The sequence below is a fragment of the Roseovarius sp. genome (assembly GCF_040219995.1).
In the GTDB taxonomy this organism is placed as follows: domain Bacteria; phylum Pseudomonadota; class Alphaproteobacteria; order Rhodobacterales; family Rhodobacteraceae; genus Roseovarius.
In genome coordinates, this window is the sequence record NZ_JAVJUC010000014.1 from 558,632 (window position 1) to 670,781 (window position 112,150).

A 112,150-nucleotide genomic window follows, 5' to 3' on the forward strand; every position below is an offset into this window, starting at 1 on the left:
CCTCGTGATGCTCGACGGGCGCAGCGAGGGCGGCGGCGGTGGTGGCGGAAGCTATGGCGGCAGCCAGGATCCGGGCTATGGCGGCGGCGATTATGGCGGCGGTAGCGATGCCGGCGGTGGCGGTGACAGCCGCCCGTCGCGCGACATGGATGATGAAATTCCGTTCTGATCCCACGCCCCGAGGGCCGCGTCATACACGCGGCCCTTTTGCATCAGGGTGGCCCGCTGTCGCGCGGTGACCACAGACCGGCATGCCGCGACGGCGCATGGCGCGCTTTGCCTCTGGTCTTTCCGCGCTGCGGCATGTAGGGCGCGGACCATCACGGAACAGGACACCCCCCAATGGATCTGCGCAACATCGCTATCATCGCCCACGTTGACCACGGCAAGACCACACTCGTGGATGAATTGCTGAAGCAGTCTGGTGCCTTCCGCGCCAATCAGGCGGTGGATGAGCGCGCCATGGACAGCAACGATCTGGAGCGCGAACGCGGCATCACGATCTTTGCCAAGCCGACCAGCCTGATGTGGAAAAAGACCCGCATCAACATCGTCGACACCCCCGGCCACGCCGATTTCGGCGGTGAGGTGGAGCGCATTCTGAGCATGGTCGACGGGGTCGTCCTGCTGGTCGATGCCGCCGAGGGGCCGATGCCGCAGACCAAGTTCGTCACCTCCAAGGCGCTGCGCCTCGGGCTGCGGCCCATCGTGGTGCTCAACAAGGTCGACAAGCCCGATGCCGAGCCTGACCGCGCGCTGAACGAGTGTTTCGACCTTTTCGCCAATCTCGACGCCAACGACGATCAGTTGGATTTTCCGCATATGTATGCCTCGGGCCGCTCGGGCTGGGCCGATCACGAGTTAGACGGCCCCCGCAAGGATCTCTCGGCGCTGTTCGAGTTGATCGTGAATCACGTCCCGGCCCCCAAGCAGATCGCGCATGTGGACGACGATTTCCGCATGCTCGCCACCACGCTCGGCGCTGACCCCTTTGTCGGTCGCCTGCTGACGGGCCGTGTCGAATCCGGCCGCCTCAAGGTCGGGCAGACGGTGCAGGCGCTCAGCCGCATCGGCCAGAAGATCGAGCAGTTCCGCGTTGCCCGTATTCAAGCCTTCCGGGGTCTTGCAAGTCAGGATATCGAAGAGGCGACCGCAGGCGATATCGTCAGCCTCGCGGGCATGTCAAAGGCCACCGTGGCCGATACGATTTGCGCGCTTGCCGTGGAAGAGCCGATCGAAGCACAGCCCATCGATCCGCCCACTATCACCGTCACGTTCGGCATCAATGACAGCCCGCTCGCGGGTCGCGACGGCAAGAAGGTGCAGAGCCGCGTCATTCGCGAGCGCCTGATGAAGGAGGCGGAATCGAACGTCGCCATCAAGATCAGCGACACCCCCGGCGGTGAAGCGTTCGAGGTTGCGGGCCGCGGCGAATTGCAGATGGGCGTGCTGATCGAGAACATGCGCCGCGAGGGGTTTGAGCTTTCGATCTCGCGGCCGCAGGTCTTGATGCGCGAAGGCGAGAACGGCGAGCGGCTGGAGCCCATCGAAGAGGTCACCATCGACGTCGATGACGAATATTCCGGCGCGGTGATCGAAAAGATCACCGGCCCGCGCAAGGGCGAGCTGGCCGAGATGAAACCGGCGGGGGCAGGCAAGACGCGGATCATCGCACATGTGCCGTCGCGCGGGTTGATCGGCTATCACGGCGAGTTTCTGACAGATACGCGCGGTACCGGCGTGCTCAACCGGGTGTTTCACGGCTGGGCCCCTCATAAGGGCCCAATCCCCGGCCGTCGCGCGGGCGTTCTGATCTCGATGGAAAACGGCGATGCCGTGGCCTTTGCCCTGTGGAACCTTGAAGATCGTGGGCGCATGTTCATCGGCGCGCAGGCCAAGGTCTATACCGGCATGATCATCGGTGAGCACAGCCGCGAGAACGATCTCGAGGTGAACCCCCTGAAGGGCAAGAAACTGACCAACGTGCGGGCCTCCGGCACCGACGAGGCCGTGCGCCTGACCACGCCGATCACGCTCAGCCTTGAAGAGGCGATTGCCTATATCGACGATGACGAGTTAGTGGAAGTGACACCGAACGCGATCCGGTTGCGCAAGCGCTATCTCGATCCGCATGAGCGCAAGCGCATGTCCAAATCGAAGTGAGTCTTGCGGCGCGCGCGCTGGATTCATCCGCCGCGTGCGCTGCTCAGCCCTTGAAGCCGATCTTGTAAAGGTGAATTTCGTTGGCCGGGTGCTTCTCGGCATTCACCAATCGCCCGTTGTGGTGATTGTAGAGCGCGCGCCAATAGGGCTGGATGATGACGCCTTCGTCGCGCAGGATGGTTTCCAACTGTGCCATGATCCCGCGCCGAGTTTCGGGGTCAGAGAGGCGATTGGCCTCGTCCAGAAGGGCGTCGAACGCGTCATTTGAAAAACCGGTCTCGTTCCAGACGGCTCCGGTGCGGTAGGCGAGGGCGAGCACCTGCACGTCGAGCGGTCGGTGGTTCCATTGCGTGCCGGAGAACGGGTAGTCGCGCCAGTTCGCCCAAAAGGTCGCACCCGGGACGATCCGCCGGTCCACCCGCAGTCCCGCGTCGCGCAGTTGGGCCGCCACGGCATCACCGGTATTACGCTGCCATTCATCATCGACGGTGACCAGTTCATGCTTGAAGCCGAGGAGCCCGGCCGTCTCGATCTGGGCCCGGGCCTTGGCCGGATCATAGGCTGCAGGCCCGATATCGGCATAGGCGGGATGGATCGGGCTGACATGGTGGTTGGCGGCCAGGGTGCCGCGCCCGTTATAGCCGAGTTCCAGGCAGATCGCGTTATCGACGGCGAGCGCGAGCGCGCGGCGCACCGCTGCGTTGCGATAGGGGTTGCTGCCGACAAGTGCCGCGTTCTGTGATCCACGGATCACCAGCGTCGCCGCCGTTTCGGCGCGGGTCGCGGTCCAGCCGATGGCATCCATCGCGTCGATAAAGGCCCCCACGGACTCGTAGAGCAGATCAATCGCGCCGTCATCTGCGGCCGCGAGCCAGGACGACGGATTGGTGCCGAGGTCGATGAACTCGACCCGATCAAGCCATGGCCCACCAAACACCTCGGTCCCCCACCAGTCGTGATCAGGGTGGCGTTCGAGGACGCAGCTTTCGCCGACGGTCATGCTGATGGGGCGAAATGGGCCGGTGCCTATGCCATGGGTGAAGGGATCTCCGCCCTCATAGCTTTCATGGACAATGGCTGCTGGATAGTCAGACATGTTGGCAATCAGCGCGATATCGGGTTGCGACAGGCTGAGTGCGACGGTGAAATCATCGACGACCGTGATCGCCCCGTCGCGGAGCTGTCCGGTTTCCGGGTTGATCAGGGCGGCGAAGCGGCTTGCCATGGAATTGCCCAAGGCGCGCGTATCGCACCAGCGGGTGATGTTGCGGGCAACGTCAGCAGCGGTGAAGGGATCACCGTTGTTCCAACGCACACCGGGGCGGACATGCAGGAGATATTCGGTGGCGTCGGCATTGATCTCCCACGCTTTGAGGAGCATGCCGGTAAAGGTGCCATCGCCTCGGTATTCCACCAGATACTCGAGAAACCCACGGGTCTGGTTGGCCAATTCGCTCCAGTCATAGCTGCGCGGGTCCTTGAGCGGCTTGACGCTTTGCTGGATACGCAGGGTGCCGCCCCGTGCGATGGCGGGTTGTGCCTGTGCTGGCAGGGCAAGGCCACCCAAGGTATAAGCTGCCGTCGCCCCGAGGCCGAGCGTGGTCATGCGGCTGAGGAATTCGCGTCGCCCCATGCGCCCGGCCCGAAGCTCTGTCACGAGGGGGGCGGTCGCGGGATGTGGAGGCGTTTGCGTCATGGCGGGCTTTCACTGGTTGGGGACCTGTCGGCATTAGATATTGCCGTGGGTCCGAGCGCAACCCGGCAGGGGTGTGGAGAAGGGGGTTTCGAGTCCGAGGGGCAGGGATTGGCGTGGCATGTGCATCGGGTTGACGCAACGGCGCGAAAAGCGGCCCGGAACAATGCGCATCGCGATGCCAAAAGGCATGCCTCCGCCCGGAGCGCGGCGATTTCGCTGCAACCTGTCAGACTGCGCGCGCTATGGGCGGGCGGGCTGATGCCTTGCCGCGCAGGGACGAGGGGCTCTGACCGGTGTGGTGCAATATGAAGCGCGAGAAATAGGCGGCGCTACCGAAGCCGAGGCCGGCGGCGATCTGGCCTACCGGTATCTCGTTTGCCTCAAGCAAGTCGCGGGCGGCGTGCAGGCTGCGTTCGGTCAGCATGTCGGCTGCAGTCAGACCCGACAGTTGCTTACAAACGCGGGTGAGATGGGTGGGCGTCACTCCGAGCGCACGCGCATACACGGCCATCGACCGCCCGCTCTGGAAGTCGCGCTCGATCAGGGCGGCATAGGCGCGCACCAGACGCTCGCCTGCCGTGGGGCGCGCGGTTTCGGGGTGGTCGATCATTGCGCGACGCAGCCATACGCTGACAAGATTGGCCTCGGCATTGAGTGCCTCGTCCATGAAGGTGCGCGCGTTGCTTTGCTCACGCTGCATCGCCTCGAATATAGAGGTCAGCTCGTTCTGGCTAGCCACGTCGCGGATGCGCAGATGCTGGGGCGTGTCGGGCATCGGGGTGGCCCCGCTGGAGGGCACCTCGCACACCAGTCCGAAGCCGGATTTGCCGAGATCGAGCGAGAACATGGTGCCTGCGGGAATGGCCAATGCGTTGTGCACGCCGACGCCGCGTCGCACGCCCTCAACCACCGCGATGCCCTGACCGCGGGTGATCCAGACAAGGGCGTGATGCGGGCAGGAATGTTGCAGCGTGGCACGCCAATCGGCCCCCTGCACCCATTGCACCACGGTCATGACTCGCGCGTGTGGCATCTGGCGAAATTCCCGAAATAGTCGCGTTTGGACTAGTCATCGCATGAATTTGCGGCTGTGTCAGGGAGAAACTGCGGAAAATCTAAAGCGTATCGGCGGCGATCCGCCGCCAGTCGCGCATGCGGGCGCGAAACCATGTGCGTTGCCGCTTGGCATATTGCCGTGTGGCGATCGTGGCCGCCTCTCGCGCGGCGTCAAGTGAGATCTCGCCGCGCAGATGCGCCACGAGATCCGGCGCCCCGATGGCTTTCATCGAGGGCAGGGCAGGGTCCCAGATGGCGAGGTTGGCGCGCACTTCGTCAAGCGCGCCTGCAGACAGCATCGCGTCGAATCGTCTGGCGATGCGGGCGTTGAGCCATTCCTTTTCAGCCTCGACCACAAGTGCTGTGCAGGCATCGAGCGTCAGGAGCGGCGGCGGTGTCGCGTCCTGCCATGCGGCGAGGCCTTGACCGGTGGCCTGTTGCACCTCCCATGCGCGCTGAACGCGCATCGGGTTCTGGCTGTCGATGCGGGCGCGGGTGGTGACGTCGATGGCGTCAAGCAGCGTTTCGATACCTTGCTGCATGCGCAGGCGGTCGGCCTCGGCGCGGATCGCGGGGGGCGTCGCGGGGATTTCGGCCAGCCCTTCCGTGAGGGCGGAGAAATAGAGCCCGGTACCCCCGGTGATGATCAAGCGATCCGGCCCGTCGAGCAGGACCCGGACCTCGCGCAGCCAATGACCGGCGGAGTAGTCTTGACGCGCGCCGATGTGACCATAGAGCCGGTGCGGCACGGCGGCCTCGTCCGCCGCGCCGGGCCGGGCCGAAAGAATGCGCCAGTTTTCATAGACCTGCAACGCGTCGGCATTGACGATCACGCCGCCTTGCGTGCGCGCGATCGCCATCGCCAGCGCTGATTTTCCGCTGGCCGTTGGCCCTGCGATCAGCACGGTTCGGGCGGGGTCTATATCGTTGATCACGTCCATGGCGTTTCGTTAACCAAGATAGGCCCGCTTGACGAGGCGCATTTCGAGCGGTTTCCCGCATCGCGGGGGTTTTCTGCGATTGCACCTGCCGCCCATTTGCGACATTTTGCGCCCAAGCCGAAATTTGCGGAGATCCCCGATGACATCCCCCGACAGCCCGAAGCCGAGATTCAGCCGCGTCATGCTCAAGATCTCGGGGGAGGCGTTGATGGGCGACACATCCTACGGGCTGCATCCGCCGACCGTCGAGCGGATCGCACGCGAGGTCAAGGTGGTGCATGATCTGGGTGTCGAGATCTGCATGGTGATCGGCGGCGGCAACATCTTTCGGGGCCTGCAGGGCTCTGCGCAGGGCATGGAACGCACCACCGCCGATTACATGGGCATGCTGGCCACGGTGATGAACGCACTGGCAATGCAGAGCGCGCTCGAGAAGATCGGCGTCTTCTGTCGGGTGATCAGCGCCATTCGGATGGACGAGGTGGCGGAGCCCTACATTCGCCGCCGCGCGGTCCGGCATCTGGAGAAGAAACGCGTCTGCATCTTCGCGGCGGGCACGGGCAATCCTTATTTCACCACCGACACCGCGGCCACGCTGCGCGCCAATGAAATGGCCTGCGAGGCGATCCTGAAAGGCACCAAGGTTGACGGGGTCTATGACAAGGACCCGATCAAGCATGCAGATGCCAAACGCTATGACAGCGTCACCTATGACGAGGTCCTGGCACAGCATCTCAACGTGATGGACGCCTCGGCGATTGCGCTTGCGCGCGACAACAACCTGCCAATCATCGTCTTTTCCCTGGACGAGCCGGGCGGGTTCAAGGGTATTCTCGCCGGAGAGGGCACCTATACAAGCGTGCACGGTTGAGGCTAAACAGAGCAGGACATAGCCCGCAAGAAGGACAAAGACGACATGGCGGACGATATCGAAATCGACACAGGCGACCTGGAGCGGCGGATGGAAGGGGCGATGAATTCGCTCAAGACCGAGTTCGCATCGTTGCGCACGGGCCGGGCCTCTGCCTCGATGCTGGAGCCGGTGCAGGTTGATGCCTATGGCCAGATGACACCGATCAATCAGGTGGGCACCGTCAACGTGCCCGAGCCGCGCATGGTCACGATCAATGTCTGGGACAAGGGTCTTGTCGGCAAGGTCGAGAAGGCCATCCGCGAGAGCGGGCTCGGAATCAATCCGCAGCTCAACGGCACGATCATCATGCTGCCCATCCCCGAGTTGAACGAGGAGCGCCGCAAGGAACTGACCAAGGTTGCCTCGCAATATGCCGAACATGCGCGGGTCGCTGTGCGCAACGTGCGCCGCGACGGCATGGACAAGATCAAGAAGGCAAAGGCCGATGGCATGTCCGAGGACGATCAGAAGTTCTGGGAGACTGAGGTGCAGGATCTGACCGACCGCTTCATCAAGCTTGTCGACGATGCGCTGGAGCACAAACAAGCCGAGATCATGCAGGTTTGATGATGAGGGGCGCTGTCATGGCGAAGACCAAGCCCGCAGGCGAGGGGCCGCGTCATGTGGCGATTATCATGGATGGCAATGGCCGTTGGGCGCAAAAACGCGGGCGTCCGCGCCTGTTTGGCCATCATGCCGGTGCGCGCCGGGTGCGCGAGATCGTGGAATCCTGCCCTGGGCTGGGAGTCGACTATCTGACGATCTTCGCGTTTTCGACCGAGAACTGGAAGCGGACGCAGACCGAGGTTGCCGGTCTTATGAATCTTTTTCGCCGCTACATCATCAAGGAAATGCAGGCCTTCGTGCGTGAGAACGTGCGGGTTCGCTTTATCGGTGACCGCTACCGGCTGGAGGACAAGCTGCGCGCGCTGATGGAGGAGACAGAGGCGATGACCGCGCATTGCACGCGGCTGAACCTGACCATCGCTCTTAATTACGGGGGGCGGGACGAGGTGTCACGCGCCACTCAGCGGCTGGCCCGCGATGTGGCGGAGGGGCGGTTGTGCCCCGAGGACGTGGATGAGGAGACGCTGCCGCGCTACCTAGATACCTGCGTGTTGCCCGACCCCGATCTGGTGATCCGCACGAGCGGCGAGGCGCGGATCTCGAATTTCCTGCTGTGGCAGTCGGCCTATGCGGAATACGAGTTCATCGACACGCTCTGGCCGGATTTCACTGCTGACATCTTTGCCGGAGTTCTGGCGCAATATGGCACCCGCGACCGGCGGTTCGGGGCCGTCTCCGCATGACTGTGACGACCCGATGGTCCGATCTCGCCCCGAGGGTGATGTCGGGGCTGGTGATGATCATGCTGGGCGCCGTTGCGATCTGGCTTGGCGGTGTGGTCTTTGGTGCGGTCGTGGCAGTCTTGTCCGGGCTGATGGTCTGGGAAGGCGCGCGCATGTTCGCGGCACCCGACGCGGGGCGCTCAGGCGCGCTGGCGGCGGCGGCTGTGGCGCTGTCGCTCTGGCTGCCGGGGCTGGTGGTGTTGCCGCTGCTTCTGGCTGCGACGCTGGTTACGGTGAGTGCTGTCGACCGCGAGCGCGGACCGTTCTTTGCCCTGACCCTTTGGGCGCTATTGGGGTGCTATGCCATGGGGCTGCTGCGCGCCGAGGCGGGGGTGGTCTGGGTGTTGTGGCTGGTCGCGATCGTGGTCGTGTCCGATGTCGCGGGCTACTTCGCAGGACGTAGTCTGGGCGGGCCGAAATTCTGGCCGCGCATCAGCCCAAAGAAGACCTGGTCCGGCACCATTGCCGGATGGGTCGGGGCAGGGATCATAGGTACATTTTTTGCCGGGCCGACGGGCGCGGGTCTGGCGCTCATTCCGGTGTCGATCCTCGTTGGCTTTGCCGGGCAGATGGGCGACATCGCCGAAAGCGCCGTCAAGCGGCTGCGTGAGGTCAAGGACAGTTCCAACCTCATTCCCGGTCATGGCGGTGTGCTCGACCGGTTCGATGCAATGCTGGGGGCGGCGCTTGTGGTTGTGATCCTCTGGGCGTTTGGCCTGATGCCGGGGGTGGCATGAAGCGGGTATCCATTCTGGGCGCGACCGGCTCTGTTGGGCAAAGCACGATTGACCTTATTTTGCGTGATCCGGACGCCTATGACGTTGTGGCGCTGACCGGCGGGGGCAACGTCGCGCGACTGGCGGCGGATGCCCGCGCGCTCAAGGCCGATCTGGCGGTCGTTGCGCAAGAGGACCTGTTACCGGAACTGCGCGCGGCGCTTGAAGGGTCGGGGGTCGAGGCTGCCGCCGGACGCGCGGCCCTTATAGAGGCGGCACGGCGGCCCGCCGACTGGGTGATGTCGGCCATTGTTGGTGCTGCGGGGCTTGCACCGGGACTGGCGGCGCTGGAGCAGGGCGCGACGCTGGCGCTTGCCAACAAGGAATCGCTGGTCACCGCCGGGCCGCTGTTGATCGCCACGGCCAAAGCGCATGGCGCGCGGATTTTGCCCGTCGATAGCGAGCATTCGGCGATCTTTCAGGCATTGGTCGGCGAGGATGCAGCGGCGGTGACGCGCGTGATCCTGACCGCCTCTGGCGGGGCGTTTCGCGACTGGCCGTTGGAGCGACTGGCGGCGGCGACGGTGGCCGAGGCGTCGAGCCATCCCAACTGGGATATGGGGCAGCGGATCACCATCGATTCGGCGTCGATGTTCAACAAGGCGCTGGAGATGATCGAGGCGCGGGAATTCTTTGGTTTTACCCCCGATCAGATTGAGGTGCTGGTGCATCCGCAATCGCTGGTACATGCGCTGGTAGGGTTCTGCGATGGCGGGTTGATGGCGCATGTCGGCCCGCCGGACATGCGCCATGCCATCGGCTACGCGCTCAACTGGCCGGACCGGCGCAGCTTGCCGGTGGCGGCGCTCGATCTGGCGGCTGTGGGAACGCTGGAGTTTCGCGCACCCTGTGAGGCGCGCTATCCGGCGCTGCGACTGGCGCGCGAGGTGATGGCGGCGGGGGGCCTCTCAGGGGCGATTTTCAATGCCGCCAAGGAACGCGCGCTGGATCACTTCATCGCCGGGCGCGTGCGGTTTACCGATATGAGCGCAATCGTCGAGGACACGCTTGGCGTTCTTGCGGCGTGCCCCGAGGCCCGTTGTGACGATCCGACCCTTGATGTGGTGGCCCATATGGACCATTTGGCAAGGAATGAGGCCGACCGGGCGGCCATGACGCGACAAGTTTAGGGACAGCACGTGGATATTCTGACGTTCCTGCCGCAATTCGGCAGTGTTTTCATGACCATAGTGGCTTTTGTGATAGCGCTTTCGGTGATCGTGGCGGTGCATGAATACGGCCATTACATCGTTGGGCGCTGGTCGGGCATCAAGGCGGAGGTGTTCTCGCTCGGCTTTGGCCCGGTGCTCTATTCGCGGATGGACCGGCACGGCACGCGCTGGCAGGTAGCGGCGCTGCCGTTTGGCGGCTACGTGAAGTTCCTCGGTGACGCGGACGCAGCGAGCGGAAAGGACGGCGAAGCGATGGCCGACCTGCCGCCCGAGCGGCTGCGCCAGACCATGCACGGTGCACCGCTTTGGGCACGTACGGCGACGGTGGCGGCGGGGCCGGTCTTCAACTTCATCCTGTCGATTCTGGTATTCACGGCAGTCTTGATGAGTGGCGGCAAGACTGCGGAGCCGTTGACCGTCGGCGAACTCAAGCCGCTGCCGGTCGAGGGGATCACGTTGCAACCCGGTGACGAAATCCTCGGCATCGCGGGTGGTGATTTGCCCCCGATGGACGGGACCGAGGCCTATGAGGCGTTTCTCGATGCGTTGCCGGTGCAGGCATTGCTGGATTACGACGTTCGCCGCGATGGCGGGCGCATGACTGCGCAGGGCCCGCACCTTCTGCCGCCTCTGGTGGCCGGGCTGTCGCCGCAATCGGCGGCATTCGATGCAGGGCTGAAGGCGGGGGATGTCATTACCGGGATCAACGACCGGTCCGTCGTGGCGTTTTCGGAACTCAAGGAGATTGTCGAGGGATCGAACGGTGCTCCGCTGGCGCTTGAGATGTGGCGCCCGGAGAGTGGCCCGTTTGAGACCACTCTCACCCCGCGCCGAGTGGATGAGCCGCAGCCCGAGGGCGGGTTCAAGACGGAATGGCGGATCGGCATTGCCGGAGGCCTGGCCTTTGAACCCGCGACCGAGGCGCTTGGGCCCGTCGAGGCGGTCAGTGGTGCGGTTGTGCAGACCGGCGAGATCATCCAGAGTTCGATTTCAGGCCTTTATCATATGGTCACCGGCGCGATCAGCAGCTGCAACATGTCCGGGCCGATCGGCATCGCGCAGGTGTCGGGCGCGATGGCGAGCCAGGGCGCGCAGAGCTTCATCTGGTTCATCGCGGTTCTGTCAACCGCCGTGGGGTTGCTCAACCTTTTTCCGGTGCCGGTTCTGGATGGCGGGCATTTGGTGTTCTACGCTTATGAAGCCATCACCGGCCGCCCCCCGAGCGAGCGCGCCCTGCGGCTGCTGATGACGGTGGGATTGACGCTAATCCTGTCGCTGATGCTGTTCGCGGTGTTCAACGATCTCTTCTGCCCGTGACGCAAGTCTGTAGGGTGGATGACGGAAATTGAGTATTTTCGCCAAAAAGACGCAATGGGGCTGATTTTGCGGCTTGGTTGATTTATCCTGACAGGCAACGAGACCGGGGACCGGCGAATGAGCAGGATCATGCGAACATGGCTGACGGGGCTGGCGATGCTGGTCCTTGCCTCTGCGACGCAGGGGCAGGACAGCCGTTTCAGCGGTCTGGCGCGGCTCGAGCCGGCTCAAAGCACGATCAGCGATACGCGGCACGGGCTTGAGGTCTCTCTGACGCTGTCGCAAGGCGTGCCGTACCGGGTGTTCACGCTGGATGATCCGGCGCGGTTGGTGATGGATTTTCGCGAGGTCGACTGGAGCGGCGCAGAGGCGGGAGCGCTGATCGCTGGTGAGCGCGCGCGCGGTCTGCGGTTGGGGCAGATCCGACCCGGCTGGTCGCGTATGGTGGTCGATCTCGCGGGACCGCATGTGTTGGAAGAGGCCGGGCTGCGGATTGACCGGCAAAGCGGTGCAGCACGGTTGCAGGTGCGGCTGGGGCCTGCGGATGAAGCGGCGTTTGCCGCCGACGCGGGCACGCCGGATTTACCGGGCTGGGATCTGCCTGCCGCCGTATCGGAACCGATGGCATCAGGCGCCAAGGACGGCGTGTTTCGCATTGTGCTTGACCCTGGACATGGTGGCATTGATCCGGGGGCCGAGGTCGATGGCACCCGCGAAAAGGACCTGATGCTGATTTTCGCACGCGAATTGCGCGAAGTGCTTTTGCGCGCCGGTGGCTTTGACGTGGTGCTGACCCGCGAGAAAGACGAATTCGTGAGCCTGGAACGGCGGGTGGCGCTGGCGCATCGGGCAGGGGCGGACGTGTTCCTGTCATTGCATGCCGATGCGCTCAGCGGCACACGGGCGCGGGGTGCTTCTGTCTATACGCTGTCAGATAGTGCCTCTGATGCCGCGAGTGCGGCGTTGGCCGAGCGGCACAACCGGGCCGATATTCTGGCCGGGGTCGATCTGAGCGGCAAAGATGACGTGGTGGCCGATGTCCTTATGGATCTGGCGCGGATGGAGACGCAGCCGCGCTCCGAACATCTGGCACGGGTCTTTCTGGAGGGGTTTCGCGCCGCCGAACTGCCACTCTTGTCGCGACCGAAACGGCATGCCGGGTTTTCGGTACTCAAGGCACCCGATATCCCGTCGGTCCTGATAGAACTGGGGTTCCTGTCCAGCCCGCACGACCTGAAGAACCTGCGCGATGCGGAGTGGCGGGCGCAAGTGGCGCAGGCGCTGAGCGACGCGCTTGGGCTGTGGCGCGATGCCGATGCGGCGCGCGCCGGGCTGGTGCGCCAATGAGCGGGCCTGTGCCAATCCTTTTGACCCGTGCCCCCGGCATGCCTATATGGGGCGCATCCATCCAGCGGGGGCGCGTGTGTTTCGACCGATTCTAAGCCTATTTGGCACCGTGTTCAGCCTGATCACCCTTGTCGTGGTGATCTTCGGGCTGAGCATCGGTGCGGTCCTGCACATCTATGGCAAGGATCTGCCGAGCCATGAGAGCCTGGCCAACTACACGCCGCCCACGATCAGCCGGATCTATTCCAGCGAGGGGCGCATCATTGACGAATTCGCCCGCGAGCGGCGGCTGTTCACGCCCGCCGAGGATATTCCCGATCTGGTCAAGCAGGCCTTCATCAGCGCCGAGGACAAGAATTTCTACAGTCATGGCGGTTATGACGCCTTGGGCATCGCGTCTGCGATTGTCGATGCGGTCGAGTCGCGCGGGCGCAATGTGCGCGGTGCCTCGACCATCACGCAGCAGGTGATGAAGAACTTCCTGTTGTCCGGCGATCGGCAGTTGGAGCGCAAAATCAAGGAGATCATTCTCGCCACGCGGATCGAGGAAACGCTTAGCAAGGAGAAGATCCTTGAGCTCTATCTCAATGAGATTTTCCTGGGTCAGAACAGCTATGGGGTCACCGCCGCCGCGCAGACCTATTTCAACAAGACGCTGCGCGAGCTGGCCCCGCACGAGGCCGCCACGATAGCTGCCATGCCCAAGGCTCCGAGCGATTATCACCCTGTGCGCGAGAAAAACCGTCTGCTCGACCGGCGCAATTTCGTGCTGCGGGAGATGTGGGAGAACGGCTATCTGACCGAGGCGGCGTATCGCGCGGAGCGCGAGGCACCGCTGCGCTCGGTGCAGAATGGCGATTTTGCGCCGTTCAGCGCCGATCTGCCCCCGCGCGATTACTTCACCGACGAAATCCGCCGTCAGTTGAGCGAGGATTTCGGTGAGGGCGAGTTTTTCTCTGGCGGATTATCGGTGCGGGCCACCATCGACCCAGAGATGCAGGAGAACGCCGCGCGTGCGCTGCGCCGTCAGCTGGAGCAGTATGATCGGGGCCGGGGCAGGTGGCGCGGCACGGGGATGACGATCCCGCCCGAGGCGCTGGACTCGGAGGAGGCATGGCGTGCGGCGTTGAACGATCTGCGGGTGCCGCGCGATATCGACCTCGACGGCCAATGGTACCCGGCAGTGGTGCTTGAGACCGGTGATCAGGCGATGCGCATTGGTATCGAGGGCATCGAGGGCGTGCAGGAGGTGCCGCGCAGTGACATTGCATGGCTGCCCGGGGATTTTCACGAAACCTTTGATGCGGGCGACGTGGTGCATGTGCGCCGCATGACCGAGGACGACAGCGGCGACTTCATCCGCTGGACGCTGCGGCAGGTACCCGAGGTGCAGGGCGGGTTCATGGCGATGGACGTCAATACCGGGCGGGTTATCGCGATGCAGGGAGGGTTTTCCTACCAGCATTCAGTGTTCAACCGCGCGACGCAGGCGATGCGGCAGCCGGGCTCCAGTTTCAAGCCGTTCGTTTATGCCGCAGCGCTGGACAGTGGCTATTCCCCGGCCACGATCGTGATCGACGCACCGATTGAGATCGACACGCCCCAAGGACTTTGGCGGCCACGCAATTCGTCGAACAAGTATTACGGTCCGACGCCGTTGCGCACAGGCATCGAGCAATCGCGGAACCTGATGACCATCCGCCTCGCACAAGAGGTGGGGATGGACGTTGTGGCGAATTACGCTGAACGCTTTGGCGTTTATGACAACATGGGCAAGTTTCTGGCCAATTCGCTCGGCTCCGAAGAGACGACGCTGTTCAACATGGTGGCGGCCTATGCGATGTTTGCCAATGGCGGCGAGCGGGTGCGCCCCAGCCTCGTGGACCGGGTGCAGGATCGCTATGGTCGCACCGTCTATTCGCAGGATCAGCGCCAATGCGTGGATTGCAACGATCCCAGCCTGCCCGAGGGGACCGGCCCGCGCATCGTGTCGGATCGCGAGCGGGTGATGAACGCCGTCACCGCCTATCAGCTGACCTCGATGATGACAGGCGTGGTGGATCGTGGCACCGCGTCGGGGGCGATCAACCTGCCGGTGCCGGTGGCAGGCAAGACCGGCACCACCAATGACGCGCGCGATGTGTGGTTCGTGGGCTTTACCAGCAACATCGCAGCCGGGTGTTATATCGGCCATGACCAGCCGCGCGGCTTGGGGAGTGGGGCCTATGGCGCGTCGCTCTGCGGGCCGGTGTTTCAGGAGTTCATGAAAGAGGCGGTCGCAAAATATGGCGGCGGTCCGTTCGACGTGCCGCCCGGCGGGCACTTCATCAAGATCGATCGATTTTCCGGCGCGCGTCTGCCCGATGATGCTTCGGGGTCGAATGTGGTGGCCGAGTATTTCCGCGACGGCGAGGAGCCGATCTTTGGCGTGATGTTCGATGGCGGGTTCGCCATGGGCAATGATCTGGATCTTTACAACGCCGGAGAGCGCGAGCAGGTGCGCGACGTGACGACCTCGACCGGGGAAAAGGCGCAAGTGGGCGGCAAAGCGACCTTTGGCTCGATGAGTTCGGGTGGCTTGTATTAAAGGTGTTGGGCAAACCGGGGGGGCGATTTGACCTGGAGCTGCCGTTGAATTGAGCACAGTCGCGCCGCCCTTGCCCGGCCCGCCGCCCTGCGGTATCACCCGCATCTGAGCAGGCAAGGACAGATCAGACAATGCGCGCCGAAGCACAAACCCTCGTTTCCGAAATCGAAAAATCGCTGGAGCTGTTGCGTCAGCGGCTGGGATGGGAGACCGCCCAACACCGGCTGGAGGAATTCAATGCGCGGGTGGAGGACCCGACGCTCTGGGACGACCCGGCGCAGGCGCAGAAACTGATGCGCGAGCGGCAGGCGCTGGTCGATGCGCTGGAAACGCATGACAACATCAGGCAGGAGATGGAGGATCAGCTTGGCCTGATTGAGCTGGGCGAGATGGAGGGTGACGAAGAGGTCATCACCGAGGCCGAAGCCGCGTTACGTTCGCTTGCCAAGGTGGCCGCCGCCAAGGAACTGGAGGCGCTGCTGGATGGCGAAGCGGATGCCAATGACACGTTCCTCGAAATCAATGCCGGCGCGGGCGGCACCGAGAGTTGTGACTGGGCGTCGATGCTGGCGCGGATGTATGTCCGATGGGCCGAAAAGCGCGGCTATACGGTGGAGTTGCAATCGGAATCGGGGGGCGACGAGGCGGGCATCAAATCCGCCGCCTACAAGATCAGCGGCCATAATGCCTATGGCTGGCTGAAGTCGGAATCGGGCGTGCATCGACTGGTGCGGATCTCGCCGTTTGATTCGGCGGCCAAGCGCCACACGTCCTTTTCGTCGGTCTGGGTCTATCCCGTGGTGGACGACAATATCGAAGTCGAGGTGAACCCAGCCGACATCCGCATCGACACCTATCGCTCATCGGGTGCGGGCGGGCAGCACGTCAATACGACCGACTCGGCGGTGCGAATTACTCATATCCCGACCGGTATCGTGGTGACGTCTTCGCAGAAATCGCAGCACCAGAACCGCGATATCGCCATGAAGGCGCTGAAATCGCGACTTTATCAGCAAGAGCTTGACCGGCGAAACGCCGCCATCAACGAGGCGCATGACAACAAGGGCGACGCAGGCTGGGGTAACCAGATCCGGTCTTACGTGCTGCAGCCCTACCAAATGGTCAAGGATCTGCGCACCGGGGTGGAGACATCGGATACCAAGGGGGTTCTCGATGGCGATCTCGATCAGTTCATGGCCGCGACGCTGGCGCAGAACGTAAGCGGCAAGAGCCGCGCCGAGGCGCAGGGGGATGATTGACCGCTTTTCGTGCCGCCCCTAGGGTGGGCGCGCGAAAATTGTCATGATTTCGGAGTTGCGCTCGTATTGGTGCTTCCAACTGCCGCTTTGAACGACTAGATAAACCAATGATATTCCCGGGGGCGATCCATGGACCCCCGAGATAGGGAGAGACAGACATGCTGAACAATATCGGCCTTCCCGGCCTTCTTCTCATAGCCGTGGTGGTTCTGGTGCTTTTCGGCCGCGGTAAGATTTCCTCGCTGATGGGCGAGGTGGGCAAAGGCATCACCTCTTTCAAAAAGGGTGTCTCCGAGGGCAACAAGGAGCTTGATGACGACTCCAAGTCAGAGGACGACGTCGAGACCACCCGCGACGTGACCCCCGAAGACAAAAAAGACAAGGTCTGAATCTTAAATGCTGGACCTGGGCTGGACCGAGCTTTTGCTCATTGGCATCGTGGCGCTGATCGTCGTGGGCCCCAAGGACCTGCCGGGGATGTTTCAGGCCGTGGGCAAGTTCGTGGGCAAGGCCAAGGGCATGGCCCGCGAATTCAGTCGCGCGATGAATGACGCCGCCGATCAATCCGGCGTGAACGACATCCAGAAAAGCTTTAAGGCTGCGTCCAACCCGATGAAGACGGCGATGGACGAGGTCAAGAAAACGACCGAGAACGCGACCCGCGACCTGACCACGGTCGACACGCCCGCGCTGAGCCCCGAGCGGCAGGCTCAGGCCGACAAGATCCGTGAAAAATCTGCCGAAATGGCCACCGCGCGCCATGCTGCCGAGGCCGAGGCAAAGGCCGCCGCCGAAGCACAGGCGACGGACACGCCCGACACCAAGACCGCCAAGCCAAAGCCGAAGCCCAAAACCAAGGCTAAAGCCAAGACCAGCAAGACCGCCGCGACCAAGGCCAAGGCCGAGGACAAGGCATGAGCACCCCCGACGAGCTCGAGGATAGCAGCGCGCCGCTGATCGAGCATTTGGCTGAGCTGCGCACGCGCCTTATACATTCGGTTGTCGCCTTCATCATCGGCATGGTGATTTGTTTCACCGTCGCCACCCCGATCTTCAACTTTCTCACTGCGCCGCTCTGTCAGGTTCTGGCCGAACGCGGGCAGGATTGCGACCTGATCTTCATCTCCCCGCAAGAGGGGTTCTTCGTCGCCATCAAGGTCTCGCTTTTGGGCGGGTTCATGCTCGCCTTTCCCTATATCGCAAACCAGATGTGGCGGTTTGTGGCGCCGGGGCTCTACAAGTCGGAAAAGGGAGCGTTCCTGCCGTTTCTCGTGGCCTCCCCGTTCATGTTCTTTCTCGGTGCGTCCTTTGCATTCTACGTGGTCACCCCGCTGGCCTATGACTTCTTCCTCGGTTTCCAGCAATTCGGTGGGCAGGGCGAGGTGGTCGAGGGCGTGCAGGGCGCGGCCCCCCTTTCGGTGGTGTTTCAGGGCTCCGCGCAGGAATATCTCAACCTGACGATCAAGTTCATCGTGGCCTTTGGCCTCTGTTTCCAGCTTCCCGTTCTGCTCACTCTAATGGGCAAGGCGGGGCTGGTCAGCGCGCCAGGCTTGCGCTCGGTGCGCAAATACGCGGTGGTGGGCATCCTGGTTCTTGCTGCGTTGGTAACGCCGCCTGACGTTATCACCCAGATCATTCTCTTTGTCGTCGTTTATGGCCTCTATGAGGTGTCGATCCAGCTGGTGCAGCGGGTAGAGCGCAAGCGCGAGGCGGAACTGCGCGAACAGGGGCTTTGGTTTGATGATGAGGATGAGATCATCCCCGACGAGGACGAGATGCAGGCTGAGTTCGATCCCGACGCCGACAAGGGCAAGGACTGAGGCAAGCACTGAATGACCACCGATCCGCTGGACCGTATTGCCGCCGCTTTGGAGCGCATGGCCCCCGCACCGCTCAGTGCGCCGCATTTCGACGCCGCTGACGCCTTTGTCTGGCATGTTTCGCCTGACCGGCTGGAGCCGGTCGCGACGGTCAACCGCGTGGATATGCAATTGCTGGTGGGCATCGATCGGTCACGCGACACGCTCCTGGCCAACACCCAACAATTCGCGCGCGGGTTGCCCGCCAATAACGCGCTCCTCTGGGGCGCGCGGGGCATGGGGAAATCGAGCCTCGTAAAGGCGGTACATGCCGCCGTGAGGGCCGAGGGGCTGCCGATCAAGATCGTGGAATTGCAGCGCGAAGACCTGCCGTCGGTGGGACGTCTCTTGAATCTGCTGCGCGGCTCCGACGCACGGTTTTTGCTCTTTTGCGATGATCTGAGCTTTGGCCACGATGACCAGCATTACAAGTCGCTGAAGGCGGTACTCGATGGCGGAATCGAAGGGCGACCGGAGAACGTGGTGTTCTACGCCACCTCGAACCGCCGCCACCTGATGCCCCGCGATATGATCGAGAACGAACGCTCCAGCGCCATCAACCCTTCCGAGGCGGTTGAGGAAAAGGTGTCGCTGTCGGATCGGTTCGGGCTTTGGCTCGGCTTTCATCCCTGCGATCAGGACGAATACCTGTCGATGATCCGCGGTTATTGCGATGCCTACGGGGTGGAGATCAACGACGATGCCTTGCGCGCCGAGGCAATCGAATGGCAGGCCACACGCGGCTCCCGTTCTGGCCGAGTGGCGTGGCAGTATTTTACCGATCTTGCGGGGCGCCGGGGTGTAAAGGTTTAAGGCGCGCTGCACATTTGACAGTCTTACAAAAGGGTCATTGTGTAAGAAAACCCCGCCTTTCGGCGGGGTTTTGCATTGCCTGGTGCGGGCTGGATCAGGCCCGGCGGCGACGGCTGCGGCTGCCTGCGCGGCCACCGGTGCGGACTTCCTCGCCCGGCTTCGGCGGTGCCTTGTTGAACTTGATCCAGTTGCCACCGTGCGGATCGTTGTTGGTCAGGAAGTTGGCGGCATGGATCGCCTCCATCTCCTTGCCGGCGCGCGGTTTCATCGAACCCAGACCGAACAGCTGGCAGAAGGTCTCGTCGTCCATGTCTTCGGGCAGGATCAGACCGGCGGCGGCAATCTCGACCTTTTTCGCCTCGATCTCGGCCTGTTTCACCGGCAGCGCGATCGGGTTCATGATCGCGGACGTCATGCCCGCGCCCATGGCCATGGGCAGAAACGCGTTGTTGATGCCGTGACGGTTGGGCAGACCGAACGAGATATTCGATGCCCCGCAAGTGGTATTCACACCCAGTTCCTCGCGCAGGCGACGGACGAGGGTGAAGACCTGCTGACCGGCCGTTCCCATGGCGCCGATCGGCATGACGAGCGGATCGACCACGATGTCATGCGCGGGAATGCCGAAATCGGCGGCGCGCTCGACGATCTTTTTCGCGACGGCAAAGCGCACGTCGGGATCCTCGGAAATGCCGGTGTCGTCGTTGGAGATGGCAACCACCGGCACGTTGTATTTCTTGACCAGCGGCAGCACGTATTCGAGGCGCTCTTCCTCACCGGTCACCGAATTGAGCAGCGGGCGGCCATGGGCGGCCTGAAGCCCGGCCTCAAGGGCGGCGGGAACCGATGAGTCGATGCAGAGCGGCAGATCGACGAGGCCCTGCACCAGCTCGACGATGGCGGTCATCAGCGGCGGCTCGGTCTCGTTCGGGTTGGGGTTGGAGTTGTAGACCACGCCCGCGTTGATATCGAGCACCGTGGCCCCGGCGGCGGCCTGTGCGATGGCGTCGGATTCCACGGTGGAGTAATCGCCCGCCTCCAGCTCGGCGGCGAGCTTCTTGCGGCCGGTGGGGTTGATGCGTTCGCCAATGACGCAGAACGGCTCGTCAAAGCCGATCACGGCGGTCTTGGTCTTGCTCTCGACGATGGTGCGGGTCATATCGTTTGGTTATCCTTGTTTGCTGGCGGGCGTGGCTGCGGCCCCGCCGTTTTCGATGGCCCATTCTGCATTGGCCTTGATCCCGCCGAGCGGGAAGAAATGCACATGCTCGATGTTGAAGTCCGGGTTGGCGGCCTTGTGGGCCGCGAGTTCGGTCAGCACGTCGGTCGGCTCGTAGGGCATGAGCAGCTTGGAGACATCCATAGCGCGTTTCTGCAGAACCTTCAAAGAGGGGCCGACACCGCAGGCAATGGCGAACTTGATCAGGGTCTGAAGCTTCGCAGGCCCGGCGATGCCGATATGGATCGGCAGGGTGATGCCCGCCTCGCGCAGCGCGTCGGCCCATTTGATGATGGGCTTCGCGTCAAAGGCGAATTGCGTCGCGAGCGCCATCTGCGCGTCGGTGGTCTCGGAGAACTTCTGCTTCCAGCGCAGTGCCTCGTCGACATTCTTGCGGCTGCCGTCGGGGTCGATGTCACGGTTGCCTTCGGGGTGGCCAGCGACATGCAAGCGCTTGAAGCCCGCGCGGTCGAACTCGCCGGTTTCCAGCAATTGCGTGGAGGCGTGGAAATCACCATGCGGCTTCTCGACGCCACCGGCCAGCAGCAGCGCCTGATCGACACCGGCCTCGCCTTGATAGCGGGCGATCCAGTCAGCCAGTGTGGCGCGGTCCTTGATGATGCGCGCGGGGAAATGCGGCATCACCGGATAGCCTTCGCGCGACAGGCGCTTGGCGGTGGCGACCATCTCCTCGATCGGCGTGCCTTCGATATGAGCGATGTAGACGCGGGTACCCTCGGGCAGCAGATCGCGAAAATTCTCGACCTTCTCGGCGGTGCGCGGCATCACCTCGATGGAATAGCCCTGAAGGAACGCCTCCAGCTCAGCATTGGCCGGGGTGACTTTCTCACGCTTCTTGAAGTTCAAAAGTGCCATTGCGGCCTCCCATATCGAACCGGGGCGCATTCACGCCCAGCCATTATTGGCGATCAGGGTCTTGATGCGCTCCTGATCATACTCAGCATCGAGCCGCGCCGCCTCGGATTTGGCGACGGCGTCGGGCTCGCCTTCCACGGGATAGGGATCGGCCTTGCGCCATTCAGCGAGGTAGTCGTCGGTACCGGCGGCACCCGTCTTCATCGCGGCGCGGTCGATGGCCTGCTCGAAGCGTTCGGGCAATTGCACCTTGCTGCCGCGACGCCCCTTGCCGACGATGACCTGCGCGGGGATGTCCCGCCAATAGACGATGGTGACGTCAACCATGCTGATTCCCTTCTCCTCAAGGCCCCTACCTAATGCAGGGCGGGCACGTGTCAGTGCATGATTTCGACAGAACGGAAGCGTCATGCGACGTCGCGAGAATAGCCGGGGTGCAATCGGGGGGCCATGCGCGTGATTGGGAAAATGATTCATGATCTTCATCGGATCATTGCAACGCTTGCGCGGGCGGCGTGATGAGATTACCTTGAGGGCAACTTGAAATGGAGGGCGTGTTGTCATGGCGCCCAAGCGTCCCGAAAGTGCGGGCGCGATCCCGAAACCGGTTGAGAGCCCCGCACTGAGCCTGCCGGATCAGCCGTCGCTATATGCGGCACTGGATCTGGGAACAAACAGTTGTCGTATGCTGATTGCCCGTCCCGAGGGCACTCAATTCAAAGTCGTGGACAGTTTTTCGAAATCGGTGCAACTGGGGGCCGGGCTTGAACGCTCGGGCAAGCTGTCGCGCGCGTCGATCTACCGGACCATTCAGGCGCTGCGGGTCTGTCGGCAAAAGCTCAAGCGGCACCGGGTGACGCAGATGCGTCTTGTGGCGACCGAGGCCTGCAGGCGTGCCAGCAACGGCGCGGATTTCATGGCCCGGGTAGAGCGTGAGACGGGGCTGCGGCTCGATATCATCAAGCCCGAGGAAGAAGCGCGGCTGGCTGTCGTGTCCTGCGCGCCGCTGGTGAGTGCCGGGACCGAACAGCTTCTGGTGGTGGATATCGGCGGCGGGTCAACAGAACTGGTCTGGATCGACCTGCGCGACGTGCCACAGCCAGAGCGCCGCCGCGCGATCATGCGCATGCATCTGGGTTTTCAATGCCCCGATGGGCGGCCCGGCGCGCGGGTGGTCGACTGGATCAGCGTGCCATTGGGCGTGGCGACGCTGCGCGATCAGTTCCGCGACGTCGAGGATGACAGCGCGCGCTTCGCGCTGATGAGCTGGTTCTTTGAAGAGAACCTTGCCGAATTCGCCCCCTACAAGGACGAGCAGGCGCGCGAGGGTTTTCAGATCGTCGGCACCTCCGGCACCGTGACCACCGTCGCGGCGAGCCATCTGGGGCTGAAACGCTATGACCGCAACAAGGTGGACGGGCTGACCATGACCAGCGACGAGATCGACACGGTCATTCGCAGTTATCTGGCGCTTGGCCCGGTTGGGCGCAGGCGCGATCCACGGATTGGTCAGGACCGGCAGGCACTGATCATGTCGGGGGCGGCGATCCTTCAGGCGCTGCTCAGGTGCTGGCCCACGGACCGGCTGAGCGTGGCGGATCGCGGGCTGCGCGAGGGGATGCTCTACGCGCAGATGGCCGCGGATGGCGTATTGATGGACGGAGACGCGTGATGGCGAAGGGGCCGGACGGCAAGAACACCTCGGGGCGCGGGCAGCGCGATCTGACGGTCAAGGTCAAGACAGCGCGGGGCCGACGGGCCTCCTCGACGCGCTGGCTGCAACGGCAGCTCAACGACCCCTATGTCAAGCGCGCGCAGTTGGAGGGTTATCGTGGACGCGCGGCGTTCAAGATCATGGAACTCGACGACAAGTTCCGCTTTCTGGTGCCGGGCGCGCGGGTGGTCGATCTGGGCTGCGCGCCGGGTGGCTGGTGTCAGGTGGCGGTGCCGCGCGTCAATGCGCTTGGCGAGAAGTCTGGCAAGGCGCAGGGGCGCATTCTGGGTGTCGATCTGCAGGAGGTGGAGCCGATCGCGGGCGTTGAGCTGCATCAGCTCGATTTCATGGACGATGGCGCCGACGACAAGGTCAAGGGCTGGCTTGGCGGCAAGGCGGATGTGGTGATGTCGGACATGGCGGCCTCTTCCTCGGGGCATAAGCAGACCGACCACCTGCGCATCATCGCGCTCTGCGAGGCGGCGGCCTATCTGGCGTTCGACGTGCTGGAAGAGGGCGGCACGTTTGTGTCCAAGGTGTTGGCCGGCGGCGCCGAGGGCGAATTGCAGAAGCTGTTGAAGCAGCGCTTTGCCAAGGTGGCGAATGTCAAGCCGCCCGCCTCGCGCGCGGACAGTTCCGAGAAATTCGTGGTGGCGACCGGGTTCAAGGGGTAGGACGATGGAGACGCGGTTGCGCGCAGGCGAGGTGGTGGCCGAGGTGCCAGAGGCGCGCGATGCCGGGCTGCAGTTCATCGGTCGCATCCACACCCCCTGGACGCGGCGTGAGGAGTGCCCGCGACAGGGGCGGCTCGATGGCCCCGACTGCCGGATAGAAGTTTTCGAGCCCTGGCAGGCCGCCATGGAGGGGATTGGGGCCTATGCGCATCTGGAAATCCTCTATTGGCTGGACCGGTCGCGCCGTGATCTGGTGCGGCAGAACCCCAAGGGCGATGGCACCCGTTATTTTGGCACCTTCGCGCTGCGCTCGCCGCAGCGGCCCAACCCCATCGGCACCTCGCAGGTGCGGCTGGTGACGGTGGAGCCGGGGGCGCTGGTGGTGCGCGGGCTCGATTGTCTCGATGGCACGCCGCTGATCGACATCAAGCCCGACCGTTGCGAATTCACCCCCAAGGCCCCGGCAAAACTGGTCGATGAATGAGGAGTGGGTCGCATGCGGTTGATACTATGTATTTTCATGATGATATCGGGGCCGGTGGCAGCACGCGAGGTGACCGATAGCGCCGGCCGCGTGGTCGATCTGCCCGACCGGGTCGAGCGGGTCTTTGCCGCCGGTCCGCCCGCGTCGATCCTGCTCTATATCCTCAAGCCCGAGGCGATGACCGGCTGGCCGCGCGCGCCGCATGATTATGAGCGCCCGTATCTGGCAGAGCCCTGGCGTGACCTGCCCGAGACCGGGCGGCTGACAGGGCGCGGTGGCGAGGCCAATCTGGAGCGAGTGTTGCAGATCGCCCCCGATCTGATCTTCGATTTTGGCTCGGTGCGCGACACTTATGTCGATCTGGCCGATCGCACACAGGCACAGACCGGCATTCCTTATGTCCTGATCGACGGGCGGTTCGAGAATACACCTGCCGCGCTGCGGCTGATGGGCAATATCCTCGGCGTGCCGGAACGGGCAGAGCGGCTGGCAAGACACGTTGAGGGCGTATTCGCCCGGATCGACGCGATACTTGCCGATGTGCCCGAGGCGGAGCGACCGCGCGTCTACCTCGCGCGCGGCCCCGAGGGGTTGGAGACGGGCATGAAAGGCTCGATCAACACCGAGATCATCGAGCGCGCGGGCGGGCGCAACGTGGCTGATGACGGGGGTGCCACGCGGGGGCTGGTGCGCGCGTCGATGGAGCAGGTGATCGTCGCCAACCCCGAGATCATCGTGACATGGGATCGCAATTTCTTTGGCTCGGTCTTCGACGATCCGCTTTGGCAGGGGATCGAGGCCGTGCAGGAGGGGCGCGTGCATCTCGCACCCACGGCCCCCTTCGGCTGGATCGACCGGCCGCCCTCGCTCAACCGGATGATCGGGCTCATCTGGATGGCGGGGCTGCTATACCCTGACCGCTGGCAGGGGGATCTGCGCGCCGAGACGCGGGAATTCTATGAGCTATATTACCATATGCGCCTTGACGATCCGGCGCTGGAGAGGCTGCTAGAATGGGCCGAGGGACGACCGCCCGAATAAGTGTGCCACGGCTGGCGTGGAGCCTGACCACCGGACTGGCGGTCGGGCTTATTGCGCTTTGCTTTGTGGCGCTGATGATCGGGCCTTATGGACTGTCGCCCGGTGAGGTGCTGGCGGCGCTATTGGGTCGCGGTGAGGCGCAGGCGCAAATCGTTGTGTGGAACATCCGCCTGCCGCGGATCGGTGCGGCGCTCTTGGTGGGGGCCGCACTGGCGGCGGCGGGGGCAAGCTATCAGGCGCTCTTTCGCAATCCACTCGTGTCACCGGACATCCTCGGCGTCTCCGCCGGGGCTGGACTGGGGGCCGTGGCGGGCATCTTCCTGTCGCTGCCGGTGGCGGCGATTCAGGGCGCGGCCTTTGCGGGCGGCATGGCGGCGGTCGGGGTCGTCACCTTGGTGGCCGGGCTGGTGCGCAACACCGACCGAACGCTGACGCTGGTGCTGATCGGCGTGGTGATCGGGGCCTTAGCCGGGGCGGCGACCTCGTTGTTGAAGGTGCTGGCCGACCCCTATGACCAATTGCCCGCGATCACCTTCTGGCTTCTGGGCTCGCTCGCCTCGGTCACCTCGGCGGATATCGGGCCCGCTCTGCCCGCCGTCGCACTCGGGCTGGTGCCGCTGGCGCTGCTGCGGTGGCGGATCAATGTGCTGTCGTTGGGGGATGAGGAGGCCCGCGCGCTTGGCGTCGAGGCGGGGCGCACACGGTTCCTGGTGATCGTGGCGGCCACGCTGATCACCGCGAGCGTGACGGCGCTTGCAGGGGTCGTGGGCTGGGTTGGCCTTGTCATCCCGCATATCGCGCGGATGCTCGTGGGGCCGGGTTTCGGCCGCCTTCTGCCCACTTCAGTGCTGATCGGGGCAGGCTATCTGCTGGTGGTGGATACCGCCGCGCGCAGCATCGCGGCGATAGAGGTGCCCTTGGGCATCCTGACTGCGGTGATCGGCGCCCCGTTCTTCGTCTGGCTGCTGGCGCGCGGACGGCGCGGTTGGTCATGAGGCTGGAGGCGCGGGAACTGAGCATCGGCTACGGGCGCGAGGTTGTGGGGGCGGGGCTCTCGCTCACGGTCGCACCGGGACGCGTTACCTGCCTGCTTGGGCCGAATGGCTGTGGCAAGACCACCTTGTTCCGCACGCTTCTGGGGCTGTTGCCGCCGCTTGGCGGTGAGGTGCTGCTTGGGGACGTGCCGATTACGCGGCTCAAGCGGGCCGAGATCGCGCGCCGCATCGCCTATGTGCCGCAGGCCCATGCGCCGCCCTTTCCCTTCGAGACGCTCGAGGTGGTCATGATGGGGCGCACCGCGCGGCTGGGGCCCTTCGCGCAGCCGGGGACGGCGGACCGGGACGCGGCGCAGGCCGCTCTCGACCGGCTGGGGATCGGCGATCTGGCGGCGCGCGACTATTCGCGCCTCTCGGGCGGGCAGCGGCAGCTGGTCCTGATCGCGCGGGCCTTGGCGCAGGCCGCACCGCTGATCGTGATGGACGAGCCGACGGCGAGCCTCGATTTCGGCAATCAGGCGCAGGTTCTGGCGCAGGTGGCGGGGCTGGCCGGAGAGGCCGGTCAGGGGGTGATCCTGTCGACGCACGACCCCGATCAGGCCTTCGCGCTCGGCGCCGATGTGGTGCTGATGAGCGCGGGGCGGATCATCGGCAGTGGCGCTGCCGAGACGGTGCTGAGCGGTGCCGCGCTGAGCCGGGTCTACGGCCTGCCGGTCGCGGTTGAGATGACAGAGAGCGGGCGGCGCGTCTGTCTGCCCGCGCTGCACGGCTGACCGGCGCGGCTTTTGCGTGTTTTCAAGGCGGCGCGAAGTTGCTAAGCCCGCGCAGGACAGGCGCATGAGGCAAGAATGACCACGATCAAGCTGCACAACACACGCACCCGCAAGAAGGAGGTGTTCGCGCCTCTCGATCCCGAGAATGTGCGGATGTATGTCTGTGGGCCGACGGTCTATGACCGGGCGCATCTGGGTAATGCGCGGCCGGTGGTGGTGTTTGATGTGCTGTATCGTTTGTTGCGGCATGTCTACGGGGCCGAGCACGTGACCTATGTGCGCAACTTCACGGACGTGGATGACAAGATCAACGCGCGCGCGGCGGAGAGCGGGCGCGCGATTGGCGAGATCACGGCGGAGACGACGCAGTGGTTTCTGGATGACATGGCGGAACTGGGCGCTTTGGAGCCCAACCACATGCCGCGCGCCACGCAATACATCCCGCAGATGGTCACGATGATCGAGGATCTAATCGCCAAGGGCCACGCCTATGAGGCCGAGGACCATGTGCTCTTTGCCGTGGACTCGTGGCGTGAGGGCTATGGCAAGCTGTCGGGGCGGTCGGTCGATGACATGATCGCGGGGGCGCGGGTCGAGGTTGCGCCGTACAAGCGCAACCCGATGGATTTCGTTTTGTGGAAACCGTCGGATCAGGGGCAGCCGGGGTGGGAGTCGCCTTGGGGGCGGGGCCGGCCCGGCTGGCATATCGAATGCTCGGCGATGGCCTATGAGTTGCTGGGCGAGAGTTTCGACATTCACGGCGGCGGCAACGATCTGATGTTCCCGCACCACGAGAACGAGATCGCCCAAAGCTGTTGTGCGCACCCTCAGGGGGAGTTCGCGCGCTACTGGATGCATAACGAGATGCTGCAGGTCGAGGGCAAGAAGATGTCCAAGAGCCTGGGCAATTTTTTCACGGTGAGGGATTTGCTGGATCAGGGGATACCGGGCGAGGTGATCCGCTTCGTGTTCCTGAGCACGCATTACAGGAAGCCGATGGACTGGACGGCGGAGAAGGCGCGGGAGGCGGAAGACACTCTTAGCCGCTGGTATGTATTGACTGACGGTGTAGAGCCTGAAGCTGACACTTTGTTCTGGGTGTCGGATGCTTTGGCAGATGATCTCAATACACCATTAGCGATTTCGATCATGCACGAGTTGGCTCGCAATGGCTGTGCCGGTCAGTTGAAGGCGGCGATGCAGCTATTGGGGTTTGGAGATGCTGAGGAAATAAACTGGTTTAGAAGCCATTCAATAACTCTCGGAACGAGCTCTGCGGGCGATACACCTCTTTATGCAGATCAAATCATGCCATTCTTGCAGCGATGGCAAGATCTTAGAACGGAAAAGCGGTACTTAGAAGCGGATAAGCTTAAAAATGACCTGGAGGCTACTGGTTTGCGCATATCAAACACGCAACACGGGCCCCACGCCGATATTCCAAACGACTTCGACCCCGCCAAACTGGAGGCTTTGAAGTGATACGCCTTTCCGAACACCGCCTGACTGCCGCGCGAGGGCCCGACCACGAGGGGGCGCTGCAACGATTGTTTGGCGCGCTTTATGGTGAAGTCTACTTGAACGGGCACGCGGGGTGCGACGTTGCGAAAGCGCCCGCCCGGGGGGCGGTCGGGTGCTCGCGCGGCGGCGTGCAAGTGCGCCTTGATTCCGCGCGGGGTGCGGCATGACCCGCGAACGGCTTTATCTCTACGACACCACCCTGCGGGATGGGCAGCAGACGCAGGGCGTCAGCTTTTCCACGCCCGAGAAAATCCAGATCGCCGAGGCGTTGGACCGCCTCGGTGTCGATTACATCGAGGGTGGCTGGCCCGGCGCGAACCCGACCGACAGCGCCTTTTTCGACGCCGTGCCGCAGACCCGCGCCACGCTCACCGCCTTCGGCATGACCAAGCGCGCCGGGCGCTCGGCGGAGAATGATGACGTTCTGGCCGCCGTGATGAATGCGGGCACGCAAGCCGTCTGCATCGTCGGCAAGACCCATGATTTCCACGTCACCGAGGCGCTCGGGATCACTCTGGAGAAAAACGTCGAGAACATCGCCCGCTCCGTCGCGCATCTGGTCGGGCAAGGGCGCGAGGCTCTGTTCGATGCCGAGCATTTCTTTGACGGCTACTGTGCCAATCCCGATTACGCGCTGGAGTGCCTGCGCGCGGCCTACGAGGGGGGCGCGCGGTGGGTCGTGCTGTGCGATACCAATGGCGGCACCCTGCCCACCGAGATCGGGCGTATCGTGGGTGAGGTGATCGCCGCCGGTATTCCCGGCGACCGTCTGGGCATCCACACCCATGATGACACCGAGAATGCCGTGGCAGGCAGCCTCGCCGCCGTCGATGCGGGCGCGCGGCAGGTGCAGGGCACGCTGAACGGGCTGGGCGAGCGCTGTGGCAATGCCAACCTGACCACGCTCATTCCGACGCTGATGCTGAAGCCGCCCTATGCCGAGGCGTATGAAATCGGGGTGAGCCGCGAGGGGCTGAAGAGCCTGACGGCGGTGAGCCGGCAATTGGATGAAATCCTCAACCGCGTGCCGCTGCGGCAGGCGGCCTATGTCGGGGCCTCGGCCTTTGCCCACAAGGCTGGGCTGCATGCGAGCGCGATCCTGAAAGACCCCAGCACCTACGAGCATATCGACCCCGAGACCGTGGGCAATGCGCGCATCATCCCGATGTCCAATCAGGCCGGGCAGTCGAATCTGCGACGTCGTCTGGCCGAGGCGGGGATCGAGGTGGCACCGGGCGACGCGCGGCTGGCGCGACTTCTGGAGGTGATCAAGGAGCGCGAGGATCAGGGCTATACCTATGACAGCGCGCAGGCCAGTTTCGAGATCCTCGCGCGCAAGGAACTGGGGCAGATGCCCGCGTTCTTCGAGGTCAAGCGCTACAAGGTCACGGTGGAGCGGCGCAAGAACAAGTATGACCGCATGGTGAGCCTGTCCGAGGCGGTTGTCGTCGTGAAGGTCGATGGCGAGAAGAAGCTGTCGGTCTCCGAGTCGATGGATGCCGAGGGCTGTGACCGTGGCCCGGTCAACGCGCTGGCGCGGGCGCTCGCCAAGGACCTCGGCCCCTATCAGGATCAGATCGCCGACATGCACCTGGTCGATTTCAAGGTGCGCATCACCCAAGGCGGCACCGAGGCGGTGACGCGCGTCATCATCGACAGCCAGGACAGCGCCGGGCGGCGCTGGTCGACGGTGGGCGTGAGTCCTAATATCGTCGATGCCAGCTTCGAGGCGCTGCTCGACGCGATCAACTGGAAGCTGGTGCATGAGGGGGCGGTGTGAGCGTTGCGTTCGACGCCGACCTGACCGCCTGTGCCGATCTGGTGCGCCGCGCCGACCCTGCGCGGTTTCAGGCGGCGATGGCAGCACCGGTCGCGGCGCGGCCGGTGCTGTTCCCGCTCTATGCCTTCAATGTCGAGGCGGCGCGCGCGCCTTGGGTCACGTCCGAGCCGATGATCGCCGAGATGCGGTTGCAATGGTGGGTGGAGGCGCTGGAGGAGATCCGCGCAGGCGATGCGGTGCGGCGGCACGAGGTGGTCAGCAGGCTGGCGCAGATGCTGGATGCGGAGGGGGCCGCGTTGCTGATTGACCTGATCGAGGCGCGGCGGTGGGATATCGAGCGCGCGCCGTTCGAGGACGAGGCAGATTTTATCCGCTATATCGAGGCCACATCGGGCAATCTGATCCGCGCGGTGGCGCGGGCGCTTGGCCCCGCCGAGGAGGACGTGCTGCGCGACGCAGGCTTTGCGCTTGGCCTTGCCAACTGGTTCCGCGCGATCCCCGCGCTCGAGGCGGCGGGGCGCAAACCTCTGCCCGACGGACGCCCCGAGGCGGTGCGAGACCTCGCTGCCGAAGGCTTGCGGCGGCTGGCGCGAGCGCGGGCGGGGCGCGCGGGGGTGTCGCGCGTGGCGGCTCCGGCGCTCTTGCCTCTGTGGGAGGCGGGGCCTGTTTTGCGCGCGGCGATGCGTCGCCCGGGTGCCGTTGCCGACGGCGCGCTTGATCCGGCCCCGGCACGCAGCAGGCTGACGCTCATGCTGCGTGCGCTGTCAGGGCGCTGGTAGGGCGGTCAGCCGAGGAGGTTGCGCACCTGTCCAAGCATCGCGGGGACCGACGGGCTATCGCGATTGGTGCGGGTCATCACCAGAATCCCGATCATCAGCCCCTGCAAGACCTTGGCGATCTCGACCGCATTTGGCGGAGGGGTGTCACCTTGTGACAGGCAGGTGACGAAAAACGCCTCGACCTCCGCCATGCTGCCTTCGACGATGGTCGCGATCTCTGGGTCATGGGGTGATAGTTCCATGGCGGTCTGGACCATCAGACAGCCGCCTGGCATCCGCGCATCGCCGCGCGCCACCGTCTCAAAGATGGTAAGGATCGCCTCTTTTCCCTCGCGGCCCTCGCGGAACTGATCGAGCATGCCACTGCGATACGTTTGATCATAATACCGCAGCGCGCGCAGGAAGAGGGCACGCTTGTTGCCGAATCCCGCATAGAGGCTGCCGCGGTTGAGGCCGGTCGCAGCGACGAGATCGGCCACTGATGTGCCTTGATAACCATGCGTCCAAAAGGCGATCATTGCCGCCTCAAGCACCGTGGCCTCGTCATATGTCTTTTCCCAGGGCATGGTGGCTCCGACGGCGCGGCAGGGGTTCAGCCTGTGACGACCGGCGCTACCGCAAAATGAACTCACATCATCCCCGACACCCTGAACAAGGCTGAGTAATGAGCCTTGCACAAGGTGCCGGGTAAGACATGGGCCGTCATCTGCTGGAGCAGTCCGACCATCCCAGATCTTAACTCAAGTGATGGCGCGAAAACGCAAGTTAATAGTAATCAGGTTTGGAACGAGCGGTCAAATAACAAAACTGTGGACGTTGCGTGAAACACCTAGGGCGTTTGGTCTGGAAGGGGGGGCAGTCCGGGCGTATCTGCAAGATCGGGATTCTGGCGCACATGACGCGCCTTGATCGCGCCGGATGTCTCGCGGCTGTCGTCATGGCTCCAGCCCGGGGGCATGACGCAGTAATTGAGCCGCTCGCGCCATGTCAGCCCCGGCTGCGTGGCATCGCGGACGATGCCGACCCATTCGTGAAAGGCGACGCGGATCGGGTTGAACGTGCCTAAGTTGTGAACGAGCCCGTAATCCACCTTCTCCTCCTCCATTTCCGGCACGAAGGTGCCGAAGAGCTTGTCCCAGATGATGAAGACGCCTGCGTAGTTGCAATCGAGATAGCGCGGGTTGCGACCGTGATGCACGCGGTGATGCGAGGGTGTGTTCATCACTGCCTCGAACCAGCGGGGCAGGCGGCCGATGGCCTCGGTATGGATCCAGAACTGGTAGATCAGGTTGAGCCCGCCCACGAACAGCACCATGGCGGGGTGAAAGCCCAGCAAGATCAGCGGCGCGCGCACCACCATCATGAAGGTGAAGGTGCCGGTCCATGTCTGGCGCAGCGCCGTGGTCAGGTTGTAATGCTGCGAGGAATGGTGATTGACATGGGAGGCCCAGACCCAACGGATGCGGTGACCAAACCGATGCACCCAGTAATAGCGCAGATCGTCCAGCACGAAGCAGAGCACGATCACGCCGATCGAGGTGCCCAGATCGAGCGGCGTGATCTCCCATAGCAGCATGAAGAACCCATAGGCGACAAAGCCCAGCAGGATGCTCGAGGCCACGTTGCCCGCCCCCATGATAAGCGAGGTGAGCGCGTCGCGCGTCTCGTAGCGCCCGCCGCGCCCTTTGATGACGATCCACAGCAATTCGGCGAGGATGGCGGCGATAAAGAGCGGCACGGCCCAGTTCACCACGTCGGGAAAGGTGATCATGTCGGTCATGCGGTCTCCTTCAGAGCGTCTTGCCATGCGGCGGCCTCGTCCGGGGCGAGGGTAAGGTGGATGCGCGGCGCGGTATAGTCGGGCAGGTCGAGGCGCAGCCCGGTCTTGGTCCGGCGTGTCCGCGCGCCGGTGAGGTGGCGCGCGGTGGTGTCCGCGCCCATCGGCCAGACCACGCCACGCCCGGTCTCGGTCTCGATCAGGGCGGCGGAGTGGTCTTGGCAGAGGGTGACATGCACAGGCGCATCGCCCGGAAACTCGCGCAGCCACGCCGCCCTTGCCGCCGCCGCGTCCGGCAGTGTCGCGCGGCGCGAGAGGCCAAGCAGATGCAGCAGCACCGCGATGCACGCGATGCCCAGAACGACCATCGGCAACAGGATGCTCAGTGGCATGGTCCCCTCCCTTCTTGCTGGATTTAGCCAAAGGCCGGGCGCGTTTGTCAAAGGTGGCGTTACGTCACCGGCGCGCGGCGGCGCCCCTCGCGCCAGACCAGAAGGCCAGCGCCGCAGAGCACGACGGTCGCTCCGGTGACCGAGACCCAATCCGGCCAGACCCCGAAGATCACCCCGTCATAGAGCGCGGCAAAGACCAGCGCGGTGTAAAAGAACGGCGCCACATAACTTGCATCGCCCCGCGCCATGGCGTTGACGAAACAGGCTTGCGCAAGGGCCATCAGCAGGCCGATGCCTGCAAGAGCGGCCCATTGTGCGGCTGTGGGCGCGGCCCAGACCCAGATCACGGCGAGGCTTGCGATACTCAGCCCTATGGCGTTGTTGATCAGCAGGATCTGCCACGGTCCCTCGCGCCCCGACAGGCGCTTGATGTAGATAAGCTCTGCCCCCATGCAGACCGCCGCGCCAAGTGCGAGCAGCGCGCCCATCTCGATCACGCCGCCACCGGGGCGGGTCAGGATCGCCGCCCCGGCAAGGGCGATGATGGCGGCACTCCAGCGTACACGCCCGACCTTTTCGCCCAAAAGCGGAATGGCGAGCATCATCGCGAAAACCGGGCTGAGAAAGCTGATCGCGGTGGCGTCAGACAGTGGAATAAAGGCGGCGGCGGCAAACATCAGCGTGACGCCGCCCCAACCGAGACCCGAGCGTTTCACATGGGTGATCAGGTCAGGCCGGGTGAACACCGGCCGCACAAGGCCGACCATGACCGCGATTGCCAGAAAGGCGAAGAGAAACCGCCCGTGGCTGATCTGCAGCGCATGCAGCGGCGGGCCGAGCGCACCCGTCCCGAGCGCCTTGGCCAGCAGCGTGGTGCCGGCCAGCAAGGCGGCGGCCAGAAGCGTGAGAAGGGCGGCAAGGCCGGGATTGGGCGCGCGGGGGGTGAACATGGCCGCAGCTTTGCCGTGCCGCATGTCGGGCTGCAAGCGGTAACGGCCTGACACCCACCAACAAATTCGCGTGTGCCATGGGCGGAAAACGACGCGATGTCGCGACCGGTCGCGCGGTCGCTGCGGATTACGTGCATGGGTCTCTCAAGAAACCTCCAAGACCCGAAGACATGCATGACCGCCGCATCCCCGAATGGCTCCGCCACGCGCCCACCCCCTCGGTGCGGGGGTTTGCCCTGCTGGCGGGCACCGAGGCGATGGCGCGCGGCATTCTGATCTCGGTCATGCCGCTCGAGATGTATCGCGCGCTGCGCGATGCGGCGCTGGTGTCGGAGGTGTATTTCCTTGTCGGATTGCTGTCTCTGGCCACCGGGCTGATGGTGCCTTTTGCGACCCGCCATGTGCCGCGGCGCTGGATCTACGTGATGGGTTGCGCGATGTTCGCGGGCGGCGCGGGGATGGGCGCGCAGGGCGGCGCGCTCGGCATGATCGCGGCACTGGCGCTGATGACGGCGGCGACGGTCATGGTCTTTGTGTGCTTCAACGCCTATGTGCTGGATTTCATAGCCAAATCCGATCTGGGCCGCTGCGAGACCTCGCGCATGTTCTACAGTGCGGCGGGCTGGACCGCGGGACCATGGCTCGGCGTCGCTCTTCTCGGGCTTTGGCGACCGCTGCCGTTCCTGATCGCCGGGGTGGCAGCCTTCGCGATGATGGCGCTCTTTCTCTATATGCGGCTTGGCAATGGGCGGCTGATCACCCGCGCGCGGGCCCCGGCACCCAATCCGCTGGCGTGGCTGCCGCGGTTTTTCGCGCAGCCGCGGCTGGTGGCGGGCTGGGTTTTCGCGGTGATCCGCTCCTGCGGCTGGTGGGCCTATGTGGTCTATCTGCCGATCTTTGCGGTCCAGCAGGGGCTGGGCGAGGATCTGGGTGGCATGCTGCTCTCGGCCTCCAACGGGATGCTGTTCGTGACACCTTTGATGCTGCGCTGGATGCAGCGCGGCTCGATCCGGCGGGCGGTTAGGGTGGGGTTCGCGGCGTCGGGCCTGCTTTTCGTGCTGGGCGCTGCCGCAAGCAGCTGGCCCTGGGCGACGGTCGCGGGGCTGGCGCTCGCCTCGGTGTTCCTGGTGCTGCTGGATGTGTCGGCAGGGCTGCCCTTCCTGATGGCGGTCAAGCCGTCGGAGCGCACGGAGATGTCGGCGATCTATGCCAGTTTTCGCGATGTCTCGGGGATCGTGACACCGGGGGCGGCGTGGCTGGTGCTGCTGGTGGCCCCTTTGCCGGGGATATTTGCATTGGCCGGTGTGGGCCTTTTGTCCTGCTGGCATCTGGCGCGGCACCTGCATCCGAGGCTGGGCGCGGCGCGCGTCACGGTGCAGGCAGCCCCGGCATGCGACATTCCGCTTTCCCTGACGCGCGAAACCGGCTAAAGCCACGTCATGACCACGAGCGCGACATATACCCCGATCCGACGCCGACGCACCCGCGTCTGACGTTCCGGCCCCCTCGTGATCCCGGCGCAGTGTGCGCCAAATCCCCCTAATGCCCCAAATACCCAAATGATTGACTTGGCCCCGCCCTTGCGGCACTCAAAGGGCCTCTTGTTGACAAGGAACCTGCCATGATCCCGTCGATCCTGCCGACTTATAATCGCGCGCCGCTCTCATTCGTCAAAGGCGAGGGCGCCTGGCTGATCGAGGCCGATGGTCGACGTTTTCTCGATCTCGGCGCGGGGATCGCAGTCAATGCCATGGGTCACGCGCATCCCGCGCTGGTGGCGGCGCTGACCGAGCAGGCGGGCAAGCTGTGGCATACCTCGAACCTCTACCAGATACCCAAGCAGCAGGAGCTGGCCGACCGTCTGGTCGAGGCGACGTTTGCCGATACGGTGTTCTTCACCAATTCCGGCACCGAATCCTGCGAATTGGCGATCAAGATGGCGCGCAAGTTCTTCTACGATTCAGGCCAACCGGAGAGGACCGATATCATCGCCTTTGGCGGCTCGTTCCATGGCCGGTCGTCTGCGGGCATCGCCGCCGCTGGATCGGAGAAGATGACCAAGGGCTTCGGCCCGCTGCTGCCCGGGTTCAAGCATGTGCCCTGGGGCGATCACGACGCGTTCCATGCCGCGATCGACGACAATACCGCCGCCATCCTGATCGAGCCGGTGCAGGGAGAGGGCGGCATTCGCCCGCTGCCCGATCAATGCCTCAAGGGGCTGCGCGACCTTTGCGACGAGACGGGCATCCTGCTGATCCTCGATGAGGTGCAATGCGGGGTGGGGCGCACGGGGCGGCTTTTCGCGCATGAATGGGCGGGCGTCACACCCGATATCATGATGGTCGCCAAGGGCATCGGCGGCGGCTTTCCCTTGGGGGCGGTGCTGGTCACGGAAAGGGCCGCCTCGGGGATGGGTGCAGGCACGCATGGCTCCACCTATGGCGGCAACCCTCTGGGCTGTGCCGTGGGCTGCACGGTGATGGAGCATGTCGCCACGCCGGAGTTCCTCGCCGACGTCAACCGCAAGGCCGGGTTGATGCGGCAGCGTCTGGAGGGGCTGGTCGCGGCGCATCCTGATGTCTTTACCGGCGTTCGGGGGCTGGGGCTGATGCTTGGGCTGGAGTGCAAGATCACCAACACCGATGTGGTCAAGGCAGGCTATGACGCGCTGGTCGCCACGGTGCCCGCCGCCGACAACGTGATCCGCCTGCTGCCGCCGCTCACCATCACCGACGACGAAATCGCCGAGGCGATCGCCCGTCTTGACGCCGCCGCCACAGCCTTGAAAACCGCCTGATCTTCTTCTGGCCCGAAATATCCCGGGGGGTGTGGGGGCTGGCCCCCACATGGACCCGATTGCAAAAGCGAACACTGACATGACCCATTTTCTCGACATCCACAAAACCGATCCGGCCGAATTGCGGGCGATCATCGATCAGGCGCGCATGATGAAAGACGCGCGCAACGGTCATCCGCGTGGCATGCCCGATGCCGAACAGCCGCTTGCAGGGCGCATGGTGGCGCTCATTTTCGAGAAACCCTCGACGCGCACGCGGGTGTCGTTCGACGTGGGCGTGCGGCAGATGGGCGGGCAGACGATGGTTCTGTCGGGGGCCGACATGCAACTGGGCCATGGCGAGACCATCGCGGATACCGCGCGGGTTCTGTCGCGATATGTCGACATGATCATGATCCGCACATTCGACGAATCCGTGCTGCTGGAGATGGCGGAATACTCCGACGTGCCGGTGATCAACGGTCTGACCGATCGCACCCATCCGTGCCAGATCATGGCCGATATCCTGACCTACGAAGAACATCGCGGGCCGATCACCGGCAAGAAGGTGGTCTGGTCAGGTGATGGCAACAATGTCTGCGCGTCCTTTTTGCATGCCGCCGGGCAGTTCGGGTTTGACCTGACCTTTACCGGGCCGATGCAGCTTGACCCCGAGCCTGAATTCATTGGTGTCGCGCGCAAGGCAGGCAGCACGATCACCATCGAGCGTGATCCCGCGAAGGCGGTCGAGGGTGCCGATCTGATTGTCACCGACACATGGGTCAGCATGCATGACAGCCAGTCCACCAAGGAGCGGCGGCACAACATGCTGCGCCCCTATCAGGTCAACGAGAAGCTGATGGCGCAGGCGAAACCGGACGCGCTCTTCATGCATTGCCTGCCGGCGCATCGCGGCGAGGAGGTGACCTCGGAGGTGATGGACGGGCCGTCCTCGGTGATTTTCGACGAGGCCGAGAACCGCCTGCATGCGCAAAAGGCGATCATGCGGCACTGCCTCGGGATGTGACGGCGGCGCTTGCAATTTGTTGTTTCCACGCATAGCGTTAACCCAGTCCGTTAGCGGTATCGGAGGGCGGATGGGCAAGGCGCAGATCGGGGTCTACGGGCTTGGCACCATGGGCAGCGCGCTGGCGCTGAACATGGCGGAGCACGGCTTTGACGTGGCCGTGACCAACCGCGAGGCCGACTGGATCGGGCCCTTCATGACAGAGGCCGGAGATCTGGCCGAGCGCCTTGATCCGCATGACAAATTTCAGGGTTTCGTCGCCGCGCTGGAGCGTCCGCGTATCATCCTGTTCATGATCCCGTCGGGGGCGCCGATGGATGAAATGCTGGAGCAGGTCACGCCGCTTCTGGAGCCTGGCGATATCGTGATCGACGGCGGCAATGCCGATTTTCACGACACCCGAAGGCGGGTCGGTAAACTGTCGGTATCGCGTCTGTATCACGTCGGTCTCGGTGTTTCGGGCGGCGAGGCGGGCGCGCGGCATGGCCCGTCGATGATGATGGGCGGCAGCGCAGAGGCCTGGGCGCGGATCGCGCCGATCCTGACGGCCATTGCCGCGCGCCACGAGGGAAGCCCCTGCGTGGCGCATTTGGGTCCCGACGGGGCCGGGCATTTCGTCAAGACCGTGCATAACGGCATTGAATATGCCGACATGCAGGTGATTGCGGAAATCTACAGCCTGATGCGCAACGGGCTGGCGCTGCCACCGGCCGAGATCGGCGCGCTGTTCGAGTCGTGGAATGGCGGGCCGCTGCGCTCTTATCTGGTGGAGATCACCGCCAAGCTCTTGACCTATGCCGATCCCGAGACCGGCCATCCGATGATCGACGTGATCAAGGATGCCGCCGGTCAAAAGGGCACCGGGCGCTGGAGCGTGATCGAGGCGCTGCGCATGGGACAGTCACCGAGCATGATCGAGGCTGCCGTGGGCGCGCGCAGCTGGTCCTCGGAGAAGGACACCCGGCAACGGGCCGAGGCCGTGCTTGGGGGGGCGGTTGGCGCAGTCGATGCCAGCCCCGAAGTTCTGGCCGAGGCGTTTCTGGCGGCGCGCATCCTTGCCCATGCGCAGGGCTTCCGCGTGCTGGCGGCGGCGTCGGAGGACTACGACTGGTCACTCGATTTTGCGACCATCGCGCGAATCTGGCGGGCGGGGTGTATCATCCGCTCGGCCCTGCTCGACGAGATCGCCGTCGCCTTTGAGGGCGATCTGCCGGAGGGGCAACTGATCCTCGATCCCGGTCTGGCGCAGACCCTTGCGCGCTGCGTGCCCGCGCTGCGGCAGGTGGTGTGCAGCGCGGTGCATGGCGGGCATCCGGTGCCCGCGCTGAGCGCCGGGCTGGCGTGGTATGACAGTATGCGATTGGGGCATGGCAGCGCCAACATGATCCAGGCGCAGCGCGACATGTTCGGGCATCACGGGTTTGAGCGGCTGGGGCAGGCGGGTGTGCATCACGGGCCGTGGTGGGACTGATCCGGGCCGGGTCAGTTGAGTATTTTTGGAACGATGAAGGGCAGGGGTCACTCGGTCAGGTAGCGGTCGAGCACGATGGCGGGCATCGCGCCGCGCAGCATCATGTCGGGCAGCACGTAGGAGGGGGCCATGTCGAGGCCGAGTGTGCGGGCGAGGGCGGCGTCGGGGCCCATGTCGAAGACCGCGACGCGAAAGCCCAGCCTCTCGGCCAGAGCGCGCAACTCCTCCTCGGCGCGGGTGCAGTCGGGGCAATCCTCTGCGGTGAAGAAGGCCACGCGCGTCGGTGCATCGGTGGGGCCGAAGCCGGGTTGGGCCGGGTTGAAGAGCTGTGCCGCCATCTGGTCGAGCGTGTCGAGATCGCGCGCGGCCTCTGCGCCGTAGAGGTCGGGGGCGGGGCGGGGCAGGCCGGTGATCTCCGAGAGCAGTTCGGGGGTGGCGATCAGCACTTCGCGGATCGCGCTGCCGAGCGGCGGGCGCGATTGCGGGCCGGTGTCCTGTGCCGTCGCAGCATATGACAGCAGCAGCCCGCCGAGGAGGGCCGCGCCGAAAAGACGGGAGAGCATCGCCTTATTGCGTGCGGATGTCGTTGGCGATGTCCTGCATCGCGTCCTGCGGCAGGAAGCCGCGCAGCATCTGGTCGCCCATTACGAAAGACGGCGTGCCGCTGATCTGGAGCCGCTGGCCAAGCGCGTGGTTGGCCGCGATCACCTCGGTCACGTCCTCGCTGTCCATCGCGGCCACGATGGCGTTGGCGTCGAGCCCGAGCGAATCGGCCAGCCGGGTGAACCCGGTGTCGTTCATCGCGCCGTTATAGGCCATCAGCGCGTCATGCACGGATTTGTAGGCCTCGTCGCCTGCGACCTGCTGGGTGGCGATGGCAAAGCGCGAGGCCTGCACCGAGTCCTCGCCCAGAATGGGGAATTCCTTGACGATGAAGCGGATGTTGCCGTCTTCTTCGAGCAGGCCGTTGACCTCGTCCACGGCGCGGCGGCAATAGCCGCAGCGGTAATCCATGAATTCGACGAGGGTGATGTCGCCCTCGGGATTGCCGCCGACCCAGGACTGGCCGTCGTTGAAAATGGCGTCGGCATTGGCGCGCACGAGATCGACATCGGCCTGGGCCTGACCCTGGGCCTGACGCTCTTCGAGGACGGCCACGGCCTCCATGATCACTTCGGGGTTTTCCAGCAGGTAGGCGCGGATTTCGGACTGCAGGGTGGCGCGCTCGGCCTCGGTCAGGTTGTCGAGATCGAGGGCCTGCGCGGGCAGGGCGAGAGGCAGGCTGAGGGCGGTGGCGGCGACAAGGCTTCGAATCACTGGGTCATACTCCGTTATTCTGCGGCTTTGGCCGCGTGTAGCACATCCTGCGCGCGCTGCCATGCAGCAGAACCACGGGGAAGCAGGCCGGAGGCGCGTTCGGCGTGGATCTTAGCATCTTTGAGCCGGCCCGCCATCGCATAACGCTCTGCCGTGAGGACCGAGGCCATGCCGTTATTGCCAAGCCGGGCTTGGGCCTGCGCCAGATCACGCAACACGCGGAAGTCACGACCATCGCGGCTGCGGGCGGATTCGAGGAATTGCGCGGCCTTCTGCACCTGTCCGTCGGCCAGCAGCGCGCGCCCGTAGGAGCCGAGGATCAGCGCGTTGCGCGGCGCGAGATTGGTGGCGCGGGCATAGGCGGCGACGGCGGGCTTGATCTGACGGCTTTCCATCAGGATCTGGCCGCGCAATTCGTGCAGGAAGGGATCGTCGGGGCGGCGGGCCACGGCCCCGTCAATCGCTTTGAGCGCACGGCGCAGGTCGGCATTGCGGTGATGGGCGATGGCCTGGCGCATCAGCTTGATGTCCTCATGGCCGTATTCGCCGGCGCGGGTGAGGGTCCATTTGGGTGACCGCTGAAAGGCCGAGAGTTTGGATTTGGCGCGGGCGAACCAATAGGTTGCCTCAGGGTCGGGTGCGACGGTTTTGGACTGCGCATCCGCGAGCGCGCGCACCCGGCGATAGCGGTCGCGCGACAGCGGATGCGTGCGCGCATAGGCATCCTGACGGGAGGCCGCGAGCGATTCCTGTCCGCGAAAGAGATCCATCACCTGCACCGCACCGTTGAGATCGATCCCGGCGGCGTGGAGAAAGCGCATGCCGCTCGAATCGGCGGCGTTTTCCTCGGCGCGGGTATGGGCGAAGAAGCTGCGCATCGCCGCCCCCTGAATGCCCGCCGCAGCCCCGGCGGCAAAACCACCGCTGCCGGTCGCGGCCCCGGCGACGGCGGCGAGCGCGGTGCCGAGGGCGGCGGCATTGCGGGCGTTGCGGGCATTGATCGGGCGGCGCATCAGGTGGCCATTGGCGATATGCGCGGCCTCATGGGCGATCACCGATTGCAGCATCGCGGGGCTGTCCATGCGCAACAGCAGGCCGGAATGGATGAAGATGCTGTCGGCGTCGATCACGAAGGCGTTCATGCTGGAATCGTCGATCACCATGATATCGACCCGGTCGGGGTTGAGCCCGGCTGCGCGCAGAACCGGCGCGCCGAGCGCGCGCAGCGCATGTTCGATATCGGGATCGCGCAGCAGGGTCACCGCACGGGCCGGGGCTGCGAGGGTGATGCCCAGGATCAGCGCGATCGCGAGAAATCGGAGGAGCTGCATTGACCTGACCTGCCTTTCGACGTGAAGAGAGGGCGTATGCCCAAGCTTAGGAAGAATGTAATGCGGAACTCAACCCGGTCCAAGGTCGCCCCCTTCATTGTGATGGATGTGATGGAGGCTGCGCGCCGTGCCGAAGCCGAGGGGCGGCATATCGTGCATATGGAGGTGGGCCAGCCGGGCACGCCTGCGCCATCGGGCGCGCGCGACGCGCTGGCCCGGGCGATGGAGCGTGAGGCGATGGGGTATACCGTGGCGCTTGGTCTGCCGGAGTTGCGGGCGCGGATCGCGCGGCTTTATCAGGACTGGTATGGCGTTGATCTGAACCCTGATCGGGTGGTGATCACGCCGGGATCGTCGGGGGCGTTCATTCTTGCGTTTACGGCGCTCTTCGATACCGGCGACCGGGTGGGAATCGGCGCGCCGGGCTATCCCAGCTATCGGCAGATCCTGCGGGCGCTCGATCTGGTGGCGGTGGATATCGAGACGGCGGCGGAAAACCGCCTGCAACCGGTGCCGGGCGATCTGGCGGCGCAGGATCTGCGCGGGCTGCTGGTGGCGAGCCCGGCGAATCCCACGGGCACGATGCTGGGACGCGAGGCGCTCGGGGCACTGATCGGGGCGACGCAGGCGGCGGGGGCGAGTTTCATCAGCGATGAAATCTATCATGGCATCGAATATGAGGCGAAGGCGGTGAGCGCGCTGGAGATCACCGACGACTGCTATGTGATCAACTCGTTTTCCAAGTATTTCTCGATGACCGGCTGGCGGGTCGGCTGGATGGTGGTGCCCGAGGATCACATCCGCACGGTGGAGCGGCTGGCGCAGAATCTCTTCATCTGTCCGCCGCATGCCAGCCAGGTGGCGGCGCTTGCGGCGATGGAGTGCCATGAGGAGCTGGAGGCGAACATGGCGGTTTACCGCACCAACCGTGCGCTGATGCTGGAGGGGCTGCCGCGCGCCGGGTTCGACCGCATCGCGCCGCCCGATGGCGCATTCTATGTCTATGCCGATGTCAGCCACCTGACCGATGACAGCCGCGCCTTCGCTGCCGAGATCCTGGAGCGCGCCGGGGTGGCGGTGACGCCGGGGCTGGATTTCGATCCGGCGCGCGGGGCGGGCACGCTGCGGTTCTCCTATGCCCGCGCCACGGCGGATATCGAGGAGGGGCTGGCGCGGCTGGAACGGTTCATGGCGGCGCGCTGAGCCGCAGCGCCCGCCCGGCGCGGGGATTGCCCATCTTTTGCCACATTTCGCACCAGAAATTGCCCATCGGTGCTGGCATACCGGGTGCCGACTCAGCAAAATGGAGGGCCGTGTCATGCAACAGATCAAGAATGGATATCGCGGACTGGGCGTGCTGATCGGAATGAACGCCGACCTTCTGCTTTATGTCGCGACGCTTGCGCTTACGCTCTTTGCAGCGGGCTATTTGGGCACGCTCTGAGACAAGTTTAAACTCGCGTTTTGACAAGCCCCGACGGACCGGGTAGTGACTTTGGTCAATGGGACGTCTGACTGGGTTTGACCAATGAATGATTGTGACACGGGCCGGCGGATGCCGGCAGTGGTAATGCGCGGATTTGGCGGAATTTTGGCACTGGTGATCATGGTGCTGACACTGGTTGCGCCCGATCCGGCCGGGGCGCAATCTTACCGGTTCAATTCGGTCGCCATCGAGGGCAATCAGCGCATCGAGGCCGGAACGATCCTGTCCTTTGCCGGTATCGCGCGCGGAGAGACAGTCAGCGCCGGGCAGATTAACGACGCCTATCAGCGCATCCTCGAATCGGGCCTGTTCGAAGAGGTCGAGGTCGAGCCGCAGGGCAACCGGCTTGTCATCCGGGTGACGGAATTCCCCACGATCAACCGCATCGCCTTCGAGGGCAATGACAAGCTCAAGGAAGAGGACCTTTCCGGGTTCATCCAAAGCCAGTCGCGTCAGGTGTTCAGCCCCACACAGGCCGAGCGCGACGCCCAGATAATTACCGAGGCCTACGCCCAAAACGGACGTATCGCCGCACGTGTCACCCCCAAGGTGATCCGCCGCAGCGACAACCGCGTCGACCTGGTGTTCGAGATTTTCGAGGGTCGCAAGATCGAGGTGCAGCGCATCGGCTTTGTCGGCAACCGCGCCTATTCCGACCGTCGCCTGCGCCGCGTGATCGAAAGCAAGCAGACCGGGCTTTTGCGGGCCCTGATCGAGCGTGACACCTTTGTCGAGGACCGGATCAACTTTGACCGCCAGGTGCTGACCGACTTCTACAATTCTCGTGGCTACGTGGATTTCCGTGTGACCGGCACGAATGCAGAGCTTGCCCGCGAGCGCGACGCCTATTTCGTGACTTTCAACGTTCAGGAAGGGCAGCAGTTCCGCTTTGGCGAGATCACCACCGTCAGTGAATATAACGGGGTCGAGGCCGAGGCCTATGACGATACGCTGAAGGTTCGCCCCGGCGTGGTCTATTCACCGACGCTGGTGGAAAACTCGATTGCGCGGATGGAGCGTCTGGCGATCAAGAACGGCGTCGATTTCCTGCGGGTCGAGCCGCGTGTGACGCGCAATGATCGCGATCTGACGCTCGATATCGAATTCGTGTTGCAGCGCGGACCGCGCGTCTTTGTCGAGCGGATCGACATCGAGGGCAACACCACGACGCTCGACCGGGTGATCCGTCGACAGTTTGACGTGGTCGAGGGCGACCCGTTCAATCCGCGGGCCATCCGGCAAGCCGCCGACCGCATCCGCGCGCTGCGTTTCTTCAGCGATGTGGACGTGAATGCGCGCGAGGGATCGCGCCCGGATCAGGTGGTGATCGAAACCGACGTTGAGGAAACCACGACCGGCAGCGTTTCCGTCGGTGCCAGCTTTTCGACCAACTCGGGTCTCGGCATCCAACTGGGTTTCTCGGAGCGCAACTTCATCGGGCGCGGGCAGGAGTTGACGGCGAACATCCTCGCGAGCGCGGAGCGGGTCAACTACAACCTGAGCTTCAAGGAGCCGGCCTTTCTAAGCCGTGACGTGGCCCTCGGGCTCGACTTCGCCTTTGTGGAAACCGAAAGCGACAACTCGCTCTTCGATACCTCGATCGGAACGTTCCGCCCGAGCCTGACCTTCCCGATCGGTGAAAACAGCCGTCTCGGGGTGTTCTACAACGCCCGTTACGAGGACATGTCCGACTATAACGGCACCTCGGGGATCTTGCAGGCCGAGGTCAATCAGGGCGATCTGTGGACCAGTGCCATCGGCTATGAGTATTCCTTTGATACGCGGCGTACGGGCCTCAATCCCGATGCCGGTGTGCTGCTGTCCTTTGGTCAGGAATTCGCCGGGCTGGGTGGCGATAATGATTACGTCAAAACCACCGCGCGGATTGTCGGGCAGCGCACCATCTTCAACGAAGAGGTGACGGTGCGGGCGATTCTCGAAGGTGGCGCGATCAGCTTTTCGAACGGGCAGAACAGCCGCTTCATCAACCGCTTCAATGATCAGGTGATGCGCGGCTTCGAGCCCAATGGCATGGGACCGATCGAAGGTAGCGAGCATCTGGGCGGCGATTATTTCGCGGCGCTCAAGTTCGAGGCGGAGTTCCCGCTTGGTCTGCCTGATGAATACGGGATCACCGGCGGGGCGTTCTATGATATCGGCTCGATCTGGGGCATCGACAACCGTGGCGCAGCCACGGGCCCGCTCAACTCCACCGGCTTCGAGCCGCGCCACGTGATCGGCTTTTCGGTCTTCTGGACCTCGCCGTTCGGTCCGCTTCGGATGAACTTTTCCAACGCGCTCAAATCCGAGCCGGGGGATGAGGAGCAGACGTTCAACCTGACGGTCAGAACGGAATTCTGAGTATGCGCGCCGGGCTGGTCATGGCCGGGCTGATGATCGCGCTCGGGCTGGGGGTGCCGCAGGGGGGCGCGGCGCAGCAGCTTGGCGTGGTCACCAGCGACGTGATCGTGATCGACGCCGAACGATTGCTGAGCGAAACCGACTATGGCCAGCGGTTGCAGCGCGAAATTCAGGCCGAGCGCGATCGGCTGATTGCCTATAATGACCGGGTCGCGAGTGAACTGGAGGCCGAGGAGCAATCGCTGACCGAGATGCGCAGTGAGACCGAGCCGGACGCGTTCCGGGAGATGGCGGATGCCTTTGACGCCAAGGTCACGCAGTTGCGGCAGGACAGCGAACGCATGTCACGCGAGTTGGAACGCCGCCGGGATCTGGCCCCGCTGCAATTCATGCGGGTGGTGCAACCGGTGCTGTCCGAACTTTTGCAGGAGACCGAGGCCGTGGTGCTGCTTGACCGGCGCAGCGTGCTTTTGCATGCCGAGGTGGCGGATGTGACCGATCTGGCAATCACCCGCATCAATGCAAGTGTCGGCACCGGACCGCAGAGCCTGCCTGAGCCGCAGCCCGATGAGAATGGCGCGGTGGACATGCCGGAGTTGCCTGCGCCGGGCGGCGACTAGGCCTTTGGGTGACGGTGTCGGGCTATCTTGCCCCGCGACCGCGCAGTTGCTAGGGACATCTGGTCAAGATGCGAAAGGATGTGCCATGACCGAGCCGCTCAAGACTGCGGATATTCACCTGATCCAGCGGCTTATCCCGCATCGTTATCCGTTCCTGCTGGTCGACAAGGTGGTCGATATCGACGGCTATCAGACCGCGCGCGGTCTCAAGAACGTCACCATGAACGAGCCGCATTTCCAGGGGCATTTCCCGGGCAAGCCGATCATGCCGGGCGTGACCATCATCGAGGCAATGGCGCAGACGGCGGCGGTCATGGTGGGCACTGCGCTCGGCATGGAAGACCGCAACATGCTGGTCTATTTCATGGCCATCGACCGCGCCAAGTTTCGCCGCATGGTGGTGCCCGGTGATGTGCTGGAAATGAAGCTGGAGACCACGCGCGGCAAGCCCGGCGGCAAGGTCTGGAAGTTTTCGGGGGTGGCCGAGGTCGAGGGGGAGATGGCCGCCGAGGCGGAATTCACCGCTATGATGGACCTGCCGAAAGACTGATCGGATGTCGGGCACCACGGACCTTTCATATCGCTTTGTGACGCCAGGGCAGGGGGGCGTGCTGCCCTATCTGGTTAAGCGCCTGTTGGCGCGGGGAGAGGTGCCGCTGATCTGCGAGGTGGCGCAGTTCGGCGGTTTTCTGGCGGAGGTGCAGGCGCGGGGGATCACGCGGCTTTGCATGGCCGGAGACGGCGCGCGTGGTTGTCACGGCGCGGCTGGATGGCATTGTGATCACGGCCGGGGACGTCATACTGCTTCACCCCGAGGAGGTGTGCGGCATCCTCGGGGCGGCGGGATGTTTCCTGTGGGTGCGCCCCGGCGGCACGGGGTAACGCGGCCTATTCGGTCTCGCCGGTGGTGATCTCGCGGATCTTCGGCATCATCACCGGCATCTTGGCCTGGAGCACGCGCGAGATCATCGGCTGCTGGATCTGCGCGAGTTGCGGCATCTTTTCCATCACCGAGCGTCCGTGCTCGGAATTGTAGAAATCGCGCAGCGTCTCAAGCTCTTGCAATGTCAGCAGATCGGCGAGGATTTCGTCCTGCGCGTGCATCACATCTGTCAGCGGCTTGGTCAGTTCCTCGGAAAACAGCGTCTCGATGCGCGCGATCTGTTCGGGCGTGAGTTGCTGACGGTTCTGCGCCATCTGCTCAACCATGGGCTGCCAGATCTGGCGGATGAATTCCTGCATATCCATGCCTTCCATCGTCGCCGAAACATACTCTTCGGCCACCGCGAGGCGGGCGTCACGTTCGCTTTGGGCATGGGCGGGCAGGGCGAGGCAAAGAGCAAGAGTGAGGCTGGTCAAAACGCGCATGTGGGATAACTCCGCAAAATGAAATCCTCCGCAACGAACCAGCTATCGGGCGCGCTGTCAACGGCTGCCGGGTCGCGGCGCTTGCATGGGGAGGGCGAGGTTGCTATCTGCAGCGGGCAAAGCCCGATCAAATTGCTCGGAAAGACAAAAAGAGGCCCCGGTGCAGACCCCGATTCCCCGGCTCGAAGTGAACAACCTCACGCGTCGCTATGACGGTCGCGTGGTGGTGGAAGACGTGTCGTTGCGCGTCATGCCGGGCAAGGTGACGTGCCTTCTGGGGCCGTCCGGCTGCGGCAAATCCACGACGTTGCGGATGATCGCGGGTGTCGAGATGCAGGATTCGGGTGAAATCCATGTCGATGGCAACCTGATCTGCGACACGGTGTTTCGGGTGCCGCCGGAGCGGCGGCATATCGGGCTGATGTTTCAGGATTTCGCGCTGTTTCCGCATCTGAGCGTGGCGCAGAATGTCGGATTCGGCCTGTCGGGTGACAAGGCGGCCAAGACGGCGCGGGTTGCCGAACTGCTCGACCGGGTCGGGTTGGCACAGTATCACCGTGCCTATCCGCATGAGTTGTCGGGGGGCGAACAGCAGCGGGTGGCGCTGGCGCGTGCGCTGGCCCCGCGTCCGCGCATCATGCTGATGGACGAGCCGTTTTCCGGCCTCGACAACCGGCTGCGCGACGGTATCCGCGACGACACGCTGGATATCCTGCGCGAAGAAGATACCGCCGTGCTGCTGGTGACGCATGAGCCCGAAGAGGCGATGCGCATGGCCGATGAGATCGCGCTGATGCGCGACGGGCGGATCGTGCAGCAGGGCGCGCCCTATAACGTCTACAACGCCCCGGTGGATCGCAGCGCGATGGCGTTTTTCTCGGAAATCAACGTGATCCGGGGGCGGGTGCAGGGCGCGCTGACCGAAACGCCGTTCGGTCATTTTCTTGCCCCCGGCGTGCCGGACGGGCAGGAGGTCGAGATCGTGATCCGCCCGCAGCATATCAAGATCGACTTTGACCGCCACGGGCGCGGCCCCAATCCCACGCCGCAGGACGGGGCGCCCGCACGCGGCGTGGTGGAGCGAGCGCGCTTCATCGGCTCGGAAAGTCTGGTGGAATTTCGCATGGATCACGACGGCTCGCTCCTGAAGGCGACGGTGCCCAACGTGTTCCTGCCCAAACCGGGCAAGCCGCTGTGGCTGATGATCCGGCGCGACCGGTGTTTCGTCTTTCCCAAAGACGGGTGAGGCCGCCCGAAGCCGACGTCAAACCCGCGTGAGTTTTACGTTGCAGGCTTGTTGCGCGGCGGCGACAGGTCTAGATAGCGGCCAAGACGTCACAACTTACCGATACCGGGGGTCGACATGATTCACTTCATTCGCACTACTTTCACCGCCGCCGCGCTGGCGGTTCTGCCGCTTGCGGCGCAGGCAGAGCTTGGGCCGCTGGTCGAGCCTGCGGAGTTGCGCGCCGCGCTGGATGACAGCGCGCCCGTCGTGCTCGATATCCGGGGCGAGGGGGCCTATGAGGAGGGCCATGTGCCCGGTGCGCTGAACGCGCCCTATGGCCTGTTTCGTGGCCCGTCCGACAATCCCGGCGAACTGGTCTCGGAGGCGCATCTGACCGAGGTGCTGCGCGGCCTTGGCATCGACGCGGGCGACCGCGTGGTGGTCGTGCATCAGGGCAGCAACCAGACAGATTTCGGGGCTGCGGCGCGGGTCTACTGGACGCTGAAATCGAGCGGTGTGAGCCCGCTGGCGATCCTCAACGGCGGCATGAACGGCTGGGCCGAGGCCGGTGAGCAGGTGGCGAAGGGCAAGGCCCCGAGCGTGACCCCGAGCGAGATCACGGTCAGTTTCTCGGATGAGTGGCTGGCCACACGCGAAGACGTGCAGGCGATCGTCAATGGTGAGGAGCAGGCCGAACTGATCGACGCCCGCCCCGAGGAGTTCTGGCAGGGCAACACCAAGCACGGGGCCGCGGCGATGCCCGGCACCTTGCCGCAATCGCGTTATTTCACCCATGACCGCTGGTTCGGCCAGGACGAGCCGGCGCGCATCAAGCCGGAGTTGATCCGTCAGCTGGCTGCCGAGAACGGCTTTGAGCAGGGCGACAAGCTGGTCTCGTTCTGCAATACCGGCCACTGGGCCGCGACCAACTGGTTCGCGCTGAGCGAAGTGGCGGGGATCGACGGCGTGCGCATGTACCCCGAGTCCATGGTCGGCTGGTCGAATGCGGGCTACGAGATGGCCAATGTGCCGGGCCTGTTCCGCAACATGATCAACAAGATCACCGGCAAGTACTGAGCGCGGTATCATGAGCACCGCGACCGCCGCCGCCCCCGCCGACACCACCCCGAGCGGGGTGTCGCGGGGTATCATGATCCTTGTTGTCGGCGCGCTGGTGCTGAGCGTGGCGCTCGTGGCGGGGCCGCGCTTCGGCGTGGTGCTGCTGATCGGTCTGGGCTTTGGCCTGGCGCTCGAAGGGTTCCGCTTTGGCTTTACCGGTCCGTGGCGGCGGATGATCCTCGAGCGTGACGCCTCGGGGCTGATCGCGCAGCTTATCTGCATCGGGATCGTGGCGCTTGCGGCGTTTCCGTTGCTGGCGGCGAATGGGGCCGAGTTGAAGGGCGCGCATGCGCCCATTGGCCTTGCGATGATCGGCGGGGCGTTTGTGTTTGGCGCGGCGATGCAGGTGGTGCTGGGCTGCGGCTCGGGCACGCTGGTCAATGCCGGGAGCGGCAATGCGGTGGGCGCGGTCGCGCTGCCGTTCTTTGCGATCGGCAGTTTCGGCGGGGCCTATCACCTGTCGTGGTGGACCTCTCTGGGCAGCCTGCCGGTGGTGGCACTCGAAGGGACGCAGGGCCTGATGATCACGCTGGCGGGGCTGGCGGCGGTGGCGGTGCTGGCGCTCATGGTCGGCGTCAAGGGATCACACCGGCTGCCGCGCCGCTACTGGGGCGCGATTCTTGTCTTGGCCGGGCTGGCGATCCTGCACCTGATGGTGGCGGGCCAGCCCTGGGGCGTGGTCTACGGGCTGGGCCTATGGGTGGCCAAGGGCGTTGTGGCCGTGGGCGGCGATCTGTCGGGCTCGGCGTTCTGGGCGGCTCCGGGCAATGCCGCGCAGGTTCAGGCGAGCCTGCTGACGGATATCACCTCGCTCACCGATCTGGGCTTGATCGGGGGGGCCGCGCTGATGGCGTGGTGGCGCGCGGGGCTCGCCTCGCCGGTGGGCAAGCTGCCCGCGCGGGCGTGGCTTGCAGTGATCGTGGCGGGGCTGGTGCTGGGCTATAGCTCGCGGCTAGCCTTTGGCTGCAATATCGGCGCGTTCTTCAGCGGGATCGGCACAGGCTCGGCGCATGGCTGGGTGTGGTTCATCGCGGCCTTTGCCGGGTCATGGGTGGGCATCCGGCTGCGCCCCGTTCTGGGGCTGGAGGCCAAGCGATGATCCGCCGGACCGTAACGCTCTTGGTGGCGCTTGGCGTGGTGGGGCTGCTGGCGCTCGATCACGCGCAGTCGCAGCCGCTCAACCCCTATACCGCGCCGCCATTGCTGGCGCTCGGATCGGGGCTGGCGGCGACAGGCGGACATTGCGCCGCCCCGCCGCCACCTGCGCAATAGGGTTGCGTCGGCGCCTTCGCTGGGCGTCTGTTGAGTGACCGGTGTGCGGGACGAAATTCCCTTTAGGTAGCCTGCTCTGCAAGGCCGCATTGGAATGATCTGCTTTCAAAAAGGTATTTTTTACATCGTCACTGAAAAATCTAAATGTAATATGATAAGAAGCCATAATGATAAGAAAATTATTCCTAGGATTGCTCGCTCTAGTGCTTTTGCCAGTGCTTTTCATTGCCTACTTTTTTCTGGACTCAGGTCTTATTCAGCCATGGAAGCATTCCCGGAATACAAAAAACGGTGAGACGATAAACGAGACTGAGCTCTCGAACGGAAGTGTCAAAATTCATCAGCTTGCTTTCTTGGTCAAGATTGAAGGCAAACGTGTCAAGGTGTGGTCGGAACTCGCCTGCGCGAGAAAATTCAGGACATCACCGCGAACGCTCAAGGCCCCTGGGTACAGTCGCTTTACCTTCTTTGGGTTAAATGATGCCGAAGTTCGTTTTCGCATCAGTGAGGACCTGGACTTTGTTGCCAAGGCGAGAGCAGGTAGCGTTTGTCAATTGGTTGCCAACTTGGAGCGTGACCTGCCAATGGTTCTACGACCATACACATACGACGTGTTGATTGAACCCGCCAATCAGTCTTGTAACCGCTACATCAGCTTGCTTCAAACGAGTGCGTTCTCATCCGAGTTTGGGCCCCTACAGGTTCGCAGCACTCGAACAGTTCCCATGAATGAGGTCTTTTCTCGCGAAGCGTATGCTCCTGATGCCGTTGACGCGTCGCAAAGCGACAAAAATGAAAGCCCTCTTCCAGACATAAAAACCCACATCGACACTCTCGATAGAAACCGGTGCAACTAGCCAAGCCACGTGTGGTCGTAAGCAGACATCGGAAAAAGTTGCAGCATTTGGGCGGTTTGGGCTCTCACCCGGCATTCGCCGCACGCGGCTTGAAGGTCCGCTGTCGGGAAACGGTGCAACCTTCAGAAAACCCGCTCCCCTCGCATCACCGTCGGTCACGACTTGGGAACACCCCAGCCCCCGGCGCCACCCCAACCGCCCCGTCAGGACGGGTTGAGGTAGTCGTTGGGGTCGACGCTGTCGAAGCCGTCGCGGACCTCGAAATGCAGGGCGGCGGTGCCGTCGCGGCGGATCTCGGCGATTTTCTGGCCGCGGCTGACGCTGTCGCCCTTGGCGACGCTGAGCGCGCCGACGTTGGAATAGACCGTCAGCAGGTTGCCCGCATGCTTGATCACGACGATGGGGATGCCGTTGGTATCCTCTGTGATCGCGGCCACAGTGCCGCTGTCGGCGGCCTTGACCGGGCTGCCGGGGGCGGCGGCGATGTCGATGCCGTCATTGCTGCCCTTGGCGTAGTCGCGCACGACGTTGCCCTGCACCGGGGTCACCATGCGCGCGCTCTGTGTCACGCTCTCGCTGAGGTCGGGGGCGGCCACGGTCTCGACCGGCTCGGAGGCGGGCACGGTTTCCTCGTCGGGCAGCGGTTTCGACGCGCTTGGCGGCTCCGGCGTGGGCGAGCCTGCGCCGGGGGGCGTGACCTCCGCCGTCTCTTCGCCCTCAAAAGGTTCGGTCTCTTCTCCGGGCAGGGCCACGGGGATCAGCAGATACTGCCCCTCGCGCACCGAAAAGTCGGAGCCAAGCCCGTTCCATTCGGCAAGGCTGCGGATCGACACGTTATAGAGCCGCGCGATGCTGAACGCCGTCTCGCCGCGCTCCACCTGGTGGCGGACCGGCTCCGCCCCGGTCTGAGCGGAGGGCTCCAGCGCGCTGGTCTCGACGTTCTGCGCGTCGGCGCGGCGGATTGCATCGCCGGCCAGCGTGTCGATATCGACGCCACCCGGAGGCTGGATCGGGCCGCCGGTCGGCTCGGCCACGCGACCGGGCAGGGCGATCACCTCGCCCTCACGCAGCGGATCGCCGGTCTGGATGCCATTGTAGCGCGCCAGTTCCCGGGCATCGGCGCCGATCCGGGTGGCAAGCTGCGCCAGCGTGTCGCCGCGCCGTGCGACCGCCACCTGATAGCCGGGATAGGAGATGATCCCACGGGCATCCGGCTCTGGCCGGGGGGCAGAGGCGTTGCGCGCGGCCTCGGCGGTGGAGGGTGCATTGCCGAACGCGCCGCGCATGTCGATATCGAGCGGCTGATCGCAGGCGGCGAGGGCCAGGGCCATGCCCGCCCCAAGGGTCAGGTGTCGTGGAAAGTGACGCATCTCGATCATCCTCATGTCCTGCCCCTTGTTGGCCGGGGCCTTTTCATTGCCCGTCGCGCCCCAGCCCTTCGACCAGCGGCACGAACCGTACCGGGCGCAACTCGTCATAGTCGAACCCGGTCTCACTCCGGGTCACGCGGATCAAATGCTGCACCGCGTCCGATTGGCCCACGGGCACCACCATGATACCCCCGATTTTCAACTGCGCCAATAGGGGCCCGGGCGGGTCTTCGGCCGCCGCCGTCACGATGATCCGGTCGAAGGGGGCCTGATCGGGCAGACCGAAGCTGCCATCGGCGGTGATCGCGGTGATATTGGTGAGATCGAGGTCGCGGAAAATCTCGCTTGCCTCGGTGACCAGACGCTTGTGCCGGTCGACGGTATAGACGCGGCGGGCAAGCTGGCTGAGGATCGCGGCCTGATAGCCCGAGCCGGTGCCGACCTCGAGCACCTTGTCGCGGTTCGAGACCTTGAGCGCCTGCGTCATCAGACCCACCACCGAGGGCTGGCTGATGGTCTGGCCGCAGGCAATGGGCAGCGGCATGTCCTCATAGGCGCGGTCCGTGAAATAGCCGCGAATGAAGGGGCCGCGGTCGACCTTTTCCATCGCCGTCAGCACCGCCTTGTCCGTTACCCCGCGAGAGCGGAGCGCAAACAGGAACTGCATCTTGCGTTCCGCGATATGATTGGCGTCGTCGCTCATTCGATGGCCTTGAGCGCCTCCAATGCGTCATGCGCGGTGAGATCCGCGCGCATCGGCGTGACGGAGATATAGCCTTGCAGGTTCACATCGGCATCCGAGCCGGGGCTGGTGGGCTCATGCTGGGGTGCGCCGGTGACCCAGAGAAAGCGCCGACCCGAGGGCGATAGGTGCGGCTGAACCCCGAAGCCCATGTCGCGGCGAAACCCTTGTCTTGCGGCGCGCAGGCCCTTGACCTCTGCGGCGGGCAGGGGCGGGAAGTTGATGTTGTAGAAGATGCCGTAATCATCCTTTGTCCACACCCCCTTGTCGAGCAGGCGGCGCAGGGTGGGGAGACCGTGAACGCGGGCGGCCTCGAACGTGTCGTCGAGATCGCGGTTGGCGGGGCCGTAATACTGGCTGAGCGCCACGGCGGGCACGCCTTGCAGCGCGGCCTCCATCGCCGCGCCCACGGTCCCGGAATAGACCGCATTTTCCGCCGCGTTGTTGCCGCGGTTCACACCCGAGAGCACCAGATCGGGGGGCGTGTCTTTCATCACGTCGTGCAGGCCCGCGAGCACGCAATCGGCGGGGCTGCCTTCGGCGGCGTAGCGGCGCTCGGCCATCTTGGAGATCATCATCGGGCGGGTGTAGGAAATGCAGTGCCCGACGCCGGATTGCTCAAAGGCGGGGGCCACGGTCCAGACCTCGCCGTTTTCGCCCGCGAGGGCGGTGGCGACCTCTTCCAGCACGGCGAGCCCCGGTGCGTTGATGCCGTCGTCATTGGTGATCAGAATTCGCATGCCCGTGCCCCGCCTGTCGCTGTTTCGCCCCTGTGTAGCGGCGCGTCGCCACAGGGGCAAGGCGCGCGGGCGCTCAGATCAGGGCCAGAAGGCGCGCGGCCTCGTCGCGCGGATGTGCCAGCCCCTCGCGATCCTCGCCGGGGTGGAACCGCGCGCGCGTGGCGGTGGCCATCGGGTGCGGTGTGAGGATGTGAATATGCGGCCCGGTCTTGGCGGTCTCGGCCTGCCAACTGCGGGCAAGCGCGATTTGCGCGGCCTTGGTGGCGCCGTAGGCCCCGAAAAACTTTTCGCCCGCCTTGGCGTCGTCAAAGAAGATCGCCTGTCCCGCCTCACCGAGAAGCGGCGCGATGAAGGGGATGAGGATACCGGTGGCGCTCACGTTGCAGGCCACGGATTTGGACCAGTCGCCGTCGGAGAGATGGTTGGCGGGGGCCAGGGGCGCGGCATGCACTGCCGCATGCACCCAAGTTGCGATACCGCCCCAGCGGTCATGGACCGAGCGGCAAAGCTGCGCCATGGCCTGCGTGTTGGTGATATCCATCGGGGCCAGCGTGGCGCTGCCGCCGCGCGCCTGAATGCGGTCGTCGAGTTCTTCGAGCGCGCCGGTGGTGCGGGCGACCGCGATGATGTGATGCGTGTCGCAGAGCGCCTCGGCGATGGCGGCACCAAGGCCGCGCGAGGCACCGGTGACGAGGGCGAGGGGGAGATCGGTATCCTGTGTCATATGCGGGAAATCCCACCTGTCGCGGGGCAAATCAAGGACAATCGCTTGACTTTTGCGGCAGCGCGACGAAAAAGTCGGGACGAACAGAGATAATGGAGGGACGCGACATGATGCGCGACACAGTTCTAGCCAAGGCCGTGATCGGCCAAGATACCCTGCTTCGCAAGATCGGCGTCGTGCTGACCGGCTCGCTCTTTGTAGCGCTTGCCGCGCAGGTCAGCGTGCCCTTCTTTCCGGTGCCGATGACGTTGTCGACGCTCGCGGTGCTGATCGTCGGCCTGACCTTTGGGTCGCGCATGGGGGCCGCGACGCTGCTGGCCTATCTGGCCGAAGGGGCCATGGGCCTGCCGGTCTTTGCGGGCGGCATGAACGGGGCGTCGCTGGTCGGCCCGACCGCCGGCTTCCTTTACGGCTATGTCGGCATGGCGTGGCTGGCCGGTCTGGCCGTTGAAAAAGGTCTGGCGCGCGGGGTCGTCTCGACCGCGCTGTGCGGGATCGCGGTTTCGGCGCTGCTTTATATCCCCGGCCTTGCATGGCCCGCCGCCGTGATGGGCAAGACCGTGCCGGAGCTTTGGGCCCACTGGATGGCGCCGTTCCTGATCGGCGATGCGGTCAAGGCCGTGATTGCGGCGATGGTCGTCTATGGCGGCTGGAAGGCGCTGGAGGCGCGTCGCGGCTAAGCCGACACTTCAATTGCCTGAGATTGAGGCCGCGCCCGGGCAACCGGGGGCGGCCTTTTCTTATGCTGGGATCAGGTGCCGGGCATGCTCAACCGTTCGGCCCGGCCGTTGCGCGACAGAATCACGACGCCCTCTCCGATGGCCGCTACTGTGGCGCGGTCAAGGGTGTCGCCGGTTTCGACCCGGGCCACCTTGCCACCGTCCAAGCGCACCAAGGCGACGGCGCTGGTCGGGCCATGCATCGTCCCCAGCAATGTGATGCGGCGCAAGGGCAGGGCACCTTGTTGCGTCGCCGTGGCCAATGTGGCCGCAGGCGTGGATGTTTCGTTTGCCATGAATGCCTCGGGGGGTTCTTGTCGCTGCCCGCGCGTCTATGCGGCGCGCGCGGCAGAGAAAAGCCCGAGTTTCCCGCTGTGGCAGGAAGTTGCCGCCGCATGTCGCGGGGTTGCAAAACCCCGCTTATGCAGCCGATTTGCCCGTGATCACTCGGCGGCTTTCAGCTCGAATCCCTTGGCAATCATGTCCGAAGGCTCGACCGGGTATTCGCCCGAGAAACAGGCATCGCAATATTGCGGGCACTTGGCGTCGCGGCCCTGCGCCTCGCCCACCGCGCGGTAGAGCCCGTCGAGCGAGATGAACCGGATGCTGTCCACGTTGAGATGCTCGCGCATCTCCTCCTCGGACATGGTCGCGGCCAGAAGTTTTTCGCGCTGCGGCGTGTCGACGCCGTAGAAACAGGGCCAGGCCGTGGGCGGGGAGGCGATGCGAAAATGCACCTCTGCCGCCCCGGCATCGAGGATCATTTCCTTGATCTTGCGGGAGGTGGTGCCGCGCACCACGCTGTCATCGACGAGGATCACGCGCTTGCCCTCGATCAGGGCGCGGTTGACGTTGAGCTTGAGACGCACGCCCATGTTGCGGATCTGCTCTGTCGGCTCGATGAAGGTGCGGCCCATATACTGGTTGCGGATGATCCCCATCGCGAAGGGAATACCCGATTCCTGGCTGTAGCCGATGGCCGCGGGCGTGCCGCTATCGGGCACCGGGCAGACGAGATCGGCATCGACAGGGGCCTCGCGCGCGAGTTCCACGCCGATTTGGTGGCGGGTCTCATAGACCGAGCGACCGCCGATGATCGAATCGGGGCGCGAGAAATAGACATGCTCGAAGATGCAGAACCGCGAGGACTGGCGGCGGAAGGGGTAATGGCTCTCGACGCCGTCTTTCTCGGAGATCACCACCATCTCGCCGGGGGCAATTTCGCGCACGAAGGTGGCACCGATGATGTCGAGCGCGCAGGTCTCGGAACTGAGCACCCAGCCTTCGCCCAATTGGCCCAGCACCAGCGGGCGCACGCCCAGCGGGTCACGGACGCCAATCAGCTTGGTGCGGGTCATGGCGACAACGGAAAACGCCCCCTCGACCCGGCGCAGCGCATCCTCCATCCGCTCGGGGATGTTGCGTTGCAGGGAGCGGGCCATCAGGTGGATGATGCATTCGCTGTCAGAGCCGGACTGGAAGATCGAACCGCGCTCGATCAGTTCCTTGCGCAGGGCATCGGCATTGGTGATGTTGCCGTTATGGGCGATCGCCGCCCCGCCCATCGAAAACTCGCCGAAAAAGGGCTGCACGTCGCGGATCGCGGCGCCCTTGGCCCCGGCGGTGGAATAGCGCACATGCCCGATGGCCAGCGGCCCGGGTAGCGTTTCCATCAGCGATTGGCGGGTGAAGTTGTCGCGGACATAGCCGAACCGGCGGACCGAGTTGAACCCCTGTTCGGGATCATGGCTGACGATGCCGCCAGCCTCCTGTCCGCGATGTTGCAGGGCGTGCAGCCCGAGGGCTACGAAATTCGCCGCGTCGGACAGGCCGACGACACCGAATATACCGCATTCTTCCTTCAGTTTATCGTCGTCGAAGGGGTGAGCGGGGGGCATTTGAGTGGACAAGGCTGGCAGCTCCGAATCCCGTGTCTGTCACTTGCGCCCCTCATACGCGCTCCGATCAGGTATGTCACGAAACTATCACAGAAACCTGTGCGCGCTCGCGGGCTGTGCCGCTTTACGTTGCGTCACTGCCCGGGTGCTTCGCAGGAGCCGATCAGTTCCTCGTATTGCTGCGTGATCCAGCCGAGCGCCTGTTCGGGATTTCCATCCTCGACCTTGCCGGTCAGCTGTGCGAACACCCGTGCCGAACGACTGTCGTCGATGATCGCGATGCTTTGCGAGCTGATCACCGTCTCGTAGACAAAATAGGCAATGGCGATGAGCAACACGCCGCGCGCCACGCCGAAGACAAAACCCAGTCCCTGATCGAGCCCGCCGAGGACTGAGCGCTGCACCAGCGACGAAAAGAGCGGTGTGATCAGCGAGGCCACGATCAGCCCCACGGCAAAGACTACCGCGAAGGCCCCGATCATCGAAAGCTCGCAACTGTCGGCGATGAATTCGCCGACCACTGGAATTTCGGTGACCAGCGGTTCGACCTGCGGCGCGAAGATGAAGGCGAGGATACCGGCGACGACCCAGCCCGCGATGGCCAGCGCCTCGCGCACAAAGCCGCGCGAATAGGCCAGTAGCGCCGACAGCACGATGAAAAGCGCCACGACGCCGTCGATGATGGTAAAACCGTCCATAGCCTTGTCCTGTCCCTCTGGGCGCGCCTAACCTGCGCCGAAAATATCACCCACGAACGCAGTCAGATCGCCCATCCGGGTCAGGCTGAGGCCGCTGGTGCCGCCGGTCTTGCCACCGGACGGAATGATCGCCGAGGTGAAACCAAGGTTTTGCGCCTCTTTCAACCTGTTTTCGGACTGTCCCACCGGGCGGAGCGCCCCGGAGAGGCTGATTTCGCCGAAAATCACCGTTTCCGCGGGCAGGGCGGTGTCTTCACGCGCGCTGAGCAGGGCTGCGGCGACCGCAAGATCGGCCGCCGGTTCGCTGATGCGCAAGCCACCGGCCACGTTGAGATAGACGTCGAGCCCGGCAAAGGGGATGCCGCAGCGCGCCTCGAGCACGGCAAGGATCATCGCGAGGCGCGCGCCGTCCCAGCCGACCACGGCGCGGCGTGGCTGCGCATGCGGGGTGGGGGCGACGAGCGCCTGCATCTCGACCAGCACGGGGCGGGTGCCCTCGATGCCCGAGAACACGACCGAGCCGGGCGACGGCGCGCCGCGCCCCGACAGGAACAGCTCCGACGGGTTGGCGACCTCGGCCAGCCCGCCCCCGGTCATCTCGAACACACCGATCTCATCGGCGGGGCCAAAGCGGTTCTTGACCGAGCGCAGGATGCGGAATTGATGGCCGCGCTCGCCCTCGAAATAGAGCACGCAATCGACCATGTGCTCGACCACGCGGGGACCGGCGATCTGGCCGTCTTTGGTGACATGACCGACGAGGATCACGGAGGTGCCGAAGCGTTTGGCGAATGTGGTCAGCTCATGGGCCGCGGCGCGGACCTGAGAGACGCTGCCCGGCGCGGCCTCGACGGTGTCGGACCACATGGTCTGGATGGAATCGATGATCACCAGATCGGGCTTTTCCGCCTCGAGCGTGGTCAGGATGTCGCGCAGCGAGGTGGCGGCGGCGAGTTTGACCGGCGCGTTTTCCAGCCCCAGACGCTGCGCGCGCATGCGGACCTGTGCGCTGGCCTCTTCGCCCGAGACGTAGAAGGTCTTGAGGCCCGCGCCTGCGAAGCGTGCTGCGGCCTGCAACAGCAGTGTGGATTTGCCGATGCCGGGATCGCCGCCCACCAGAACCGCGCTCGACGGCACGAGGCCGCCGCCCAGAACCCGGTCAAGCTCGCCGATACCCGAGAGGGTGCGTGGCGGCGGGGCTTCTTCGGTCGAGAGATCCGTGAGCGTCAGCTGCGCGCCGCGCTTGCCGCCGAGAGTCTTGCCCTTGGGGCCGGTCGAAAGCGGGGCCTCTTCGACGATGGTGTTCCATTCGCCGCAGGCATCGCAACGGCCCGACCAGCGGTTGTGCACCGCGCCGCAGGCCGAACAGGTAAAGGTCGAGGATTTCGCCATGTCCGGGTCATGCCCCAAGGGCTGGCCACGGTCAAACCCGAAAATGCACCGCGATTATTCGGCGGCTTTCTTGCTGAGGTCTATGACCGTGCCGTCGGCGCGCAGGATCTCTTCCAACCCCAGTTCCGGCAGCACCTCGCGCAGATCGTCGCGCAGGCGGGTCAGCTGGCTTGCCGCGACGCTTTCCTCCAGATCAACCTCATGCGCCCAATGCTTGAGGTCGCGGCTGATCTGCTTGGCCTGATCGAGCCGCGCGTTGAACGCCTCGACCTCCTGCTGCCTCTGGTGCAGGAATTGCCGGGCGCGGGCGACCTTCTCGTCGGAATAGACATCGGCCAGCTCGCGGCTGATATGCGACATCTGGGCGGCGACTTCGAGCAGGTCCGGCTCGAGCCCGCCGAGATCGGGATGCTCGCGCAGGTAGGCGAGACGCTCGCGCACGGCGTCAAACTCGGATGAGAGTTGGAACAGCCCGTCGCGATCCGCCGCATGGGCGGCGTGATAGGCGCGGGCCACGTCCTGCATGCCGATATTGAAGCGCCGGTGTGAGGTTTCAAGCGCCATGATGCGGGCATTCGCGGGCAGGAAAAAGCACAGCATCACCGCCAGAACGGTCAGGCCAATTTGCCCGATTTGCCCCGCATTGTGGTATATCACCCCGCCGAACCCGGCCTCGAATTCAAGCCATGGCACCAGCCCGAGCGCCGCCCCGATGCTTGCCGCACTCAGCGCGAGCGCGGCCAGAAGAAACAAAGCAACGGCGAGCCGTTGGAATAAAAATTGGGTCAGCAGCGCAACAGATTTCAAATGTGCGGGCATGACTTCCCCCCTGAAAGACCATATCCAATATAGGCAAGTTTACGCCGATTGCGTCAAAGGCAAAGGATTAATTCATTCAACACAGGCTCAACAAAGGGGGAGTGTTGCGTGACTGCGCCGGGTTGTTGCCGAAATAGGGACAGTTCAGGAGGCGGGCCGGGTTTTGTCCACCAGAAAGCCGAAGGCGATGGCGGCCAGCACGCAGGAGGTGAAGAGATAGAGCCCCCAGGCGACCTCGACCCGCGCGAGGCCAACGCCTTTGACCACGATGATATAGAGCGCGATCAGAAAGATATCGGCCATCGCCAGCTTGCCCATGAGGTGCAGCGCGGGCAGGGCACGCGGGGCCAGCAGATCGAACTGCACCAGCGCGAGACCGATGGTCTTGAGATAGGGCGCGAAGAGCGCGAAGAAGGTGACCAGAAGGGCGAGGATGACATCGCTTTGCCAGAGTTCCTGAAGCCCCGAGATGATGCTGATCTCACTGAGGCCAAAGAGCGGCAGGGCAATGCCCGCGCGCAGGAGTGGCGCGAACCAGGCGACGGGGAAGAGGATCAGGAGGGTGAGATTGGCGTATTTCAGCATGTTATGCGCCATACCTCTGCGATTGCGTGCAAAAATCTTGCAAGATTTTTGCCAAGAATTTTCGAAAATTCTTGGCGCGGGACGTCACCGGACCGCCTCGATCGGGCCGTCGGCGCGGCCGTGGATGAACTGGTCGAGATATGGATCGCCCGACTGGTCCATGTCGCCCACCGGGCCGGTCCACTGGATCACCCCGTCATGCAGCATCGCGACGTTATCGGCGATGGCGCGCACCGAGGTCATGTCATGGGTGATGGTCATCGCGGTTGCGCCCATTTCCACCACGATCTCGCGGATCAGCTCGTTAATCACGCCCGACATGATCGGGTCGAGGCCGGTGGTCGGCTCGTCGAAAAAGATAATCTCTGGCTCGGCGGCGATGGCCCGGGCAAGGCCCACACGTTTTTGCATGCCGCCCGAGAGTTCGGCCGGGAACTTGTCGGCCACGTCCGGTTTGAGGCCGACGCGGCGCAGCTTTTCCACCGCGATCTCGCGCGCCTCGGCCTTGGGCCGCTTGAGCGAGCCGCGCAGCAGGCGGAAGGCGACGTTTTGCCAGACGGGCAGAGAGTCGAACAGCGCGCCGCCCTGAAAGAGCATGCCGAAGCGCGCCAGGAAGGCGTCGCGATCGCCGGAGGTGACGTCGCGCCCGTCCAGTGTGATCGACCCGCTATCCTGCCGGATCAGCCCCAGAATGCACTTGAGCGCCACCGATTTGCCGGTGCCCGATCCGCCGATGATCACCATGGAAGAGCCGGACTCGATGGTCAGGTTCACGCCCTGCAGGACGCGGTTCTCGCCAAAGGCCTTATGAACGTCGCGCAGTTCGATCATGCCGAAAAGAACACCTCTGTCAGGATGTAGTTGGATGCGAGTATCAGCACGCTGGCGGCGACCACCGCCGTCTTGGTGGCGCGCCCCACGCCTTGCGCGCCGCGCCCGGAGTTCATCCCGTAATAGCAGCCCATCAGCGCCACGATGAAGCCGAAGACCGCGCCCTTGATCATGCCGGAGACGACATCCCATGTCTCGAGGAAATCAATCGTGTTGTGCAGGTAGGTGGCCGCGCCGAAATCAAGGCGGCCCACGCCCACCAGAAACCCGCCCATGATGCCGATCACATCGCCCACGCCCACGAGCAGCGGCACGGCGAGGGTGGCGGCCAGCACGCGGGGCAGGGTGAGGTATTTCATCGGGTTGGTCGAGAGCGTGGTGAGCGCGTCGATCTGCTCGGTCACTTTCATCGTGCCGATCTCGGCGGCAATGGAGGAGGCCACGCGCGCGGCGACCATGAGGCCACCCAGAACGGGGCCAAGCTCTCGTGTCAGGCCGATGGCGACGATCGAGGGCACCACGGTTTCGGCGTTGAAGCGCGCGCCGCCCGCGTAGATCTGCAAGGCGAGCGCGCCACCGGTGAAGAGCGCCGTCATGCCGACCACGGGCAGCGACAGCCAGCCGATTTGCACCAGCGCATGGCCGAATTCGCGCCAGTAGAAGGGCGGTCGCGCCAGATGACTGACCGTGTCGCTGGCAAAAAGCGTGATCCGCCCCATGCCGGCCAGCCCCGCCAGCACCGTGCGCCCGATGGACGCAAGAAAGCCGAGGATCAGGGTCATCCGCCGATATAGCGCCGCATGTAACGCGCCCCCAGTGAGGTCAGGATCTCATAGCCGATAGTGCCTGCATTGTCGGCCAGCACGTCGATGCCCTGATGCGGACCGAGCAGTTGCAGATGCGACGGGTCACGGCCGAGATCTGTGATGTCGACGCCGATCAGGTCCATCGAGATGCGGCCCGTGATGGGGCAGGGGGTGTCCTCGGCCCAAAGGCTGGTTTTCGGCCCCATGGCGCGCAGGATGCCATCGGCATAGCCCGCAGCCACGGTCGCGATGCGCATGGCGCGGGGCGCGGTGAAATCGGTGCCATAGCCCACCATCTCGCCGAGGGCGATGTCGCGGCACTGGATCACCGGAATGTCGAGGGTGACGACCGGGCGTGCGTCGGTATAGGGCCGCCCGCCATAGAGGCCAATGCCGGGGCGGGCGAGGTCAAAATGATAGTCGGAGCCCAGCAGGATACCGCCGGTATTGGCGAAACAGCGCGGCACATCGGTATCATCGGTCATCGCGCGGAAGGCGGCCAGTTGCTGCGCGTTCATCGCCGCTTCGGGTTCGTCAGCGCAGGCCAGATGGCTCATCAGCATGACCGGGTTCTGCGCCAGCGCGATCTGGCGCACCGCGTCCCATTCGGTGGGCTCCATCCCCAGTCGGTTCATGCCGCTGTCGAGTTGCACGCCGAACGGGTGGCCCGGCAGCGCCTCGGCGTGGCGGATCATCTGGTCGAGCGAGTTGATCATCGGGATCAGGTCCAAGTCGCCGATCATGTCCGCATCGCCGGGCATGTGCCCGGAAAAGACGTGGATCGCCACATCCGGGCCCAGCACCTGCCGCAGCGATACGCCCTCTTCGGCGATGGCCACGAAGAAATGCCGCGCGCCCGCGCGCGCTAGTACCCGCGCCACACGGTCGACGCCGAGCCCGTAGGCGTCGGCCTTGACCACGGCGGCGGTCTCGCCGCTCGACATGGCATTGAGGGCACGCCAGTTGGCGGCAATGGCGTCGAGGTCGATTGTCAGGGTTCCGCTGCTCATGCGGGCGGTTTTGACAGGATGGGCGGGGGCGTCAAGGGGAAAGGCATATGCCTCGGGCGCGTCAGGACTACACGAAAAACGACCCGCATCGCCGAAGGCGCGCAGGGGCAAGATCGCCCTCGGTCATGTTGCTGGACTTGCGCGCTCAGAACCAGCTCTGAACGCCGCGCGCAGCACCCGATATGTCACGTCCCACACCGTCGACGGTGGCACAGCCTGCCAGCGTGGTGATGAGGACAAGCGCAATCAGTTTTTGCATGCTCCTGCCTATGGTTGTTGCCTGTTCTTATTCTTCTGCCTCGAACCACCAGACCTCGGGGAGGAAACCGATACCGTCCCCGTAGATCGGCAGCTTCGTTTCAGGATACTTCAACTGCGCCTTATGGGCAATACGGCCGGTGCTGTATTGGTGGATCGGGATCACGTAGCGCCCTGCCGTCAGTATCCGGTCGAGCGCGCGGGTGGCAGCGACGAATTCCTTGCGGTCACGCGCGCCCAGCATGGTCCGGATCATCGCCTCGGCGGGGTCCGAGCGCATGCCCATCAGGTTGCGGCTGCCGGGATCGTCCACCCCGTCGGAACCCCAGTAATACATCTGCTCGTTGCCGGGGCTGAGCGAGAGCGAGCGGCGCATCATCGTGAGGTCGAAATCATATTGCGCCTCGCGCTCGGCATATTGCGCCTTGTCCACACTCTCGACCTCGAGGGTGATGCCCAGCCGGTCGAGCGCGCGGGCATAGATATCCATCATCGCGCTCGCCTGCGCGATCAGACCGTCCTGCTGCAAGAGCACCGTCAGCCGCAGCGGTGTGTCGTCGGCGTTGACCAGTCGGCCCTCCTCAACCTGCCAGCCTGCCTCGGCCAGAAGCTGCATTGCCCGGCGCAGCCCCTTGCGGTTGCGCGCGGTGCCGTCGCCCTCGGGCAGGCTGTAGCCCTCCAGCGTGCCGGGGGGCAGGGTGTCGGCGTGAGGCTCCAGCAACGCGCGCACGCGGCCCGTGGCGGGACCGTGATCCATGCCCAGTTCCGAGTTGGAGAAATACGAGGTGATGCGCGGTTGCCGCCCGCCGGTCAGCGTGTCGTTGATATAGTCGAAATTGAACGCGGTGATCAGCGCCTCGCGCACGCGCCAGTCATCGAGCGGCGCGCGGCGGGTGTTCATCACGAAACCGGTCATGCCCGAGGGTTTCTGATGCGGGATTTCGGATTTCACGATTTCGCCGCGGGTGACGGCGGGGAAATCATATTCCTCGGCCCAGGCCTCGGCGTTGAATTCGCGCACATAGCTGATGATCCCGGCCTTGAAGGCCTCTTTCAGCACGGTGTCGTCGCCGAAGAACTCGATCCGGATCTCGTCGAAATTGTTGGTGCCACGCCGGAAAGGCAGGTCGCGACCCCAATAGTCGGGGTTGCGGCGGAGGGTGACGTGGCGATTGACCTCGTAGTTCTCGACCACGTAAGGGCCGGAGCCGAGGGGAATATCGTCGATCCCCGCCTCGGCGATGTCGTGGCCTTGCCATTGCGCCTTTTGCAGGATCGGGCGCAGCCCGGCCAGAAGGGCCAGTTCGCGATCCTCTTCGGTGAACTCCAGCCGGACGCTTCGCGGCCCGGTCTGCGCGATGCTGCTCACCTTGGACCAGAAGCCGCGGTAGCGCGGATGGCCCTCGGTTCCCAGTGTCTCGAAGGACCAGATCACATCTTCGACCGTCACCGGGGTGCCGTCGGAGAATCGGGCCTCCTCGCGCAGGGTGAATTCGACCCATGTGCGGGCCTCGTCGGTCTCGACCGATTCGGCCAGAAGCCCGTAAAGCGTGAATGGCTCGTCCCAGGATCGCCCCATGAGGGTCTCATGCGTGAGATGCGCCAATTGCCAGGGTGGACTGCCGCGCAGGATGAAGGGATTGAGCGAATCAAAGCCGCCCACGTTGCCGGTGACCACCCGTCCGCCCTTGGGGGCATCCGGGTTGGCATAGGGCAGGGACACAAAATCAGGTGGCAGGGCAGGGTCGCCATACATAGCTATGCCATGCGCGGGCTGCCCGAGCGCCTGCGCACCGGCCGCGGCAAGGATTATCGCGCAGAGGGCGGCCCGGATTTTGTGGAAAAATTCTGATCCCATTTTGGCGACAATCCTCAATGTTCCTTGTTTATCAGACGCTGAGCGTAGAGGCGGATTCACGTCTTTTCAAACTTTTAGCTTGGCCCGAGGCGCAGGATTGCTTATAAAGGGGGCACTGCTCGATAGGTTTCTTGCCTGTATGAAACCTGCCTCAATAACTTGACGCCCGCCTCGTGCGGGCGTTTTTTTTGGCCCGCTCTCACCCTCGTGATCCTCATTCCCCGTGCAATTCGCAGATGCGGCACATATGCTGCGCGTGCATTCTGAACAAGGGAGAACAGGCATGAGCGTCAAAGGCAAAACCGCTGTCATCACCGGCTCGAATTCCGGCATCGGGCTGGGCATCGCCTGGGAACTGGCGCGCGCCGGGGTCGATGTGGTGCTGAACTCCTTTACCGATTCGGACGAGGATCACGCGCTGGCCAAGGAGATCGCCGACGAGACCGGGACCAAGGCCCGCTACATCAAGGCCGACATGTCCGATGGCGAGCAGTGCCGTGCGCTGATCGAACAGGCCGGGGCCTGTGATATCCTGATCAACAACGCGGGCATTCAGCATGTCGCCCCGATCGACGAGTTTCCGGCAGACAAGTGGAACGCGATCATCGCGATCAACCTCAATTCCGCCTATCACACCACCGCAGCCGCGCTGCCCATCATGCGCAAGGCGGGCTGGGGTCGGGTGATCAACATCTCTTCGGCGCATGGACTGACCGCGAGCCCCTACAAATCGGCCTATGTCGCCGCCAAGCACGGCATTGTCGGCATGACCAAGGTGGTGGCGCTGGAAACCGCGAAAGAGCCGATCACCGCGAACGCCATCTGCCCGGGCTATGTGCTGACCCCGCTGGTGGAATCGCAGATCCCCGACACGATGGAAAAATACGGCATGGACCGCGACGAGGTGATCGAGAAGGTCATGCTGGAGCGGCAGCCGTCGAAGGAGTTTGCCACCACCGAGCAGTTGGGCGGCACGGCGCTGTTCCTGTGTTCGGACGCGGCGGCGCAGATCACCGGCACGACGATCAGCGTCGATGGTGGCTGGACGGCGTTGTAAGGCGCGGGGCAGGGGAGAGAGTGGCTTGTTGCTGACCTTTGATGTTAGCGAGATGAGTCGCGCGGTGCCCGACCGCCGGGTGGGCGCAGCAACCTCGGTGGACCGCACTTTATGCCAGCCAAACACTCCCGCGTTTTCAATAGCTTGAAACGTTGCAAAAGCGCCCGCCCGTCACGCCGGAGGCGTGCCGGTGGGATTGGCGCACCTTCGGTGCGACGGGGCGGTCGGGCGCTGCGCGGCGGTGCCTGCGGCACCTCTATTCCGCGCATTGGTGCTGCACCTGAACGACAGCAACAGGCCAGCCCTCTCGCCGCCCATCACCCGGCCTTCTTGCGCATCTCCTCGGGCTTTTTCTGGCCCGGATAGACAAGACCCGCCGAAATCACCAGCTTGGCCGCGTCTTCGATGCTCATGTCCAGTTCGATCACGTCCTCGCGCGGAAAGAACAGCAGAAAGCCACTGGTCGGGTTGGGCGTGGTGGGCACGAAGACGCTGAGCAGGTCGCTGCCGGTTTCTGCCTTCTGGTTGATCTCGCCCTTCGCCTCGGTCGAGATGAAGCCCACGGCCCAGATATCCTTGCGCGGATATTGCACCAGACAGGCTCTCTCGAAATTGCTCTCGGTCTGGGCAAAGACCGTCTCGGCGATCTGCTTGACGCCGGAATAGATCGACCGCACCACCGGCATCCGGTTGACCAGCGATTCCGCGAAGCGGATGAGCGATCGCCCGATCAGACCCTTGGCGACCCAGCCCACCAGAACCGTGAAGATCAGAAAGATCACCACGCCGACGCCGCGCAGGTTGATGCCGATATAGCGCTCGGGCTGGTAATGCGCAGGGATGAGCGGCAGCACGAACCCGTCGACCCAGCCGATCAGCGTCCACATCAGCCAGATCGTCAGACCGACCGGGGCGATCACCACCAGACCGGTCAGGAAACTGGTCCGCAGCCCGCCGAAACGGGTCGGTTTCTTGGGGACGATCGGGGGCTCTTCGAAGGGCGTGGTCATGGCAACTCTCATCAAGAGAACGGGGTTTATCTAGGCGCATTCCGCCCCTGTCACAATGGGCCGTGCGAGGGGCTTGGCAAAAAACCCCGGCGGGGCTTGCACAGGCGGGCAGGGGCCGCTATACGCGCGGCACTGAAATCCGCAGGCATGGGCGGGCTCACGGGGGAGACATCCCCGTTGTGGTCCACCGGTTGAAGCATCCCGCTTCTCACCCCGTGCCAAGGCGCAAACCGGAAAAGGAACACGACCATGGCTCTTCCCGAGTTCTCCATGCGTCAGCTGCTTGAAGCTGGCGTTCACTTCGGCCACCAGACGCAGCGTTGGAACCCCCGTATGGGCGAGTTCATCTATGGCGCGCGCAACGGCATCCACATCATGGATCTGACGCAGACCGTGCCGATGCTCGACGCGGCGCTCAACGCGATCCGTGAATGCGTTGCCAAGAACGGCCGCATCCTCTTTGTCGGCACCAAGCGGCAGGCCGCGCAGCCGGTGGCGGAAGCCGCCGAGAAATGCGCCCAGTATTACATGAACCACCGCTGGCTGGGTGGCACGCTGACCAACTGGCAGACGGTGTCGAAATCGATCCAGCGTCTCAAGCAGATCGACGAAATCCTCGAAGCAGGCGGTGAAGGCCTGACCAAGAAAGAGCGTCTCGGCATCGAGCGCGACCAGACCAAGCTTCAGGCGTCGCTCGGCGGGATCCGCGAAATGGGCGGTGTTCCGGACATGCTGTTCGTGATCGACGTCAAGAAAGAGGCGCTGGCCGTGGCCGAAGCCAACAAGCTGGGCATTCCGGTCGTGGCCGTGGTCGATACCAACTGCTCGCCCGATGGTGTCGATTACATCATCCCCGGCAATGACGACGCTGCCCGCGCCATCGCGCTTTACTGCGATCTGGTCAGCCGCGCGGCACTCGACGGCATGACAGCCCAGATGGGCGCCGCCGGCATCGACCTCGGTGCCATGGAAGAGGCGCCCGTCGAAGAGGCCGTCGCTGAGACCGAAGCCGCCGAAGGCTGAGATCTGTCACGAAACTGACACGGGGGCAGGGCTATCCCGCCCCCGCGATATACCGAATTTGAGGAGAGCCAAGATGGCGATCACTGCTGCAATGGTAAAAGAACTGCGCGACACGACAGGCGCAGGCATGATGGATGCAAAGAAGGCGCTGACCGAGACCGATGGCAACATGGAAGCGGCCGTCGATTGGCTGCGGACCAAGGGCCTCGCCAAGGCGGCCAAGAAATCCGGGCGCACTGCGGCCGAAGGTCTGGTCGCGGTCAAGGTCGCCGGTGGTGTCGGTGTTGCGGTCGAGATCAACTCGGAGACCGATTTCGTCGCCAAGAACGCCGATTTCCAGAGCATGGTCTCGCAGATCGCCGATGCCGCGCTCGGGGCTGCTGATATCGACGCGCTGAGCGCGACAGATCTGGGTGGCAAGACCGTGGCCGACACCGTGACCGACAAGATCGCCACCATCGGTGAGAACATGTCGCTGCGTCGCATGGCCCGCGTCGAAGGCGACGGCGTCGTGTCTTACGTCCATAACGCCGCGGCTGACGGCATGGGCAAGATCGGTGTTCTGGTGGCGTTCTCGGGTGACGAAGCGTTTGCGCGTCAGGTTGCGATGCATATCGCCGCCACCAACCCCGCCTCGCTGGATGAGGCCTCGCTCGACCCGGCGGTCGTCGAAAAGGAAAAGCAGGTTCAGATCGAGATCGCCCGCGAGTCCGGCAAGCCGGATGCGGTGATCGAGAAGATGATCGTTGGCCGGATGAAGAAATTCATGTCCGAAGTCACGCTGCTCGGTCAGGCCTTCGTGATGAACCCCGACCTGACGGTCGAGGCTGCCGCCAAGGAAGCCGGGACAACCATCGCGTGTTTCGTGCGTCTTGAAGTGGGCGAAGGCATCGAGAAGAAGGAAGAGGATTTCGCAGCCGAGGTGGCGAAGGCCGCACAGGGCTGAGCCACGGCGCAATCCGGTTGAGAAGGGGCCCGATGCGGGCCCCTTTTTCATGCCCGGTTCATGCCCGGGTGGCAAAGAAACAAGCGGTGCCGCCGGTTAAGGCGACACCGCTCTTGACCGGTCGTCTATTGGGGATGAAACGACGGCCCGTAAGCGTCGACTGCCAACCCCGATGGAATAAGGACCGACAGCCGACATCCGGAAGACCCGGAAAAGGGAGCGTTCCCCGAAACGATAGGCTGAACGCCCCCCTATGTTCCCAGGCAATAAAGCCACCACTCACGGAACGGTGACATAATGCGACGTTACCTAACGTAAGGAAAGTAAGGGATTCCATACCATTTTCTAAGGTATTGAATCTAATAGCCTTCAAGCATCGAGGAAGAAAATCTGATTCTGGAATGCCGCCTTGAGAACCGCCTGCGCGGTGGTCTCGACGCTGAGCGCCTTGCGTGCCAGCCGCAGGTGTTTTTCGACGGTTGCGGGGGTAAGTTCCATCAGCATGGCAATATCCTGCACCGTCTTACCATCGCCGACCCAGCCAAGAACCTCGCGCTGCCGCGAGGTCAGGGCGCGTTTGGGTGATTCGTAGGGCAGGGACAGGATGCACAGATGCGCCAGGTTGTTGAGCGCGAGAACTGTCTCGCCGACCTCGGACCACAGTTGATCCACCTCGGCCTGTGTCGCGCCGCGCCGCGCAGTGAGTGCCATCGCGGCCTTCATGCGCGGGCGCAGGGACTTGAAACTGATCGAGTAGCCCGCCGTCACCCCATGCGCCTGGTTGAACTCCAGCACCGCGCGTTCCTGCGCGGTCATTTCACCGGCGGCGAGACGGTCATTCAGGATCGACCACGAACAGGCCCCGTCATTGCCGAGCGACCAGCGCACCATCGGCGCGTGGAAATAGAGACCCTGATCGATGAAGGTGTCGATATATTCCGGTGCGTGGTTCGACAGGATGACGAAATCATCCGGATCGCCCAGCGAGGTTTCGGTGCGAAACCGTGTGCAGCCATAGATCAGCCGGTCGAACCCGTAATCTGCCATCTGCCGCGTATGAAGGTCCCACAATTCCTCGATCGTGGTGACATTCAGCAACCGGTTGACGACCTTTGGGTCGATCATCCGCTGCGCTCCAGATGTCCGCGCATGGCATCGAGGGCCAGGATGTAGCCCGGCGCGCCGAAGCCGCAGATCACACCGACGGCGACCCGCGCGATATAGGAGACGTGGCGAAAGTCTTCACGGGCATGCACGTTCGAGAGGTGCAGCTCGATTGCCGGAATCTGAACCGAGGCCAGGGCATCCATCAATGCGACCGAGGTATGGGTATAGGCCCCGGCATTCAGGATGATCCCATCATGGGTGCCGCGCGCGGCGTGAATGGCGTCGATCAGTCCACCTTCGTGATTGCTTTGCTCGAAGGCGAGGTCGAGCCCGTGCGTCTCGGCATGCGCAAGGCACATCGCCTCGATATCCGCGAGCGTCGTGTGACCGTAGACCTCAGGCTGTCGTGTACCGAGAAGATTGAGATTCGGACCGTTCAGAACCAGAATGGATGTCATGTGCAGGCTTCCTCCGGACCGACGTTTAGACCGCTTTGCAGTGTTGTGTCGAGTGAGGCATCTGTCAATCTGTCAATCGCAGGAGACAGGGCGGCGCGAATGACACAGCACACCGCGTCAGGGATCAGGGGAGCGGGTCGCGCCGCAGCTTCACGCGCATGAGAAACCCAGTGCAAGGCAATGATCTGTTGATGTATTTCCGGAAACTCTGCGTCTGGGTGACAGATCAAATATTTACATAATACTGATTATGCGCCTAATGGATATCAGCGCTGCGACCGGTTGCTGATCACCTGCATGCGCTGATCCGGGCATGTGTAATGCGCTGCGAGTGGATCGCGGCATGGGGCCTCGATCACCCGTAGCGCCAGCCAGGCCGCCACGGCGGCAAAGACCGCCCCCCCGATCGCCTGTCCGGCCAGCACACCCTGCGCGCCCCAGATCGCGCCGAAGGCCACGACAAAGGGCCATGTTCCGATCGTGTGCCGCGCCCAGTTCACGCCGGTCGAGTAGCCCGGATGACCGAGGTTGTTGAACGACGCGTTGGCGACGAAGATTGCGCCGTTGAAGAACGAGCCGAGCGCCAGCGGCCCGAGATAGAGATAGAGGATGGCGCGCATGTCATCATTGGCGTTGAACATGTCCGCAATCGGCGCGCGCAACACGAAGAGCAGCGCCGACATTGCGACCACGTAAAGGGCCAGGAATTTGAGCCCGTCGATAAAGGTCTCATAGACCCGGTCCATGCGCCCTGCCCCGAAATTCTGCCCGAAAATCGGCCCGATGGCCCCCGAGAGCGCCAGCACGACGGAGAATACGACAGGCACCATCCGGTTGATCACCGCCATGGCGGCCACCGCATCGGTGCCGTATTTCGCCATTTCCCGCGTCACGATGGCGGTGCCAAGCGGTGTCGCCACCGTGCCCAGAACCGCAGGCAGCGCAATGCCCGCCGCGTCCTTGAAATCGCGCGCCACGCATTGCGGGCGTGGCCGGGAAAAGGCTTGATATCGCGTCACCGCGAGGAAAAGCGCCAAGGCTGCCGTCGCCAGACGCGCCAGAACCGTCGCCACCGCCGCCCCTTCGAGGCCAAGCCCGACGGCAAATATCAGGATCGGGTCAAAGACAAGATTGACGCCCGCGCCCAGAAGCGCGGGATACATCGCGCCGCGCGCATCGCCATAGGCGCGCAACACCGCGACCGCCACCATCGACAGGCCCGACAGGAACGTCGTCGGCAGGATGATCCACAGGTAGCCCGACGCCATTTCTGTCGCGGCCCCGCTGGCCCCTAGAAGACCCAGAAGCACATCGAGAAACGGCAGCATAAGAAGCGGCAGAACCAGCCCCGTCGCCACCGCGATTACCGCCGTGCTGGTCGCATATTCGCGGGCGTCTGTGCGGTTGCGCTCACCCTCGGCCCGCGCCACGAGGGCGCCCGCCGCAATCGAGAGCCCGATATTGACCGCACTGGCAAAGAACATCAGCGCGCTGGCATAGCCCGCCGCCGCTGCCAGCTCGTCGCGCCCGAGCATGGAAATGAACACGATATCAATGAGATCGACGGCAAAGATCGCCATCAAGCCGATGCTTGACGTGAAGGACATCACCGACACATGCCGGAAAAGATTGCCTTGGGTAAAGCTGCCGCCGCTCTCGGTCAGGGCCATTGTCATATTCCTTTTACACAACGTCTAAGGCACATAACCGGCTTTGCCGTCCGCTCAATGCCCGGCCCCTCAACACTCTGTGTGCGAATTTGCTCAGCCGCGCGCGGCGATCAGGTGCGCCATCCGTGCGCCGGTCTCGTAATAGAGGGTGCGCAGCCCCGCGAAAGCCTCGCGATGGGCGTCGACCGTCGGCACCGGCAGATCGTCTTCCTGACCGCTCAGGAGGGCCCGCGCAGCGGCGCGGCCAAACACCGTGCCCGGCGCGATGCCCCGTCCGGAATAGCCATAGATCGCATAGCCGCCCTGCCCGATGCGCTGAATGCGCGGCAGGTGATCGCCGGTCATCGCGATGCGCCCCGCCCAGGCGTGGTTGATCGCGGTGCCGCGCAGGCGCGGAAATAATTGCGTGAGCTTGCGTTCCGCCCAGTTCGCATGCGTGCCTGCCTCGCCGCCCATGCCGCCCAGGATGATCCGCCCCGCCGCATCGCGCCGCAGCGAGGTCATCACCAGACCGGTATCCCAACACCCTTCGCCGCCCGCCAGAATGTCGCGCGCGAGGTTGTCGCCCAAGGGCTCTGTCGCCAGTTGGTAGAACTGCACCACCGGCATCTCGGGCAGGCGCACGGGGGGCGCGGGGCTGTGATAGGCGTTGGTCGCCATCAGCAGATGCTTTGCGCGCAGCTTGCCGCCCGGCGTGTGGATCACCCATTGCCCGCCATGGCGCGTGGCCGCCGTGACCGGGCTCTGTTCGTGCAGCCGGGCGCCCTGCCCTGCGGCCGCGCGCGCCAGTCCGCGCGCGTAGGCCAGCGGCTGAATGGTGCCCGCGCGCGGATCATGCAGCGCGCCGTGAAACCGGTCGGTTCCGGTGCGCGTGGCGACCTCTTCGGCCTCCAGCAGCCGCACCGGTGCGCCGCGCGCCTGCATCTGCGCCATGCGCGCGTGCAACTGCGACAGACCCTTGGGAGCATGCGCCAGATGCAGCGTCCCGTTGCGCACGGGTTCGCAGGCGATGGCATGGGTTTCGATGAGGTCAAAGACGACATCCGGCGCAGCGGCCAGCACGGTGTTGAGCCGCTCACCCGCCGCCTGACCGAGCGTCTTGCAGACCGCATCGGGCGGCAGCCAGAGCCCGGCATTGACCAGCCCTACATTGCGCCCAGAGCCGCCATGCCCGACCGTCTCGGCCTCCAGCAGGGTGACATCCGCGCCCTGCCCGGCAGCCTCGAGCGCCGCCGAGAGGCCGGTGTAGCCGCCGCCGACGATGGCCAGATCGACGCTGCGCTCGCCTTGCAACGGGGGTGCGGTGAATTCCTCCGCCGCGCTTGCCTGCCAGAGCGAGGTGAGCGGGCCGCTCATTTAGCGCGACCCACGGAAATTTTCCTGATTTCAACCAGTGGCTTGAATGCCATTCTTCACCTTAGAAAAACGCCTGCAACCCGGTTTGTGCACGGCCCAGGATCAGCGCATGCACGTCATGCGTTCCCTCATAGGTGTTGACCGTCTCCAGATTGACCATATGGCGAATGACCTGAAATTCTTCTGAAATCCCGTTGCCACCATGCATGTCGCGGGCGTGGCGTGCAATCTCCAATGCCTTGCCGCAATTGTTGCGTTTGATCAGGCTGATCATCTCGGGTGCGGCATTGGCCTCGTCCATCAGCCGCCCGACGCGCAGCGCCGCCTGCAGGCCAAGCGCGATCTCGGTCTGCATGTTGGCCAGCTTGAGCTGAAAGAGCTGCGTTTGCGCCAGTGGCCGGTTGAACTGCTTGCGATCAAGGCCATACTGCCGCGAGGCATGCCAGCAGAACTCAGCCGCGCCCATGACACCCCAGGCGATGCCGTAGCGGGCCCGGTTCAAACATCCAAAAGGCCCCTTAAGCCCCTGAACATTCGGCAAAAGGGCGCTCTCCGGCACCTCGACGCCATCCATCACGATCTCGCCGGTGACCGAGGCACGAAGGCTCAGCTTGCCGCCCACCTTGGGCGCGCTCAGCCCCGCCATGCCCTTCTCGAGCACGAAGCCCCGGATCTTGCCGTCATGCGCCTCGGACTTGGCCCAGATCACGAAGACATCGGCAATCGGGCTGTTGGAAATCCACATCTTGGAGCCGGTCAGGCGATAGCCCGTCTCGGTGCGCACCGCGCGGGTCTTCATCGCCGCCGGGTCGCTGCCCGCATCCGGCTCGGTCAGGCCGAAACAGCCGATCAGCTCGCCACTCGCCAGCCCCGGCAGGTATTTGCGGCGCTGCTCCTCACTGCCATAGGCATAGATCGGATACATCACCAAGGAGCTTTGCACGCTCATCATCGAGCGATAGCCCGAATCGACCCGCTCGATCTCGCGCGCCACCAGACCATAGCTCACGTAGCTTGATCCCAGCCCGCCATATTCCTCGGGGATGGTTGTGCCCAAGAGGCCCATTTGCCCCATTTCCTTGAAAATCTCCGGCTCCACCCGCTCTTCTCGATAGGCGTCGATGACGCGCGGCTGAAGGCTCTCCTGCGCGAAGGTGCGGGCGCTTTCCGCGATCATCCGTTCCTCTTCCGAGAGTTGGTCACTCAGGCGGAACGGGTCGCTCCATTCAAAAGAGTTGAGATCCGGTGCATCCTTGGCGCGCAGTGTGGGGGTATTGGCATTCATGGCGCAATCCTCATGTATCTTTATCAGTTACAGGCAATTTACACTGGCCAAACCCGCATGAATAACGATAAATCCACATGAATCCATGAGTTTTTCGCAAGCATGTCCCTGCCCCGCCGCTTCCTGCCCTCGATCTCCTCGCTGCGCGCGCTTGAGGCGCTCGACCGGCTCGGCAGTGCCACTGCCGCCGCCGAGGAACTGGCGCAGACGCAAAGTGCGGTCAGCAGGCAATTGAAAACGCTTGAAAATCAGCTTGGCGTGACGCTGTTCCTCCGACAGGGGCGCAGCATGCGCCTGACGCCCGATGCGGCGGTCTATGCCGACAAGGTGCGCGGTGCCTTGCAGCAGATCGCGCAGGCGTCGGTGAACATGACGGTGAACCCGGTCGGCGGCAGCCTGAGCCTTGCGATCCTGCCTACATTCGGCATGCGTTGGCTGGTACCGCGCCTTGCCGATTTCGCGCGCCGACACCCGGAGGTGACGATCAACCTCTCCACCCGGCTAAAACCGTTCAATTTCGCCTCTGAACCCTTTGATGCGGCAATACATTTCGGCAATGCGGATTGGCCGGGAACGGATGCGTTGCGGCTGAAAACCGAGGCGGTTCTGCCGGTCGCTGCCCCCGATCTTCTGGCCGCCCATCCCCCGGTCACCTCTGCCCGCGACCTGCTGCGCCTGCCGCTTCTGCATATCGAGACGCGGCCCAATGCCTGGGCCGATTGGTTTGGCGCACATGGCATCAAGGATGCGCGCATCACCGGCACGGTCTATGATCAATTCTCAACCATCACGCAGGCGGCGCTGCACGGGTTGGGTGTGGCGCTGCTGCCCGATTACCTCGCGGAACAGGATCTGGCCACCGGGCGGCTGGCCCACGTCTGGGGCGTGCGCACGGAAATGTCGGGCGCCTATTACCTCGTCTGGCCGGAAACCCGCGCGCGCGATCCCGCGCTGCTGACCTTTCGCGACTGGCTGGCGGGGCAGACCGAGGACGAGGACACGCTGCCGCGCTAGGCGCTATCCTGCCGCGCGCGTCGTCTCGTCGTCTTCGTCGTCGCGCCCGCCTTTGGCACTGGTGACCACGCCGAGCGATTTCAACTTGCGGTGCAGCGCGCTGCGCTCCATCCCCACGAATTCCGCCGTGCGGCTGATATTGCCGCCGAAACGGTTGATCTGGGTCATCAGGTATTCGCGTTCGAACGCCTCGCGCGCGTCGCGCAGGGGCATTGTGGCGACCATGCCCGACAACACCACGCGCCCTTCCTCGACGGGGCCCGCAGTCTCGCCCGGCAATTCGGTCACGGCAATGGACCCGCCCCCTTCACCAAGGATCAGCACCCGCTCAATCACGTTGCGCAACTGGCGCACGTTGCCGGGCCAGTGCATGGTCTGCAACAGGGCTGCTGCCTCCTCGGACATCTCGCGCAGCGGCAATCCTTGTGTCTTGTGCAGCATGTCGATGAAATGCGTGGCCAGTGCCGGGATATCTTCGCGCCGCTCTTCCAGGCTGGGCACGCTGATCGGCACCACGTTGAGCCGGTGATAGAGTTCACGGCGAAACCGGTCGGCGGCGATCTCGGCCTCCAGATCGCGGCTGGTCGAGGAAATCACCCGCAGATCGACCTTTATCTTGTCGCTGCCACCGACCCGCAGAAAGGTCTGGTCAACCAGTACCCGCAGGATCTTGGATTGCGTGCCGGGCGGCATGTCGGCCACCTCGTCGAAATAGATCACCCCGCCATTGGCCTCTTCCAGCAGGCCCGGCGTCACGCCGGTCTCGGCGCTTTCGCGGCCAAAGAGCACCTCTTCCATCCGGTCCGCCGCGATCGAGGCGCAGCCCACGGTGACGAACGGGCCGGTGGCCCGGTGCGAATTCGCATGGATATAGCGCGCGGCAAGTTCCTTGCCTGAACCGGCCGGCCCGGTGAGCATCACCCGCCCGTTCGATTTCGTGACCTTGTCCAGTTGGCCGATCAGGTTGCGAAACGCGGGCGCGTCGCCCAGCATTTCCGACGGGGCCGTCTCGCGGCGTTTCAGCGCCTGATTCTCGCGCCGCAACCGGCTGGTTTCCATGCCGCGCCGGATCACCACCATCAACTGGTCGATGTTGAATGGTTTCTCGATGAAGTCATAAGCCCCTTGCTTGATTGCCGCGACCGCGATCTCGATGTTGCCATGCCCCGAGATGATCACCACCGGCACATCCGGATAATCGCGTTTCACGGTCTTGAGGATGTCGATGCCGTCCATCTGGCTGTCCTTGAGCCAGATATCGAGAATCAGAAGGCCGGGCTGTTCGGCGGCGATCGCCGTCATCGCCTCGTCGGAATTGCCCGCCCGGCGGGTGGTATAGCCCTCATCCTCGAGAATATCCGAGATCAGTTCGCGGATATCGCGTTCGTCATCGACAATCAGAATGTCACTCATTGGTCCCTCACACGGCCGCCCTGGCCTCTACAGTCTCGTTTTGCGCCTGAAGCAGCGGCAGGCGCACCACCGCACAGGCACCAGTATGCGCGCCCGGCGCGAATGGCATGGCGTCCTCCAGCGTGAGCGTGCCGCCATGTTCTTCGATGATCTTTTTCACGATGGGCAGGCCGAGGCCGGTGCCCTTGTCGCGCGTCGTCACATAAGGCTCGAAGAGGCGCGCACGATCCTCGGGCAGGCCGATTCCGTTGTCGGAAATGCGGATCACCGCCTGCCCCTCATCCTCGGCGCTCTCGATTCGGATCATCGGCTGATGCCCTTCGGGCGCGCCTTTCTCGGTCAGGCTCTCGATCGCTTCGCCTGCGTTCTTGATCAGGTTGGTCAGCGCCTGCCCGATCATCGACGCGTCGATTTCGGCGCGCAGGGGCGCGTCGCTCAGATCAAGATCGAACCGCACATCTGGCTGTCCGCTCTCCTGCAAGAGTGCGGCCTCGCGCAGCACCTGGCTCAGGCTCAGCGGCTCGGTCTGGGGCTCGGGCATGCGGGCGAATTTCGAGAATTCATCGACGATCCGGCGCAGATCGGTGGTCTGACGCACCACGACATCGGTCAGCTGCTCCAGGCTTTCGGCCTGATCCGGCTCAAGCTGCTTCGCGAACTTGCGCTTTATGCGCTCGGCGCTCAGCTGGATCGGCGTCAGCGGGTTCTTGATCTCATGCGCGATGCGCCGTGCCACGTCGCCCCAGGCGGCCATACGCTGTGCCGTCACCAGATCGGTCACGTCGTCGAAGGCCACCACATAGCCCTCGCGCCGTCCGCCCTCGCCCATCCGGGTGGACATACGCACCAGCAGGTTTTCCTGCCGCGTCCCACGGCTGACCTTGATTTCTTCCTGCACGAAGCCGCTCGGGACTGTGCGTAGCCGGTCAAAGAGCGGGCCGAATTCGGGCACCGCGACCGACAGCGCCATGGATTGCTGATCCTCCTGCCAGTCGAGCAGGCGTTCGGCGGCGCGGTTGACGAAGGTCACGCGCCCCTTGGCGTCGAGCCCCACGACACCCGACGAGACCGAGCCCAGCACCGAATCAAAGAGGCGGCGGCGGCGCTCGATCTGTTGGGTGTTGGCGAGCAGGCGTTCGCGCTGGCCCTTCAACTGCCGGGTCATCTGGTTGAAATAAGTGCTGAGCTGCGCGATCTCGTCGTCGCCGTCTTCCTCGCGCACCTGCGTGTCAAGATCGCCCTCGCCCACCCGCTGCGCGGCAGAGGTGAGCCGCCCGACGGGGCGCGACAGACGCTCGGCGAACCACATGCCAAGCCAGATCGCGGCGAGGATCAGGATCACCGCAAACCCGAGGTAGAGCAGCCCGAACTCGAACAGAAGGCGCCCGCGCTCGCTCTCGCGTTGCTTGTAGAACCGTGCGGTTTCCTGCGTGTCGTCGAGCAGGTTGAGGATCGCGCCATCGACATTGCGGCTGATATAGAGCAACCGGTCGGCAAAGGCATCGAGTGGCATCAGCGCGCGGAACTCATTATTGTCCCAGTCGCGGATCACCGTGACGCCCTCGTCGCGGGCCTCTGCGATCTGCTCGGGCGTCGGTTCCTCGTAGTCGAAGAGGTAGGAGCGCTCGCCGCGCGCCCGCAACTCACCGGTGCCGTCAATCACGAAGGCCTCGCGCAGTCCGCGCTGAATCTCGCGCTGCCCTGACGAGAGGACTTGCCGGATATCGCCATCGCTCATGAAGACCGTCGCACGTTTGGTGGCATTGATCACCTGCGCCAGAACCCGCGCATCGGTCACCAGATCGCGGCGGTGCTCGTCCTCATAGGCCTGGGCTGCGGCTACCGAACTGTCGACCACGCGCCCGACCCTGTCGGAAAACCACGCCTCCAGCCCCATGTTGACCGACAAAGTGGCAAAGACCGCCACCGTGATCGTCGGCAAGAGCGCCATGAGCGCAAATACGCCGGTCAGGCGCAAGTGTAGCCGCGAGCCCGCCGAGCGCGAGCGCCGCGCTGCGATCATCCGGGCCACCCGTTGCAGCACCAGCCCGGCGACCATGAGCACATAGACCATGTCCGCCAAGAGCACGAGCCGCAGCCCGTTGGAGGATGTGCCCTGATCGAGGGGCCCGAGCAGCAGGTAGGTGGCGAAGGCCAGAAGCGGCCCAAGGATCACGAGGCCAAGGGTGGCGTAGTTCTGCAACTGACGCAGCCGTCTCAGGCGGGTGATCCCCTCCCATGACAGGCGCCTGCCGCGCATTCTGCGTGTCCGCGTTGCCACGCATGCCCCCCATCGGCTAGTGGGGCGGCCGCGCCTGCCCCGCTACATCTGGACCGCCTTCGCGCAAAACGCCGCTCAGGTCACAGTCCTGTTGCAGTTTTACATCAACTTGCGGCGGCGTGTCACGTGAATATCCAGATCGGTGATCTTCTTGCGCAGCGTATTGCGGTTGATGCCAAGCAGATCGGCGCATTTCATCTGGTTGCCGCCGGTGGCATCGAGTGCGATCTCGATCAGCGGTGTCTCCACTTCACGAAGGATGCGACCATAAAGCCCGGGCGGCGGCAGATCCGCACCGTGCAGGTCGAAATAGCGTTGCAGATGCCCCGCCACCGAGGCCGACAGGCTCTCGCCGCGCACCTGCCCCATCACCGGCTCGGCGCGCGGCTGATTGCCCAGCACCGCCTCGACCTCCGAACGCGTGATCTCCTGCGCCAATGCCGTGAGGCCGATGCGGCGCACCGCGTTTTCCAACTGCCGCACGTTGCCGGGCCAGCTATAGGCGCGCATCAGGTCCACCGCGCCGTCCGACAGGTGCCGTGCGGGCTGTCCCTCGCGTTCGTCCCGGGCCAGAAAATGCGCGGCCAGCAGCGGGATGTCCTCGATCCGCTCGCGCAGGGACGGCACGTCGATCACGGCCCCGCTGAGCCGGTAATAGAGATCCTCGCGCAGCGTGCCATCCTCAAGCGCCTGTGCCGGTGGCACGCGGCTGGTGGCCATGAAGCGCGGCACGTGATCGCCCGGCGCATCCATCATTCGCACCACGCGGCCCTGCGCCTCGAGCGGCAGGTCGCTCGCCTCATCGAGAACCAGCGTGCCGCCCTTGACCCGCGCCATGACCCGCGACGGGCCGTCAAGCTCGCTCAGATCGCTCGCCGTTACCGTCACGAAAGGCAGCGTGCGGCGATCAGAGAAGTCGTGCAGCGCCTTGGCAATGAGCGACTTGCCGGTGCCCGATTCGCCGCAGATCATCACCGGCAAATCGCTGTGCATGACCCGCGCCACCACGCGGTAGAGCGTCTGCATCGCGGGGGTGCGCCCGATCAGCGGCAATTCCTCGGGCCGGTCCTCTTCGGGGGCGGTCACGCTGCGCCGGGCGCGGGCCTCCAGCGCCCGTGCGGTGCGCTTCATCAGATCGGGCAGATCGAAGGGCTTGGGCAGGTAGTCGTAGGCCTCGGCCTCGGCGGCCTTGATCGCCGTCATGATCGTGTTCTGCGCCGAGATCACGATCACCGGCAGGCCGGGCCGATCCTGTGCGATCTTGGGCAGCATCTCGAGGCCATTGCCATCGGGCATGACAACGTCCGAGATCACCACATCGCCCTTGCCCTCGCCCACCCATCGCATCAGCGTGGTCAGGCTCGAGGTGGCATGCACCCGGCAGCCCGCCCGTGTCAGCGCCTGTGTCAGAACCGTCCTGATCGTGCGGTCATCATCGGCGACCAATACCGTGCCGTCCATGTTCTAGCCTCCCTGGCCTGTCGTCGTCTGTGCGCGTTGCAATGAAATGCGGAACACCGTGCGCCCGGGCACGGAACTGACGGAAATCCAGCCGTCGTGATCCGAGATGATCTTGGCCGCGAGCGCGAGGCCCAGCCCGGTGCCGTTCTCGCGGCCCGATACGAACGGGTCGAACACTTCCTCGGCGATTTCTGGAGGCAGGCCGGGGCCATCGTCGATGATCTCGATCTGAAGCGGCAGCGCCTTGCCCTTGCCCTCACCGCGCCGCACCCGCAGCGACTGCTCGTAATAGCTGTGCAGGCGGATCGTGCCGGGCCGCCCCTGCGCCGCCTCTGCGGCGTTCTTGAGAAGGTTCAGCACCACCTGCAACAACTGATCCGCATCGCCAAGGGCCAGCGGCAGCGAGGGGTCGTAATCCTCGATCATCGTCATATGCGCGGCAAAGCCCAGCATCGCCGAGCGCCGCGCGCGGTCCAGCACGTCATGCAGGTTGACCGGTTTCAGATCCGGGGCGCTGATATTGCCGAACTGCTCGACCCGCTCCAAGAGGCCCACGATGCGGCGGCTCTCACTGACGATCAGATCGGTCAGTTCGAGATCGTCCTGCCCCAGCGTCATCGACAGAAGTTGCGCCGCGCCCGTGATGCCCGCCAGCGGGTTTTTAATCTCATGCGCCAGCATCTCGGCCATGCCGATCGCCGATTTCGCCGCCGATTTCACGTTGCTGTTCTGCACCATGCGGCCTGCCAGCTCGCGCGGGCTGATCAGCATGATCATATGACCGGGGCTGCCCGCCAGCGGCGCCACCTGAAGGTTGCACTGCATCGGCGCGCGCTCTCCGGTGCCGACGTCCACGTCATTGACGAAGAGCGGCGCGTCATTATCGCGCGCCCGCTCGAACGCCTCTTCCAGCGGCGCGTTCACCGCCAGCCTGTCCCAGAGCGGCTGACCGGTCAGCGCGCGCTCGGAACTCATCATGAAGCCCTCGGCGGCAGGATTGATCCGCGTGATACGATCCTCGGCGTCGACGACCAACGCGGGAACGGGCAGCGACGTCCAGATCCCCTCCTCCGCGCTCATGCCGCCTGCCTCTCACAGACGCTGCCCTGCATCGCCTCGGGCAGGAGGTGCAGCACTTCGCCCGGCCCCGCCGTCAGCACCCGGCGGCGCAGATCGGCCCCGGTGCCTGCATGATCCATGTACCAGCCCAGATGCTTGCGCGCGACGCGACCACCCAGATCGCGCCCGTAAAAGCCCAGCATCGCCTCGTAATGCCCAGCCACCAGATCGGCCAACGCTGCCCCCTGCGGCACCTCGGGGGCGGGCCTGCCGTATAAGTCCGCCGCGACCTGCGCCAACAGCCAGGGGCGACCTTGTGCACCCCGTCCGATCATCACGCCATCGGCACTAGATTGCTCCAGCGCACGGCGCGCGCTCGGCACGTCGACGATATCGCCATTGGCCAGCACCGGCACGCGCACCGCCGCCTTGACCGCTCGAATGGCCGCCCAATCGGCACGCCCCTTGTAGAACTGACAGCGCGTGCGCCCGTGGATGGTGATCATCTGCACGCCCGCCGCCTCGGCCCGGCGTGCAATCTCGGGCGCGTTCAGGCAATCGTCGTCCCAGCCCAGCCGGGTCTTGAGCGTCACCGGCACGTCGACCGCGCCGACCACCGCCTCGATCAACCGCAACGCGTGATCGGGGGTGCGCATCAGCGCCGAGCCCGAAGCCCCTGCCCCGCTCGCGCTCGTCACCTTCTTGGCGGGGCAGCCCATGTTGATGTCGATCACCCGCGCGCCGCGATCCGCGACCATGCGCGCGGCCTCGGCGATCCAATGGGTGTCACAGCCCGCAAGCTGCACGACCGTGTTCTCCACCCCCAGCCCAAGTTCTGCCTTCTCGCGCACGCCGGGCTTGGCCTGTACCATTTCCTGGCTCGCAACCATTTCGCTCACCACCAGCCCCGCGCCAAAGCGCGAGACCAGGGATCGAAATGGCAGGTCGGTGATTCCCGCCATCGGGGCGAGCGCCACGGGCGGGCAGAGCAGCCTATCGGCAAGTGACAGCATGTGCGTGCCTAATCCTTGTGCAACACCGCCCTTGTAGCCCTGACGCAGGCGAGAAACAACGCCACAAGGTATATTTCACAGCGCGCCCCATAGCATTCGCCTAATTATTGTGCAGATGCTCAGCCATTGCGCTCGCCCCGGACGCGCCGTAATCAGGACCACATGATGAACGCCGCTCTCATCGTCGCCGCAGGCCGCGGCACCCGCGCAGGCGGGGATCTGCCAAAGCAATGGCAGCCCCTCGCCGGTCGCCGCGTGATCGACTGGACGCTCGATGCGTTTCTCGCGGTGCCGGGTATCGCCTCGATCACCGTTGTCCTGCATCCCGACGATATCGACCGGCTCGCTCCGCATCCTCGAATCCGCATGACCGAAGGTGGTGCCACACGCGCGATCTCGGTGCGCAACGGGTTGGAATCCATGGCAGGCGACCCGCCCGATCACGTCCTGATCCATGATGTTGCGCGCTGCTGCATCTCGCCCGAAAAGATCACCGCCATGCTCGATATTTTGCAGGCGGGGGCCGTTGCCGCCGCCCCGGCCCTGCCCGTCACCGATGCGCTTTGGACTGGCGCGGGCGGCCAGGTTACCGGCACCCGTGATCGCGCTGGGCTCTACCGGGCACAGACGCCACAGGGGTTCGATTTCGCCACCATCCTCGCCGCGCACCGCGCCCATACAGGCGATGCCGCAGACGATGTCGCCGTCGCGCGCGCTGCGGGCATCGCGGTGGCGATCGTCGAGGGGCATGAGGACAACCTGAAGATCACCCACCCAGAGGACTTTGCCCGCGCCTCTAAAATACTGGAACATCAAATGGATATACGCATTGGCACCGGGTATGATGTGCACCGCTTCGGCCCCGGCGATCACTGCATGCTCTGCGGCGTCGCGGTGCCGCATGACCGGGGCCTTCAGGGCCATTCGGATGCTGATGTCGGCATGCATGCGCTCACCGACGCCATCTATGGCGCCTTGGCCGAGGGCGATATCGGGCGACATTTCCCACCCTCCGATCCGCAATGGAAAGGTGCCGAGAGCCATATCTTTCTGCGTCATGCGGTTGGTCTGGCTTCGGCAAAAGGATTTACGATCAATAATATCGACGTCACTCTTGTCTGTGAGCGCCCCAAGGTCGGCCCCCATGCGCAAGCCATGCAAACGGCGCTGAGCGCGATCACCGGCGTCGCGCCCGACCGGATCTCGGTCAAGGCCACCACGTCCGAGCGGCTCGGCTTTACCGGGCGCGAGGAAGGCATAGCGGCGCAGGCCGCCGTGACATTGGTGAAGACATGCGCGTAACCCATTTGATTGCAACGTTTTTCCATGTTGGCCACCTACGCCCAGCCCCCGGCACATGGGGCTCGCTCGCGGCCTTGCCCTGCGCGTGGGGGCTGCATGTCGCGGGCGGCCCACTCTTGCTCGGCCTTGGTGTGATTGCGGCCTTCACATTAGGAACATGGGCCACGGCATTGGAAACAAAGGGAGAGGAAGACCAAGATCCGTCCGAAATTGTGATTGATGAGGTGGCCGGTCAATGGCTCGCCTTCCTGCCGGTCTCCATCGGGGCAGCGCATGCCGGGGTGGCGCTGACCGCGCTCTGGCCCGGCTGGGTCACGGCATTCCTTGCGTTTCGCCTGTTCGATATCTGGAAGCCCGGCCCGATTGGCTGGGCAGATCGGCGCGGCGATGCGCTTGGCGTGATGCTGGATGACATCCTCGCCGGGCTGGCCGCTGCACTCTGCGTCATGGCCGGTGCAGCGATCTCACACGGAGTGTTGGGCCTGTGAGCGTCGCCGATATCCTCGACCGCGCTCGCGCGCAGGGCGTGATGATCGCCACCGCCGAAAGCTGCACCGGGGGCATGGTTGCGGTCGCGCTCACCGATGTTCCTGGCTCCAGTGCGGTGGTTGAACGCAGCTTTGTAACCTATTCAAATCAGGCGAAGCTCGACATGCTTGGCGTGTCGCCCGAGACGCTTTCCGCCTTTGGCGCCGTCTCCGAGGAGGTTGCCCGGGAAATGGCCGAAGGGGCCCTGCGCCACAGCCCCGCCGATCTGGCGGTTTCGATCACTGGAATCGCCGGGCCCGGCGGGTCAGAGCACAAGCCCGAAGGCCGGGTCTGTTTCGGCCTCGCGCGGGCCGGGCAGGTCACCCTCGCGGAAACGTGCGACTTCGGCGCAAAGGGCCGCGAGGCGGTGCGCCGCCTGTCCCGCGACCATGCGCTCGAATTGCTGAAAAACGCCTTGGATCAGAAGGCTGGCTGACAAAGCTCAAGTGCCGCCATAGAGCGCATCGGCCCGTTCCTCGAAGGCCCGCACGACCCGTTTCATCGCCTCGTAAAAAAACAGTTCCGCCGCCGATTGCAGCAAACGGTTCTTGAACGCAAAATCGACATCGAAATTCACCTCGCACCCGCCCTCGACATCGCGGAACCTCCAGTTGGAGCGCATGTATTTGAACGGCCCGTCGAGATATTCGGTCGCGATGCGCCGCTCCTGCGGATAAAGCTCTACCCGGCTGCCGAAGCGTTCTCGGAACACCTTGAAGCTGATCACGAGATCCGCCTCCATCAGTTCCGAGCCATCCTCGCGCGGGGTGACCTTGCGCACGCGTGCGGCCGCCGTCCAGGGCAGGAACTCGGGGTAGCGCGCCACATCCGCGACCAGCGCATACATCTGGTCCGCCGTGTAGCGCAGCCTGCGCGTTTCTGAATGTGACGGCATGTCAGCCCCGGTTTGCACGTGACAGTGGCGCGCTTTTTCATAGACTGGGGCGGAAAGTTCAAGGGGGTTACATGCCGCAACGCGCCTATGCCATCGACAAATTGATTTCCGCCAAGAGCATCGCCGCCCGTATCGAGACCCTCTCGCATGAGATTGAGGCCGAATTTGCGGGCACCAGCAAGCTGGTGGTCGTGGGGCTGTTGCGCGGTTCTTTCATCTTTATCGCTGATCTGGTGCGCGAGCTGGACCTGCCCGTCGAGGTCGATTTCGTCGAAACCTCTTCTTACGGAAACACCATGGAGAGCAGCCGGGAAGTACGTATTCTCAAAGACTTGCGCGGCGATATTGAAGGGCGTGACGTGCTGGTGGTCGAGGATATCGTCGATACCGGCCACACCCTTGCGCATGTGCTCCACCTGCTGAACAGCCGCCGCCCCGCACGCCTGCGCACTATCGCGCTGCTGGACAAGCCGTCGCGCCGCGAGGCCGAGATCAGCGCCGACTGGATCGGCTTTGAAATCCCCGATGAATTTGTCGTCGGCTACGGCATCGACTACGCGCAACGCAACCGCAACCTGCCTTATATCGGAACGGTCCGGTTCATTGATCCCGCGTGATCGACGCCATGGCGGCCCCGTCAGACGTTGGACCTGAGACCTTCGCGTTCTGAACGGACCACGCCGCGCGGGATTATCGCCGCAAAAGAAAAAGAGGGGGCACAAGGCCCCCTCAGGTTCGCGGATCGGGATGTTGATTTACCGCCCGATTATGGTTGTTGCCTGTCTCCGATCCGCGTCCGGGGCGAGCGCACCCGCCCCTGAACCTTGTCAGCTACACCGGCTCGTTGCGCCGCAGGTGTTGCGCTTCATGCAGGTGCCGTTGCGCACCAGCGTGTAGTTGCCTTCTTAAGAAGGCTATGTCTCACAAAATTACCCTTTCGTATCGAGGCTTTGAGCGACACAGTTCCCTCTGGAAAACATCAAGTCGAACGATGCCTTGAGCCTTTCTGACGTACTCAACATCTGAAAACGCTCTGTGCGCCAGTTCAACGGGATTCAATTGAGGGTTCTGCAGCGCAGCGCCACACTGAAAGAAAACGGCCGCGTAGTTAGCTTCGAGCTCTTCCATCGTTGGCGGCAAATTAGACATACCGCCGGGCCCGGCATACAGTTGGAAGTTTTTCGTTACCGCACTCCTTGCGTGATGGTTCAAAGCAACATGGCCAAACTCGTGAGCAAGTATAAAGTTTGATAGCTTACAACCCCGCTTCGCGTTTGCCATAAGCTTTTCATCAACCGTGAGGGTGACGCGATTATCAAACTGTATAACCCCGGCCTTACGCCTAAAGTCCTCCACTTCATCTGACCGGTAGGTGTTTATCGACCAACCCTCTCCAACTTCACACAGGGTCTCCCACGGCTCGGGCATCTTGAAAAAGTCGCCGTCGCCATAGAGTTCGCGGCGCAGCGATAGGATCTCCGCGTATATCTCTGCGCCCCTGTAGGTTGTAAGGCTTGGCCTACGTCCCATCTTGCTCTCTCCTCAGCTACACCCGCTCGTCCCGCCGCAGGTGTTGCACTTCATGCAGGTGCCGTTGCGCACCAGCGTGTAGTTGCCGCATTCGCCGCAGGCCTCGCCCTCGTAGCCCTGCATCCGGGCCTTGGTGCGGGCGTCCATCGACATTGTGGTCGATGTGGCCGACACCGATGTCACGTTGGCCTGCACCGTCTCGGGGACGAGGGTTTGCAGCGCCACATCGGCGTCGCTGCCGCGAAAGCCTGTGGTGCCGGTGCCCTGCCCACCCTGGAACACGACAAGTTCCTGTGGCAGACGCTTGCGCAGGTAGCCGGTGGAGCTGATCTGCTTGAGCACCTCCAGCGAGCGCGAGGCAGCTTCGCCCGACATCTCCTTGATATTGCTCACACCTTCCTCTTCGCCGCGGCCCAGATCGTCGAACGAGGCGCCCGAGGGTTTGACATGGGCCAGATCGGTCCGGTCGAGATAGCTGACCGCCAGTTCGCGGAAGATATAGTCGAGGATCGAGGTGGCGTTCTTGATGCTGTCGTTGCCCTGCACCATGCCCGAGGGCTCGAACTTGGTGAAGGTGAAGGCATCGACGAATTCCTCGAGCGGCACGCCGTATTGCAGGCCAACGGAAACGGCGATGGCGAAGTTATTCATCATCGCGCGGAATCCGGCACCTTCCTTGTGCATGTCGATGAAGATCTCGCCAAGCTGGCCGTCCTCGTATTCGCCGGTGCGCAGATAGACCTTATGCCCGCCGACGATGGCCTTTTGCGTGTAACCCTTGCGGCGCTCGGGCATTTTCTCGCGGTTGGAACGGACGACCTCCTTGATCACCACCTTCTCGACGATCTTTTCGGCCAGAACGGCGGCCTTTTCCTGTGCCGAGCCCGATTCGAGGATTTCGGCGGCCTCGTCATCATCCTCGACCAGCGCCGATGCCAGCGGCTGGCTGAGCTTGGAGCCGTCGCGGTAGAGCGCGTTGGCCTTGACGCCGAGGGACCACGAGAGCTCATACGCCTTCTGGCAATCCTCGATGGTGGCGTCGTTGGGCATGTTGATCGTCTTGGAGATCGCCCCCGAGATGAACGACTGCGCCGCCGCCATCATGGTGATGTGGCTCTCCACCCCGAGATAGCGCTTGCCGGTCTTGCCGCAGGGATTGGCGCAATCGAAGATGTGATAGTGCTCTTCTTTCAAGTGCGGCGCGCCTTCCAGCGTCATGGTCCCGCAGACGTGATCGTTCGCCGCGTCAATATCGCGCTTGGAATAGCCCAGATGCGCGAGCAGGTCGAAGGTCGGATCGTTCAGTTTTTCGGTCGGGATGCCCAGCACCTGCGTGCAGAACTCCGCGCCGAGTGTCCACTGGTTGAAGACGAAACGGATGTCGAAAGCGGAGCCGAGTGCGGCATCGACCTTGGCCAGTTCGTTCTCGCCAAAGCCGTGACCGATGAGCGAGGTGTGGTTGATGCCGGGCGCGTTGCCAATGGTGCCGTGGCCCACGGCGTGGCCGATGATTTCCTCAATCTGCGCGGGGCCATAGCCCAGCTTCTCCAATGCGGCAGGCACCGACTGGTTGATGATCTTGAAATAGCCGCCACCGGCCAGTTTCTTGAATTTCACCAGCGCGAAATCGGGCTCGATTCCGGTGGTGTCGCAATCCATCACCAGCCCGATCGTGCCGGTGGGCGCGATCACGGTGGACTGGGCGTTGCGATAGCCGTGCTTTTCGCCGAGTTTCAGCGCTTCGTCCCAGGAGGCCATCGCCAGATCGACGAGGCGGGCATCGGGGCAGCTCTTGTGGTCGAGCGGCACCGGTTTGACGGCGAGCGCCTCATAGCCCTCGGTCGCGCCATAGGCGGCGTTGCGGTGGTTGCGGATCACGCGCAGCATGTGCTTGGCGTTTTTCTTGTAGCCCGCGAAGGCACCCAATTCGCCCGCCATTTCGGCGGAGGTCGCGTAGGAGACGCCGGTCATGATCGCGGTCAGAGCCCCGCAGAGCGCGCGGCCCTCGTCGCTGTCATAGCCGTGCCCCATGTTCATCAAGAGCCCGCCGATATTGGCATAGCCCAGACCGAGCGTGCGGAAATCATAGCTGCGCTGCGCGATTTCCTTGGAGGGAAACTGCGCCATCGTCACCGAAATTTCCAGCGTCACCGTCCAGAGCCTGGTGGCGTGCATATAGGCATCGGCATCGAACTGTCCGTCGACGTAGAACTTGAGCAGGTTCATCGAGGCGAGGTTGCAGGCCGTGTCGTCGAGGAACATGTATTCCGAGCATGGGTTGGAGCCGCGAATCTCACCGTCCTCGGGGCAGGTGTGCCAGGCGTTGACCGTGTCGTGATACTGGATGCCCGGATCGGCGCAGGCCCATGCGGCGTGGCCCACATCCTCCCACAGATCGCGGGCCTTGATGGTCTTGGAAACGCTGCCATCGGTGCGGTTGATCAGGGCCCAATCCTCATCATTCTCGACCGCCTTGAGGAAGGCGTCGGTGACGCGGATCGAGTTGTTGGAGTTCTGGCCGGAGACGGAGGCGTAGGCCTCGCTGTCCCAATCGGTGTCGTAGGTCGGGAATTCGATGCTGTCATAGCCCTGCTTGGCGTAATCCAGCACGCGCTTGACGTAGGTCTCGGGAATCTGCACCTGTTTCGCGCCGCGAATGGCGGATTTCAGTTGCGCGTTCTTCTTGGGGTCGACCGCATCCTCATTGCTGCCGTCCCAGGCGCGGATCGCGGCGAATATCTCGTTGAGCTTCAGCTCGTGCATCTTGGAGCCGGCGACGATGCTGGCGACCTTCTGCTCTTCCTTGACCTTCCAGTTGATGAACTCCTGGATATCGGGGTGATCGGCGTCACAGATCACCATCTTGGCCGCGCGCCGCGTGGTGCCGCCCGACTTGATGGCACCCGCCGCGCGGTCGCCGATCTTGAGAAAGCCCATGAGGCCCGAGGATTTGCCACCGCCCGAGAGCGGCTCATTGGCGGCGCGCAGGCTGCTGAAGTTGGTGCCGGTGCCGGAGCCGTATTTGAAGAGCCGCGCCTCACGCACCCAGAGATCCATGATGCCGCCATCGCCGACCAGATCGTCCTTGACCGATTGGATGAAGCAGGCATGGGGCTGCGGATGCTCGTAGGCGGAGGCGGATTTGGTCAGTTCGCCGGTCTCGAAATCGACGTAGTAGTGGCCCTGACCGGGGCCGTCGATGCCATAGGCCCAATGCAGGCCGGTGTTGAACCACTGGGGCGAATTCGGTGCGGCCATCTGGCGGGCCAGCATGTAGCGCATCTCGTCGAAATAGGCGCGGGCGTCGGAGTCGTTGGTGAAGTAGCCACCCTTCCAGCCCCAATAGCACCATGCCCCGGCCAACCGGTCGAAGACCTGCTTGGCGGAAATCTCACCGCCGAAGCCGTCATTGTCATCTGCCGGGCGACCACGCCACAGGAACTCCGGCACGCCGTCCTCGGCGATCTTTTCCAGCTTGTTGGGCACGCCAGCCTTGCGGAAATATTTTTGCGCGATCACGTCGCTGGCGACCTGGCTCCAGCCTGCGGGGACCTCGATTTCATCGAGTTTGAAGACCGTCGTGCCATCGGGATTGCGAATCTCGGAACTCGTGGTCACGAACTCCAGCGCGGCGTATGCGTCCTGTCCGGCGGTGGTGAATTTACGTTCGATCTTCATGTGGCTGCCCCATAGCAAATTAGTTAATGGACCGTTCTGGCCCGGTGTGAGTGACCGTCGCCCGACCGAAAGCAAAGCTATCCTGCGCGCCGCGTGAGTGTTCAGCAGCGCAAGCTGTACCCGGTGGTGATCCGGCTATGTCGAAGTTTGGGTCGTCTGTCCCTGCCCGGGCTGATCACTATATCTTGTGGTCTTGATGCCCGCTCACACAAACTGACGTATGTTGCCCTATCTGGTCAACGGAAAATTTAGCGATTTTGACACAAAAAGAATTTGACTATCCGGCGGTGTGGCCTTGCCGTTCACGGATCGGTGATTCATCCACAGGCAGTCTTGCTGGCGCGGCGAAAACTGCACGCGGCAAAGAAGCCTTGCGATCATCGCGATTTAGCGCGCAAAGCTGGCAGATCGGTTGAAGTCGCGAGACCGCACAGGGCCGGTGTGGGGGGCAGAACCATGCTGCAACCGCAACATGTTGCCGATCGGCCCGGCCTGTCTACATCTTGTGCAGAAAAGTGGTCGGGGCGGCGAGATTCGAACTCACGACCCCCTGTACCCAAAACTTGGGCCTCATGAACTGAAACAGGCAGGGCGGTTCACCTCTATAAGATCTGACATCCCTGTGCCCATATTTCTCCAAACTTCATTTCGAGAGCCATGCGCAACAGGATGAGGCGCGAACATGTATTGCACGCCTTCACGCGCAGTATCACACCATCCATCACCACGGCTGTTCCAATTGGACAGTTTCACACCGGCGATCCATGGCCAATGGCATGAAAACTCGGGGCTCTTACCATAAAACACGACCACTCTTGGACGATGGTCCGCAATCAATTGGCGAAGAGCCGTGGCGCGCTTAACGGCGAAGTGTGCGAAGTAAAGGCTCCTGGACCAAAGCTCGGGAACATCGGTCCAGCCACCATAGGGCCACGAAGCCGCGCTTTTCTTTGGAAGGGGCATGAGTTCAACAACGCATGTAGAAGAGTTCTCGCGCCCCAAAATGGACTTCTGAAAGGCTCGCACTCCTTCTCGCGTTGGTGCGTCACCCTCCGCAGCCATCTGAAAGTAAATGAGTTTTTCCCAAGTTGGTTGGATGCTTACACGTTTCTTACTGGTCAGATTCTCAAAGACCATTGCCTCGTGATAGCCTGCAAGATCTTCAAGCTGTCTCCGACCGCGCAAGTCCCAAGTCTCGAGGCGCTTTCGGATATTTTCTTCACCCCCGCCACCTTCCTCCATGCCGATAAACCAGATGGGTGCGGTAAGGTCTCCGTAACCGAAAAACCTGTCAGCGAAGGAAAGGAGGAGTTCAGAATCCAGCACGTTCTACTCCTCCAATGGTGGTCGGGGCGGCGAGATTCGAACTCACGACCCCCTGTACCCAAAACAGGTGCGCTACCAGACTGCGCCACGCCCCGGACCACGGGGCCGTGTCTAGCGCCGAAGCGCGGGCTTGAAAAGCGCAAAACGCGGGATTGCGCGGTCTTAGTTGTTTTCGGCGCAAGGCCAGGCGGCGACGTCCTGATTGATCGACGGATGGCGCAGTTGCCAGCCCTCGGCAATACCGATCTTACGCGCGAGTCCACCGTTGATCTCGAGCACGCTCTGAATGTCGTTGCCGCCGAAGATCGGCGTCTCGTCATGCGGCGTGGCTTTGTGATGCACCTTTTGCACGGTGCCGCTGGCGTCGAGAAAGATCATGTCGAGCGGGATCAGGGTGTTCTTCATCCAGAACGCAACGCGCTTGGGCTGCGGGTAGACGAACAGCATGCCCGCGCTTGGCGAGAGGGTTTCACGGTTCATCAGGCCCTGCGCGCGCTCGGCCGCATCATCGGCCAATTCGGCGCGAAATCTGACCATTCCGGCATCACTGCGCAAGAGGACCGCATCTTCGCGGCAGGGTTCCGCCACAGCCGTGCCCGCCCACAGGGCGAGCACCGCAATTTTTATAAGTCCGAAGACTTGGCTGCCGCTTCCCATCCACACACCTCAGTTGCCATACGCCCTCTTTTACCATCAATGACGCGAATGGCCAGCGCTTCTCCGGGCTGGACATCCGCCAGCCCCGAACGGCGCAACACCTCAATGTGAACGAACACGTCCTCGTCGGAGCCAAAGGTATTGGCAAAGCCGAATCCCTTGCCCTTGTCGAACCATTTGACGCGCGCAGGCTGTAGCGGGGCCGAGCGTATCTCGTCCATGTCGAACTCTTGCAGGTCGCTCAGACCGGTCAGTTCAAGATCGTCCGGTGCCTCGATCGCATGCACTTCGACGGCCTGATGGCCGCGCTCCGTCTCCTGCACATCCAACTCAACCCCTGCGCGATCAGCAACAGAGCTTTGGCCAAAGTTGCGAAGCACATTGGCATGGAGCAGAATATCAGGACCACCCTCATCGGCAACCACGAACCCGAATCCCTTTACGGGATCAAACCATTTAACACGTCCTTTTACTCGGCGAATATCGTCTTCGTTTCTTGTCACAGTGTCCTACCTAACAGCCTTCATCCCCAAGACCGTGCCTAGACTTGCGCTATATTCACCCCCGCATGCAAGCCAAAAATATTATTTATTAACAACGTATTACATTTCACGTAACGTGAAATTCACGGGTTCAGGCGCTGCACATTCCAGCTTTCCCCAGCCTTTTCCCGACGCCAGACGAAGCGGTCATGCAGGCGAAATGCCCCGTCTGCCCAAAACTCAATCTCAACGGGGGCGATTCTGAAACCTCCCCAAAAGGGGGGGCGCGGCGGATTGGGGCCCTTTCGAGCGGTCACTTTCGCAACTTCAGCCATCAGCGTTGCGCGTGAATCCAGTGGTCTGGATTGCTCGGACGCCCATGCGCCAAGACGACTTTTGAGCGAACGCGATGCGTAATACTCGTCCGCCTTTGGCCCTTCCTCGCGGGTGACACGCCCGCGCAGCCGGATCTGTCGCCGCAGCGTTTTCCAGTGCAGAACCATCGCCGCCTGCGGGTTCACGTCGAGTTCCTGCCCCTTGGCCGACCCGTAGTTCGTGTAGAAAACAAAGCTGCTGTCGTCGATTTCCTTGAGCAGGACCATCCGCACGTTGGGCAGGCCATCGGCATCCGCCGTGGCCAGCGCAACCGCATTGGGATCATTGATTTCGCTGGCTTCTGCCTCGCTCAGCCATTGTCGCGCGATCACGAACGGGTCGTCGCCTGCGAATATTCCGTCTCGTTCCATGTGGGAGCCGTCCTGTCAGTCAAATAGCATGAACTGAGCAGTTTAGCTCATTTCACGAATTTTGACAGCCATGACGTGATGGCGACCAGCCCTTGATGCAATCCCACCGATCGCCTAAAGGTCAAAAAAATCGTTGTGGCGGGGGCTGGGAATGTCGAACACTCTGATGGCGGGAAAACGCGGGCTGATCATGGGCCTCGCCAATGACAAGTCGATTGCATGGGGCATTGCGCGCGCCTGTGCTGAGGCCGGTGCTGAACTGGCGTTCAGCTATCAGGGCGATGCGCTCAAGAAACGGGTCACGCCACTGGCGGCGCAGCTGGGATCAGACATCGTGCTGCCCTGTGACGTGGCCGACATGAATTCGATCGATCAGCTCTTCACCGACCTTGGTGAGCATTGGGACGGACTCGATTTCGTGGTCCATGCCATCGGCTTTTCCGACAAGAGCGAATTGCGCGGCCGCTATGTGGATACCAGCCGCGACAATTTCCTGATGACGATGGACATCTCGGTCTATTCTTTCACAGCCGTGATGCAGCGCGCTGAAAAGATGATGGGCCCAGACAGTTCAGCCCTGACGCTCACCTATTACGGGGCCGAACAGGTGATGCCGCATTACAACGTGATGGGCGTGGCCAAGGCGGCGCTTGAGGCGTCGGTGAAATACATGGCCGAGGATCTGGGCAAGGACGGTATCCGCGTCAACGCGATCAGCGCCGGCCCGATCCGGACACTGGCAGCCAGCGGCATCGGCGATTTCCGTTATATCCTGAAGTGGAACGAGCTGAACTCGCCGCTGCGTCGTAACGTGACCATCGACGATGTGGGCCGCTCGGCGCTCTACCTGCTCAGCGATCTGGGGTCGGGCGTCACCGGCGAGACGCTGCATGTCGATGCGGGCTATCACGTCGTGGGCATGAAAGCCGTCGACGCCCCCGACATCGACGCGACCTGAGCGCGCGGGCCGATGACTACGCTGGACCTTGCTGCCTTTAACGCGGTGCTGGCCGCCGCGATTCTGAGCCCCGGCCCGGCGCTTCTCTTTGCGCTGCGCACGGCATTGGCGGATGGGCGCGGCGCGGGCATTGCGGCGGGTCTGGGCCTTGGTCTGGTCGCGGCACTCTGGACGCTGGCGGCATTGCTGGGACTTGAGGCGCTGTTCACGCTCTTCCCATGGGCCTATACCACGCTCAAGGTCGGCGGTGCGCTCTATCTGATTTTTATCGCGTGGGGCACATGGCGCGCGGCGCGCGCGCCTGTGTCTGATGCCCCGCAAAAGCCGCGCGGGCGGGCGTTTCTCGACGGGGCGCTGATCAACCTCGGCAATCCCAAATCGGTGCTTTTCGCCGCGTCGGTGCTGGTGGTCATCTTTCCAAAGGGGCTGACGGCCACGGAAATCGCGCTGATCACGGTCAACCACATGATGGTGGAGTGGCTGTTTTACGCGGGCTTTGCCACATTGCTGAGCGGGGCCCCTGCCCGCCGCGCCTATCTGGGCGCGAAACCATGGATCGACCGGGCGGCAGCGCTGATGCTGGGCGCGCTCGGCCTCAAACTCTTGACTGACAGGTAATCGCCATGACCGACCGTCTTCCGCATGAAAAAGGCTTTCACGTCAGCTGGGACCAGTTGCACCGCGATGCGCGGGCCCTGGCGTGGCGCTTGCAGGGCGAGGCACCCGAGGGGGGCTGGCGCGCGGTGGTGGCGATCACACGGGGCGGCATGGCACCCGCGATGATCGTCGCGCGCGAACTCGATATCCGCACGGTCGATACGATCAGCGTGAAATCCTACAACCACCAGACCCAGAGCGAGCCGGTGGTGATCAAGTCGCCGGACATGGAGATCATGGGCGACGGCGCGGGGGTGTTGATCGTGGATGACCTTGTAGACACCGGCCGCACACTGGAGGTGGTGCGGCGGCACCTGCCGCACGCGCATGTCGCCACGGTCTATGCCAAGCCGATGGGGCGTGCGCAGGTCGAGACCTTCATCACCGAGGTGAGTCAGGATACGTGGATCTTCTTTCCCTGGGACATGGCGCTGCAATATGTGGAGCCTTACCGGGGCGTGTGACGGCGGGGCCTGGACCGGGGTCTTGCCCCGTCCCGGCGCAACGCGTAGACAACTGCAACGACACGCGTTTTCAACACGGGCTGACAGGGGGCCGAGATGGCGGGCAAGGGCATATCCAAGGGTGCGATGTGGGTGCTGATGGGGCTTCTCATCATCGGGCTGGGGGGGTTTGGCGTCACCAACCTGTCGGGCAATGTGCGCAGCGTCGGTTCGGTCGGTGATGCGGAGATCGACGTCAACACCTATGCCCGCGCGCTGCAGAACGAGATCAGGGCGCTGGAGGCGCAGCGCGACGAGAGCGTCAGCTTTGCGCAGGCGCGCGCCGCCGGTGTCGATCAGCAGGTTCTGGGGCAGCTTGTATCGCGCGCAGCGCTGGAACATGAAACCGCGCGGCTGGGCATCTCGGTCGGCGACGCCACCCTGCGCGACGAGATCCTCGCGATGTCGGCGTTCAGCGGCCTCGATGGCAGTTTCGACCGCGAGGCCTATTCCTTTGCCTTGCAACAGGCCGGGCTGAACGAGGCGGAGTTCGAGGAGAACATCCGCGCCGAGACCGCCGCGACCCTGCTACAGGCCGCCGCCGTGGCCGGTACGCAGGTGCCGCCCGCCTATATGGACGCGATGATGACCTATCTCGGCGAGCGTCGCAGCCTCGCCTTTGCCACGCTCGACCGCAGCGATCTGGCAACCGGCCTGCCGGTGCCGTCCGAGGAAGACCTGCGCAGCTATCACCAGAGCCACCTGCCCGATTTCACCACGCCCGAGACCAAATCTATCACCTATGCCTGGGTCACGCCCGAAATGATCGTCGATACGGTCGAGGTGCCCGAAGATGCGCTGCGCCGCGCCTATGAAGAGCGCTCGGCCGAGTTCAATCAGCCGGAACGCCGTCTGGTGGAGCGTCTGGTCTATTCCGACCCGGAGCGCGCCGAGCGCGCGATGACGCGTCTCGACGATGGTGTGCTCTTCGAGATGCTGGTCGCCGAGCGCGGGTTGGAGATGGCCGATGTCGACATGGGCGATGTCAGCCCCGATGATCTGGGCGTGGCGGCGGAGGCGGTTTTTGCCGCTGATTCCGGTGAGGTCGTAGGCCCGATCGAGACCAGCCTGGGCCCTGCCCTGTTTCGGATCAACGGTGTGCTTGCGGCGCAGGTCACGTCGTTTGACGAGGCCAAGGCGCAACTGCGCGAGACACTCGCCCGTGACCGCGCCGGTCGCGTGATCGACACGATGAGCGAGCGGGTCAATGATCTGCTGGCCGGTGGTGCCACGCTTGAAGATGTGTCGCGCGAAACCGAACTAGAGCTTGGTGAGATCGACTGGCATCCCGACCTTGCCGAGGGGATCGCGGGCTATGCCGCCTTCCGCAACGCCGCCGAGGCGGTGCAGGAGGGCGATTACCCGGCGGTCGAGCGCACCGAGGATGACGGCATCTTTGCCCTGCGTCTCGACGGAATCGAGGAGCCGCGCATTCAACCGCTTGACGATGTGCGCGAGGCTGTGCGGCAGGGCTGGCGGGAAGAGGCCACGGTCAAGGCGCTTGCCGAACAGGTCGCGCCGCAATTGGCGGACTTGCGCGACGGGGCCAGCTTTGACGATCTTGGCCTTGAGGCCAACGAGATCACCGACATGACCCGTCGGGATTACCGCGCCGATGCGCCGCCTGAATTCATCGAGCAGGTGTTTGCCATGGAGGAAGGCGAGGTACAGGTGATCGAGGGTGTGGGTCGCATATTCCTGCTGCGGCTGGACGCGATCGCGCCCCCCGCCGAGGATGACGAGGACATGGCCCGTTTGCGCCGCGCGCTGCGCGATCAGGTGGCCGGTGATTTCGGGCAGGATATCTTTCAGCTCCTTGCCGACGACATCCGCGCCCGGGCCGGGGTCGAGCTTGATCAAGCGGCGCTGAATGCCGTGCATGCCAATTTCAACTAAGGACGGCACCGCGTGGACCTGACCCCTTCGTTCGACGAGTTTGCCCGCGCCTATGAGGCGGGACAGAATCAGGTCGTGCATACCCGCCTTGCCGCCGATCTGGATACGCCGGTGTCGCTGATGCTCAAGCTGACGGGGGCCGCGCGCGATGCCTTCATGCTCGAGTCGGTCACCGGGGGCGAGGTGCGCGGGCGCTATTCGATCATCGGCATGAAGCCTGACCTGATCTGGCAGTGTCACGGGACGTCGAGCCGTATCAACCGCGCCGCGCGCTTTGACAGTGATGCCTATGAGGATCAGGACGGCGACCCGCTCAGCAATCTGCGCGCGCTGATTGCCGAGAGCCGCATCGACCTGCCCGAGGATCTGCCTGCCGCAAGCGCGGGGCTCTTTGGCTACCTTGGCTATGACATGATCCGGCTGGTCGAGCATCTGCCCGATGTGCCGACCGACACGCTGAACCTGCCCGATGCCGTCATGCTGCGCCCCTCGGTGGTGGCGGTGCTCGACGGGGTCAAGGGTGAGGTGATCGTGGTCGCCCCCGCCTGGGTCAGCAGCGGCCAATCGGCGCGCGCCGCTTATGCGCAGGCCGCCGAGCGGGTGATGGACGCGGTGCGCGATCTCGAACGCGCGCTGCCGCAGGCGAGCCGCAACCTCGGCGAAGCGCATGAGGACGCAGCACCGGTGTCGAATTTCACCCGCGATGGCTATAAGGCTGCGGTCGAGAAAGCCAAGGATTATATCCGCGCGGGCGATATCTTTCAGGTCGTCCCGTCGCAGCGTTGGTCGCAACCGTTCCGGCAGCCTCCATTCGCGCTTTACCGCTCGTTGCGCCGCACCAATCCGTCGCCGTTCATGTTCTATTTTAACTTTGGCGGGTTTCAGGTTGTCGGTGCCTCGCCCGAGATCCTGGTGCGGGTGTTCGGCAATCAGGTCACCATCCGCCCGATTGCGGGCACCCGGCCGCGCGGTGCCACGCCCGAGGAGGACCGCGCGCTAGAGGCCGACCTGCTGGGCGATCAAAAGGAACTGGCCGAGCATCTCATGCTGCTTGATCTGGGCCGCAACGACGCGGGCCGCGTGAGCCGGATCGGCACCGTGCGCCCGACCGAGGAATTCATCATCGAACGCTACAGTCACGTTATGCATATCGTGTCGAACGTGGTGGGCGAGTTGGCCGAGGATCAGGATGCGCTGTCGGCGCTTCTGGCGGGGCTGCCTGCCGGTACCGTGTCGGGCGCGCCCAAGGTGCGCGCGATGGAGATCATCGACGAGCTGGAGCCCGAGAAGCGCGGCGTCTATGGCGGCGGCGTCGGCTATTTCAGCGCCGGGGGCGACATGGATGTCTGCATCGCCCTGCGCACGGCGGTGGTGAAGGACGACACGCTTTATATTCAGGCCGGGGGCGGTGTCGTGCATGACAGTGACCCGGAGGCGGAATATATGGAAACGGTCCATAAATCCAACGCGATCCGGCGCGCGGCGGCGGATGCGGCGCGGTTTGGCGGTGACGGCAACCTCTGAGCCGCATTTGATTCAGGTCAATGCGGGGCGGAGTGCGCGAGCGTATTCCTCGCCTATCATATTCCACATCTGGAATATATCTATAGGAGGAATCGCAATGAGCTACTTCACTCGTGTCGCCGCCCCCGCCCTTGTGGCACTGAGCCTCGCGCTCGCACCGCATTCGGGCGTGGCGGAAACGCTCACCCTGCAAGATCCGGTCGCCGTCGAGAGCCTGAGCAAGAGCAAGCAGACCAAGCCCGGTCTCTACATCACCGCCGCCGAGGCGGGGCGTGTGCTTGAAGACAAGGCCAACGTGGCACTGATCGACGTGCGCACGCCCTCGGAGACGATGCTGATCGGCTATCCGGTGGCTGCCGCCGCGAACATCCCGTCGAAACTCATTGACCCGGACCTTGAGTTCAACGCCAAGAAAGGCGTCTACATGATGGTGGACAACCCCACATTCGTGGCGGAAATGCAGGCTTGGCTGGCCAGCGATGCGGCCGCGGGTATCGACACATTGATGATCATGTGCCGCTCGGGTTCGCGCAGTGCGGCGGCAATCGGCAAGCTGGTCGAGGCCGGTGTCGATGTCACGCTCTACAACGTGGTGGACGGGTTCGAGGGTGACAAGAACGACACCGGCGTGCGCGCCGTGAATGGCTGGCGCAATGCAGGTCTGCCCTGGACCTACAAGGTGCGTGAGGGGCTGTGGCCGGGCCATAACTGAGGCTTGCGGCGGGGCTGCCTCTTGGGGCATCAGAGGCCATGGCCCGCCTGATCCTCTTCAACAAACCTTACGGGGTGCTGTCGCAATTCACCGACAAGGGCAATGGCGACAGCCCCCGTGCGACGCTGTCGGATCATATCGACCTGCCCGGGGTCTACCCCGCCGGGCGGCTGGACCGCGACAGCGAGGGGCTGTTGCTGCTGACTGACGATGGCAAGTTGCAGGCGCGCATCGCCTCGCCCCGGTTCAAGACCGAGAAAACCTATCTGGTGCAGGTGGAGGGCGCGCCCGAGGACGCCGCCCTCGTCGCGCTGCGCCGTGGCGTGACCCTTAAGGACGGGCAAACGCGGCCCGCGCGGGTGCGTCGCATAGAACCGCCCGAGTTGTGGCCGCGCACGCCACCGGTGCGCTTTCGCAAATCGGTGCCGGATTGCTGGCTGGAGATCACCATATCAGAAGGCCGCAACCGGCAGGTGCGACGGATGACCGCTCATGTCGGGCACCCGACCCTGCGCCTCGTGCGGTGGCGGATCGGCGATTGGACGCTCGACGGTCTCGACCCCGGCGCGTGGCGCGAGGGCTGAACGGGTTCAGTATCTGCCGATATCGAAATTCGATATTTTGTTCAGCAGCTTACCCACTTTTTCGATCGCCTTGGAATTTGACGGTATAGCGGTTGCCGCGCCCGCCGGAATAGGGCGGCAGATATCCCGGACTGGCGTAATCACCGCTGGACCGGGCCGGATGGATCACGCGAGCGCCGCCCGGAAGGCGGGCCGTCATGCCCGGCACCGAGGGCAGGAGCGCCTTGCTGCCATTGACGGGAAATCCGATGGTGCCGTGAGCACCGTTGCGCATCTTGCAGCAATTTCGATGGGCGGATGGCAAAGGCAGATCGAATGGGTGAGGTCAAATCCCCGCTCACCTGATCTGCGGTGCGCTCTTGCTTTCAGTTTCGCTGTCTTCGGTCCATGAAATGCGCAGATCAACCCGGCAGGCACCGTCCGAGCGGTCGGCCTTGATGCGCAGGGTCATCAATCCCTCGACCGGCAGAACCAGATCCTTGTCGCCATCGCTGAGCGTGATTTCGCCCGCTCCGATCCCCTTTGTCAGCGCCGCAAGCAGCGCCTTTATCGTCTTGCGGTCCTGCAGGGATTCGTGTCGGAACTTGCCGTCGGGCTGGCTCATGCCATGGCCTCGTTCCAAGACGGTCGCTCGGGGTGGAAATGCTTGGCGGCGGGGTAGTCGGAACTGAGCCCGACGATATCGCCCGAGGGATGGATCAACGTGGCCCCTGTGCCGATCCCCGGCAGCCCTTCCAACAGGCGCGAGGCGCGGTCGAGGGTCACGTCGCCCTCCAGATGCAAGAGGCCGCGCTTGGCCAGCAGGCGCTGCCCCCGATGATTGTTGACATGTCCCTGCACGACCATTTTGACCCCCTGCGCGTGAAGTGTCCGCACCCCCGTCCCTGAGAGATGCTTGTCGGTGTCACGATACTTGGTGCGGACCAGATTGGCCACCGGACCAAAGTAGAAGGCGAAGGGATCTTGTCGCGCCTCGGCGCGGAAACGGGCATTGACGGCACCCGCGCCGCCCTCTGCCAGAAGCGCGCACATCGCATCGTCGAGCCCGGCATGCACGAAGAGAAGCGATCCGGATTGATGGATCATGTCCATCCGCGCGTAGAACCACGCATAGGGCCCGTCAGGATCAAGGAACAACGCCCGGCACATCAGGGCCGCAGCGTAAACCATGCGCATCGTCATACCCGCCTTGGCGATCTCGCTGTCGAACTGATCCTGCTTGCTGCGCAGGCGGGTCAATTCCTTGGCGATGGCCTTCTGCGACAGATGCGCAGCGGCACGGCCCGGAAAGCGCGCCTCCCAGTCGGTGCCGGGGAAGATGCGGGTCCGGCAGGTGGCCTCGTCGGGCAGGTCCGCCATCAGATCGGCCGCCGGGAACCTGTCCCAGACCTCGCGCAGCAGCGGCACGGTCTTGCGCCCCATCCGTACGAAGAGATGTTCGGTCAGCGGACAGCGCGGCCCGGTCAGGGCCTGCACCGCCAGCATGAAGCGCAGATCGTGATTGCCGGCCAGCAGATGCACCTCCGCGCCGCTGGCAAAGAGTGCTGCCAGCGCGTCGAGCATATCAAGGTTGCTCGGCCCCTTGTCGAGGCAATCGCCCCCCACCACGATACGCGCGCGCTGGCCAAATCCGGTGAGGATAAAGTCGCGTGGACCTCGGTCGATACGCCGGATCGTGCCCGCCGCCGCCAGCGACCGCAGAAAGCTCTCGGCATCGGCATGAGGGTCGGAAATGAAGACAACGGGCCGCTCCGGCCAATGCCAACGGCCATGGGCCGCCGCGGTCCTCAGGCTGTGGTGCATGTCGCGCAGGCAGGTCTGTGTTCCGCCACCGGAATGAGACTCGGACACCGGCCACGCGGCACATTCGCGGGGCAGCCCTTCGAAATCGCAAAAAGCATTGAAAACCGGTGGCAGCAAGGTGTCTCCGCCCTGCCGCATCGCGTCCTGATCAGACAATTCAGACGATCCTTCAGTCCAGTGCGGTGTCCTGACGGGCACGCATTTTCCACGCACCGCCGGAATGGATCCATGTATCATTGCCTTTGTAACACAAAAGTAACGGCCGCGCATGATACATGCTGAATTGTGAGATTTCGTCGAGGCTCAGGATGCCAAGGTCATGCGCCGCATGGCGGAAGGCCGCGCCATGGCCGAAAACTAGCGTCAGCGTCGGCGTCTTGGTGGCGCTGTCTTGCGCCACCGCCCGGCGCAGCCATCCCGCCACCCGCGCGCCCGCATCGCGCATCGACTCGGCGCCTTGAAGGGGCAAGCGGTAGTCCCTGTCGGCCTTCCAGCCCGGCGGAGGCGCATCAAAACGCGGATCGTCGCGCAGGGCCGCCTCGATCTCGTGCAGGGTAAGGTTGGCGGCGCTGCCCAGGGCACGTTCCGACAGGTCCGGGGTCTGTTCGATCCGTGTGACATGGCCTTTTGACGCCAGCACCGCTGCCGCGTCATGCGCGGTTTGCCATGCGCGCAATTGCAGCGAGCAATAGCAGGCCGGATCAAGCTGCCAGCCGTTCTCGGCCAGACGCTGCGCGATCTCTTCCCCGCAGGCCCGGGCCTGTTCGTGGCCCGTCTCGGTCAGCGGGAAGGGTTGCAGCGCGCTCGGCGTGTCGGGGCGCTGGCGGTAATCCCCGTGGCGAATTAGGGCGATGTAACGCCCGGTCACGCAGGGGCCCCCAACAGGCGGCGGCCCTTGTCAAAAAGCGCATCGAAATCGATCCGCCCGGTCACTTCGCTTACCCGGACATTGCGCAGCGCCGCCAGATACCCCTCGCAGGCGAGCGGCGTCTGATCGGTCTGAAACCGGCCCGAGGCATCCGCGTAGAATGGCCCGGCGCTCTTCATGATCGCGCCGAGCAGATCGGGGCGATCTGCCAGGGTCACATCGGATATGGCCGTCGGCTGTGCGCTGTCCCGCTGCCAGTTCAGAACCCAGAAATCGGTCAGCGGGGCGGATATTCGCAACCGCCCGGCACCGTAGATCTCGGGCACGATCAGATCATGTTTCTCTTCCAGATGCCAAAGATCGTCGGGCGGCATAGCTGCCAGTTCGGCCAACCGCGCGGGCGTCAGGAGCGGGTGCAGACGCGTGTTATGCAGGATGGTGCCGGGGTTGATCCGGGGATGCTTGGGAATGCCAAGCGCCGTCGGCACCGGCGCACCGCCGCGCACCATCAGCCGGTCATTTGTGACGAAGGCCGTGCCGGGCAGGTCCATCATCCGCAGAACCGATGTTGATTTTCCGCCGCCCGAGAGGCCTGCGATGGCCAGCGTGCGCGCGCCATTGGTTACTGCCGCCGCGTGGCAGATCTGCCAGCCGTCGCGCAGGCACGCATTCAGCACTTGCGTATTGATGAAATTGATCACCTGATTGGCATTGGCCCCCACCGGACCGAAGGCCACTTGCGCATCGCGCGATTGCACAAAGGTGACGCCGGTGCGCCGTTTGAAGATCAGACGCCCGTCGCGCAAGTCATGGATGGCATCCTTGCGCCCGGTCTTGCCGGGTTCGCGCGCCCAGTCCGCCCAATCGGGTGCCGGATCGAGCGACTGGCCCTCCAGAATGTCGATCTCGATGGCGTCCGGTGCATCCTCTGACAGGACATCGGCGAAATAGGCGGCGAGTTCCGCGCACAAGGCGCCGACGCAGCGCAGGCGCAGCCGAACCGGGCCAATTGACACTGCCAAGGGCGCGACGGCGGTCAGGGCCGAGCGATCAAGACGCGCCAGAACGTCGGCAACGGTCGTGATGGTCATTGCGTGACCTCCGCGATCACGTGGTCGGTCACGATGGCGGCCGCATCCAGCCCGCAGCCCTCCTTGACGCCGCGATAGCCACCAAAGGCCGATACCTCGAAGACAATCGGGCCATCCTCGGTCAGCGCGACGTCGACGGTGGTGAAAGTCAGGCCAAAGGGCGCCTGCGCCCGATGCGCAAGGTCGATCAGCGCCGCATCCGGCGCGTAAGCTGCGTATTTGCCGCCGCTATGGATGGTCGTGTTCCACGTATCCGACGCCGAAACGCGCGCATAGGTGCACAGATACGTGCCATTCAGGAACACCATGCCCAGATCCTGGCCCGACAGGTCGCGTTTCTCCTGAATATACATGACCGGGTTCTCCGCAGCAAAATCGGCGATCTGCGCCGCCGCCTCGGGGCCGGTCTCGATCACGCACATGCCGCGCGCCTTGGTGGAATAGAGCGGCTTGAACACTGCGCTGCCATAGGCCGCGACCGCAGCTTCGGCCTGGGCCAGATCCTCGGTAACAAGCGTGCGCGGCATCGGGATATCCGCGAGCCGCAGCGACACGGTGCAGGCCAGCCGGTCGATGAGTCGCAGGATTGCCTCGGGCCGCGAGAAGACCCGCACACCGCGCGCCTCGGCCACCCGCAGCAGTTCCAGCCGGTCGAGCACATGGGGGCTGTAGATTTCGCTGATCTTCTTGATGATGAGCGCGTCGTAGCTGCACAGGTCTTCGCCCGCATGCATCAGGGCGCCGGTGTCGAGATCGAGCGCCACGGCCCCCATGTCGATCACCCGGCGAAAGCCGGTGCGCGCCTCGACCGCGTCGGCCAGCGCCTCGGTCGACCATTTCCCCGGGATGCCGATCACCCCGATCTTCAATTCAGTCACGGAACAACTCCTTGATCGGCAGTTTAAGCCGGTTTTCCTTGCCCGGCGGACAGGCCAGGGCAGCCTCCAGCACGAAGCGTGCGCGCACCATCATGCGCCGGGCATGCGATTTGTCGAAGACGAAACGCGTCGAACTGGCAAAGCTGCGCGCAAGGCCAAGTGCCAGCCGATACTCGAAACTCTTGTCCTTTTGCGCCCGGGCAAATTTCGCCGCCAGCGCATGCACGGTCGCGGCGACCTGCACCACCCGCCGCCGCGTCTCCGCATCATGTACCTGCAGCCGGTAATTCGACACCATGAACACCGACACGTCCTGCACGTAATCCATGAAGCGTGAACGGTGCAGGTCGATGAAGTGGATCTTGCCCTCGCTGGCATCGAATATCACGTTGTCGAGATTGAAATCACCGTGGATATGCACCGAGAAGGGCGCGGTCAGGGCCTTTTCACGCGCCATCGCGCGATGCACCAGTGCCTCGAACCCCGCCACCTCCAGGCCGCCGATACGGGAGGGGGCGATGTCGAATTCGGGGTGGACGCGGTAGACATCCGGCAGCCGTTTCAAGAGCTGCTTCATGGAGGCCATGTCGGCGGGCTCCTCCGTCCGGGTCCGTTTCCAGACATTCCGCAGTGTCTTGGCCAGCGCCGCCTCGGCCTGCGCAAGCACGGCATCGCTTTCCCCAAGCAAGATCTGCTCGAAGGTCTGGCCGTGCAGGTATTCGATCAGCAGCGCAGCCGAATCGCCATTCTTCTGGTAGGACAGGATCTTGGGTGCGAGGCCGGGATAGATCGAATCCCACCGCTTCACCCCTGCCCGTTCCTCGCGCACCTTGCCGGCCTCGCCATCCTTGAAGACCGCATCGAACCCGTCACTGGCTGCGTCCTTGCTGCGCAGGCCCGAGATCGTGCTGCCGGAGCGGGTCTCGGCCAGCGGTTTCAGTTCCATATCCCCGGAATTTCCCGTTGCCAGCACGTTGCGCAACGAGACATAGCGGTCGAAATGCACCGATTGCCCGATGCTGGCCGACAGGATCGCCTCGCTGATGCCTTGCAGCGCGTCCCCCATGCGGCGGATCTCATTGGCTGCGAGCAGGGCATTGGACAGATCCTCGGTGTGCTTCGACTGACGCATATCACGGGTATAGGTCTGAAAGAGCCGATCATAGAGCATGCCAAGATCGGCCTTGGCGTGCCCGATCTTTACCGCCATGTCGTTGTCGCGGGCCTCCATCGCAGGCAGGATCGCCTTGATCCGCTTGCGCACGCGCTTGATGACCTTGGGATAGGCATTGGGCCGCAGCAGGGCTTTGCGATCCACGTCTTCGGCATGTTCAAGGCTGCGCCGCGCCATGCGGGCGATCAGATCGAGATTGCGCGCGACCAGAGCCGCGTTGTGCAACTGCACCTGCGTCTCGCGGGTGGGTTTTCTGGAGGATAGCCCGCGCAGTGCTGCGCTCTGCACCCGTGACCAGAGATTGTAGGAATAGCCCGCGCGCTGGATCACCTTTTGCGCGGTGATCGGGTCGGGGGCCTCGAAATAGGCTTCGAGGTTGGACAATTGCCCGTCCAGTTCGGCACAAAGGAAATGCAGGTTCTCGCCAACACCGCGCGGCAGTCTAGCCATTGCAGAGCCCCAGATAGACCGGCCCGTCCAGCTGTCCGAGGCCCGGGCCAAAGGCGGGCGACAGCCGAGAAACGGCCTCGTCCAGCGGCACCCATGCGGTGGCGATCTGCGACGGGTCGGGATGGGCCCCGAGTTGCGGCACGTAACCCTCAGGCAGATGGCAGGCAAAGAGCACGTCCAGTTGGTGTCGCATCCCGCCGGGCTTGTCGCGGAAGGTTTCGGCGACATGCAACAGGCGGTCCACGACCACGGTGGCGCCGATCTCTTCCTCGCATTCGCGGATCACGCATTCGGTCAGCGTCTCGCCCGGATCCTGCTTGCCGCCCGGTAACGACAGGTAGTCACCGCGCCCCGGTTTCGATTTCACCTGCACCAATACCTCCCGAGTCCGCAGGATCACCGCCCGCGCACAGGGGCGGATTTCCGCAAGAAAGCCATTCGACGTCGTGGTCATGGGTGGTAAAGGAGGTTTCAAACAGTTTTGTATCGCTGCGGGATAGTCAGGAGATGTATACAGTGTCAGACCTCCGGATTGCCCGCAACGTGGAATTTCCCGATACATTGCGCATCGCGCGCGCGCGAAGCCTGCCGAATCTCGGGCCGCGTCTGCTGTTTTTCTCGGGCGGCAGCGCCCTGAACGAAATTGCGCGGGTGCTGAAACTCTATACCCACAACTCGATCCACCTGATCACGCCTTTTGACAGCGGCGGCAGTTCGCAAGTGCTGCGCGACGCGTTCGAGATGCCAGCAGTGGGCGATCTGCGCAGCCGCCTGATGGCGCTGGCGGACGAGTCGGTGCTGGGACAGCCCGATATCTTCCGGCTCTTTTCCTACCGCTTTCCCAAGGTGGCATCACCGGCGGCCCTTGACGATGAATTCACGACCCTCATGGACGGGCGCCACCGGTTGATGAAGGCCGTCTCGCAACCCATGCGCAGCCTGATCCTGTCGCAACTCAAGGTCTTTGCGGCCAATCGGCCCACGGATTTCGACCTTACCGGGGCCAGCGTCGGCAACCTGATCCTTGCAGGCGGGTATCTCGGCCATGATCGCGCGTTGGAGCCAGTCCTGTTCCTGATGTCCAAGATGGTCGAGGTGCAGGGGATCGTGCGGGCCATCGTGGACCGCAACCTCGATATCGCGGCCGAGTTGCAGGATGGCACCGTGATCCCGACGCAGCGCTTGATCACCGGCAAGGAGGTGCCACCGATCACCTCGCCGATCCGCGAGGTTTTCCTGTCTGATGGCGGGGCGCGCCTGACGGACGAAGACGTGCCCCTGCCCAAACGAAACCGCAAGCTGATCGGGCAAGCGGATCTGATCTGCTACCCGCCGGGCAGCCTTTTCACCAGCCTGATCGCGAACCTATTGCCGAAAGGTGTCGGCCGCGCCGTCGCCGCACGCAACGTGCCCAAGATCTACCTGCCGAGTCTCGGATTCGATCCCGAATGCCACGGCATGACGCTGAGTGATCAGGTCTCGGCGATCCTGGCCGCGCTGATGGCCGATGCCGGTGCAGAGTGCCCGGTGACCGACCTGGTGAGCGTCATTCTGTGCGACAGCGATACCTTCGACGCGCAAGAGGCCAGCCGGTTGAAAACTCGCTTTGGCCTGACCGTCATGCCGCTGCCCCTTCGCAAGGCGGAAGATCCGTCGCGTTACGACCCAGAAAAGGTGTCTGAGGCGCTCATATCGTTAACATGATGGGGACTACGGCAACACGGGAGGATGACAAAATGACCATTCGTGAGATTGTATTGCTCTGCCATGGCAAGGCGAAAAAGGGAACGGATGACATCACGCGCCCGCTGAAATCCAAGTCCAAACGGCAGGCGCAGAAACTTGGCGCATGGATGCGGGAACAGGGTATCGTGCCGGATGTAAGCCTTGCGTCGCCAGCCGAGAGGGCCTTGGTCACGGCTCAAAAGGCCTTGAAGGCCGGGGGCTGGACCGCGCAGCATATCGTAACTGACCTGCGGCTTTACGAGGCGCCGGTTGCCGGTCACCTTGAAGCGTTGCGCGATCAGGCGTCGGCTCGGATGCTGTGCGTCGGTCACCCCAAGGCGCTCACGGATGTGTTGCGCCACCTCGCACCGGATGGTCCGGCGTTGGGTCATGGCACTCTTGCAAGGCTCAGCCTGTCAGATGGCGTTTTGCGGGCCGGTGCTGCGCGGGTCGAACAGGTGGTCGCCGCAGAGGACCTGCCCGACGGCTTTGCCTATCCCGGCCCCGGTGGCACCGAACGACGCGCGCGGCCCGCCTATTATTACACCCAATCCGCAGCCCTGCCCTACCGCCACCGCGGAGGCGTCTTAGAGGTATTGCTGATCACCTCCGGCAGCGGGCAGAAATGGGGGATCCCCAAGGGCATCTGCGAGCCGGGCCTGACCGCGCAAGCATCCGCTGCCCAGGAAGCACTGGAAGAGGCTGGGGTTGAGGGCAAAGTATATCCGAACAGTGTCGGACGCTACGAACTGGTCAAATGGGGCGCAACGTGCTCGGTCGATATCTATCCGATGGCCGTGACAAGGCTGTTGCCCGACAGCGAGCGGGACGAAAGCCATCGTCATCGGATGTGGCTTCCTCAGGACAAGGCCGCCGCGCGCGTGGATCATCCGGACCTTGCCCGGATCATCGCCAGCTTCACCGCGCCCACCGAATGATCAGACCGGATTCGTCAGCCGTTTCAACCACGCCATAATCGCCTGTCTGGAGGCGCCGAAAAACTCTGCGGTTTCCAGCGTGGTCTCTGTCACATCCTCGGGGCGCACCGGGCGCGGGCGATCCCGCCCGTACTGAATCCAGACATGACTGACCGCATCCGCGGCTTCAATTTCAGCGATAAAGAG

General features: G+C 63.8%; 111 protein-coding genes and 1 tRNA gene (2 of these 112 cut by a window edge). 55 read left to right on the plus strand and 57 right to left on the minus strand.

Annotated features, from left to right (window positions below; genetic code table 11):
• Together ssb and typA are read left to right on the plus strand one after the other, a co-directional pair.
• Nucleotides 1–169, plus strand: partial view of a single-stranded DNA-binding protein gene (gene ssb / locus RID11_RS06970; RefSeq protein ID WP_350136929.1) — the 3' end only. Its footprint begins 329 nt before the window's first position; the window shows 169 of its 498 coding nt (coding positions 330–498); its start codon lies off the left edge, out of view; the stop codon is at nt 167–169.
• 173 nt (nt 170–342) lie between these two features.
• Nucleotides 343–2,163, plus strand: a complete 1,821-nt coding sequence (typA, locus tag RID11_RS06975; RefSeq protein WP_350136931.1) for a translational GTPase TypA — start codon at nt 343–345, stop codon at nt 2,161–2,163.
• 43 nt (nt 2,164–2,206) lie between these two features.
• On the opposite strand, the gene RID11_RS06980 is transcribed toward typA, so the two are convergent.
• The 3 genes from RID11_RS06980 to miaA all read right to left on the minus strand — a co-directional run bounded on the left by RID11_RS06980 (nt 2,207) and on the right by miaA (nt 5,856).
• Entirely contained in the window at nt 2,207–3,859 is a 1,653-nt protein-coding gene (locus RID11_RS06980; RefSeq protein WP_350136934.1) for an ABC transporter substrate-binding protein, read from the minus strand.
• 226 nt (nt 3,860–4,085) lie between these two features.
• Entirely contained in the window at nt 4,086–4,892 is an 807-nt protein-coding gene (locus RID11_RS06985; protein ID WP_350136936.1) for a helix-turn-helix domain-containing protein, read from the minus strand.
• Between the two features lie 82 nt (nt 4,893–4,974).
• Nucleotides 4,975–5,856 (minus strand): tRNA (adenosine(37)-N6)-dimethylallyltransferase MiaA, encoded by an 882-nt coding sequence (gene miaA / locus RID11_RS06990; protein ID WP_350136938.1) that lies wholly within the window; start codon nt 5,854–5,856, stop codon nt 4,975–4,977.
• Between the two features lie 139 nt (nt 5,857–5,995).
• On the opposite strand from miaA, the gene pyrH reads away from it, so the two are divergent.
• From pyrH to RID11_RS07055, 13 genes are all read left to right on the plus strand, one after another.
• The gene (gene pyrH, locus RID11_RS06995; protein WP_350136940.1) at nt 5,996–6,727 is read left to right on the plus strand and encodes a UMP kinase; all 732 of its coding nucleotides are present in this window, start codon (nt 5,996–5,998) and stop codon (nt 6,725–6,727) included.
• Nucleotides 6,728–6,772: 45 nt separating this feature from the next.
• Complete coding sequence (gene frr, locus RID11_RS07000) at nt 6,773–7,336, plus strand: ribosome recycling factor (protein ID WP_350136942.1); 564 nt, start codon at nt 6,773–6,775, stop codon at nt 7,334–7,336.
• Entirely contained in the window at nt 7,336–8,079 is a 744-nt protein-coding gene (gene uppS, locus RID11_RS07005) for an undecaprenyl pyrophosphate synthase (RefSeq protein WP_502949341.1), read from the plus strand. Before frr ends, uppS begins: the two co-directional genes overlap by 1 nt.
• On the plus strand, nt 8,076–8,855 hold the full coding sequence (locus RID11_RS07010) for a phosphatidate cytidylyltransferase (protein ID WP_350136948.1): 780 nt from the start codon (nt 8,076–8,078) through the stop codon (nt 8,853–8,855). Before uppS ends, RID11_RS07010 begins: the two co-directional genes overlap by 4 nt.
• Nucleotides 8,852–10,024 (plus strand): 1-deoxy-D-xylulose-5-phosphate reductoisomerase, encoded by a 1,173-nt coding sequence (dxr, locus tag RID11_RS07015; protein WP_350136951.1) that lies wholly within the window; start codon nt 8,852–8,854, stop codon nt 10,022–10,024. The genes RID11_RS07010 and dxr overlap by 4 nt, the downstream gene beginning before the upstream one ends.
• A 9-nt stretch (nt 10,025–10,033) precedes the next feature.
• Nucleotides 10,034–11,383: an RIP metalloprotease RseP gene (rseP, locus tag RID11_RS07020; protein WP_350136952.1), complete on the plus strand. Its 1,350-nt coding sequence runs from the start codon at nt 10,034–10,036 to the stop codon at nt 11,381–11,383.
• Between the two features lie 117 nt (nt 11,384–11,500).
• On the plus strand, nt 11,501–12,730 hold the full coding sequence (locus RID11_RS07025) for an N-acetylmuramoyl-L-alanine amidase (RefSeq protein WP_350136955.1): 1,230 nt from the start codon (nt 11,501–11,503) through the stop codon (nt 12,728–12,730).
• A 76-nt stretch (nt 12,731–12,806) separates the two neighbouring features.
• Entirely contained in the window at nt 12,807–15,317 is a 2,511-nt protein-coding gene (locus RID11_RS07030) for a penicillin-binding protein 1A (RefSeq protein WP_350137756.1), read from the plus strand.
• Between the two features lie 131 nt (nt 15,318–15,448).
• Nucleotides 15,449–16,576 carry a peptide chain release factor 2 gene (prfB, locus tag RID11_RS07035; RefSeq protein ID WP_350136957.1) on the plus strand — a complete coding sequence of 376 codons (1,128 nt, stop codon included), beginning with the start codon at nt 15,449–15,451 and terminating at the stop codon, nt 16,574–16,576.
• A gap of 158 nt (nt 16,577–16,734) precedes the next feature.
• Nucleotides 16,735–16,965, plus strand: coding sequence for a twin-arginine translocase TatA/TatE family subunit (locus RID11_RS07040; RefSeq protein ID WP_350136959.1), 231 nt, complete (start codon nt 16,735–16,737; stop codon nt 16,963–16,965).
• A 7-nt stretch (nt 16,966–16,972) separates the two neighbouring features.
• On the plus strand, nt 16,973–17,494 hold the full coding sequence (gene tatB, locus RID11_RS07045; protein WP_350136961.1) for a Sec-independent protein translocase protein TatB: 522 nt from the start codon (nt 16,973–16,975) through the stop codon (nt 17,492–17,494).
• Complete coding sequence (gene tatC, locus RID11_RS07050) at nt 17,491–18,396, plus strand: twin-arginine translocase subunit TatC (RefSeq protein ID WP_350136963.1); 906 nt, start codon at nt 17,491–17,493, stop codon at nt 18,394–18,396. Before tatB ends, tatC begins: the two co-directional genes overlap by 4 nt.
• A gap of 12 nt (nt 18,397–18,408) precedes the next feature.
• Nucleotides 18,409–19,248 (plus strand): ATP-binding protein, encoded by an 840-nt coding sequence (locus RID11_RS07055; RefSeq protein WP_350136965.1) that lies wholly within the window; start codon nt 18,409–18,411, stop codon nt 19,246–19,248.
• Between the two features lie 94 nt (nt 19,249–19,342).
• Here RID11_RS07055 and RID11_RS07060 read toward each other — a convergent pair whose 3' ends face one another.
• The 3 genes from RID11_RS07060 to RID11_RS07070 are packed head-to-tail and all read right to left on the minus strand — an operon-like array spanning nt 19,343 to nt 21,670.
• Complete coding sequence (locus RID11_RS07060) at nt 19,343–20,407, minus strand: methyltetrahydrofolate cobalamin methyltransferase (protein WP_350136967.1); 1,065 nt, start codon at nt 20,405–20,407, stop codon at nt 19,343–19,345.
• Nucleotides 20,408–20,416: 9 nt separating this feature from the next.
• Nucleotides 20,417–21,343, minus strand: coding sequence for a methylenetetrahydrofolate reductase (locus RID11_RS07065; protein WP_350136970.1), 927 nt, complete (start codon nt 21,341–21,343; stop codon nt 20,417–20,419).
• Nucleotides 21,344–21,373: 30 nt separating this feature from the next.
• Nucleotides 21,374–21,670, minus strand: a complete 297-nt coding sequence (locus RID11_RS07070) for a virulence factor (protein ID WP_350136972.1) — start codon at nt 21,668–21,670, stop codon at nt 21,374–21,376.
• Nucleotides 21,671–21,905: 235 nt separating this feature from the next.
• On the opposite strand from RID11_RS07070, the gene RID11_RS07075 reads away from it, so the two are divergent.
• The 9 genes from RID11_RS07075 (at nt 21,906) to RID11_RS07115 (ending at nt 31,104) form a co-directional block, all read left to right on the plus strand.
• Nucleotides 21,906–23,015 carry a Ppx/GppA phosphatase family protein gene (locus RID11_RS07075; protein WP_350136974.1) on the plus strand — a complete coding sequence of 370 codons (1,110 nt, stop codon included), beginning with the start codon at nt 21,906–21,908 and terminating at the stop codon, nt 23,013–23,015.
• Nucleotides 23,015–23,731, plus strand: coding sequence for an RlmE family RNA methyltransferase (locus RID11_RS07080; protein WP_350136977.1), 717 nt, complete (start codon nt 23,015–23,017; stop codon nt 23,729–23,731). Before RID11_RS07075 ends, RID11_RS07080 begins: the two co-directional genes overlap by 1 nt.
• A gap of 4 nt (nt 23,732–23,735) precedes the next feature.
• A complete protein-coding gene (tsaA, locus tag RID11_RS07085) occupies nt 23,736–24,215 on the plus strand; it encodes a tRNA (N6-threonylcarbamoyladenosine(37)-N6)-methyltransferase TrmO (RefSeq protein WP_350136980.1) in 480 nt (159 codons plus the stop codon).
• 12 nt (nt 24,216–24,227) lie between these two features.
• Nucleotides 24,228–25,256 (plus strand): iron ABC transporter substrate-binding protein, encoded by a 1,029-nt coding sequence (locus tag RID11_RS07090; protein WP_350136982.1) that lies wholly within the window; start codon nt 24,228–24,230, stop codon nt 25,254–25,256.
• Nucleotides 25,229–26,251: a FecCD family ABC transporter permease gene (locus RID11_RS07095; RefSeq protein ID WP_350136984.1), complete on the plus strand. Its 1,023-nt coding sequence runs from the start codon at nt 25,229–25,231 to the stop codon at nt 26,249–26,251. The genes RID11_RS07090 and RID11_RS07095 overlap by 28 nt, the downstream gene beginning before the upstream one ends.
• Entirely contained in the window at nt 26,248–27,024 is a 777-nt protein-coding gene (locus RID11_RS07100; RefSeq protein ID WP_350136986.1) for an ABC transporter ATP-binding protein, read from the plus strand. Before RID11_RS07095 ends, RID11_RS07100 begins: the two co-directional genes overlap by 4 nt.
• 75 nt (nt 27,025–27,099) lie before the next feature.
• Nucleotides 27,100–28,506 (plus strand): cysteine--tRNA ligase, encoded by a 1,407-nt coding sequence (gene cysS, locus RID11_RS07105; protein WP_350136988.1) that lies wholly within the window; start codon nt 27,100–27,102, stop codon nt 28,504–28,506.
• A gap of 202 nt (nt 28,507–28,708) precedes the next feature.
• Nucleotides 28,709–30,325, plus strand: coding sequence for a citramalate synthase (gene cimA, locus RID11_RS07110; protein WP_350136990.1), 1,617 nt, complete (start codon nt 28,709–28,711; stop codon nt 30,323–30,325).
• Nucleotides 30,322–31,104 carry a squalene/phytoene synthase family protein gene (locus RID11_RS07115; RefSeq protein ID WP_350136992.1) on the plus strand — a complete coding sequence of 261 codons (783 nt, stop codon included), beginning with the start codon at nt 30,322–30,324 and terminating at the stop codon, nt 31,102–31,104. Before cimA ends, RID11_RS07115 begins: the two co-directional genes overlap by 4 nt.
• A gap of 5 nt (nt 31,105–31,109) precedes the next feature.
• On the opposite strand, the gene RID11_RS07120 is transcribed toward RID11_RS07115, so the two are convergent.
• From RID11_RS07120 to RID11_RS07135, 4 genes are all read right to left on the minus strand, one after another.
• Nucleotides 31,110–31,670: a TetR/AcrR family transcriptional regulator gene (locus tag RID11_RS07120; RefSeq protein ID WP_350136993.1), complete on the minus strand. Its 561-nt coding sequence runs from the start codon at nt 31,668–31,670 to the stop codon at nt 31,110–31,112.
• A 263-nt stretch (nt 31,671–31,933) separates the two neighbouring features.
• Complete coding sequence (locus tag RID11_RS07125) at nt 31,934–32,884, minus strand: sterol desaturase family protein (RefSeq protein ID WP_350136995.1); 951 nt, start codon at nt 32,882–32,884, stop codon at nt 31,934–31,936.
• On the minus strand, nt 32,881–33,273 hold the full coding sequence (locus RID11_RS07130; protein WP_350136997.1) for a hypothetical protein: 393 nt from the start codon (nt 33,271–33,273) through the stop codon (nt 32,881–32,883). The genes RID11_RS07125 and RID11_RS07130 overlap by 4 nt, the downstream gene beginning before the upstream one ends.
• A 59-nt stretch (nt 33,274–33,332) precedes the next feature.
• Nucleotides 33,333–34,223, minus strand: a complete 891-nt coding sequence (locus tag RID11_RS07135; RefSeq protein WP_350136999.1) for a DMT family transporter — start codon at nt 34,221–34,223, stop codon at nt 33,333–33,335.
• A 170-nt stretch (nt 34,224–34,393) separates the two neighbouring features.
• On the opposite strand from RID11_RS07135, the gene RID11_RS07140 reads away from it, so the two are divergent.
• The 4 genes from RID11_RS07140 (at nt 34,394) to gnd (ending at nt 39,497) form a co-directional block, all read left to right on the plus strand.
• On the plus strand, nt 34,394–35,653 hold the full coding sequence (locus RID11_RS07140; protein ID WP_350137758.1) for an MFS transporter: 1,260 nt from the start codon (nt 34,394–34,396) through the stop codon (nt 35,651–35,653).
• A 191-nt stretch (nt 35,654–35,844) separates the two neighbouring features.
• The gene (locus RID11_RS07145; RefSeq protein WP_350137001.1) at nt 35,845–37,020 is read left to right on the plus strand and encodes an aspartate aminotransferase family protein; all 1,176 of its coding nucleotides are present in this window, start codon (nt 35,845–35,847) and stop codon (nt 37,018–37,020) included.
• A gap of 79 nt (nt 37,021–37,099) precedes the next feature.
• The gene (gene argF, locus RID11_RS07150) at nt 37,100–38,026 is read left to right on the plus strand and encodes an ornithine carbamoyltransferase (RefSeq protein ID WP_350137003.1); all 927 of its coding nucleotides are present in this window, start codon (nt 37,100–37,102) and stop codon (nt 38,024–38,026) included.
• 70 nt (nt 38,027–38,096) lie between these two features.
• Nucleotides 38,097–39,497: an NADP-dependent phosphogluconate dehydrogenase gene (gene gnd, locus RID11_RS07155; RefSeq protein WP_350137005.1), complete on the plus strand. Its 1,401-nt coding sequence runs from the start codon at nt 38,097–38,099 to the stop codon at nt 39,495–39,497.
• Between the two features lie 47 nt (nt 39,498–39,544).
• On the opposite strand, the gene RID11_RS07160 is transcribed toward gnd, so the two are convergent.
• Genes RID11_RS07160 through RID11_RS07170 form a run of 3 tightly spaced genes read right to left on the minus strand, consistent with a single transcriptional unit; the run spans nt 39,545 to nt 42,145 of the window.
• Nucleotides 39,545–40,060, minus strand: a complete 516-nt coding sequence (locus tag RID11_RS07160) for a thioredoxin domain-containing protein (protein ID WP_350137007.1) — start codon at nt 40,058–40,060, stop codon at nt 39,545–39,547.
• A gap of 4 nt (nt 40,061–40,064) precedes the next feature.
• On the minus strand, nt 40,065–40,811 hold the full coding sequence (locus RID11_RS07165; RefSeq protein ID WP_502949344.1) for a DsbA family protein: 747 nt from the start codon (nt 40,809–40,811) through the stop codon (nt 40,065–40,067).
• Nucleotides 40,812–40,828: 17 nt separating this feature from the next.
• A complete protein-coding gene (locus tag RID11_RS07170) occupies nt 40,829–42,145 on the minus strand; it encodes a M48 family metalloprotease (RefSeq protein ID WP_350137012.1) in 1,317 nt (438 codons plus the stop codon).
• A 60-nt stretch (nt 42,146–42,205) separates the two neighbouring features.
• Between RID11_RS07170 and RID11_RS07175 the strand changes: the two genes are divergently transcribed.
• From RID11_RS07175 to fabZ, 5 genes are all read left to right on the plus strand, one after another.
• Nucleotides 42,206–43,348, plus strand: a complete 1,143-nt coding sequence (locus RID11_RS07175) for a pyridoxal phosphate-dependent aminotransferase (protein ID WP_350137015.1) — start codon at nt 42,206–42,208, stop codon at nt 43,346–43,348.
• Between the two features lie 115 nt (nt 43,349–43,463).
• Nucleotides 43,464–43,589 carry a hypothetical protein gene (locus RID11_RS07180; RefSeq protein ID WP_350137017.1) on the plus strand — a complete coding sequence of 42 codons (126 nt, stop codon included), beginning with the start codon at nt 43,464–43,466 and terminating at the stop codon, nt 43,587–43,589.
• A 111-nt stretch (nt 43,590–43,700) separates the two neighbouring features.
• Nucleotides 43,701–45,992 (plus strand): outer membrane protein assembly factor BamA, encoded by a 2,292-nt coding sequence (bamA, locus tag RID11_RS07185; RefSeq protein WP_502949342.1) that lies wholly within the window; start codon nt 43,701–43,703, stop codon nt 45,990–45,992.
• A gap of 2 nt (nt 45,993–45,994) precedes the next feature.
• Nucleotides 45,995–46,612, plus strand: coding sequence for an OmpH/Skp family outer membrane protein (locus RID11_RS07190; RefSeq protein WP_350137020.1), 618 nt, complete (start codon nt 45,995–45,997; stop codon nt 46,610–46,612).
• A gap of 85 nt (nt 46,613–46,697) precedes the next feature.
• Nucleotides 46,698–47,162, plus strand: coding sequence for a 3-hydroxyacyl-ACP dehydratase FabZ (gene fabZ / locus RID11_RS07195; protein ID WP_350137023.1), 465 nt, complete (start codon nt 46,698–46,700; stop codon nt 47,160–47,162).
• Between the two features lie 338 nt (nt 47,163–47,500).
• Here fabZ and RID11_RS07200 read toward each other — a convergent pair whose 3' ends face one another.
• Nucleotides 47,501–47,980 carry a DUF2059 domain-containing protein gene (locus tag RID11_RS07200; protein WP_350137025.1) on the minus strand — a complete coding sequence of 160 codons (480 nt, stop codon included), beginning with the start codon at nt 47,978–47,980 and terminating at the stop codon, nt 47,501–47,503.
• Between the two features lie 160 nt (nt 47,981–48,140).
• Between RID11_RS07200 and RID11_RS07205 the strand changes: the two genes are divergently transcribed.
• The 4 genes from RID11_RS07205 (at nt 48,141) to RID11_RS07220 (ending at nt 51,599) form a co-directional block, all read left to right on the plus strand.
• Nucleotides 48,141–49,226, plus strand: a complete 1,086-nt coding sequence (locus RID11_RS07205) for an ABC transporter ATP-binding protein (protein WP_350137028.1) — start codon at nt 48,141–48,143, stop codon at nt 49,224–49,226.
• Nucleotides 49,227–49,343: 117 nt separating this feature from the next.
• Nucleotides 49,344–50,285, plus strand: a complete 942-nt coding sequence (locus tag RID11_RS07210) for a sulfurtransferase (protein ID WP_350137030.1) — start codon at nt 49,344–49,346, stop codon at nt 50,283–50,285.
• Between the two features lie 7 nt (nt 50,286–50,292).
• Complete coding sequence (locus RID11_RS07215) at nt 50,293–51,426, plus strand: YeeE/YedE thiosulfate transporter family protein (protein ID WP_502949345.1); 1,134 nt, start codon at nt 50,293–50,295, stop codon at nt 51,424–51,426.
• Nucleotides 51,423–51,599: a hypothetical protein gene (locus RID11_RS07220; protein WP_350137032.1), complete on the plus strand. Its 177-nt coding sequence runs from the start codon at nt 51,423–51,425 to the stop codon at nt 51,597–51,599. Before RID11_RS07215 ends, RID11_RS07220 begins: the two co-directional genes overlap by 4 nt.
• A 1,060-nt stretch (nt 51,600–52,659) precedes the next feature.
• Here RID11_RS07220 and RID11_RS07225 read toward each other — a convergent pair.
• From RID11_RS07225 to RID11_RS07240, 4 genes are all read right to left on the minus strand, one after another.
• Complete coding sequence (locus tag RID11_RS07225) at nt 52,660–53,835, minus strand: peptidoglycan DD-metalloendopeptidase family protein (RefSeq protein WP_350137766.1); 1,176 nt, start codon at nt 53,833–53,835, stop codon at nt 52,660–52,662.
• A gap of 34 nt (nt 53,836–53,869) precedes the next feature.
• Nucleotides 53,870–54,529: a protein-L-isoaspartate(D-aspartate) O-methyltransferase gene (locus RID11_RS07230; RefSeq protein ID WP_350137033.1), complete on the minus strand. Its 660-nt coding sequence runs from the start codon at nt 54,527–54,529 to the stop codon at nt 53,870–53,872.
• The gene (surE, locus tag RID11_RS07235) at nt 54,526–55,308 is read right to left on the minus strand and encodes a 5'/3'-nucleotidase SurE (protein WP_350137036.1); all 783 of its coding nucleotides are present in this window, start codon (nt 55,306–55,308) and stop codon (nt 54,526–54,528) included. Before surE ends, RID11_RS07230 begins: the two co-directional genes overlap by 4 nt.
• A 73-nt stretch (nt 55,309–55,381) precedes the next feature.
• The gene (locus RID11_RS07240) at nt 55,382–56,032 is read right to left on the minus strand and encodes an SDR family NAD(P)-dependent oxidoreductase (RefSeq protein WP_350137039.1); all 651 of its coding nucleotides are present in this window, start codon (nt 56,030–56,032) and stop codon (nt 55,382–55,384) included.
• A gap of 110 nt (nt 56,033–56,142) precedes the next feature.
• Here RID11_RS07240 and RID11_RS07245 point away from each other — a divergent pair, with 110 nt between their 5' ends.
• Entirely contained in the window at nt 56,143–56,712 is a 570-nt protein-coding gene (locus RID11_RS07245) for a biotin transporter BioY (RefSeq protein WP_350137041.1), read from the plus strand.
• A gap of 71 nt (nt 56,713–56,783) precedes the next feature.
• Here the strand turns inward: RID11_RS07245 and RID11_RS07250 are convergent, their stop codons facing one another.
• The 11 genes from RID11_RS07250 to RID11_RS07300 form a co-directional block, all read right to left on the minus strand.
• Nucleotides 56,784–57,047, minus strand: coding sequence for a type II secretion system protein N (locus tag RID11_RS07250; protein WP_350137044.1), 264 nt, complete (start codon nt 57,045–57,047; stop codon nt 56,784–56,786).
• Nucleotides 57,048–57,194: 147 nt separating this feature from the next.
• Entirely contained in the window at nt 57,195–58,649 is a 1,455-nt protein-coding gene (gene purF, locus RID11_RS07255) for an amidophosphoribosyltransferase (protein ID WP_350137047.1), read from the minus strand.
• A gap of 134 nt (nt 58,650–58,783) precedes the next feature.
• Nucleotides 58,784–59,347 (minus strand): CvpA family protein, encoded by a 564-nt coding sequence (locus tag RID11_RS07260; RefSeq protein WP_350137049.1) that lies wholly within the window; start codon nt 59,345–59,347, stop codon nt 58,784–58,786.
• Nucleotides 59,348–59,374: 27 nt separating this feature from the next.
• A complete protein-coding gene (gene radA, locus RID11_RS07265) occupies nt 59,375–60,739 on the minus strand; it encodes a DNA repair protein RadA (protein ID WP_350137051.1) in 1,365 nt (454 codons plus the stop codon).
• A gap of 54 nt (nt 60,740–60,793) precedes the next feature.
• A complete protein-coding gene (locus RID11_RS07270) occupies nt 60,794–61,558 on the minus strand; it encodes a DNA repair protein (protein WP_350137053.1) in 765 nt (254 codons plus the stop codon).
• A gap of 144 nt (nt 61,559–61,702) precedes the next feature.
• Entirely contained in the window at nt 61,703–62,143 is a 441-nt protein-coding gene (locus RID11_RS07275; RefSeq protein ID WP_350137769.1) for a paraquat-inducible protein A, read from the minus strand.
• Nucleotides 62,144–62,227: 84 nt separating this feature from the next.
• Nucleotides 62,228–62,974, minus strand: coding sequence for an ABC transporter ATP-binding protein (locus RID11_RS07280; protein ID WP_350137056.1), 747 nt, complete (start codon nt 62,972–62,974; stop codon nt 62,228–62,230).
• The gene (locus RID11_RS07285; RefSeq protein ID WP_350137059.1) at nt 62,971–63,756 is read right to left on the minus strand and encodes an MlaE family ABC transporter permease; all 786 of its coding nucleotides are present in this window, start codon (nt 63,754–63,756) and stop codon (nt 62,971–62,973) included. Before RID11_RS07285 ends, RID11_RS07280 begins: the two co-directional genes overlap by 4 nt.
• Nucleotides 63,753–64,790 (minus strand): alanine racemase, encoded by a 1,038-nt coding sequence (gene alr, locus RID11_RS07290; RefSeq protein WP_350137062.1) that lies wholly within the window; start codon nt 64,788–64,790, stop codon nt 63,753–63,755. The genes RID11_RS07285 and alr overlap by 4 nt, the downstream gene beginning before the upstream one ends.
• A gap of 145 nt (nt 64,791–64,935) precedes the next feature.
• Nucleotides 64,936–65,049 (minus strand): entericidin EcnA/B family protein, encoded by a 114-nt coding sequence (locus RID11_RS07295; RefSeq protein ID WP_050661931.1) that lies wholly within the window; start codon nt 65,047–65,049, stop codon nt 64,936–64,938.
• Nucleotides 65,050–65,076: 27 nt separating this feature from the next.
• Nucleotides 65,077–66,906, minus strand: a complete 1,830-nt coding sequence (locus tag RID11_RS07300) for an extracellular solute-binding protein (RefSeq protein WP_350137065.1) — start codon at nt 66,904–66,906, stop codon at nt 65,077–65,079.
• Nucleotides 66,907–67,189: 283 nt separating this feature from the next.
• On the opposite strand from RID11_RS07300, the gene RID11_RS07305 reads away from it, so the two are divergent.
• Nucleotides 67,190–67,963: a 3-hydroxybutyrate dehydrogenase gene (locus RID11_RS07305; protein ID WP_350137067.1), complete on the plus strand. Its 774-nt coding sequence runs from the start codon at nt 67,190–67,192 to the stop codon at nt 67,961–67,963.
• 317 nt (nt 67,964–68,280) lie between these two features.
• Here the strand turns inward: RID11_RS07305 and RID11_RS07310 are convergent, their stop codons facing one another.
• Nucleotides 68,281–68,973: a DUF502 domain-containing protein gene (locus tag RID11_RS07310; protein ID WP_350137069.1), complete on the minus strand. Its 693-nt coding sequence runs from the start codon at nt 68,971–68,973 to the stop codon at nt 68,281–68,283.
• Between the two features lie 249 nt (nt 68,974–69,222).
• On the opposite strand from RID11_RS07310, the gene rpsB reads away from it, so the two are divergent.
• Nucleotides 69,223–69,996, plus strand: coding sequence for a 30S ribosomal protein S2 (gene rpsB / locus RID11_RS07315; RefSeq protein WP_350137071.1), 774 nt, complete (start codon nt 69,223–69,225; stop codon nt 69,994–69,996).
• A gap of 73 nt (nt 69,997–70,069) precedes the next feature.
• Nucleotides 70,070–70,942 (plus strand): translation elongation factor Ts, encoded by an 873-nt coding sequence (gene tsf, locus RID11_RS07320; protein ID WP_350137073.1) that lies wholly within the window; start codon nt 70,070–70,072, stop codon nt 70,940–70,942.
• Between the two features lie 369 nt (nt 70,943–71,311).
• Here the strand turns inward: tsf and RID11_RS07325 are convergent, their stop codons facing one another.
• From RID11_RS07325 to RID11_RS07345, 5 genes are all read right to left on the minus strand, one after another.
• On the minus strand, nt 71,312–72,067 hold the full coding sequence (locus tag RID11_RS07325; RefSeq protein WP_350137075.1) for a LuxR family transcriptional regulator: 756 nt from the start codon (nt 72,065–72,067) through the stop codon (nt 71,312–71,314).
• Nucleotides 72,064–72,507 carry a type II 3-dehydroquinate dehydratase gene (aroQ, locus tag RID11_RS07330; RefSeq protein WP_350137077.1) on the minus strand — a complete coding sequence of 148 codons (444 nt, stop codon included), beginning with the start codon at nt 72,505–72,507 and terminating at the stop codon, nt 72,064–72,066. The genes RID11_RS07325 and aroQ overlap by 4 nt, the downstream gene beginning before the upstream one ends.
• Nucleotides 72,508–72,773: 266 nt before the next feature.
• Nucleotides 72,774–74,177 carry an MATE family efflux transporter gene (locus RID11_RS07335; RefSeq protein WP_350137079.1) on the minus strand — a complete coding sequence of 468 codons (1,404 nt, stop codon included), beginning with the start codon at nt 74,175–74,177 and terminating at the stop codon, nt 72,774–72,776.
• 93 nt (nt 74,178–74,270) lie between these two features.
• Complete coding sequence (locus RID11_RS07340; protein WP_350137082.1) at nt 74,271–75,533, minus strand: NAD(P)/FAD-dependent oxidoreductase; 1,263 nt, start codon at nt 75,531–75,533, stop codon at nt 74,271–74,273.
• 61 nt (nt 75,534–75,594) lie between these two features.
• Entirely contained in the window at nt 75,595–76,818 is a 1,224-nt protein-coding gene (locus tag RID11_RS07345) for an acyl-CoA dehydrogenase (RefSeq protein WP_350137084.1), read from the minus strand.
• Nucleotides 76,819–76,920: 102 nt separating this feature from the next.
• On the opposite strand from RID11_RS07345, the gene RID11_RS07350 reads away from it, so the two are divergent.
• Entirely contained in the window at nt 76,921–77,832 is a 912-nt protein-coding gene (locus RID11_RS07350; RefSeq protein ID WP_350137086.1) for a LysR family transcriptional regulator, read from the plus strand.
• Between the two features lie 3 nt (nt 77,833–77,835).
• On the opposite strand, the gene ntrX is transcribed toward RID11_RS07350, so the two are convergent.
• The 5 genes from ntrX to dusB all read right to left on the minus strand — a co-directional run bounded on the left by ntrX (nt 77,836) and on the right by dusB (nt 85,059).
• Nucleotides 77,836–79,245 carry a nitrogen assimilation response regulator NtrX gene (ntrX, locus tag RID11_RS07355; RefSeq protein ID WP_350137087.1) on the minus strand — a complete coding sequence of 470 codons (1,410 nt, stop codon included), beginning with the start codon at nt 79,243–79,245 and terminating at the stop codon, nt 77,836–77,838.
• A gap of 7 nt (nt 79,246–79,252) precedes the next feature.
• Nucleotides 79,253–81,505 (minus strand): sensor histidine kinase NtrY-like, encoded by a 2,253-nt coding sequence (locus RID11_RS07360; protein ID WP_350137089.1) that lies wholly within the window; start codon nt 81,503–81,505, stop codon nt 79,253–79,255.
• 120 nt (nt 81,506–81,625) lie between these two features.
• Nucleotides 81,626–82,987 (minus strand): response regulator, encoded by a 1,362-nt coding sequence (locus tag RID11_RS07365; protein WP_350137091.1) that lies wholly within the window; start codon nt 82,985–82,987, stop codon nt 81,626–81,628.
• Between the two features lie 3 nt (nt 82,988–82,990).
• The gene (locus RID11_RS07370; protein WP_350137093.1) at nt 82,991–84,067 is read right to left on the minus strand and encodes a two-component system sensor histidine kinase NtrB; all 1,077 of its coding nucleotides are present in this window, start codon (nt 84,065–84,067) and stop codon (nt 82,991–82,993) included.
• Nucleotides 84,064–85,059 (minus strand): tRNA dihydrouridine synthase DusB, encoded by a 996-nt coding sequence (dusB, locus tag RID11_RS07375; RefSeq protein ID WP_350137095.1) that lies wholly within the window; start codon nt 85,057–85,059, stop codon nt 84,064–84,066. The genes RID11_RS07370 and dusB overlap by 4 nt, the downstream gene beginning before the upstream one ends.
• Before the next feature lie 162 nt (nt 85,060–85,221).
• Between dusB and RID11_RS07380 the strand changes: the two genes are divergently transcribed.
• Genes RID11_RS07380 through RID11_RS07390 form a run of 3 tightly spaced genes read left to right on the plus strand, consistent with a single transcriptional unit; the run spans nt 85,222 to nt 87,325 of the window.
• Nucleotides 85,222–86,361 (plus strand): bifunctional 2-C-methyl-D-erythritol 4-phosphate cytidylyltransferase/2-C-methyl-D-erythritol 2,4-cyclodiphosphate synthase, encoded by a 1,140-nt coding sequence (locus RID11_RS07380; protein WP_350137098.1) that lies wholly within the window; start codon nt 85,222–85,224, stop codon nt 86,359–86,361.
• Entirely contained in the window at nt 86,352–86,849 is a 498-nt protein-coding gene (locus RID11_RS07385) for a phosphatidylglycerophosphatase A family protein (protein ID WP_350137101.1), read from the plus strand. Before RID11_RS07380 ends, RID11_RS07385 begins: the two co-directional genes overlap by 10 nt.
• Nucleotides 86,846–87,325 carry a CinA family protein gene (locus RID11_RS07390; protein ID WP_350137103.1) on the plus strand — a complete coding sequence of 160 codons (480 nt, stop codon included), beginning with the start codon at nt 86,846–86,848 and terminating at the stop codon, nt 87,323–87,325. Before RID11_RS07385 ends, RID11_RS07390 begins: the two co-directional genes overlap by 4 nt.
• A 6-nt stretch (nt 87,326–87,331) precedes the next feature.
• On the opposite strand, the gene RID11_RS07395 is transcribed toward RID11_RS07390, so the two are convergent.
• Nucleotides 87,332–87,784 (minus strand): type II toxin-antitoxin system RatA family toxin, encoded by a 453-nt coding sequence (locus RID11_RS07395; protein ID WP_350137106.1) that lies wholly within the window; start codon nt 87,782–87,784, stop codon nt 87,332–87,334.
• 71 nt (nt 87,785–87,855) lie between these two features.
• On the opposite strand from RID11_RS07395, the gene hpt reads away from it, so the two are divergent.
• Entirely contained in the window at nt 87,856–88,401 is a 546-nt protein-coding gene (gene hpt / locus RID11_RS07400) for a hypoxanthine phosphoribosyltransferase (RefSeq protein WP_350137108.1), read from the plus strand.
• A 304-nt stretch (nt 88,402–88,705) separates the two neighbouring features.
• Here the strand turns inward: hpt and RID11_RS07405 are convergent, their stop codons facing one another.
• The 7 genes from RID11_RS07405 to pdxH form a co-directional block, all read right to left on the minus strand.
• Entirely contained in the window at nt 88,706–89,314 is a 609-nt protein-coding gene (locus RID11_RS07405; protein ID WP_350137110.1) for a hypothetical protein, read from the minus strand.
• A gap of 12 nt (nt 89,315–89,326) precedes the next feature.
• Complete coding sequence (locus RID11_RS07410; protein WP_350137112.1) at nt 89,327–92,992, minus strand: vitamin B12-dependent ribonucleotide reductase; 3,666 nt, start codon at nt 92,990–92,992, stop codon at nt 89,327–89,329.
• Between the two features lie 570 nt (nt 92,993–93,562).
• A complete protein-coding gene (locus RID11_RS07415; protein ID WP_350137114.1) occupies nt 93,563–94,318 on the minus strand; it encodes a hypothetical protein in 756 nt (251 codons plus the stop codon).
• Between the two features lie 18 nt (nt 94,319–94,336).
• Nucleotides 94,337–94,413: transfer RNA gene (locus RID11_RS07420), tRNA-Pro, on the minus strand.
• Nucleotides 94,414–94,480: 67 nt separating this feature from the next.
• A complete protein-coding gene (locus RID11_RS07425; protein ID WP_350137116.1) occupies nt 94,481–94,975 on the minus strand; it encodes a DUF192 domain-containing protein in 495 nt (164 codons plus the stop codon).
• A complete protein-coding gene (locus RID11_RS07430) occupies nt 94,942–95,478 on the minus strand; it encodes a cold-shock protein (RefSeq protein ID WP_350137118.1) in 537 nt (178 codons plus the stop codon). Before RID11_RS07430 ends, RID11_RS07425 begins: the two co-directional genes overlap by 34 nt.
• Nucleotides 95,479–95,600: 122 nt before the next feature.
• Entirely contained in the window at nt 95,601–96,203 is a 603-nt protein-coding gene (gene pdxH / locus RID11_RS07435; RefSeq protein WP_350137120.1) for a pyridoxamine 5'-phosphate oxidase, read from the minus strand.
• A 151-nt stretch (nt 96,204–96,354) separates the two neighbouring features.
• Here pdxH and fabI point away from each other — a divergent pair, with 151 nt between their 5' ends.
• The 7 genes from fabI to RID11_RS07470 all read left to right on the plus strand — a co-directional run bounded on the left by fabI (nt 96,355) and on the right by RID11_RS07470 (nt 103,037).
• Nucleotides 96,355–97,161, plus strand: a complete 807-nt coding sequence (gene fabI, locus RID11_RS07440; RefSeq protein WP_350137122.1) for an enoyl-ACP reductase FabI — start codon at nt 96,355–96,357, stop codon at nt 97,159–97,161.
• Between the two features lie 12 nt (nt 97,162–97,173).
• Complete coding sequence (locus RID11_RS07445; protein ID WP_350137125.1) at nt 97,174–97,779, plus strand: LysE family translocator; 606 nt, start codon at nt 97,174–97,176, stop codon at nt 97,777–97,779.
• Nucleotides 97,780–97,784: 5 nt separating this feature from the next.
• Nucleotides 97,785–98,282, plus strand: a complete 498-nt coding sequence (gene gpt, locus RID11_RS07450) for a xanthine phosphoribosyltransferase (RefSeq protein ID WP_350137127.1) — start codon at nt 97,785–97,787, stop codon at nt 98,280–98,282.
• A gap of 96 nt (nt 98,283–98,378) precedes the next feature.
• A complete protein-coding gene (locus RID11_RS07455; RefSeq protein ID WP_350137129.1) occupies nt 98,379–100,217 on the plus strand; it encodes a peptidyl-prolyl cis-trans isomerase in 1,839 nt (612 codons plus the stop codon).
• A gap of 12 nt (nt 100,218–100,229) precedes the next feature.
• Complete coding sequence (gene trpE, locus RID11_RS07460; protein ID WP_350137131.1) at nt 100,230–101,741, plus strand: anthranilate synthase component I; 1,512 nt, start codon at nt 100,230–100,232, stop codon at nt 101,739–101,741.
• 97 nt (nt 101,742–101,838) lie between these two features.
• Entirely contained in the window at nt 101,839–102,453 is a 615-nt protein-coding gene (locus tag RID11_RS07465; protein WP_350137133.1) for a rhodanese-like domain-containing protein, read from the plus strand.
• A 38-nt stretch (nt 102,454–102,491) separates the two neighbouring features.
• Nucleotides 102,492–103,037 (plus strand): pseudouridine synthase, encoded by a 546-nt coding sequence (locus tag RID11_RS07470; protein WP_350137134.1) that lies wholly within the window; start codon nt 102,492–102,494, stop codon nt 103,035–103,037.
• A 49-nt stretch (nt 103,038–103,086) separates the two neighbouring features.
• Here the strand turns inward: RID11_RS07470 and RID11_RS07475 are convergent, their stop codons facing one another.
• The 8 genes from RID11_RS07475 to RID11_RS07510 all read right to left on the minus strand — a co-directional run bounded on the left by RID11_RS07475 (nt 103,087) and on the right by RID11_RS07510 (nt 109,755).
• Nucleotides 103,087–103,311 (minus strand): hypothetical protein, encoded by a 225-nt coding sequence (locus RID11_RS07475; protein ID WP_350137137.1) that lies wholly within the window; start codon nt 103,309–103,311, stop codon nt 103,087–103,089.
• Between the two features lie 63 nt (nt 103,312–103,374).
• Complete coding sequence (locus tag RID11_RS07480; protein WP_350137140.1) at nt 103,375–103,641, minus strand: amphi-Trp domain-containing protein; 267 nt, start codon at nt 103,639–103,641, stop codon at nt 103,375–103,377.
• Complete coding sequence (locus RID11_RS07485) at nt 103,638–104,996, minus strand: metallophosphoesterase (protein ID WP_350137142.1); 1,359 nt, start codon at nt 104,994–104,996, stop codon at nt 103,638–103,640. Before RID11_RS07485 ends, RID11_RS07480 begins: the two co-directional genes overlap by 4 nt.
• Nucleotides 104,997–105,009: 13 nt before the next feature.
• Nucleotides 105,010–105,708, minus strand: coding sequence for a histidine phosphatase family protein (locus RID11_RS07490; RefSeq protein WP_350137144.1), 699 nt, complete (start codon nt 105,706–105,708; stop codon nt 105,010–105,012).
• The gene (locus RID11_RS07495; RefSeq protein ID WP_350137146.1) at nt 105,705–106,799 is read right to left on the minus strand and encodes an HprK-related kinase B; all 1,095 of its coding nucleotides are present in this window, start codon (nt 106,797–106,799) and stop codon (nt 105,705–105,707) included. Before RID11_RS07495 ends, RID11_RS07490 begins: the two co-directional genes overlap by 4 nt.
• The gene (locus tag RID11_RS07500; RefSeq protein ID WP_350137148.1) at nt 106,796–107,677 is read right to left on the minus strand and encodes a GAK system ATP-grasp enzyme; all 882 of its coding nucleotides are present in this window, start codon (nt 107,675–107,677) and stop codon (nt 106,796–106,798) included. The genes RID11_RS07495 and RID11_RS07500 overlap by 4 nt, the downstream gene beginning before the upstream one ends.
• Nucleotides 107,670–109,301: a phosphotransferase gene (locus tag RID11_RS07505; protein ID WP_350137150.1), complete on the minus strand. Its 1,632-nt coding sequence runs from the start codon at nt 109,299–109,301 to the stop codon at nt 107,670–107,672. The genes RID11_RS07500 and RID11_RS07505 overlap by 8 nt, the downstream gene beginning before the upstream one ends.
• Nucleotides 109,294–109,755: an NUDIX domain-containing protein gene (locus RID11_RS07510; protein WP_350137152.1), complete on the minus strand. Its 462-nt coding sequence runs from the start codon at nt 109,753–109,755 to the stop codon at nt 109,294–109,296. Before RID11_RS07510 ends, RID11_RS07505 begins: the two co-directional genes overlap by 8 nt.
• A 53-nt stretch (nt 109,756–109,808) precedes the next feature.
• On the opposite strand from RID11_RS07510, the gene RID11_RS07515 reads away from it, so the two are divergent.
• Together RID11_RS07515 and RID11_RS07520 are read left to right on the plus strand one after the other, a co-directional pair.
• Entirely contained in the window at nt 109,809–111,005 is a 1,197-nt protein-coding gene (locus RID11_RS07515; RefSeq protein ID WP_350137155.1) for a GAK system CofD-like protein, read from the plus strand.
• Nucleotides 111,006–111,037: 32 nt separating this feature from the next.
• Nucleotides 111,038–111,964 (plus strand): NUDIX domain-containing protein, encoded by a 927-nt coding sequence (locus RID11_RS07520; protein WP_350137157.1) that lies wholly within the window; start codon nt 111,038–111,040, stop codon nt 111,962–111,964.
• On the opposite strand, the gene RID11_RS07525 is transcribed toward RID11_RS07520, so the two are convergent.
• Nucleotides 111,965–112,150 carry the 3' portion of a hypothetical protein gene (locus tag RID11_RS07525; RefSeq protein ID WP_350137160.1) on the minus strand. It continues 12 nt past the right edge of the window, so the window shows 186 of its 198 coding nt (coding positions 13–198); its start codon lies off the right edge, out of view; the stop codon is at nt 111,965–111,967.

What these genes read in the sequence shown, in the direction of transcription:
- typA (WP_350136931.1), top strand. Translation starts at nt 343, where the DNA reads ATGGATCTGCGCAACATCGCTATCATCGCCCACGTTGACCACGGCAAG.
- RID11_RS06980 (WP_350136934.1), bottom strand. Translation starts at nt 3,859, where the DNA reads ATGACGCAAACGCCTCCACATCCCGCGACCGCCCCCCTCGTGACAGAG.
- RID11_RS06985 (WP_350136936.1), bottom strand. Translation starts at nt 4,892, where the DNA reads ATGCCACACGCGCGAGTCATGACCGTGGTGCAATGGGTGCAGGGGGCC.
- miaA (WP_350136938.1), bottom strand. Translation starts at nt 5,856, where the DNA reads ATGGACGTGATCAACGATATAGACCCCGCCCGAACCGTGCTGATCGCA.
- pyrH (WP_350136940.1), top strand. Translation starts at nt 5,996, where the DNA reads ATGACATCCCCCGACAGCCCGAAGCCGAGATTCAGCCGCGTCATGCTC.
- frr (WP_350136942.1), top strand. Translation starts at nt 6,773, where the DNA reads ATGGCGGACGATATCGAAATCGACACAGGCGACCTGGAGCGGCGGATG.
- uppS (WP_502949341.1), top strand. Translation starts at nt 7,336, where the DNA reads ATGATGAGGGGCGCTGTCATGGCGAAGACCAAGCCCGCAGGCGAGGGG.
- RID11_RS07010 (WP_350136948.1), top strand. Translation starts at nt 8,076, where the DNA reads ATGACTGTGACGACCCGATGGTCCGATCTCGCCCCGAGGGTGATGTCG.
- dxr (WP_350136951.1), top strand. Translation starts at nt 8,852, where the DNA reads ATGAAGCGGGTATCCATTCTGGGCGCGACCGGCTCTGTTGGGCAAAGC.
- RID11_RS07025 (WP_350136955.1), top strand. Translation starts at nt 11,501, where the DNA reads ATGAGCAGGATCATGCGAACATGGCTGACGGGGCTGGCGATGCTGGTC.
- prfB (WP_350136957.1), top strand. Translation starts at nt 15,449, where the DNA reads ATGCGCGCCGAAGCACAAACCCTCGTTTCCGAAATCGAAAAATCGCTG.
- RID11_RS07040 (WP_350136959.1), top strand. Translation starts at nt 16,735, where the DNA reads ATGCTGAACAATATCGGCCTTCCCGGCCTTCTTCTCATAGCCGTGGTG.
- tatB (WP_350136961.1), top strand. Translation starts at nt 16,973, where the DNA reads ATGCTGGACCTGGGCTGGACCGAGCTTTTGCTCATTGGCATCGTGGCG.
- tatC (WP_350136963.1), top strand. Translation starts at nt 17,491, where the DNA reads ATGAGCACCCCCGACGAGCTCGAGGATAGCAGCGCGCCGCTGATCGAG.
- RID11_RS07055 (WP_350136965.1), top strand. Translation starts at nt 18,409, where the DNA reads ATGACCACCGATCCGCTGGACCGTATTGCCGCCGCTTTGGAGCGCATG.
- RID11_RS07060 (WP_350136967.1), bottom strand. Translation starts at nt 20,407, where the DNA reads ATGACCCGCACCATCGTCGAGAGCAAGACCAAGACCGCCGTGATCGGC.
- RID11_RS07065 (WP_350136970.1), bottom strand. Translation starts at nt 21,343, where the DNA reads ATGGCACTTTTGAACTTCAAGAAGCGTGAGAAAGTCACCCCGGCCAAT.
- RID11_RS07070 (WP_350136972.1), bottom strand. Translation starts at nt 21,670, where the DNA reads ATGGTTGACGTCACCATCGTCTATTGGCGGGACATCCCCGCGCAGGTC.
- RID11_RS07075 (WP_350136974.1), top strand. Translation starts at nt 21,906, where the DNA reads ATGGCGCCCAAGCGTCCCGAAAGTGCGGGCGCGATCCCGAAACCGGTT.
- RID11_RS07080 (WP_350136977.1), top strand. Translation starts at nt 23,015, where the DNA reads ATGGCGAAGGGGCCGGACGGCAAGAACACCTCGGGGCGCGGGCAGCGC.
- tsaA (WP_350136980.1), top strand. Translation starts at nt 23,736, where the DNA reads ATGGAGACGCGGTTGCGCGCAGGCGAGGTGGTGGCCGAGGTGCCAGAG.
- RID11_RS07090 (WP_350136982.1), top strand. Translation starts at nt 24,228, where the DNA reads ATGCGGTTGATACTATGTATTTTCATGATGATATCGGGGCCGGTGGCA.
- RID11_RS07095 (WP_350136984.1), top strand. Translation starts at nt 25,229, where the DNA reads ATGGGCCGAGGGACGACCGCCCGAATAAGTGTGCCACGGCTGGCGTGG.
- RID11_RS07100 (WP_350136986.1), top strand. Translation starts at nt 26,248, where the DNA reads ATGAGGCTGGAGGCGCGGGAACTGAGCATCGGCTACGGGCGCGAGGTT.
- cysS (WP_350136988.1), top strand. Translation starts at nt 27,100, where the DNA reads ATGACCACGATCAAGCTGCACAACACACGCACCCGCAAGAAGGAGGTG.
- cimA (WP_350136990.1), top strand. Translation starts at nt 28,709, where the DNA reads ATGACCCGCGAACGGCTTTATCTCTACGACACCACCCTGCGGGATGGG.
- RID11_RS07120 (WP_350136993.1), bottom strand. Translation starts at nt 31,670, where the DNA reads ATGCCCTGGGAAAAGACATATGACGAGGCCACGGTGCTTGAGGCGGCA.
- RID11_RS07125 (WP_350136995.1), bottom strand. Translation starts at nt 32,884, where the DNA reads ATGACCGACATGATCACCTTTCCCGACGTGGTGAACTGGGCCGTGCCG.
- RID11_RS07130 (WP_350136997.1), bottom strand. Translation starts at nt 33,273, where the DNA reads ATGCCACTGAGCATCCTGTTGCCGATGGTCGTTCTGGGCATCGCGTGC.
- RID11_RS07135 (WP_350136999.1), bottom strand. Translation starts at nt 34,223, where the DNA reads ATGTTCACCCCCCGCGCGCCCAATCCCGGCCTTGCCGCCCTTCTCACG.
- RID11_RS07140 (WP_350137758.1), top strand. Translation starts at nt 34,394, where the DNA reads ATGCATGACCGCCGCATCCCCGAATGGCTCCGCCACGCGCCCACCCCC.
- RID11_RS07145 (WP_350137001.1), top strand. Translation starts at nt 35,845, where the DNA reads ATGATCCCGTCGATCCTGCCGACTTATAATCGCGCGCCGCTCTCATTC.
- argF (WP_350137003.1), top strand. Translation starts at nt 37,100, where the DNA reads ATGACCCATTTTCTCGACATCCACAAAACCGATCCGGCCGAATTGCGG.
- gnd (WP_350137005.1), top strand. Translation starts at nt 38,097, where the DNA reads ATGGGCAAGGCGCAGATCGGGGTCTACGGGCTTGGCACCATGGGCAGC.
- RID11_RS07160 (WP_350137007.1), bottom strand. Translation starts at nt 40,060, where the DNA reads ATGCTCTCCCGTCTTTTCGGCGCGGCCCTCCTCGGCGGGCTGCTGCTG.
- RID11_RS07170 (WP_350137012.1), bottom strand. Translation starts at nt 42,145, where the DNA reads ATGCAGCTCCTCCGATTTCTCGCGATCGCGCTGATCCTGGGCATCACC.
- RID11_RS07175 (WP_350137015.1), top strand. Translation starts at nt 42,206, where the DNA reads ATGCGGAACTCAACCCGGTCCAAGGTCGCCCCCTTCATTGTGATGGAT.
- RID11_RS07180 (WP_350137017.1), top strand. Translation starts at nt 43,464, where the DNA reads ATGCAACAGATCAAGAATGGATATCGCGGACTGGGCGTGCTGATCGGA.
- bamA (WP_502949342.1), top strand. Translation starts at nt 43,701, where the DNA reads ATGCCGGCAGTGGTAATGCGCGGATTTGGCGGAATTTTGGCACTGGTG.
- RID11_RS07190 (WP_350137020.1), top strand. Translation starts at nt 45,995, where the DNA reads ATGCGCGCCGGGCTGGTCATGGCCGGGCTGATGATCGCGCTCGGGCTG.
- fabZ (WP_350137023.1), top strand. Translation starts at nt 46,698, where the DNA reads ATGACCGAGCCGCTCAAGACTGCGGATATTCACCTGATCCAGCGGCTT.
- RID11_RS07200 (WP_350137025.1), bottom strand. Translation starts at nt 47,980, where the DNA reads ATGCGCGTTTTGACCAGCCTCACTCTTGCTCTTTGCCTCGCCCTGCCC.
- RID11_RS07210 (WP_350137030.1), top strand. Translation starts at nt 49,344, where the DNA reads ATGATTCACTTCATTCGCACTACTTTCACCGCCGCCGCGCTGGCGGTT.
- RID11_RS07220 (WP_350137032.1), top strand. Translation starts at nt 51,423, where the DNA reads ATGATCCGCCGGACCGTAACGCTCTTGGTGGCGCTTGGCGTGGTGGGG.
- RID11_RS07225 (WP_350137766.1), bottom strand. Translation starts at nt 53,835, where the DNA reads ATGATCGAGATGCGTCACTTTCCACGACACCTGACCCTTGGGGCGGGC.
- RID11_RS07230 (WP_350137033.1), bottom strand. Translation starts at nt 54,529, where the DNA reads ATGAGCGACGACGCCAATCATATCGCGGAACGCAAGATGCAGTTCCTG.
- surE (WP_350137036.1), bottom strand. Translation starts at nt 55,308, where the DNA reads ATGCGAATTCTGATCACCAATGACGACGGCATCAACGCACCGGGGCTC.
- RID11_RS07240 (WP_350137039.1), bottom strand. Translation starts at nt 56,032, where the DNA reads ATGACACAGGATACCGATCTCCCCCTCGCCCTCGTCACCGGTGCCTCG.
- RID11_RS07245 (WP_350137041.1), top strand. Translation starts at nt 56,143, where the DNA reads ATGCGCGACACAGTTCTAGCCAAGGCCGTGATCGGCCAAGATACCCTG.
- RID11_RS07250 (WP_350137044.1), bottom strand. Translation starts at nt 57,047, where the DNA reads ATGGCAAACGAAACATCCACGCCTGCGGCCACATTGGCCACGGCGACG.
- purF (WP_350137047.1), bottom strand. Translation starts at nt 58,649, where the DNA reads ATGCCCCCCGCTCACCCCTTCGACGACGATAAACTGAAGGAAGAATGC.
- RID11_RS07260 (WP_350137049.1), bottom strand. Translation starts at nt 59,347, where the DNA reads ATGGACGGTTTTACCATCATCGACGGCGTCGTGGCGCTTTTCATCGTG.
- radA (WP_350137051.1), bottom strand. Translation starts at nt 60,739, where the DNA reads ATGGCGAAATCCTCGACCTTTACCTGTTCGGCCTGCGGCGCGGTGCAC.
- RID11_RS07270 (WP_350137053.1), bottom strand. Translation starts at nt 61,558, where the DNA reads ATGCCCGCACATTTGAAATCTGTTGCGCTGCTGACCCAATTTTTATTC.
- RID11_RS07275 (WP_350137769.1), bottom strand. Translation starts at nt 62,143, where the DNA reads ATGCTGAAATACGCCAATCTCACCCTCCTGATCCTCTTCCCCGTCGCC.
- RID11_RS07280 (WP_350137056.1), bottom strand. Translation starts at nt 62,974, where the DNA reads ATGATCGAACTGCGCGACGTTCATAAGGCCTTTGGCGAGAACCGCGTC.
- RID11_RS07285 (WP_350137059.1), bottom strand. Translation starts at nt 63,756, where the DNA reads ATGACCCTGATCCTCGGCTTTCTTGCGTCCATCGGGCGCACGGTGCTG.
- alr (WP_350137062.1), bottom strand. Translation starts at nt 64,790, where the DNA reads ATGAGCAGCGGAACCCTGACAATCGACCTCGACGCCATTGCCGCCAAC.
- RID11_RS07295 (WP_050661931.1), bottom strand. Translation starts at nt 65,049, where the DNA reads ATGCAAAAACTGATTGCGCTTGTCCTCATCACCACGCTGGCAGGCTGT.
- RID11_RS07300 (WP_350137065.1), bottom strand. Translation starts at nt 66,906, where the DNA reads ATGGGATCAGAATTTTTCCACAAAATCCGGGCCGCCCTCTGCGCGATA.
- RID11_RS07305 (WP_350137067.1), top strand. Translation starts at nt 67,190, where the DNA reads ATGAGCGTCAAAGGCAAAACCGCTGTCATCACCGGCTCGAATTCCGGC.
- RID11_RS07310 (WP_350137069.1), bottom strand. Translation starts at nt 68,973, where the DNA reads ATGACCACGCCCTTCGAAGAGCCCCCGATCGTCCCCAAGAAACCGACC.
- rpsB (WP_350137071.1), top strand. Translation starts at nt 69,223, where the DNA reads ATGGCTCTTCCCGAGTTCTCCATGCGTCAGCTGCTTGAAGCTGGCGTT.
- tsf (WP_350137073.1), top strand. Translation starts at nt 70,070, where the DNA reads ATGGCGATCACTGCTGCAATGGTAAAAGAACTGCGCGACACGACAGGC.
- RID11_RS07325 (WP_350137075.1), bottom strand. Translation starts at nt 72,067, where the DNA reads ATGATCGACCCAAAGGTCGTCAACCGGTTGCTGAATGTCACCACGATC.
- aroQ (WP_350137077.1), bottom strand. Translation starts at nt 72,507, where the DNA reads ATGACATCCATTCTGGTTCTGAACGGTCCGAATCTCAATCTTCTCGGT.
- RID11_RS07335 (WP_350137079.1), bottom strand. Translation starts at nt 74,177, where the DNA reads ATGGCCCTGACCGAGAGCGGCGGCAGCTTTACCCAAGGCAATCTTTTC.
- RID11_RS07340 (WP_350137082.1), bottom strand. Translation starts at nt 75,533, where the DNA reads ATGAGCGGCCCGCTCACCTCGCTCTGGCAGGCAAGCGCGGCGGAGGAA.
- RID11_RS07345 (WP_350137084.1), bottom strand. Translation starts at nt 76,818, where the DNA reads ATGAATGCCAATACCCCCACACTGCGCGCCAAGGATGCACCGGATCTC.
- RID11_RS07350 (WP_350137086.1), top strand. Translation starts at nt 76,921, where the DNA reads ATGTCCCTGCCCCGCCGCTTCCTGCCCTCGATCTCCTCGCTGCGCGCG.
- ntrX (WP_350137087.1), bottom strand. Translation starts at nt 79,245, where the DNA reads ATGAGTGACATTCTGATTGTCGATGACGAACGCGATATCCGCGAACTG.
- RID11_RS07360 (WP_350137089.1), bottom strand. Translation starts at nt 81,505, where the DNA reads ATGCGCGGCAGGCGCCTGTCATGGGAGGGGATCACCCGCCTGAGACGG.
- RID11_RS07365 (WP_350137091.1), bottom strand. Translation starts at nt 82,987, where the DNA reads ATGGACGGCACGGTATTGGTCGCCGATGATGACCGCACGATCAGGACG.
- RID11_RS07370 (WP_350137093.1), bottom strand. Translation starts at nt 84,067, where the DNA reads ATGAGCGCGGAGGAGGGGATCTGGACGTCGCTGCCCGTTCCCGCGTTG.
- dusB (WP_350137095.1), bottom strand. Translation starts at nt 85,059, where the DNA reads ATGCTGTCACTTGCCGATAGGCTGCTCTGCCCGCCCGTGGCGCTCGCC.
- RID11_RS07380 (WP_350137098.1), top strand. Translation starts at nt 85,222, where the DNA reads ATGATGAACGCCGCTCTCATCGTCGCCGCAGGCCGCGGCACCCGCGCA.
- RID11_RS07385 (WP_350137101.1), top strand. Translation starts at nt 86,352, where the DNA reads ATGCGCGTAACCCATTTGATTGCAACGTTTTTCCATGTTGGCCACCTA.
- RID11_RS07395 (WP_350137106.1), bottom strand. Translation starts at nt 87,784, where the DNA reads ATGCCGTCACATTCAGAAACGCGCAGGCTGCGCTACACGGCGGACCAG.
- hpt (WP_350137108.1), top strand. Translation starts at nt 87,856, where the DNA reads ATGCCGCAACGCGCCTATGCCATCGACAAATTGATTTCCGCCAAGAGC.
- RID11_RS07405 (WP_350137110.1), bottom strand. Translation starts at nt 89,314, where the DNA reads ATGGGACGTAGGCCAAGCCTTACAACCTACAGGGGCGCAGAGATATAC.
- RID11_RS07410 (WP_350137112.1), bottom strand. Translation starts at nt 92,992, where the DNA reads ATGAAGATCGAACGTAAATTCACCACCGCCGGACAGGACGCATACGCC.
- RID11_RS07425 (WP_350137116.1), bottom strand. Translation starts at nt 94,975, where the DNA reads ATGGGAAGCGGCAGCCAAGTCTTCGGACTTATAAAAATTGCGGTGCTC.
- pdxH (WP_350137120.1), bottom strand. Translation starts at nt 96,203, where the DNA reads ATGGAACGAGACGGAATATTCGCAGGCGACGACCCGTTCGTGATCGCG.
- fabI (WP_350137122.1), top strand. Translation starts at nt 96,355, where the DNA reads ATGTCGAACACTCTGATGGCGGGAAAACGCGGGCTGATCATGGGCCTC.
- RID11_RS07445 (WP_350137125.1), top strand. Translation starts at nt 97,174, where the DNA reads ATGACTACGCTGGACCTTGCTGCCTTTAACGCGGTGCTGGCCGCCGCG.
- gpt (WP_350137127.1), top strand. Translation starts at nt 97,785, where the DNA reads ATGACCGACCGTCTTCCGCATGAAAAAGGCTTTCACGTCAGCTGGGAC.
- RID11_RS07455 (WP_350137129.1), top strand. Translation starts at nt 98,379, where the DNA reads ATGGCGGGCAAGGGCATATCCAAGGGTGCGATGTGGGTGCTGATGGGG.
- RID11_RS07465 (WP_350137133.1), top strand. Translation starts at nt 101,839, where the DNA reads ATGAGCTACTTCACTCGTGTCGCCGCCCCCGCCCTTGTGGCACTGAGC.
- RID11_RS07470 (WP_350137134.1), top strand. Translation starts at nt 102,492, where the DNA reads ATGGCCCGCCTGATCCTCTTCAACAAACCTTACGGGGTGCTGTCGCAA.
- RID11_RS07475 (WP_350137137.1), bottom strand. Translation starts at nt 103,311, where the DNA reads ATGCGCAACGGTGCTCACGGCACCATCGGATTTCCCGTCAATGGCAGC.
- RID11_RS07480 (WP_350137140.1), bottom strand. Translation starts at nt 103,641, where the DNA reads ATGAGCCAGCCCGACGGCAAGTTCCGACACGAATCCCTGCAGGACCGC.
- RID11_RS07495 (WP_350137146.1), bottom strand. Translation starts at nt 106,799, where the DNA reads ATGACCATCACGACCGTTGCCGACGTTCTGGCGCGTCTTGATCGCTCG.
- RID11_RS07505 (WP_350137150.1), bottom strand. Translation starts at nt 109,301, where the DNA reads ATGGCTAGACTGCCGCGCGGTGTTGGCGAGAACCTGCATTTCCTTTGT.
- RID11_RS07510 (WP_350137152.1), bottom strand. Translation starts at nt 109,755, where the DNA reads ATGACCACGACGTCGAATGGCTTTCTTGCGGAAATCCGCCCCTGTGCG.
- RID11_RS07515 (WP_350137155.1), top strand. Translation starts at nt 109,809, where the DNA reads ATGTATACAGTGTCAGACCTCCGGATTGCCCGCAACGTGGAATTTCCC.
- RID11_RS07520 (WP_350137157.1), top strand. Translation starts at nt 111,038, where the DNA reads ATGACCATTCGTGAGATTGTATTGCTCTGCCATGGCAAGGCGAAAAAG.